This window comes from Massilia cellulosiltytica, from assembly GCF_047325105.1.
GTDB lineage: Bacteria > Pseudomonadota > Gammaproteobacteria > Burkholderiales > Burkholderiaceae_D > Telluria > Telluria orientalis.
This window is the reverse complement of the sequence record NZ_CP168562.1, coordinates 1366737-1482079: the sequence shown is the minus strand read 5'-3', so window position 1 is coordinate 1482079 and position 115343 is coordinate 1366737. Positions and strand designations below refer to the sequence as shown.

Annotated in this window: 99 protein-coding genes and 1 tRNA gene (2 of these 100 cut by a window edge); 49 read left to right on the top strand and 51 right to left on the bottom strand. The window is 67.2% G+C overall.

Annotated features, from left to right (window positions below):
- A protein-coding gene (locus tag ACEN9H_RS06535; protein WP_413674170.1) for an ATP-dependent DNA helicase crosses the window boundary here: on the bottom strand, positions 1 to 1649 show its 5' portion. The gene continues 394 nt to the left of window position 1, outside the view; 1649 of the gene's 2043 nt are visible here — the first part of the coding sequence; its start codon is at positions 1647 to 1649; its stop codon lies off the left edge, out of view.
- A gap of 26 nt (positions 1650 to 1675) precedes the next feature.
- Positions 1676 to 1876: a YdcH family protein gene (locus tag ACEN9H_RS06530; RefSeq protein WP_056132203.1), complete on the bottom strand. Its 201-nt coding sequence runs from the start codon at positions 1874 to 1876 to the stop codon at positions 1676 to 1678.
- 179 nt (positions 1877 to 2055) lie between these two features.
- On the opposite strand from ACEN9H_RS06530, the gene ACEN9H_RS06525 reads away from it, so the two are divergent.
- Positions 2056 to 2823, top strand: a complete 768-nt coding sequence (locus tag ACEN9H_RS06525) for a PP2C family protein-serine/threonine phosphatase (RefSeq protein WP_413674169.1) — start codon at positions 2056 to 2058, stop codon at positions 2821 to 2823.
- 29 nt (positions 2824 to 2852) lie between these two features.
- Here the strand turns inward: ACEN9H_RS06525 and ACEN9H_RS06520 are convergent, their stop codons facing one another.
- The 6 genes from ACEN9H_RS06520 to ACEN9H_RS06495 all read right to left on the bottom strand — a co-directional run bounded on the left by ACEN9H_RS06520 (position 2853) and on the right by ACEN9H_RS06495 (position 10941).
- Positions 2853 to 3524: a hypothetical protein gene (locus ACEN9H_RS06520; RefSeq protein ID WP_413674168.1), complete on the bottom strand. Its 672-nt coding sequence runs from the start codon at positions 3522 to 3524 to the stop codon at positions 2853 to 2855.
- Between the two features lie 30 nt (positions 3525 to 3554).
- Positions 3555 to 4652, bottom strand: coding sequence for a cell division protein ZapE (gene zapE, locus ACEN9H_RS06515; protein ID WP_413674167.1), 1098 nt, complete (start codon positions 4650 to 4652; stop codon positions 3555 to 3557).
- 79 nt (positions 4653 to 4731) lie between these two features.
- On the bottom strand, positions 4732 to 6165 hold the full coding sequence (lpdA, locus tag ACEN9H_RS06510) for a dihydrolipoyl dehydrogenase (RefSeq protein ID WP_413674166.1): 1434 nt from the start codon (positions 6163 to 6165) through the stop codon (positions 4732 to 4734).
- 188 nt (positions 6166 to 6353) lie between these two features.
- Positions 6354 to 6695: a PspC domain-containing protein gene (locus ACEN9H_RS06505; RefSeq protein WP_413675561.1), complete on the bottom strand. Its 342-nt coding sequence runs from the start codon at positions 6693 to 6695 to the stop codon at positions 6354 to 6356.
- Positions 6696 to 6755: 60 nt separating this feature from the next.
- Complete coding sequence (gene odhB / locus ACEN9H_RS06500; RefSeq protein ID WP_413674165.1) at positions 6756 to 8015, bottom strand: 2-oxoglutarate dehydrogenase complex dihydrolipoyllysine-residue succinyltransferase; 1260 nt, start codon at positions 8013 to 8015, stop codon at positions 6756 to 6758.
- A gap of 70 nt (positions 8016 to 8085) precedes the next feature.
- Positions 8086 to 10941 (bottom strand): 2-oxoglutarate dehydrogenase E1 component, encoded by a 2856-nt coding sequence (locus ACEN9H_RS06495; protein ID WP_056132186.1) that lies wholly within the window; start codon positions 10939 to 10941, stop codon positions 8086 to 8088.
- Between the two features lie 299 nt (positions 10942 to 11240).
- On the opposite strand from ACEN9H_RS06495, the gene ACEN9H_RS06490 reads away from it, so the two are divergent.
- Genes ACEN9H_RS06490 through ACEN9H_RS06470 form a run of 5 tightly spaced genes read left to right on the top strand, consistent with a single transcriptional unit; the run spans position 11241 to position 15599 of the window.
- Complete coding sequence (locus ACEN9H_RS06490) at positions 11241 to 11900, top strand: PepSY-associated TM helix domain-containing protein (RefSeq protein WP_413674164.1); 660 nt, start codon at positions 11241 to 11243, stop codon at positions 11898 to 11900.
- A gap of 25 nt (positions 11901 to 11925) precedes the next feature.
- Positions 11926 to 12438, top strand: a complete 513-nt coding sequence (locus ACEN9H_RS06485) for a DUF2271 domain-containing protein (protein WP_056132177.1) — start codon at positions 11926 to 11928, stop codon at positions 12436 to 12438.
- Between the two features lie 10 nt (positions 12439 to 12448).
- Positions 12449 to 13261, top strand: coding sequence for a DUF4198 domain-containing protein (locus ACEN9H_RS06480; protein WP_413674163.1), 813 nt, complete (start codon positions 12449 to 12451; stop codon positions 13259 to 13261).
- A gap of 2 nt (positions 13262 to 13263) precedes the next feature.
- On the top strand, positions 13264 to 14265 hold the full coding sequence (locus ACEN9H_RS06475) for an FAD:protein FMN transferase (protein WP_413674162.1): 1002 nt from the start codon (positions 13264 to 13266) through the stop codon (positions 14263 to 14265).
- Positions 14262 to 15599: a sulfite reductase subunit alpha gene (locus tag ACEN9H_RS06470; protein ID WP_413674161.1), complete on the top strand. Its 1338-nt coding sequence runs from the start codon at positions 14262 to 14264 to the stop codon at positions 15597 to 15599. The genes ACEN9H_RS06475 and ACEN9H_RS06470 overlap by 4 nt, the downstream gene beginning before the upstream one ends.
- Here the strand turns inward: ACEN9H_RS06470 and ACEN9H_RS06465 are convergent.
- Entirely contained in the window at positions 15593 to 17023 is a 1431-nt protein-coding gene (locus ACEN9H_RS06465; protein ID WP_413674160.1) for a carboxylesterase/lipase family protein, read from the bottom strand. The genes ACEN9H_RS06470 and ACEN9H_RS06465 overlap by 7 nt on opposite strands.
- A gap of 214 nt (positions 17024 to 17237) precedes the next feature.
- Here ACEN9H_RS06465 and ACEN9H_RS06460 point away from each other — a divergent pair, with 214 nt between their 5' ends.
- The 4 genes from ACEN9H_RS06460 (at position 17238) to ACEN9H_RS06445 (ending at position 22993) form a co-directional block, all read left to right on the top strand.
- Positions 17238 to 18953 carry a PAS domain S-box protein gene (locus ACEN9H_RS06460; RefSeq protein ID WP_413674159.1) on the top strand — a complete coding sequence of 572 codons (1716 nt, stop codon included), beginning with the start codon at positions 17238 to 17240 and terminating at the stop codon, positions 18951 to 18953.
- Position 18954: 1 nt separating this feature from the next.
- Complete coding sequence (locus tag ACEN9H_RS06455; RefSeq protein WP_413674158.1) at positions 18955 to 20190, top strand: chemotaxis protein CheW; 1236 nt, start codon at positions 18955 to 18957, stop codon at positions 20188 to 20190.
- Positions 20191 to 20260: 70 nt separating this feature from the next.
- Positions 20261 to 21457: an SGNH/GDSL hydrolase family protein gene (locus ACEN9H_RS06450; protein WP_413674157.1), complete on the top strand. Its 1197-nt coding sequence runs from the start codon at positions 20261 to 20263 to the stop codon at positions 21455 to 21457.
- 123 nt (positions 21458 to 21580) lie between these two features.
- Entirely contained in the window at positions 21581 to 22993 is a 1413-nt protein-coding gene (locus ACEN9H_RS06445; protein ID WP_413674156.1) for an OmpP1/FadL family transporter, read from the top strand.
- 963 nt (positions 22994 to 23956) lie between these two features.
- Here the strand turns inward: ACEN9H_RS06445 and ACEN9H_RS06440 are convergent.
- A complete protein-coding gene (locus ACEN9H_RS06440; protein ID WP_156404001.1) occupies positions 23957 to 25396 on the bottom strand; it encodes a methyl-accepting chemotaxis protein in 1440 nt (479 codons plus the stop codon).
- Between the two features lie 228 nt (positions 25397 to 25624).
- Between ACEN9H_RS06440 and ACEN9H_RS06435 the strand changes: the two genes are divergently transcribed.
- The 5 genes from ACEN9H_RS06435 to ACEN9H_RS06415 all read left to right on the top strand — a co-directional run bounded on the left by ACEN9H_RS06435 (position 25625) and on the right by ACEN9H_RS06415 (position 29074).
- Positions 25625 to 27121: an ATP-binding protein gene (locus tag ACEN9H_RS06435; protein WP_413674155.1), complete on the top strand. Its 1497-nt coding sequence runs from the start codon at positions 25625 to 25627 to the stop codon at positions 27119 to 27121.
- Positions 27118 to 27795 carry a response regulator gene (locus ACEN9H_RS06430; protein WP_413674154.1) on the top strand — a complete coding sequence of 226 codons (678 nt, stop codon included), beginning with the start codon at positions 27118 to 27120 and terminating at the stop codon, positions 27793 to 27795. Before ACEN9H_RS06435 ends, ACEN9H_RS06430 begins: the two co-directional genes overlap by 4 nt.
- Before the next feature lie 88 nt (positions 27796 to 27883).
- A complete protein-coding gene (locus ACEN9H_RS06425) occupies positions 27884 to 28327 on the top strand; it encodes a hypothetical protein (RefSeq protein WP_413674153.1) in 444 nt (147 codons plus the stop codon).
- A gap of 43 nt (positions 28328 to 28370) precedes the next feature.
- Positions 28371 to 28562 carry an oxidoreductase-like domain-containing protein gene (locus ACEN9H_RS06420; RefSeq protein ID WP_056132546.1) on the top strand — a complete coding sequence of 64 codons (192 nt, stop codon included), beginning with the start codon at positions 28371 to 28373 and terminating at the stop codon, positions 28560 to 28562.
- A complete protein-coding gene (locus ACEN9H_RS06415) occupies positions 28559 to 29074 on the top strand; it encodes an arsinothricin resistance N-acetyltransferase ArsN1 family B (protein ID WP_413674152.1) in 516 nt (171 codons plus the stop codon). The genes ACEN9H_RS06420 and ACEN9H_RS06415 overlap by 4 nt, the downstream gene beginning before the upstream one ends.
- Here the strand turns inward: ACEN9H_RS06415 and ACEN9H_RS06410 are convergent.
- Genes ACEN9H_RS06410 through ACEN9H_RS06400 form a run of 3 tightly spaced genes read right to left on the bottom strand, consistent with a single transcriptional unit; the run spans position 29071 to position 32029 of the window.
- Positions 29071 to 29388 carry an ArsR/SmtB family transcription factor gene (locus ACEN9H_RS06410; protein WP_371772235.1) on the bottom strand — a complete coding sequence of 106 codons (318 nt, stop codon included), beginning with the start codon at positions 29386 to 29388 and terminating at the stop codon, positions 29071 to 29073. The genes ACEN9H_RS06415 and ACEN9H_RS06410 overlap by 4 nt on opposite strands.
- A gap of 35 nt (positions 29389 to 29423) precedes the next feature.
- On the bottom strand, positions 29424 to 30611 hold the full coding sequence (locus tag ACEN9H_RS06405) for an MFS transporter (protein WP_413674151.1): 1188 nt from the start codon (positions 30609 to 30611) through the stop codon (positions 29424 to 29426).
- An 11-nt stretch (positions 30612 to 30622) separates the two neighbouring features.
- A complete protein-coding gene (locus ACEN9H_RS06400) occupies positions 30623 to 32029 on the bottom strand; it encodes an FAD-dependent oxidoreductase (protein ID WP_413674150.1) in 1407 nt (468 codons plus the stop codon).
- A gap of 112 nt (positions 32030 to 32141) precedes the next feature.
- Here ACEN9H_RS06400 and ACEN9H_RS06395 point away from each other — a divergent pair, with 112 nt between their 5' ends.
- The 5 genes from ACEN9H_RS06395 to ACEN9H_RS06375 all read left to right on the top strand — a co-directional run bounded on the left by ACEN9H_RS06395 (position 32142) and on the right by ACEN9H_RS06375 (position 35521).
- Positions 32142 to 32456: an ArsR/SmtB family transcription factor gene (locus ACEN9H_RS06395; RefSeq protein ID WP_056132125.1), complete on the top strand. Its 315-nt coding sequence runs from the start codon at positions 32142 to 32144 to the stop codon at positions 32454 to 32456.
- Between the two features lie 11 nt (positions 32457 to 32467).
- Positions 32468 to 32956: an arsenate reductase ArsC gene (locus ACEN9H_RS06390; RefSeq protein ID WP_413674149.1), complete on the top strand. Its 489-nt coding sequence runs from the start codon at positions 32468 to 32470 to the stop codon at positions 32954 to 32956.
- Positions 32956 to 34236 carry an arsenic transporter gene (locus ACEN9H_RS06385; RefSeq protein ID WP_413675560.1) on the top strand — a complete coding sequence of 427 codons (1281 nt, stop codon included), beginning with the start codon at positions 32956 to 32958 and terminating at the stop codon, positions 34234 to 34236. The genes ACEN9H_RS06390 and ACEN9H_RS06385 overlap by 1 nt, the downstream gene beginning before the upstream one ends.
- 7 nt (positions 34237 to 34243) lie before the next feature.
- Positions 34244 to 34951, top strand: coding sequence for an arsenical resistance protein ArsH (gene arsH / locus ACEN9H_RS06380; protein WP_056132118.1), 708 nt, complete (start codon positions 34244 to 34246; stop codon positions 34949 to 34951).
- Between the two features lie 84 nt (positions 34952 to 35035).
- Complete coding sequence (locus ACEN9H_RS06375) at positions 35036 to 35521, top strand: DUF421 domain-containing protein (protein ID WP_056132116.1); 486 nt, start codon at positions 35036 to 35038, stop codon at positions 35519 to 35521.
- Between the two features lie 6 nt (positions 35522 to 35527).
- On the opposite strand, the gene ACEN9H_RS06370 is transcribed toward ACEN9H_RS06375, so the two are convergent.
- Entirely contained in the window at positions 35528 to 36490 is a 963-nt protein-coding gene (locus ACEN9H_RS06370) for a hypothetical protein (protein ID WP_413674148.1), read from the bottom strand.
- A 173-nt stretch (positions 36491 to 36663) separates the two neighbouring features.
- Here ACEN9H_RS06370 and ACEN9H_RS06365 point away from each other — a divergent pair, with 173 nt between their 5' ends.
- Positions 36664 to 37260: a CHRD domain-containing protein gene (locus ACEN9H_RS06365; protein WP_413674147.1), complete on the top strand. Its 597-nt coding sequence runs from the start codon at positions 36664 to 36666 to the stop codon at positions 37258 to 37260.
- A 25-nt stretch (positions 37261 to 37285) separates the two neighbouring features.
- Here ACEN9H_RS06365 and gluQRS read toward each other — a convergent pair whose 3' ends face one another.
- Positions 37286 to 38179, bottom strand: coding sequence for a tRNA glutamyl-Q(34) synthetase GluQRS (gene gluQRS, locus ACEN9H_RS06360; protein WP_413674146.1), 894 nt, complete (start codon positions 38177 to 38179; stop codon positions 37286 to 37288).
- A gap of 120 nt (positions 38180 to 38299) precedes the next feature.
- On the opposite strand from gluQRS, the gene ACEN9H_RS06355 reads away from it, so the two are divergent.
- The 4 genes from ACEN9H_RS06355 to ACEN9H_RS06340 are packed head-to-tail and all read left to right on the top strand — an operon-like array spanning position 38300 to position 44168.
- Positions 38300 to 40150: an IucA/IucC family protein gene (locus tag ACEN9H_RS06355; protein ID WP_413674145.1), complete on the top strand. Its 1851-nt coding sequence runs from the start codon at positions 38300 to 38302 to the stop codon at positions 40148 to 40150.
- Positions 40147 to 41343 carry an MFS transporter gene (locus ACEN9H_RS06350; RefSeq protein ID WP_413674144.1) on the top strand — a complete coding sequence of 399 codons (1197 nt, stop codon included), beginning with the start codon at positions 40147 to 40149 and terminating at the stop codon, positions 41341 to 41343. Before ACEN9H_RS06355 ends, ACEN9H_RS06350 begins: the two co-directional genes overlap by 4 nt.
- Positions 41340 to 43448 (top strand): TonB-dependent receptor, encoded by a 2109-nt coding sequence (locus ACEN9H_RS06345; protein WP_413674143.1) that lies wholly within the window; start codon positions 41340 to 41342, stop codon positions 43446 to 43448. Before ACEN9H_RS06350 ends, ACEN9H_RS06345 begins: the two co-directional genes overlap by 4 nt.
- Positions 43449 to 43475: 27 nt before the next feature.
- Positions 43476 to 44168, top strand: a complete 693-nt coding sequence (locus tag ACEN9H_RS06340) for an SOS response-associated peptidase (protein ID WP_413674142.1) — start codon at positions 43476 to 43478, stop codon at positions 44166 to 44168.
- On the opposite strand, the gene ACEN9H_RS06335 is transcribed toward ACEN9H_RS06340, so the two are convergent.
- The 3 genes from ACEN9H_RS06335 to ACEN9H_RS06325 all read right to left on the bottom strand — a co-directional run bounded on the left by ACEN9H_RS06335 (position 44160) and on the right by ACEN9H_RS06325 (position 47343).
- A complete protein-coding gene (locus ACEN9H_RS06335; protein WP_413674141.1) occupies positions 44160 to 46181 on the bottom strand; it encodes a putative bifunctional diguanylate cyclase/phosphodiesterase in 2022 nt (673 codons plus the stop codon). The two genes, ACEN9H_RS06340 and ACEN9H_RS06335, sit on opposite strands and share 9 nt — an antisense overlap.
- Entirely contained in the window at positions 46178 to 46720 is a 543-nt protein-coding gene (locus tag ACEN9H_RS06330) for a heme NO-binding domain-containing protein (protein ID WP_413674140.1), read from the bottom strand. The genes ACEN9H_RS06335 and ACEN9H_RS06330 overlap by 4 nt, the downstream gene beginning before the upstream one ends.
- A 140-nt stretch (positions 46721 to 46860) precedes the next feature.
- The gene (locus ACEN9H_RS06325) at positions 46861 to 47343 is read right to left on the bottom strand and encodes a nuclear transport factor 2 family protein (protein ID WP_413674139.1); all 483 of its coding nucleotides are present in this window, start codon (positions 47341 to 47343) and stop codon (positions 46861 to 46863) included.
- A gap of 130 nt (positions 47344 to 47473) precedes the next feature.
- Here ACEN9H_RS06325 and ACEN9H_RS06320 point away from each other — a divergent pair, with 130 nt between their 5' ends.
- The 4 genes from ACEN9H_RS06320 to ACEN9H_RS06305 all read left to right on the top strand — a co-directional run bounded on the left by ACEN9H_RS06320 (position 47474) and on the right by ACEN9H_RS06305 (position 51525).
- Complete coding sequence (locus tag ACEN9H_RS06320) at positions 47474 to 47725, top strand: DUF3297 family protein (RefSeq protein ID WP_056132087.1); 252 nt, start codon at positions 47474 to 47476, stop codon at positions 47723 to 47725.
- 160 nt (positions 47726 to 47885) lie between these two features.
- Positions 47886 to 48200, top strand: a complete 315-nt coding sequence (locus tag ACEN9H_RS06315; protein ID WP_413674138.1) for a hypothetical protein — start codon at positions 47886 to 47888, stop codon at positions 48198 to 48200.
- Positions 48197 to 50407, top strand: a complete 2211-nt coding sequence (locus ACEN9H_RS06310) for a glycosyltransferase (RefSeq protein ID WP_413674137.1) — start codon at positions 48197 to 48199, stop codon at positions 50405 to 50407. Before ACEN9H_RS06315 ends, ACEN9H_RS06310 begins: the two co-directional genes overlap by 4 nt.
- Positions 50404 to 51525, top strand: coding sequence for a glycosyltransferase family 4 protein (locus ACEN9H_RS06305; RefSeq protein ID WP_413674136.1), 1122 nt, complete (start codon positions 50404 to 50406; stop codon positions 51523 to 51525). The genes ACEN9H_RS06310 and ACEN9H_RS06305 overlap by 4 nt, the downstream gene beginning before the upstream one ends.
- Here the strand turns inward: ACEN9H_RS06305 and ACEN9H_RS06300 are convergent.
- The 9 genes from ACEN9H_RS06300 to ACEN9H_RS06260 form a co-directional block, all read right to left on the bottom strand.
- Positions 51512 to 52072, bottom strand: coding sequence for a TetR/AcrR family transcriptional regulator (locus ACEN9H_RS06300; RefSeq protein WP_413674135.1), 561 nt, complete (start codon positions 52070 to 52072; stop codon positions 51512 to 51514). The two genes, ACEN9H_RS06305 and ACEN9H_RS06300, sit on opposite strands and share 14 nt — an antisense overlap.
- Positions 52069 to 52602: a dihydrofolate reductase family protein gene (locus ACEN9H_RS06295; protein WP_413674134.1), complete on the bottom strand. Its 534-nt coding sequence runs from the start codon at positions 52600 to 52602 to the stop codon at positions 52069 to 52071. The genes ACEN9H_RS06300 and ACEN9H_RS06295 overlap by 4 nt, the downstream gene beginning before the upstream one ends.
- 91 nt (positions 52603 to 52693) lie before the next feature.
- Positions 52694 to 53995: a citrate synthase gene (gene gltA, locus ACEN9H_RS06290; RefSeq protein ID WP_056132071.1), complete on the bottom strand. Its 1302-nt coding sequence runs from the start codon at positions 53993 to 53995 to the stop codon at positions 52694 to 52696.
- A gap of 63 nt (positions 53996 to 54058) precedes the next feature.
- Positions 54059 to 54325, bottom strand: a complete 267-nt coding sequence (locus ACEN9H_RS06285) for a succinate dehydrogenase assembly factor 2 (protein ID WP_036240314.1) — start codon at positions 54323 to 54325, stop codon at positions 54059 to 54061.
- A gap of 90 nt (positions 54326 to 54415) precedes the next feature.
- Positions 54416 to 55126, bottom strand: coding sequence for a succinate dehydrogenase iron-sulfur subunit (locus tag ACEN9H_RS06280; protein ID WP_413342144.1), 711 nt, complete (start codon positions 55124 to 55126; stop codon positions 54416 to 54418).
- Between the two features lie 13 nt (positions 55127 to 55139).
- Positions 55140 to 56918, bottom strand: a complete 1779-nt coding sequence (gene sdhA / locus ACEN9H_RS06275) for a succinate dehydrogenase flavoprotein subunit (RefSeq protein ID WP_413674133.1) — start codon at positions 56916 to 56918, stop codon at positions 55140 to 55142.
- Between the two features lie 2 nt (positions 56919 to 56920).
- A complete protein-coding gene (gene sdhD / locus ACEN9H_RS06270; protein WP_056132064.1) occupies positions 56921 to 57289 on the bottom strand; it encodes a succinate dehydrogenase, hydrophobic membrane anchor protein in 369 nt (122 codons plus the stop codon).
- Positions 57290 to 57291: 2 nt separating this feature from the next.
- A complete protein-coding gene (gene sdhC / locus ACEN9H_RS06265) occupies positions 57292 to 57714 on the bottom strand; it encodes a succinate dehydrogenase, cytochrome b556 subunit (RefSeq protein ID WP_413674132.1) in 423 nt (140 codons plus the stop codon).
- Positions 57715 to 57854: 140 nt separating this feature from the next.
- Positions 57855 to 58652 (bottom strand): GntR family transcriptional regulator, encoded by a 798-nt coding sequence (locus ACEN9H_RS06260; RefSeq protein WP_413675559.1) that lies wholly within the window; start codon positions 58650 to 58652, stop codon positions 57855 to 57857.
- A gap of 263 nt (positions 58653 to 58915) precedes the next feature.
- Here ACEN9H_RS06260 and ACEN9H_RS06255 point away from each other — a divergent pair, with 263 nt between their 5' ends.
- The 4 genes from ACEN9H_RS06255 to acnA all read left to right on the top strand — a co-directional run bounded on the left by ACEN9H_RS06255 (position 58916) and on the right by acnA (position 64213).
- Positions 58916 to 59908, top strand: coding sequence for a malate dehydrogenase (locus ACEN9H_RS06255; RefSeq protein WP_413674131.1), 993 nt, complete (start codon positions 58916 to 58918; stop codon positions 59906 to 59908).
- 52 nt (positions 59909 to 59960) lie between these two features.
- Positions 59961 to 60950 carry an HpcH/HpaI aldolase/citrate lyase family protein gene (locus tag ACEN9H_RS06250; RefSeq protein WP_413674130.1) on the top strand — a complete coding sequence of 330 codons (990 nt, stop codon included), beginning with the start codon at positions 59961 to 59963 and terminating at the stop codon, positions 60948 to 60950.
- A gap of 215 nt (positions 60951 to 61165) precedes the next feature.
- Complete coding sequence (locus tag ACEN9H_RS06245; RefSeq protein WP_307169589.1) at positions 61166 to 61462, top strand: hypothetical protein; 297 nt, start codon at positions 61166 to 61168, stop codon at positions 61460 to 61462.
- Between the two features lie 42 nt (positions 61463 to 61504).
- Positions 61505 to 64213, top strand: a complete 2709-nt coding sequence (gene acnA, locus ACEN9H_RS06240) for an aconitate hydratase AcnA (protein ID WP_413674129.1) — start codon at positions 61505 to 61507, stop codon at positions 64211 to 64213.
- Positions 64214 to 64366: 153 nt separating this feature from the next.
- Here acnA and ACEN9H_RS06235 read toward each other — a convergent pair whose 3' ends face one another.
- Both ACEN9H_RS06235 and ACEN9H_RS06230 read right to left on the bottom strand, forming a co-directional pair.
- Positions 64367 to 65044 (bottom strand): Fe2+-dependent dioxygenase, encoded by a 678-nt coding sequence (locus ACEN9H_RS06235; RefSeq protein ID WP_413674128.1) that lies wholly within the window; start codon positions 65042 to 65044, stop codon positions 64367 to 64369.
- A gap of 2 nt (positions 65045 to 65046) precedes the next feature.
- A complete protein-coding gene (locus ACEN9H_RS06230; RefSeq protein ID WP_413674127.1) occupies positions 65047 to 67347 on the bottom strand; it encodes a TonB-dependent receptor in 2301 nt (766 codons plus the stop codon).
- A 275-nt stretch (positions 67348 to 67622) separates the two neighbouring features.
- On the opposite strand from ACEN9H_RS06230, the gene ACEN9H_RS06225 reads away from it, so the two are divergent.
- Positions 67623 to 68876: a DUF2863 family protein gene (locus ACEN9H_RS06225; RefSeq protein WP_413674126.1), complete on the top strand. Its 1254-nt coding sequence runs from the start codon at positions 67623 to 67625 to the stop codon at positions 68874 to 68876.
- Between the two features lie 330 nt (positions 68877 to 69206).
- Here the strand turns inward: ACEN9H_RS06225 and ACEN9H_RS06220 are convergent, their stop codons facing one another.
- The 8 genes from ACEN9H_RS06220 to ACEN9H_RS06185 form a co-directional block, all read right to left on the bottom strand.
- Positions 69207 to 71264 carry a diguanylate cyclase gene (locus tag ACEN9H_RS06220; RefSeq protein WP_413674125.1) on the bottom strand — a complete coding sequence of 686 codons (2058 nt, stop codon included), beginning with the start codon at positions 71262 to 71264 and terminating at the stop codon, positions 69207 to 69209.
- A 116-nt stretch (positions 71265 to 71380) separates the two neighbouring features.
- Positions 71381 to 73087 carry an FAD-dependent oxidoreductase gene (locus tag ACEN9H_RS06215; protein WP_082577204.1) on the bottom strand — a complete coding sequence of 569 codons (1707 nt, stop codon included), beginning with the start codon at positions 73085 to 73087 and terminating at the stop codon, positions 71381 to 71383.
- A gap of 78 nt (positions 73088 to 73165) precedes the next feature.
- On the bottom strand, positions 73166 to 74323 hold the full coding sequence (locus ACEN9H_RS06210; protein WP_413674124.1) for an acyltransferase family protein: 1158 nt from the start codon (positions 74321 to 74323) through the stop codon (positions 73166 to 73168).
- Positions 74324 to 74431: 108 nt separating this feature from the next.
- Positions 74432 to 75598, bottom strand: coding sequence for a serine hydrolase domain-containing protein (locus ACEN9H_RS06205; protein WP_413674123.1), 1167 nt, complete (start codon positions 75596 to 75598; stop codon positions 74432 to 74434).
- On the bottom strand, positions 75595 to 76071 hold the full coding sequence (locus ACEN9H_RS06200; protein WP_413674122.1) for a CYTH domain-containing protein: 477 nt from the start codon (positions 76069 to 76071) through the stop codon (positions 75595 to 75597). Before ACEN9H_RS06200 ends, ACEN9H_RS06205 begins: the two co-directional genes overlap by 4 nt.
- Position 76072: 1 nt before the next feature.
- Positions 76073 to 77197 carry a M14-type cytosolic carboxypeptidase gene (locus ACEN9H_RS06195; protein ID WP_056136837.1) on the bottom strand — a complete coding sequence of 375 codons (1125 nt, stop codon included), beginning with the start codon at positions 77195 to 77197 and terminating at the stop codon, positions 76073 to 76075.
- 86 nt (positions 77198 to 77283) lie between these two features.
- A complete protein-coding gene (locus ACEN9H_RS06190) occupies positions 77284 to 77685 on the bottom strand; it encodes a hypothetical protein (protein ID WP_229412077.1) in 402 nt (133 codons plus the stop codon).
- A 155-nt stretch (positions 77686 to 77840) separates the two neighbouring features.
- Complete coding sequence (locus ACEN9H_RS06185; protein WP_052170513.1) at positions 77841 to 78083, bottom strand: KGG domain-containing protein; 243 nt, start codon at positions 78081 to 78083, stop codon at positions 77841 to 77843.
- Between the two features lie 293 nt (positions 78084 to 78376).
- On the opposite strand from ACEN9H_RS06185, the gene ACEN9H_RS06180 reads away from it, so the two are divergent.
- From ACEN9H_RS06180 to ACEN9H_RS06155, 6 genes are all read left to right on the top strand, one after another.
- Entirely contained in the window at positions 78377 to 79330 is a 954-nt protein-coding gene (locus ACEN9H_RS06180; RefSeq protein ID WP_413674121.1) for a hypothetical protein, read from the top strand.
- A 182-nt stretch (positions 79331 to 79512) separates the two neighbouring features.
- On the top strand, positions 79513 to 80496 hold the full coding sequence (locus ACEN9H_RS06175) for a glycosyltransferase family 4 protein (protein ID WP_413674120.1): 984 nt from the start codon (positions 79513 to 79515) through the stop codon (positions 80494 to 80496).
- Positions 80497 to 80504: 8 nt separating this feature from the next.
- Entirely contained in the window at positions 80505 to 81833 is a 1329-nt protein-coding gene (locus ACEN9H_RS06170; RefSeq protein WP_413674119.1) for a glycosyltransferase, read from the top strand.
- A 2-nt stretch (positions 81834 to 81835) separates the two neighbouring features.
- Positions 81836 to 82648: an SDR family oxidoreductase gene (locus tag ACEN9H_RS06165; RefSeq protein WP_413674118.1), complete on the top strand. Its 813-nt coding sequence runs from the start codon at positions 81836 to 81838 to the stop codon at positions 82646 to 82648.
- 26 nt (positions 82649 to 82674) lie between these two features.
- Positions 82675 to 83238, top strand: a complete 564-nt coding sequence (locus tag ACEN9H_RS06160; RefSeq protein WP_056136829.1) for a D-glycero-alpha-D-manno-heptose-1,7-bisphosphate 7-phosphatase — start codon at positions 82675 to 82677, stop codon at positions 83236 to 83238.
- Positions 83235 to 84332, top strand: a complete 1098-nt coding sequence (locus ACEN9H_RS06155; protein WP_413674117.1) for a glycosyltransferase family 9 protein — start codon at positions 83235 to 83237, stop codon at positions 84330 to 84332. Before ACEN9H_RS06160 ends, ACEN9H_RS06155 begins: the two co-directional genes overlap by 4 nt.
- A gap of 37 nt (positions 84333 to 84369) precedes the next feature.
- Here the strand turns inward: ACEN9H_RS06155 and ftsH are convergent, their stop codons facing one another.
- Together ftsH and ACEN9H_RS06145 are read right to left on the bottom strand one after the other, a co-directional pair.
- Entirely contained in the window at positions 84370 to 86271 is a 1902-nt protein-coding gene (ftsH, locus tag ACEN9H_RS06150; RefSeq protein WP_413675558.1) for an ATP-dependent zinc metalloprotease FtsH, read from the bottom strand.
- A 219-nt stretch (positions 86272 to 86490) separates the two neighbouring features.
- On the bottom strand, positions 86491 to 86703 hold the full coding sequence (locus ACEN9H_RS06145; RefSeq protein WP_156403740.1) for a holin: 213 nt from the start codon (positions 86701 to 86703) through the stop codon (positions 86491 to 86493).
- Positions 86704 to 86831: 128 nt separating this feature from the next.
- Between ACEN9H_RS06145 and ACEN9H_RS06140 the strand changes: the two genes are divergently transcribed.
- The 4 genes from ACEN9H_RS06140 (at position 86832) to ACEN9H_RS06125 (ending at position 91710) form a co-directional block, all read left to right on the top strand.
- The gene (locus tag ACEN9H_RS06140; protein WP_056136824.1) at positions 86832 to 87542 is read left to right on the top strand and encodes a S24 family peptidase; all 711 of its coding nucleotides are present in this window, start codon (positions 86832 to 86834) and stop codon (positions 87540 to 87542) included.
- Positions 87539 to 87829, top strand: a complete 291-nt coding sequence (locus tag ACEN9H_RS06135) for a hypothetical protein (protein WP_056136822.1) — start codon at positions 87539 to 87541, stop codon at positions 87827 to 87829. Before ACEN9H_RS06140 ends, ACEN9H_RS06135 begins: the two co-directional genes overlap by 4 nt.
- A 155-nt stretch (positions 87830 to 87984) precedes the next feature.
- On the top strand, positions 87985 to 89205 hold the full coding sequence (locus ACEN9H_RS06130) for a glycoside hydrolase family 88 protein (RefSeq protein ID WP_413674116.1): 1221 nt from the start codon (positions 87985 to 87987) through the stop codon (positions 89203 to 89205).
- Positions 89206 to 89223: 18 nt separating this feature from the next.
- Positions 89224 to 91710 (top strand): TonB-dependent receptor, encoded by a 2487-nt coding sequence (locus ACEN9H_RS06125; RefSeq protein WP_413674115.1) that lies wholly within the window; start codon positions 89224 to 89226, stop codon positions 91708 to 91710.
- A 403-nt stretch (positions 91711 to 92113) separates the two neighbouring features.
- Here the strand turns inward: ACEN9H_RS06125 and ACEN9H_RS06120 are convergent, their stop codons facing one another.
- Positions 92114 to 92938 carry an NAD-dependent epimerase/dehydratase family protein gene (locus ACEN9H_RS06120; protein ID WP_371770794.1) on the bottom strand — a complete coding sequence of 275 codons (825 nt, stop codon included), beginning with the start codon at positions 92936 to 92938 and terminating at the stop codon, positions 92114 to 92116.
- A gap of 199 nt (positions 92939 to 93137) precedes the next feature.
- Between ACEN9H_RS06120 and ACEN9H_RS06115 the strand changes: the two genes are divergently transcribed.
- Together ACEN9H_RS06115 and ACEN9H_RS06110 are read left to right on the top strand one after the other, a co-directional pair.
- Positions 93138 to 94133 (top strand): LacI family DNA-binding transcriptional regulator, encoded by a 996-nt coding sequence (locus ACEN9H_RS06115; protein WP_056136814.1) that lies wholly within the window; start codon positions 93138 to 93140, stop codon positions 94131 to 94133.
- Positions 94134 to 94210: 77 nt separating this feature from the next.
- Positions 94211 to 96046 (top strand): hypothetical protein, encoded by a 1836-nt coding sequence (locus tag ACEN9H_RS06110; protein ID WP_413674114.1) that lies wholly within the window; start codon positions 94211 to 94213, stop codon positions 96044 to 96046.
- Here ACEN9H_RS06110 and ACEN9H_RS06105 read toward each other — a convergent pair.
- A complete protein-coding gene (locus ACEN9H_RS06105; protein ID WP_413674113.1) occupies positions 96015 to 96962 on the bottom strand; it encodes an alginate lyase family protein in 948 nt (315 codons plus the stop codon). The genes ACEN9H_RS06110 and ACEN9H_RS06105 overlap by 32 nt on opposite strands.
- Before the next feature lie 109 nt (positions 96963 to 97071).
- On the opposite strand from ACEN9H_RS06105, the gene ACEN9H_RS06100 reads away from it, so the two are divergent.
- Positions 97072 to 99264 (top strand): glycoside hydrolase family 88 protein, encoded by a 2193-nt coding sequence (locus ACEN9H_RS06100; protein WP_413674112.1) that lies wholly within the window; start codon positions 97072 to 97074, stop codon positions 99262 to 99264.
- Here the strand turns inward: ACEN9H_RS06100 and ppc are convergent, their stop codons facing one another.
- From ppc to ACEN9H_RS06050, 10 genes are all read right to left on the bottom strand, one after another.
- On the bottom strand, positions 99265 to 102012 hold the full coding sequence (gene ppc, locus ACEN9H_RS06095; RefSeq protein ID WP_413674111.1) for a phosphoenolpyruvate carboxylase: 2748 nt from the start codon (positions 102010 to 102012) through the stop codon (positions 99265 to 99267).
- A 193-nt stretch (positions 102013 to 102205) separates the two neighbouring features.
- A complete protein-coding gene (locus ACEN9H_RS06090) occupies positions 102206 to 103411 on the bottom strand; it encodes a GGDEF domain-containing protein (protein WP_413674110.1) in 1206 nt (401 codons plus the stop codon).
- Positions 103412 to 103641: 230 nt separating this feature from the next.
- Positions 103642 to 103718, bottom strand: a tRNA-Pro gene (locus ACEN9H_RS06085).
- 71 nt (positions 103719 to 103789) lie between these two features.
- Complete coding sequence (locus ACEN9H_RS06080) at positions 103790 to 105685, bottom strand: MFS transporter (protein WP_413674109.1); 1896 nt, start codon at positions 105683 to 105685, stop codon at positions 103790 to 103792.
- Between the two features lie 152 nt (positions 105686 to 105837).
- Complete coding sequence (locus tag ACEN9H_RS06075) at positions 105838 to 106842, bottom strand: AbrB family transcriptional regulator (RefSeq protein ID WP_413675557.1); 1005 nt, start codon at positions 106840 to 106842, stop codon at positions 105838 to 105840.
- A 26-nt stretch (positions 106843 to 106868) separates the two neighbouring features.
- Positions 106869 to 107942, bottom strand: coding sequence for an ABC transporter ATP-binding protein (locus ACEN9H_RS06070; RefSeq protein WP_056136797.1), 1074 nt, complete (start codon positions 107940 to 107942; stop codon positions 106869 to 106871).
- A 21-nt stretch (positions 107943 to 107963) separates the two neighbouring features.
- Entirely contained in the window at positions 107964 to 109760 is a 1797-nt protein-coding gene (locus tag ACEN9H_RS06065; protein ID WP_371767824.1) for an ABC transporter permease, read from the bottom strand.
- A gap of 139 nt (positions 109761 to 109899) precedes the next feature.
- Positions 109900 to 111000 carry an ABC transporter substrate-binding protein gene (locus ACEN9H_RS06060; protein ID WP_413674108.1) on the bottom strand — a complete coding sequence of 367 codons (1101 nt, stop codon included), beginning with the start codon at positions 110998 to 111000 and terminating at the stop codon, positions 109900 to 109902.
- A gap of 23 nt (positions 111001 to 111023) precedes the next feature.
- On the bottom strand, positions 111024 to 111977 hold the full coding sequence (locus tag ACEN9H_RS06055) for a tripartite tricarboxylate transporter substrate binding protein (protein ID WP_413674107.1): 954 nt from the start codon (positions 111975 to 111977) through the stop codon (positions 111024 to 111026).
- A 21-nt stretch (positions 111978 to 111998) separates the two neighbouring features.
- Entirely contained in the window at positions 111999 to 113054 is a 1056-nt protein-coding gene (locus tag ACEN9H_RS06050) for a porin (protein ID WP_413674106.1), read from the bottom strand.
- A 164-nt stretch (positions 113055 to 113218) separates the two neighbouring features.
- Between ACEN9H_RS06050 and ACEN9H_RS06045 the strand changes: the two genes are divergently transcribed.
- Together ACEN9H_RS06045 and ACEN9H_RS06040 are read left to right on the top strand one after the other, a co-directional pair.
- A complete protein-coding gene (locus ACEN9H_RS06045) occupies positions 113219 to 113917 on the top strand; it encodes a response regulator (RefSeq protein WP_371767537.1) in 699 nt (232 codons plus the stop codon).
- 2 nt (positions 113918 to 113919) lie between these two features.
- On the top strand, positions 113920 to 115343 hold the 5' portion of the coding sequence (locus ACEN9H_RS06040; RefSeq protein WP_413674105.1) for a sensor histidine kinase. The gene runs 7 nt beyond the window's last position; 1424 of the gene's 1431 nt are visible here — the first part of the coding sequence; the start codon lies at positions 113920 to 113922; the stop codon falls past the right edge of the window.

Here is a 115343-nt window from a genome sequence, read left to right as displayed (position 1 = left end):
GAATCCAGCAATTCCGTGCGGCCCCGTTCGCCCTGCACGAACAGTGGGAAGTCGAGGCCGCGCGCGGCGAATTCCTCGCGCAGGCGTTCGGCGACGCGGTTGACGGCGCGGATTGTCGTGCACAGGAAGAAGCAGCGGCCGCCTGCGGCCTCGATCACGGGCAGCGCCATGTCGACGACCGCGTCCGTGTAGCCGAACGTGTTCGGTTCGGGCAGGCCGGTCGGCACGTACAGGATGCCCTGCTCCTGGTAGTTGAACGGGCTCGGCCAGCTCTGGGCCGGCTCGCCCGTCATGCCCAGCTGTGCGCTGAAATGCTTGAAGTCGTTTTTGACCGCCAGGGTCGCGGAAGTAAAAATCCAGCTGCGCGGCGTGCCGGCGCGCTGGCCGGCGAAGATCGGCGCAATCGACAGCGGCGTCTTGTGCAATTGCAGCGACGAGGAAAACGCCTCGACCCACAGCACGGCATCGTCGCCCTCGACTTCCTTGCCCTTCTTCGGCTCGGACTTCCACGCCTTGTACTGCTCCAGCAGCTCGACGGCGCGCACGCGGCACTGCTCGATCGTCTCGGCGCGCTCGGCCTGGGCTTCCAGCACGTCAATCAGGCCTTCCAGTTCTTCCTTCAGCTTGTCCAGCGCCGGGAAGAATTCCGAGCTGGGCGGGATCTGCGGCAGCGACAAGCGCGTGCTGCCTTCCGGGAACGTCAGGCGCAGGTCGCGCGCGGCCTTCTCGACGACGGTCACGACCTTCGCCCAGTCCACGCCGCCGCGCGCATGCGCGAGACCTTCGGCCAGCACGTCACGGCACAGTTCCAGCACCTGGCCCGTCGACACCGTCGTGCCGAAGAACAGCGTGGCCACTTCCGGCAACTGGTGCGCCTCGTCGAAGATGATCGTGTTGGCGGACGGCAGCAGTTCGGCCATGCCGCCTTCCTTCAGCGCCACGTCGGCGAAGAACAGATGGTGGTTGACGACGACGACATCGGCCTGCTGCGCCTCGCGGCGCGCCTTCATCACGAAACAGTCCTGGTAGTACTGGCACTCCTGGCCCACGCAGTTTTCGCGGGTGGACGTCACGAGATTCCACACGGACGCCGTTTCCGGGACCTTCGTCAGCTCGGCCTTGTCGCCCGACTGGCTCATCTTGATGAAACGAGAGATTTCGCGCAGATGGCCCACGTCGTCGCGCGACGTCAGGCGGCCGTTCGACAGCGTGCGTTCCAGGTGGTAGTGGCAGAGGTAGTTCGAACGGCCTTTCAGCAGCGCCACCGAGACCGGGGCGCGCAACGCGGCGCGCACGGTCGGGATGTCGCGCGAAAAAAGCTGGTCCTGCAGGTTCTTGGTGCCGGTCGAGATGATCGTCTTGCCGCCCCACAACAGCGCGGGAACGAGGTAGGCGAAGGTCTTGCCCGTGCCCGTGCCGGCCTCGGCGATCAGCGTGCCCTGCTCGCTGATCGCGTGCGCGATCGCCTTCGCCATCTCGGTCTGCGACTGGCGCGGCTTGAACGTGCCGACGGCGGGCGCGAGCGGGCCGCCGGCGCCGAAGATGCGGTCCACTTCGGCGTCGTACTTGCCGGCAGGTTCGGAAGGCGCGGGCGCGGCGTCGAGGTCGGCGTCGAGGTCGGACTCGGACAAAGGAAGGTGATCGGTCAAAATGAGACTGCTTAAAAAACGTGGGCTTATGCCGGAACGTCCGGCACCAACTGCATTTTCAGCAGTGTGATGTGGTCCTTCAACTGCAGCTTGCGTTTCTTCAGACGTCGCAACTGCAACTGGTCGGCGTGACCGTCGCGGGTCAGCATGTCGATGACAGCGTCGAGGTCGCGATGTTCCACGTCGAGTTCGATAATACGGCGGTGGATCTCCTGGACGTCGATCATGTTAGGCATTTCCGAACAGTTAAGCGTAAAGGGGTGGGAAGACGCATGCCCGCTGGCTCGGGGCGGCGCGCTATTCATTGTTACGGCTTGCAACTCCAGTGCAAACCGGTGCATAGTTTAAACTACACCGTCGTTGCCGCCAACAAAGTCCGGCATGGCGGCATCGGAAAGCCACGTTTATGACCTCATACAAGTTAGAAGCGGGAACCGCCCAGCATATCGGTAACCGCCCCCAGCAGAACGACCGGGTCGCGCTCATGACGGGCGCCCGCGCGCCCGGCTACGTCCTGGCCGTGCTGTCCGACGGCATTGCCGGCGCGGCCGGCGCGGAACAGGTCCTGCACACCGCCAGGCAGGTGTTCGACGAATTCAAGCCGGGCGACCACCCGTCCGTGGAGCGCCTGCAGCAATTGTTGAGTGACATCGTGCAGGAAACCCATCTGGTCATCAACATGAACGCCGTCACGACACAGGCCCATGCGCACGCCAGCTTCGTCGGCCTCGTCCTGACGCCGCATGGCGAGGCCGTCTGGGCCCACGTGGGCGATTCGCGCCTGTATTATTTTCACGACGGCAAGTGCCTGGGGCGCACGAGCGACGCGGCCTATGTCGAGCACCTCGTGTCGAGCGACCGCCTGCCGCCGGACGCCGCGAAGAACCACCGCAAGTCCAAGCTGTTGCTGAATGTGATGGGCAATAGCCGCAAGGAGCCATTCATTACGTTCGGCCAGCGCCTCGATCTCGCGGCGAACGACGTGTTCCTGCTGTGCTCGGACGGCCTGTGGCATTTCTTCACGGATGCCGAGCTGGGCACTGTGACCGCGAAGGCGAGTCCCCGTCAGGCGTCCGAGATGCTGATCAACAAGGCCGGCGAGCGCTCGCAGGGCAAGGGCGGGAACTGCAGCATGGCCATCGTGAAGCTGGTCAAGCCGGCCCAGGTTGCTTAGGGCCGGCGTCCCTCCGCCCTCCCGTAACGCTACTTCTTGGCGTCCTCGGCCTCTTTCGCGGCCTTCGCCGCCTTCTCCGCCTTGCGCTGCGCAACCTTGCGCTGGCGCTCTTCCGACTGGGCCTTGCGTTCCTCGTAGTCGCGCACGTTCTGCGCGCGCTTGCCGGCGTTCGCCGCTTCCTGCTGCTTCTGCGCGCGCAGGCGGGCGTCGCGCTCGGCCATGCGCTCGGGCGCGATCGCCTTGCGCTGCGCCGGTACCGGCGTCGGCTCCGCTGCGGGCTTCGGCGGTTCGGCCGCCATACGCGCCTCCTGTTCCTTGAAGCGGCGCTCCGCCTCGGCCAGGTTGCGGTCGCGCTCCTCGACGACCGCCCGGCGCTTGAAGTGTTCGGCCTGCACCTCGATCGCGCGCTGGGCGGCGAGCGCGCTGCGGCGGCGTTCCTTCGCCTCGTCGAGGCAGTTATTCACGAAAAACTTGTCGTAGCAGACGCGTTCCCGTTCCGCGAAGCGGGCCTCGATCGCGGCGCGCTCGCGCGCGACGGCGGCCAGTTGCTGGTCGGCCTGCGCGACGGACGTCACGGGCGGCGGCGGCACCTCGCGCGGCACCACGTCCTGGCTTGCGCACGCAGCCAGCAGCGCGGCGGACAGCGCCACGGCGAGCGCGCGCAAACGGGTACGGGAGTCTGTGACGAAGTCTGCTTTCATTCGGTTCCTTTGATCGTTCGGGCCAGCGATTCAGGCCAGTGAATCAGCCGCGCCGCGCCGCTCGGCGAGCATGTATTCACGCGACTGCATCTCAATGATACGCGACACCGTGCGATGGAACTCGTTCGACATCGCGCCCTCGGTGTACAGCAGCTCCGGCTCGACCTCGGCCGACATGATCAGCTTGACCTTGTGATCGTAGAACACGTCGATCAGCCACGTGAAGCGGCGCGCCTCCGACGACATCGCGGCCGACATGCGCGGCACGCCCGACAGGATCACGGTGTGGAACTGGCTCGCGAGTTCCAGGTAGTCGTTCTGCGAGCGCGGGCCGCCGCACAAGGTGGCGAAATCGAACCAGATCACGCCGCCCGCACGCCGCAGCGCACGCAGCTCGCGCTGTTCGATGTGCACGCGCGGATCCTCGTCGGCCGTGTCGGCGACTTTCGCATACGCCTCGCGCAAGGCGTGGTCGGAGGCCGCGCCCAGCGGCGTGTAATAGGCCTGCACCTGTTCCAGCGCGCGGTGGCGGTAATCGATGCCGGCGTCGACGTTCATGACGTCCAGCTTGTCCTTGATCAGCGCGATCGTGGGCAGCATGCGGTCGCGGTGCAGGCCGTCCGGGTACAGCTTGTCCGGATCGTAGTTCGACGTCATCACGAACGACACGCCATTGGCGAACAGCGCGGACAGCAGGTTGTACATGATCATCGCGTCGGCCACGTCGCTCACGTGGAATTCGTCGAAGCAGATCAGGCGGTATTTCTTCGAGATGCGCCTCGCGACCTCGATCAGCGGGTCTTCGACACCTTTCAGCTCGTCGAGCTGGCGGTGTACCGCGCGCATGAATTCGTGGAAGTGCAGGCGCGTCTTGCGCACGACCGGCACCACCGAGTAGAAGCTGTCCATGAGGAAGGACTTGCCGCGCCCCACGCCGCCCCACATGTAGACGCCCTGCGGGACGTCGGGACGGTTGATCAGGCGCTTGAACGCGGACGAGCGCTGCGACTTGTACGCGACCCAGTCGTCGTAGGCGGCCTGCAGGCGGTCGACGGCGCGCTGCTGCGCGGGATCGGACTTGAATCCGCGCTCGGTCAGCGCGTGCTGGTAGTACTCTTGGACGTTCATGAAAAGAGCCGCATAAAGATGGGGGTGGACAGCGACGCCATCCACCCCCAGTCGGGCCGAAGCCCGGGTCATACAGGTATTAGAAGTTCAGCGAACGCTTGTCGACGGCGAGCGCGGCTTCCTTGGTCGCTTCGGACAGCGACGGGTGGGCGTGGCAGATGCGGGCGATGTCTTCCGACGACGCGCGGAATTCCATCGCGACGACGGCTTCCGAGATCAGCTCCGACGCGACCGGGCCCACGATGTGGACGCCCAGGATTTCGTCGGTCGTCGCGTCGGCCAGGAATTTCACCATGCCCGACGTGTCGCCCAGCGCGCGCGCACGGCCGTTGGCCATGAACGGGAACGTGCCGGCTTTGTACGCGACGCCTTCCTTCTTGAGCTGCTGCTCGGTCTTGCCGACCCACGCGATTTCCGGCGAGGTGTAGATGACCCACGGGATCGTGTTGAAGTTGACGTGACCGTGCTGGCCGGCGATGCGCTCGGCAACGGCGACACCCTCTTCTTCCGCCTTGTGCGCCAGCATCGGGCCGCGCACGACGTCGCCCACGGCCCAGATGCCCGGGACGTTGGTGCGGCAGTCGTCGTCGACGGCCACGAAGCCGCGCTCGTCCAGCTGCACGCCGACGGTCTCGATGCCGAGGCCGTTGGTGTTCGGCACGCGGCCGATCGAGATGATCAGGCGGTCGAACGTTTCGCTCTTGGCGGCGCCCGCTGCGTCGGCGTAGTCCACGGTGACGTTGTTGTCGCCCTTGGTGACGCTGTTGATCTTCACGCCCAGCTGGATGTCCAGGCCCTGCTTGGTGAACAGCTTGTGCGCTTCCTTGGCGATCTGTTCGTCGACCGCGCCCAGGAACGTCGGCAGGCCTTCCAGCACGGTGACCTTGGCACCCAGGCGGCGCCACACGGAACCCATCTCCAGGCCGATCACGCCGGCGCCGATGACGCCCAGCTTGGCCGGGACGGCGTCGACGGTCAGCGCGCCGGTGTTCGACAGGATGACTTTCTCGTCGAACGCCGCGCCCGGCAGTTCGCGGGCATTCGAACCGGTCGCGATGATCACGTTCTTCGCGCTGATCGAATCGGTGGTCGGGCCCGACACGTTGACGGTGAAGCCGCCTTCGGCCTTGCCGGCGAACGTGCCGCGGCCATGGAAGAAGGTGACCTTGTTCTTCTTGAACAGGTAGACGATGCCGTCGTTGTTGGCCTTGACGACGCCCTCTTTGCGCTTGAGCATCTGGCCCAGGTTCAGCGACAGACCGGCGACGTCGATGCCGTGCTCGGCGAACGCGTGGCCGGCGTGCTCGAAGTGTTCCGACGATTGCAGCAGCGCCTTCGACGGGATGCAGCCGACGTTGGTGCAGGTGCCGCCCAGTGCCGGGCCGCCCTTGGCGTTCTGCCATTCGTCGATGCAGGCGGTCTTGAAGCCCAGCTGCGCTGCGCGGATCGCGGCCACGTAGCCGCCAGGACCGCCGCCGATCACGACGACGTCGAATTGTTTTTCAGTGCTCATCTAACGTTTTCCTTTTTGTTCCCACGGCCGCATGAATACCGTCATTCCCGCGCAAGCGGGAATCCATGCAGGCCATACCGGAGTCGCACACATGGCGACTTCGCTGCACTCAGCATGGGTCCCCGCTTTCGCGGGGACGACGTGCAAAGGTGACGTGGGAGTTTCGTATTCGTTCTTCGCCCGAAGACTCACTCTTCCGGCACGAAAATCCACAACAACAGGTAAATCACGATCCCGAACCCGAACGTGATGGTGAACAGCGCGAACACGAGCCGCCATACCCACGCATCCACGCCCGACACTTTCGCCAGGCCGCCGCAGACACCGCCCAGCCAGCGGTCGGTGCGCGAGCGGCGCAAGGTGTTCAGCTCGGACGCGAACGTACCGTCGGCACCCGCGCTCTTGTTCAGGTTCACGGTCGACGAGGCGCCGGACAATACCTTCGCCTTCGCCTGTTCGAATTCGGCGTCGGTCAAAGCGCCGGCCTGGTGCAGTTCGTGCAAACGCTTGATTTCATCGGAGATCATGATCATTCCCTTCCATCAGACACACGCACGGGCGCACCAGGCGGGCGCGCCCCGGTTCGTGAATTACAGGTCGAGCAGCAGGCGGGCCGGATCTTCCAGCGCGTCCTTCATCGCGACCAGGCCCAGGACGGCTTCGCGGCCGTCGATGATGCGGTGGTCGTACGACATCGCCAGGTAGTTCATCGGGCGGATGACGATCTGGCCGTTCTCGACGACGGCGCGGTCCTTGGTCGCGTGCACGCCCAGGATCGCCGACTGCGGCGGGTTGATGATCGGGGTCGACAGCATCGAACCGAAGGTGCCGCCGTTCGAGATCGAGAACGTACCGCCGGTCAGGTCTTCCAAGGTCAGCTTGCCGTCCTTGGCTTTCTGGCCGAATTCGCCGATCTTCTTCTCGATCTCGGCGATCGACATCTGGTCGGCGTTGCGCAGGATCGGGACGACCAGGCCGCGCGGCGAACCGACGGCGATACCGATGTCGAAGTAGCCGTGGTAGATGATGTCGTTACCGTCGACCGACGCGTTCAGGATCGGGTACTTCTTCAGCGCGGCGACGGCGGCCTTGACGAAGAAGGACATGAAGCCCAGCTTGACGCCGTGCTCTTTCTCGAACTTGTCCTTGTACTTGGCGCGCATTTCCATGACCGGTGCCATGTTGACTTCGTTGAACGTCGTCAGGATGGCGTTGGTCGACTGCGATTGCAGCAGGCGCTCGGCGATACGGGCGCGCAGGCGGCTCATCGGCACGCGCTCTTCCGGACGGTCGCCCAGGTTGACGCTTGGCGCGGCCACTTGCGGCAGGGCTGCCTTCGGTGCGGCTTGCTGCAGCGGAGCAGGTGCGGCGACTGCCGGCTTGTTCGCCACGGCAGCCAAAGCGTCGCCCTTGGTCACGCGGCCGTCACGGCCGGTGCCGGTCGCGTCGGCGGCCGTCATGTTGTTGTCTGCCAGGATCTTGGCGGCGGCCGGCATCGCGACGTCGCCCTTGGCGCCCGTCGATGCGCCTGCAGCCGGGGCGGCAGGAGCGGCTTCGGCGGCGGCGGCCGGGGCGGCGGTCACCTGCAGCGGGCTCACGCCGGCCGAGGCTTCGGTGTCGATGATGGCGATGACTTCACCCGAAACGACGGTACCGCCGTCGTTCTTGATGATTTGCACGATCACGCCGGCAGCCGGTGCCGGCAGTTCCAGGACCACCTTGTCGGTCTCGATGTCGATCAGGTTCTCGTCGCGCGAGACGGCTTCGCCGACTTTCTTGTGCCACGACAGCAGGGTCGCTTCGGCGACCGATTCCGACAATTGGGGGACCTTGACTTCGATTTGTGCCATTTAGAAAACTCCGTTTTTGTATTCTGTGCAAAAAACCCCGCGCCACGGGCGCGGGGTCAATGAGCGCTGCTTATTTGGTCAGGACAAAACCCTTCAGCTTCGAGAACGCGGTGTCCAGCAGTTCCTTCTGCTGCGCCACGTGCTTGTCGGTGTAGCCGACGGCAGGCGACGCGGAAGCCGGACGGCCGGCGTATGCCAGGCGCTGGCCTGCTTCCATGCTTTCGAACACGTTGTGCTGGATCTGGAACCACGGGCCCTGGTTCTGCGGCTCGTCCTGCGTCCACACCACTTCGGTGGCGTTCGGGAACTTCTTCAGTTCGGCCTGGAACGCCTTGTGCGGGAACGGGTACAGCTGCTCGATGCGGAGGATGGCCGTGTCCGTCGTGCCGCGGGTCTTGCGTGCGTTGACCAGGTCGTAGTACACCTTGCCCGAGCAGACGATCACGCGCTTGACCTTGTTGGCGTCGATCTTGTCGTCCAGTTCGCCGATGACGGTCTGGAAGCCGCCCTTGGCCAGGTCGGTCAGCGGCGAGCCGGCGTCCTTGTTACGCAGCAGCGACTTCGGCGTGAAGATGACGAGCGGCTTGCGGAACTGGCGCACCATCTGGCGGCGCAGCAGGTGGAAGATCTGCGCGGCCGTGGTCGGCTGAACGACTTGCATATTGTGGTCGGCGGACAGCTGCAGGAAGCGCTCGATACGGGCCGACGAGTGCTCCGGACCCTGGCCTTCGTAGCCGTGCGGCAGCATCATGACGAGACCCGACGCGCGGCCCCACTTCACTTCGCCCGACGCGATGAACTGGTCGATCACGACCTGCGCACCGTTCACGAAGTCGCCGAACTGGCCTTCCCAGATCGTCAGCGTGTTCGGCTCGGCGGTCGAATAGCCGTATTCGAAGCCCAGCACCGCTTCTTCCGACAGCACGGAGTCGATGACGGTGAAGTTGGCCTGGTTGTCCGACACGTTCGCCAGCGGCAGGTAGATACCCTGGTCCCAGCGCTCGCGGTTCTGGTCGTGCAGCACGGCGTGACGGTGCACGAACGTGCCGCGGCCGGCGTCCTGGCCCGACAGGCGGACGGCGTAGCCCGAGGCCAGCAGCGACGCGTAGGCCAGGTGTTCGCCCATGCCCCAGTCGAGGTTCTGCTCGCCCTGGCCCATCTTGGCGCGGTCGGCCAGCACTTTCTCGACGAGCGAGTGCAGCTTGAAGTTTTCCGGCACGGTCGTGATGCGCTGGGCCAGGCGTTTCAGCTCGGTCAGCGGCACGGCGGTGTCGGCGGCGTCCGTCCACTTCTTGTTCAGGAACGGCGCCCAGTCGACGGCGTACTTGTTCTTGAAGTCGGTCAGGACCGGGTCGACGGTGTGCTTGCCGGCGTCCATCGCGGCGCGGTACGCGGCCACGAGCTGGTCGCCGCCGTCGGCGGCGATGGTGCCCTGCGCGGCCAGCTTGTCCGCGTACAGCTTGCGGGTGCCCGGGTGCTTGGCGATCTTCTTGTACATCAGCGGCTGGGTCAGGGCCGGGGTATCCTGCTCGTTGTGGCCCAGCTTGCGGTAGCAGATCACGTCGACGACGATGTCTTTATGGAACTCGGTGCGGTAGTCCATCGCCAGCTGCGAGGCCAGCACGACGGCTTCCGGATCGTCCGCGTTCACGTGCAGCACCGGCGCCTCGATCATCTTGACGACGTCGGTGCAGTACAGCGTCGAGCGCGCGTCGCGCGGGTCGGACGTGGTGAAGCCGATCTGGTTGTTGATGACGATGTGGACCGTGCCGCCCGTGCCGTAGCCTCGGGTCTGCGCCAGGTTCAGCGTTTCCATCACGACACCCTGGCCTGCGAACGCGGCGTCGCCGTGCACGAGGATCGGCAGGACTTCCTTGCCGAGGCGGTCGCCGCGGCGCTCCATGCGCGCCTTGACGGAACCTTCGACGACCGGGTTGACGATTTCCAGGTGCGACGGGTTGAACGCCAGCGACAGGTGGACCGGGCCGCCCGGGGTCGAGATGTCGCTCGAGAAGCCCTGGTGGTATTTGACGTCGCCGGCCGGCAGGTCGTCGGCGTGCTTGCCTTCGAATTCCTCGAACAGGTCGGACGGGGCCTTGCCCAGCGTGTTGACCAGCACGTTCAGGCGGCCGCGGTGGGCCATGCCGATGACGATTTCCTGCACGCCGTGCTCGCCGGCGCGGCGGATCACTTCGTCCATCGAGGCGATGAACGATTCGCCGCCTTCCAGCGAGAAGCGCTTGGCGCCGACGTACTTGGTGTGGAGGTAGCGCTCCAGGCCTTCGGCCGCGGTCAGGCGCTCGAGGATGTGTTTTTTCTTTTCAGCGGTGAAGGTCGGGGTCGAACGGATCGACTCGAGCTTCTCCTGCAGCCAGCGCTTCTCGGTCGGATCGCTGACGTACATGAATTCTGCGCCGATGGAACGGCAGTAGGTGTCGCGCAACATGTTCAGCAGGTCGCGCAGCGATGCGTCTTCCTGGCCGAAATAGGTGTTGCTGATGTTGAACTTGGTGTCCAGGTCGGCTTCGGTGAAGCCGTAGAAGGCCGGATCCAGTTCCGGGATCGGCGGACGCTCCTGGCGCTGCAGCGGGTCCAGGTTGGCCCAGCGCGAGCCGAGGTAGCGGTAAGCGGCGATCAACTGGGTCACGGCGACGCGCTTGCGGCCGAGTTCAGCGTCCGGCGATGCGGTCACGGTGCGGATCGGGCCCTGCTTGGCGCGTTCGGCGAACGAAGCGATCACGGACGAGTGATCCACGTCCGGCTTGGCGGTACCGTCGACGGCGGGCATATGCTGCATCGCGTCGAAATAGGCGCGCCAGTTGTCGGGGACGGAGCCCGGATTGTTCAGGTACGCTTCGTACAACTCTTCCACGTACGGCGCATTACCGCCGAACAGGTACGAGTTGGCGTTATATTGTTGCATCATTCTTGCTCACCTTTCTTCGCGTTTCGCGATTTTAGGGCGGGTTAATCTAACCTTCCGCGACACGGCCTGACCGGTTAGCGGATCGCACTTACTTCATATCAAGTTGTGGGGGAAGGACTCTAAAGGCAAATCAATGCAGCCGACCTGCCCATTGGCGCACGACATTGTAACGCAAGGATTCGGCCGCCGCTGACCCCGCACCGACATTTTATTCATTCCGATATTACTTTTTTCCACGTTGTCAACTCAATCATGAACCAGCGGTTGACCACCTAAATGATAATCGTTATCATTTGCGTATGCTCCCGACCGGCTCCACATCCCCCACCTCCACCGCGCCGCCCGCCGCGCGCCGTGCCACATTCCTCCGCCAGTTGCATCAATGGCACTGGATCAGTTCCGCCCTGTGCCTGATGGCCATGCTGTTGTTCGCCATCACGGGTTTTACCTTGAACCACGCGTCCCAGATCGAAGCGAAGCCGGCCGTCACGCGCCAGAAGGCCGTCCTGCCCCCGGCGCTGCGCACCCGGATCGAGGAATTCGCCGCCGGCCACGTGGATGCGAATGTCCCGCTGCCGGCCCCGCTGGCCGACTGGGCCGAGCAGACGTTCCCCGTGCAGGTGCGCGGCGTGCGCGCCGAATGGAGCGAGGAAGATGCCTACGTGGCCCTGCCCCGCCCCGGCGGCGACGCCTGGCTGCGCATCGGCGTGGACGGCAATGCCGAATACGAAACGACGGACCGCGGCTGGATCTCGTGGCTGAACGACATGCACAAGGGCCGCAACGCCGGTCCCGTGTGGGGCTGGTTCATCGACATCTTCGCCATCGCCTGCGTCGTTTTCTGCGTCACCGGTTTCCTGATCCTGAAATACCACGCGGCCAACCGGCCGTCGACGTGGCCCGTGATCGGCCTCGGCATCGTGCTGCCGATCGTGCTGGCCCTGCTGTTCGTTCACTGATTTATCTACCGACCCGAAAGCCCACATGAAACTGTCCCACTCGCTCGCCCTGACCCTGCCGCTCGCCTCGAGCTGGGCGATGGCCGCCGACCTCACCGTCAAGTTCGAACTGCCGCAGCTGAACGTGGCGGAGTATCACAAGCCCTACGTCGCGATCTGGATCGAGCGCGCGGACCAGAGCGTCGCCAACACGCTGGCCGTGCTGTACGACGTCAAGAAGCGCGACAACGCGGGCACCAAGTGGGTCAAGGACCTGCGCACGTGGTGGAGAAAAGCGGGCCGCGACGTCACCCTGCCGATGGACGGCGTGAGCGGCGCCACCCGTACGGCCGGCGTGCAGACCTTGACCTTCCCGGCCGCCCGCGCCGGCCTGGACAAGCTGCCGGCGGGCGACTACAAGCTCGTGATCGAAGCCGCGCGCGAAGCGGGCGGCCGCGAACTCGTGCGCGTGCCGTTCCACTGGGAGCCGAAATCGAACGTGGCCGCCGCCTTCGCCGGCAAGGAAGAACTGGGCGCCGTGTCGCTCAGCATCAAGTAAGGAGACCCGCATGCACATCAAGCAGATCGCCATCGCCCTCGCCCTGGCCGGCATCGCCTGCGTCGCGCAGGCGCACCGTCCGTGGATGATCCCGAACACGAGCCTCATCGAATCCGACCGCGGCGAAGCGTGGGCGACCATCGACGCCGCCATCTCGGAAGGCCTGTTCGAGACGGACTTCATGCCGCAGAAGCTGGACGGGCTCACGGTCACCGACCCGGACGGCAACACGGCCCCGGCGCCGGCCGCGACGCTGGGCAAGCACCGCTCCACCGTCGACATCCGCCTGCCGAAGGACGGCACCTACCGCGTCACCCTGGCCGCCGTGAACGTGATGGGCGCCTATAAACTGAACGGCGAGACGAAACGCTTCCGCGCCACCGAGCAGACCGTGAAGGATGAAATCCCGGCCGGCGCCACGGAAGTGCGCAGCATGACGATGGTGCAGCGCCAGGACACGTTCGTCACCCTGAACAAGCCGACGGCGGGCGCGCTGAAGCCCACCGGCTCGGGCCTGGAACTGGTCGCGCTGACGAATCCGACCGAACTGCGCGCCGGCGAGAAAGCGAAGTTCCGCTTCCAGCTGGACGGCAAGCCGCTCGCGAATTTCCCGTTCAGCCTGATCCCGGGCGGCGTGAAATACCGCGGCACGCTGAACGAAGTGCGCCTCACCACGGACGCGAACGGCGACGCCAGCTTCACCCTGCCTGCGCCGAACATGTACTGGCTGAGCGCCGCGTATCCGGCCAACGCGCCGCGCGGCATGGACGGCCCGGCGAAGCGCTACAGCTACTCGGCCACGTTCGAGATCCTGCCGGAGTGACCTTGACCGAACGCGCCGTCCTCATTCCCCTCGACCTCGACCCGGCCGTGCCGCCGCCGGGCAGCCGGATCCACACGTTCGACGGCGCGAGCATGGGGACGACGTGGACGGCCAGCGTCGCCGCCAGCGACGTCGACGATCCGCGCCCGGCGCTGCAGGCCGAACTGGATGCGATCGTCGCCCAGATGAGCCACTGGGAACCCGACTCGCTGCTGTCGCGCTACAACCGCGCGCCGGCCGGCACGTGGGCCGACCTGCCCGCGCAATTCTTCGACGTGATCGACTACGCGCTGTGGGCGCACATGGCCAGCGGCGGCGCGTACGATCCGGCCGCGGGCGCCCTCGTGGACCTGTGGGGCTTCGGCGCCGCGCGGCGCTACGACCACACGGGGTTCTACGCGCCGACCGACGCCGCCATCGAGCGCGTCATGGAGCAACGCGCCGCGGCGCGCCTGTCGTTCGACCGCGACGGGCGCCGGCTGCTGCAGCCGGGCGGCCTGCGGCTCGACCTGTCCTCCATCGCGAAGGGCCATGCCGTCGACCGCCTCGCGCAATGCCTGGAGCGGCGCGGACTCCGCCACTACCTCGTCGAGGTGGGCGGCGAACTGCGCGGCGCGGGCGTCAAGCCGGACGGACATCCGTGGTGGGTGGAGATCGAAGGCGTGCCCGATAGCGCGGCGCCGCAGGCCGTCGTCGCGCTGCACGGCTTGTCCATTGCGACGTCCGGCGACTACCGCCAGTATTTCGAACACGATGCGCGCCGCGTGTCGCACACGCTGGACCCGCGCACGGGCCGGCCCGTCGCCAACGACGTCGCTTCCGTGACCGTGCTGGCGCCCACGTGCATGGAAGCCGACGCGCTGTCGACCGTCCTCGCCGTGCTCGGTCCGGACGACGGCGCCGCGTTCGCGGAGGCGCGCGCGCTGGCCGCACGGGTCCTCGTGCGGCGCGCGGGCACGCTGGACGAGATCGTGACGCCGGCGTGGAAGGCGCTGCTGCAATGACGACGGAACCGCTGCGCCTCGCGGGTGCGCTGGCCCTGTCCCTGGGCTGGCTCGGGCTGGCGTTCACCATGTGGCGCACCCACCGCAACAGTACCGCCCTGGACGTCAAGGGCGCGGACTGGCTCGTCGTCCACGCCAGCCAGACGGGCAGCGCGGAAGGGCTCGCGAAACGCAGCGCGGAGCTGCTGGCGACGGGCGGCCTGGCCGCACGCTCCGTGTGCATCTCCGCGCTCGACCGCGACCGCCTCGCATCCGCCACGCGCGTGCTGTTCATCGCCAGCACGTACGGCGAAGGCGATGCGCCCGACACGGCGGCGCAGTTCGCGGGCCGGTTGATGGCGGCCGGTCTCGACCTGTCCCACCTGCACTACGCCGTGCTCGCGCTGGGCGACCGGAACTACGCGAATTACTGCGGCTTCGGCCGCGCGCTGGACGCCTGGCTCGCGCTGCAGGGCGCGACGCGCCTGTTCGACCGCATCGACGTCGACCGCGGCGATGCCAGGGCGCTGGCGGAATGGCAGCATCACGTGGGCCGCCTGGCGGGCACGGACGACGCACCGGACTGGGACGCGCCGGCGTACGGCAACTGGCGCATCGTCGCGCGCACGCTGGAAAATCCCGGCAGCGCAGGCGCACCGTTGTACCGCGTCGCGCTCGAACCCGTCGGCGGCGCGCTGCCGGAGTGGGAAGCGGGCGACCTCGCCCAAGTCAGCCCGCCGGCGGATCCCGAACACCCGCGCGAATACTCGATCGCCTCGCTGCCGATGGAAGGCCGGCTCGAACTGCTCGTGCGCCTGCAGCGGCGCGAAGATGGAAGTGCCGGCGCGGCGTCCGGGTGGCTGTGCGCTCAAGCCGCCGCGGCCGACCTCGTGCGCCTGCGCCTGCGCGCGCACGAGCGCTTCCGCCTCGGCGCGAATGCGCAGCGGCCCCTGGTCGCCATCGGCAACGGCAGCGGCCTGGCCGGCCTGCGCGGCCTGCTCAAGGCGCGCATCGCCGCGGGCCGGATGGATAACTGGCTGCTGTTCGGCGAGCGCAACCAGATCCACGATTTCCTGCTGCGCGACGAGCTGCAGGCATGGAGAGACGGCGGCCGACTGGCGCACCTCGACCTCGCATTCTCGCGCGACCAGGCCGAGCGCCGCTACGTGCAGGACGTGCTGCGCGACCGGGCCGACCGGCTGCGCGAGTGGGTGGAGCGCGGCTCCGCGATCTATGTCTGCGGCAGCCTGCAGGGCATGGCCGGCGGCGTGCACGAGGCCTTGCAAGCCATCCTCGGCGCGCCGCGATTGGAACAGCTTGCGGCCGACGGCCGCTACCGCAGGGACGTTTATTGACCGCCCGCCGCCACGGTCGTGGCGTCGATCTCCGATCCCCACGGATCGCGCAGCGCGACCGGCTTGCCGTCCGCGGCGAAATCCATGATCACGTCCCTGTCGCCCGCATAGCGCGGCCACGCGGCCAGCTTGCGGCCGTTCGGATCGCCCTTCTTCGCGAAGTTCACGAGGTAGGCGCTCATCGCGCGGCCCATCGCCACGTCCTTCTTCGTGACGGCATCGCCGTACTTGACGTCGACCGTGTCGAAGAAATACGGGATGTCGCTCGCGTGCTGCGCGCCCGTCCTGCCGATGCTGTCGGCCACGTACGAGAAGCGGTATGCGTACACGGGCACGCCCTGGGCGGCGAGGCGGCCGGCGAGGCTGCGCGCGCCCGCGACCATGAAGCCCGTCTTGCCGCCGATGTCGGCACTCGTCGCGCCGATCATCACGGGGACTTTGGCAAAGCGGCCGGACGCGAACGCGGCGCCCGTCTCGACGGCCACCTTGCCGTCCGCGAACGGCCCCGCGTACGTCGCCGGATTCTGCGGCGCGCGGTTGGCCAGGTTCATGCCGTCGACGACCTGCTCGGCCGGCAGCGCGCGCAGTTTATCGAGTGCCTGCGGATCGTCCGCCGCGATGCCCTTGGCCGTCGCGAAATTCACGCCGATCTGCTCCACGCTTGCCAGCCCCGGATCGGCCGACTTGCCGTCGCCGCCGGACAGCACGACCGCCTTCGCGAACAGGCCCTGCGCCTGCGGTGACGTCAGCAACGCGTTGACGGACATGCCGCCGGCCGATTCGCCGATGATCGTCACGTTGGACGCATCGCCGCCGAACGCCGCCACGTTACGCTTGACCCACTGCAGCGCGGCCAGCTGGTCCATGTACCCGTAATTCCCAAGCGGTTCGTCCTTTGCATGCTGCGTCAACTGGGGATGCGCGAAAAAGCCGAAGCGCCCCAGCCGGTAATTGAAACTGACCAGCACGACACCCTGCTTCGCCAGCGCGGCGCCGGAATACGTCGGCGGCGACGACCCGCCGTTGACGAAGCCGCCGCCATAGATCCACACGACCACGGGCAGCTGCGCGGACGCTTTCGCCTTCGCGGGACGCCACACGTTCACGTACAGGCAATCCTCGGCCGGCGGCGTGCCGAGCGGCGCGGCGTCGCTGGGGAAAGGCAGCTGCATGCAGTCATGGCCGTATGCCGTCGCCGCGCGCACGCCGGACCAGGCAGCCGCCGGTTGCGGCGCGCGCCAGCGCAGCTCACCGACCGGCGGCGCGGCAAACGGGACGCCCTTCCAGCTGGCCACGCCCTTGTCGACGGCGCCCTGGACCTTGCCGGTGTCCGTGGTCACGACGGGACCGCTGGCGGCATGCGCGGCGGAGGCGATGGTAGTTAGCGCTAACACTAGCAGGGATGGCAGGGTCGGACGTGGCATGGTGTCTCCTTGTTGTGGGTATGGAATGCATTCCGATGCTAATGACCGTATGGCAACCCGTCAATGGAAACCTCGCCTTGTGCCGTAAGTACTCAGCAACAAATAATCGAAATCATCAAAATTCTCTCGCATTCTCACGAGAAAAATGATTAAATCGCCAAATAGATTTCCACACGGAAATATTATGAACATCATGACGCCACCACGAGAAGCCATGCATATGATCGCCCCTGCCCCGGTCACCTCCCGGGATGACCTTGCCCACGCCGCGCTGGATGCCATCAACCGCGCCCAGGCCGTGATCGAATTCGGTCTCGACGGCCGCATCCTGCACGCCAACCAGAACTTCCTCGACGCGCTCGGCTATGAGCTGCACGAAGTCGTCGGGCAGCCGCATGCGATGTTCTGCGAACCGGAGTACGTGCGTTCGCAGGCGTACCGCGATTTCTGGAAGCACCTGGCCGCGGGCGAATACCACGCGGGCGAGTTCAAACGCGTGGCCCGCGACGGCAGCCCGGTGTGGATCCACGCCACGTACAATCCGATCTTCGATGCGGACGGCAAGCCCGCGAAGGTCGTCAAGTTCGCCACCGACATCACGGCGGCCAAGCTGCGCAACATCGACTTCGAGGGCAAGATGGCCGCGATCGACCGCACCCAGGCCGTCATCGAATTCGATTTGCAGGGCAATGTGCTGCACGCGAACGCCAACTTCCTCGCCGTGACGGGCTATACGCTCGACGAGGTGCGCGGCCGCCACCACCGCATGTTCTGCCTGCCGGAGCACGCGCGCTCGGCCGGGTACCTCGCATTCTGGGAGCGGCTCGGGCGCGGCCAGGCCGACAGCGGCGAGTACCGGCGCGTGACGAAGGACGGCCGCACCGTGTGGATCCTCGCCGCGTACAACCCGATCCTCGACGCGGACGGAAGGCCGGTCAAGATCGTCAAGTTCGCCACCGACATCACGGCGCGCAAGGCGCTCGCCGCCGAGAGCCGCGGCAAGCTGGACGCCATCGGCCGCTCGCAGGCCGTGATCGAGTTCGACCTGCACGGCAACGTGCTGGCCGCGAACGACAACTTCCTGCGCACGATGGGCTATCTCGCGGACGAAGTGGTCGGCCGCCATCACAGCATGTTCTGCGACGAGGCGCTCATCCAGAGCGCCGCGTACCGCAACTTCTGGTCCGACCTGGCGCGCGGGCAGTTCCAGTCCGGCCGCTTCCGCCGCCGCGGCAGGCACGGCGCCGATATCTGGATCCAGGCCACGTACAACCCGATCCTCGACGCCGACGGCAAGCCCTATAAAGTCATCAAGTTCGCGATGGACGTGACGGAGCAGGTGCATCGCGAGGAGCAGCTCGGCGCCAAGATCAAGGCGATGTCCGCCGTGCTGGCCGACCTGTCGCAATCGATCGCCTCCATCGCCCAGGGTTCGCAGCAGTCGGCCGGCCTGGCGGTGCAGACGCGCGACCAGGCGGCCGAAGGCAGCACGCTGCTGGCGCGCTCGAAGGATGCGATTCTCGCGATCCAGAAATCCTCCGACGACGTGCACGAGATCATCGACACGATCAGCGACATCGCCAGCCAGACGCACCTCCTCGCGTTCAACGCGGCGATCGAGGCGGCGCGCGCGGGGGAGCACGGCACCGGCTTTTCCGTCGTCGCCAACGAGGTGCGCAAGCTGGCCGAGAAATCCGCGCTGGCGGCGCGCGAGATCGCGAAGCTGATCAACGAGACGGCCGCCCGCGTGGGCGAAGGCACGCGCCTCGCCGGCGACGTGGAAGACGCATTTGGCCGTATCGTGCGCTCGGTCGCGGCGACGAGCGAATCGATTGCCCGCATCCACGCGTCGACGAGCGCGCAGGCCAACGCGACGCGCGACGCGTCCGCGCTGCTGGCCGAGCTGGAACGCGTGGCCACGGAGCACTGACATGCGCCTGGCAGAAGTGCGCATCGACGCCGTGGACGTGGGCATCGCGGCGGACGCCGTCGTGCAGGCATTGCCGCAGCCGGACGCATTGGCCGCCCCGCCCCGCCGCGCGGGCGCGCTGGCCGGCGTCGTGGAACACGGCGGCGTGCTGGTGCCCGTCGTCGACCTCGCGCGCTGGGTCGAGACGGGCGAACGGCAGGACGGGCGCATCCTGATCCTGCGCGACGGCGGACGCCTGCTGGGGCTGCGCGTGTCGGCCGTCGGCGGGCTGGTCGACGTGGCATCCGATGCGGTGACGCGGCTGCATCACGACGACGATGCGGACGAGGTGTTCCACAGCGTGGCGCGCTCGCCGGAGACGGGACGTGTCCTGAACGTGCTGGACGTCGGCCGGCTCGCCGCGCTGGCCTGCGCGTGGCACGGCGGCGCGGCAATGGCGTCCGGGTCGCCTCCGCCACCGGCTCCGCACGACAGGCGCACGTATGCCGTGCTCGATGCGGGCGCGCTGCGCCTGGGCGTGCCGGCCGGCGCGCTCGCCGAAGTGATCGCGATGCCGTCACGCGCGGCGATCGGCGACGGCGCGTGGTGCACGTGGCGCGGCCGGCACCTGGCCATCGTGCCGCCGGCCGCGGTCGATCCCGCCCTCGGGGACGTCGGCGCGGGCCTGCTCGCCGTGCTGGAACACGACGGCCTCGCCCTCGGCGTGCCCGTGCGCGCGACCCTGCGCCTGGCGGATTTCGTTCCGGCCGCGACGGTCTACGACGACGATGGCGCCGAGGTCCGGCTGGTCGACGTGGCGGCGCTGTTCGCACGCCGTCCCGAGGCGGATCTGTCGCGGTCCGCGCACGCCGCCGCCCCGGCGCAGGCGCGTGCCGGCAAGCCGAACGACGCCGCGTACGTCGTGTTCGACGCGGACGGCCTCGCCGCCACGCCGCTCGGCGCGCTGGAACGCGTGCTGCCGCTGGTCGACACGCCCGGCGCGACAATGCGCTGGGGTGACCAGGCCATTGCCGTCGTCGACCTGCGCCGTCCGAACCACGTGCCGGCCGAGGAAGGCCAGGTGCTGGTCGTGCGCGCGGGCGAGCGCCGCGTGGCGTGCGTGGTCGCGCGCGTGCACGTGATGATCCCGGCCGGCGGCGGGCAGTTGTACCGCCTCGGTGCCGGCGCGTTCATCATGACGGACGATGGCCGCGAACGGGCGAGCTACCGCATCGTCGACCTGACGACGTATTGCTAACACAAGTGTCAGTTGCGCCAGCGGGAGGCCGATGCCAGCATCGCTGTCCCACCCTCTCGCTGGAGTCACCATGACCGGACGCGCGCTCGCCACCCTGCTCTTTTCCGCCCTGCTTGCCACCACCGCCACCGCGGCGGACGAAGGCTGGCGCACCGGCTGGTCGTCCGCGCCCGACTCCGCGGGACCGGCGCTGCCCGCGCAGACCCTGCGCCAGGTCGTGCGCACGACCACGAAAGGCACCCGCATGCGCATCCGCCTGTCGAACCTGTTCGGCACGCAGCCGCTGAACGTGGGCGCGGCGCACGTGGGACTGTCCGCGGGCGGCGCGCGCGTGGCCGTAGGCAGCGATCGCCCGCTGCTGTTCGGCGGCCGGCCGGCGGTCACGATCGCGGCGGGTTCGAGCGCGCTGTCGGATCCCGTCGACCTCGCCGTGGCCGCGCTGCAGCCGCTCGCGGTCAGCCTGTACCTGCCGGCGCCGGTGCCCGTATCGACGGTCCACGGCTTCGTGCTGCGGCCGACGTACCTGAAGGCGGCCGGCGACGTCACCGGTGCCGCCGACTTCCCCTCGGCAGCCACGGACGACAACCTTTATTTGCTCAGCGACGTGGAGGTCCTCGGACCGGACACTGGCCGCACGCTGGCCGTCATCGGCGACTCGATCGCGGACGGCGTCGGCGCCGAGGAGGCGGGCTGGCCGGACGCGCTGGCCGCCCGCCTGCAGGCCGAGCCGGCGCTGGCTACCATCGGCATCGCGAACGAGGGCATCGCCGGCAACCGCATCCTGAACGATGCGTCGACACCGTACGTCGGCCCCAGCGTGCTGGCCCGCTTCGACCGCGACACCCTCGACAAACCCGGCGTGCGTTGGGTGCTGCTGCACGAAGGCGTCAACGACATCACGGCCGCGCGCCTGCTGGCTGCGCCGGCCGACCGGGTCACGGTCGGGCAGATCGAGGCCGGCATGCGCAAGCTGGCCGGGCGGGCCCGCGCGCGCGGCGTGAAAATCTGGGCCGGCACCCTGCTGCCGTTCGCCGGCACGAAGGACTTCTGGTCGGCAGACGCGGAGCGCGACCGCCTGGCGCTGAACGCGTGGATCCGCACGGCCGGCGTATTCGATGCCGTCGTCGATTTCGACGCCGCCCTGCGCGACCCGGAACAACCCTCCCGCCTGAATCCCGCCTACGACAGCGGCGACCACCTGCATCCGAACGACGCCGGCTACCGCGTGATGGCGCAGCAGGTCGACCTGCGCCTGCTCCATCCCTGACCCGTGTTCTCCACACAACGGAAATAGAACGGTCGTACGAAATAGTGTATGCTTCGGCTCCCGCCGCCCCCGGCCCTTCCGGTCCGGGGGGCGGGCTACGAATCGATACTTGGAGTGAGACCGATGAACCAGAAACACCTGACCCTGCTCGTCGCCCTGGCCCTGGGCGCGTCGCTCGACGCGACCGCTTCCGGCTACCGCTTCGGCTCCCAGAGCGTGTCCGCCCAGGGCACGGCGGAAGCCAACGGCGCCGAAGCCGCCGATGCATCCACCATCTTCGCCAACCCGGCCGGCCTGTCGCGCCTGGAAGGCCGCCAGATCGTCGGCGGCGTCACCGCCGTCGTCCCGCATTCGACGTTCCAGGATGCCGGCTCGACCCGCTTCACGAAGACCTCGACCGGCGGCGTGAAATCGCAGGACGACTACGCGCCGAGCGTCGTGGCCGCGCCGACGCTGTACTACAGCCAGAAAATTGACAGCCAGTGGACCGCCGGCGTCGGCGTGTTCGTCCCGTACGGCACCAAGCTGGATTACGACGACAACTGGTCGGGCCGCTACTCGCTCACCAACATCAAGCTGGAGTCCATCAACATCAACCCGTCGGTGGCCTTCAGGCTCTCCGAGCAGCACAGCTTCGGCTTCGGCATCTCCGTCGAACACATGAAGGCGAGCCTGCGCCAGGGCGTGGACGTGCCGGGCTCGATCGCCGCCGCGCAGGCCGCCGGCAGCGGCGCCGCGCTGGTGCGCCAGATCGCTTCCCTGGGCGGCAACCCGGCCGCACTCGCGACCGCGGGCGACGCGCACGCGGGCGTGGACGGCAAGGACTGGGGCTATGGCTTCAACGTGGGCTATCTGTACTCGCCGACGCCGGATACCCGTTTCGGCATCGCCTACCGCTCGTCGATCAAGCATGAACTGAAAGGCGGCGCGGTGTGGGACTTCTCGACGGTGACGAGCGACACCGTGGTCAACAAGGTGCTGCAGGGCGCCTCGCACCACGTGAATTCCGCCGCGCGCGTGGACGTCAGCACGCCGGAGACGCTGTCGCTGAACGCCTTCCACCAGTTCGATGCGAAATGGGCCGGCATGGCCGACGTGACGTGGACGCGCAACTCGCGCATGCAGGACATCAACATCCAGTTCGTCGGCACCAACGAAGGCGACCTCGTGATCCGCCAGCAATGGAAGAACACCGTGCGCGTGGCGCTGGGCGCGAACTATGCGCTGAACGACGCCGTGACCCTGCGCGGCGGCATCGCCCACGACGACGCCCCGGTCCGCGGCGACACGCTGCGCCACGCGGCCCTGCCGGACGCCGACCGCCTGCAACTGTCGTTCGGCGCGAACTGGAAGCTGACTCCGGCCTCGTCGCTGGACCTGGCCTACAGCTGGCTGCACTTCAACGACGCGAGCGGCAACTACACGAACAATTGCAATCCCGTGATGACGGGCTGCACCGGCAACGGCGAGACGACGCGCGGCACGTGGAAGACCCGCATGCAGTTGCTTGGCCTGGCGTACAACTACAAGTTCTGACCACCCGTCATTCCCGCGCACGCGGGAATCCATGCTGAGTGACTTCGGTGCTTTATTATGGGTTCCCGCCTGCGCGGGAACGACGTGTTTAGAGTGTCGACGAATCGAACCCGACCCGCACCGCACCCCACACCCCACACCCCACACCCCGAACGTCATCCCCGCGCAGGCGGGGATCCAGGTTCTGCGTGCGCAGCGATGGCGCGTGCAAATTGGGTTCCCGCCTGCGCGGGAATGACGGGATTCCAGAGTGTCGACGAATCGAACCCGACCCGCACCGCACCCCACACCCCACACCCCGAACGTCATCCCCGCGCAGGCGGGGATCCAGGTTCTGCATGCGCAGCGATAGCGCCTGCAAATTGGGTTCCCGCCTGCGCGGGAACGACGGGATTCCAGAGTGTCGACGAATCGAACCCGACCCGCACCGCACCCCACACCCCGAACGTCATCCCCGCGCAGGCGGGGATCCGGGTTCTGCGTGCGCAGCGATAGCGCGTACAAATTGGGTTCCCGCCTGCGCGGGAACGACGGGATTCCAGAGTTCGACGAATCGAACGCGACCCGCACCGCACCCCACACCCCAAACGTCATCCCCGCGCAGGCGGGGATCCAGGTTCTGCATGTGCAGCGATAGCGCGTGCAAATTGGGTTCCCGCCTGCGCGGGAACGACGGGATTCCAGAGTGTCGACGAATCGAACCCGACCCGCACCGCACCCCACACCCAAACGTCATCCCCGCGCAGGCGGGGATCCAGGTTCTGCATGTGCAGCGATAGCGCGTGCAAATTGGGTTCCCGCCTGCGCGGGAACGACGGGATTCCAGAGTTTCGACGAATCGAACCCGACCCGCACCGCACCCACACCCCAAACGTCATCCCCGCGCAGGCGGGGATCCAGGTTCTGCATGTGCAGCGATAGCGCGTGCAAATTGGGTTCCGCCTGCGCGGGAACGACGGGATTCTAGAGTTTCGACGAATCGAACCCGACCCGCACCGCCCCCCAATGCCGGCCGCCGATCTCGAGCGGCATCGACAGGTCGTTGATCACCTCCCCCGTATCGCGCAGATAGGTCTGGAACAGGAACGGCTTGCGGTTGGCGGCCAGCTTCGCGCCCACCGGGTCGTCGAAGATGCGTTTATTGCGGCAGTAGACGAGATCGTGCTCGCGCTGGCCCGTCGGCGTCTGCGAGAACTTGCTGTTGTGCGTGGGCGCGTAGCCGCGCGTGTCCACGGACAGCGCGTAAGTGCACCCGGGCAGGTCGGACAGGACGCGGTCGTACAGCGCCTGCAGGTCGCGCTCGACGGCGCGGTCGTAGCCCGTCGTGAAGCGCGGCGGATCCGAACCTTCGATCGGGCGGTAGTCCTGGTCGAAGATGTCCGCGCCGCGCGCCAGGTGGCCGGCGAGGCAGCGGCCGACGGCGTCGCGCAGCTGGGTCGTTGCTTCCACCAGGCCATCGAACGTCGTGCCGCCCGTGCGGAACTCGGCCAGCACGCCCTGCATTTCCTCGGTGGTCGCGCGCACTTCGTCGACGCGGCGCGACGCGTCGGCCATCGATTTACCCGTCTCCGACGCATTCGTCGCCATGTCCGTGACCTGGCGGCCGATCGACTGGCTGATGCTGTCCAGCGACTGCATCGCCACGGCCATCTCGTTGACGGTGCCCGTCATGCGCTCGAAATCGGCGACGAAGGTCTTGAAGTGGCCGGCGGCGAGGCCGACCTCGCGGGCCGACACGTTCACGCCTTCCAGGATCTCCTGGGTGGCGCCGGTGGTCGACTCGACGAGCGTGCGCATCTCGCTGTTGACGCCCGCGATCTTGGTCGTCTCTTCGTTGACCAGCTGCGACAGGCGCCGCACCTCGGCCGCGACGACGGCGAAACCGCGGCCGGCTTCGCCCGCGCGCGCCGCTTCGATCGCGGCGTTGATGGCCAGGAGGTTGGTCTGGTTGGCGATGCGCTGGATGATGCCGCCGAACTCGCTGATCGAGCGGGCATGGTGGTCCAGCTGCCCGACGGTGCGCGCGAAGCCATCCACCTTTTCCTCGATCGCGCGCATGCGCGCTTCCAGGTGCGACAACTCGTCCATCGACGCGCGCGCCACGGCCAGGTTACGGCCCGCTGTCCCCGCGATGTCGTCCGTGCCGGCCTTCACGCTGGCCGACAGCGCCGTCACCTCGCGCGCCGACGCCGCCAGTTCGCGCGACGCCGTGTACTGCTGGCGCGCCTTGTCGAGCGACTGGTCGACTTCCTTGCGCAGGCGCGCCGCGTTGATCGCCGTGCGGATGCTGCCGTCGCGCGCATTCAGCACCAGGCTGCGGACGCGGGCCGTCATGCCGGACCGTCCGGTCGGCGCGAACGCCGACGCGGACGGTATGAGCGTCGTTTTCAACCAATTCAACATAACTTGTCTCCCGGGTGGTCGGCTCTATTGACTCGCTGGCCGATTTTATTTGAGGAAAATATAGCTGCATTCTGGACACATGTCATCATTCGCGCAAAATCAACATACTGTCCAGCCTAATCGGGTAGACGCGCGCTATCACGTCGTATTTACCACACTAATTTGCCCTAAAATGCCTCTTCGTCAATTCCTGCACATTCCGCCTTGAAGTTCTCGATCGGTCATCGCTTGTTTGCCTCGGTCCTGCTGGCGATCCTCGCCGTGGCCGCCTGTGCCGTATTCCTGCTGCGCCAGAACGTGGTGGCCAGCTTCGGCGCCTACGCCGCCGGCATCGAACTGGACCGCCTGGACGAGCTGTCGACCACGCTCGCGCGCCGTTACCGCACCGGCAACGGCTGGGGTTTCATTCCCGCCACCGACCGCCAGGACTGGATCGCGACGGAGCTCGCGCGCCTGCAACGGCTGCGCGACGATGGGGTGCCTTCCGTCGCGCCGGTCATGCCGGTTGCACCGGCCGCGCCCGTCCCGCCTGCGCCACCCGCGCCGCCGGCCCCGCCGCTGCCGCCGCTGCCCGGTCCCCGCGTGGCGCACGTTCCCATCGTGCCCGACCTGCCCGACCCCGGCCCATTACCGCTGGCGCGCCGCGTCACGCTGCTCGATGCGAACGGGGCCTGGCTCGCCGGCCGCCGCCCGGGCCCCGACGCCGCCACAGTCCGGCGCGCGCTGGAGGTGAACGGCCGCACGGTCGGCTACCTGGCCGTCGTCCGCGACGCCCGTCCCGGCGACGCGCTGGCTTATGCGTTCCTGCAGCAGCTCACCGACAGCCTGTGGCAGATCGTCGCGCTCGCGGTGGGCCTCAGCGCCCTCGCCGCCGTGCTGCTGGCGCGCCACTTCCGCAGCCCGATCCGGCAACTGGCGGCGGGCAGCCGGGCACTGTCCGAGGGCCACTTCGACCTGCGCCTCCCCGCACAGCGCAGCGACGAACTGGGCGACCTCGCGCGCCACTTCAACGCCCTCGCGGCCCGGCTGGCCGGCGCGGAGCAGGCGCGCCGCCAATGGGTCGCGGACACGTCGCACGAATTGCGCACGCCGCTGGCCGTGCTGCGCGCCCAGCTGGAAGCGCTGCAGGACGGCGTGCGCAGCGCCACGCCGGACACCCTCGATGCCATGCTGCGCCAGGTGCTCGCGCTGAATAAACTGATCGACGAGCTGTACGCGCTGGCGCGCGCCGACGGCGGCGCGCTCGAGTGCAAACCGGTCGCGCTCGACCTGTGGACGCTCGCGTGCGCCGAGGCGCGCGGCTTCGAAGAACGTTTCAAACAGGCCGGCCTCGCGCTCGATCTCGGCCCCGGCCCGGTAGCGGCACAAGTCATGGCGGACCCCGACCGCATGCGCCAGGTGCTCGCCAACCTGTTCGAGAACAGCCTGCGCTACACGGCTGCCGGCGGCCGCATCCACCTGCATGCGCATGCGGACGGCCGCGGCATCCGGCTGCACCTGGACGACAGCGCGCCCGGCGTCCCGGACGGCGCGCTGGCGCACCTCGGCGACCGTTTCTATCGCGTGGACGCGTCGCGCAGCCGCGCCCACGGCGGCGCCGGCCTCGGGCTCGCGCTGTGCCGGCGCCTCGTGGAAGCCCAGGGCGGCACGCTCGCCTTCGCGCACGCGCCGACCGGCGGCCTGCGCGCGACCATCACGCTGGCGCGCGCGGGAGACCCGACATGAGCGACCGCATCGTCATCGTCGAGGACGAGCCGGAACTGGCCGCGCTGGTGGCCGACTACGCGCGCGCGGCCGGCTACACGGCCGACGTGTGCGGCGACGGCGCCGCCGCGCTGGAGGCGCTGCGGCGCGATCCGCCCGCGCTGGTCGTGCTGGACCTGATGCTGCCGGGGCTCGACGGGCTGTCCTTGTGCCGCGCGCTGCGGGCCGATGCGAACCCGCTGCTGGCCGGCCTGCCCGTCGTGATGGTGACGGCGCGCGTGGAAGAAATCGACCGCCTGCTGGGCCTCGAGGCAGGCGCCGACGATTACCTGTGCAAGCCGTTCAGCCCGCGCGAACTCGTCGCCCGCATCAAGGCGATCCTGCGCCGCGCGGGGCGTCCCGCGCCCGTCGTCGCCGTCGATACGCTGGCCCGCCGCATCGCCGTCCACGGCAAGCCGCTCGACCTGACGCCGACCGAATACGGCATCCTGGCCGCGCTGGCGCGCCGCCCCGGCCAAGTCTTTTCGCGCGCCCAGCTACTCGACCTCGCGCGCGAAGGCAACGCGAGCCTCGACGTGACGGACCGCGCCATCGACACCCACGTCAAGAACCTCAGGCGCAAGCTCGACGCCGCGCTGCCGGGCGTGGACTCCATCCGTTCGATCTACGGGCTCGGCTACCGCTTCGATCTTTGACAGGCGGTCTTCATTTTTTCTCCACAATCGGCATGCACGATACCGACATGGCCCGCCGCGTCGTGCGGGCCTCGACAAGGAGAAGACCATGAAACCCACCATCCTCGGCATCCTGCTGGGCGCCGTCATGCTGCCCGCGCTGGCGCAGACGACGGACGAGCACGTCCACGTGAGCATCCACTGCAAGACCGCCACCGGCAAGTGCAAGGCCCCGCCCGCGCCCCCTGTCCCGCCAACGCCGCCCGCACCACCGGCCCCGCCCGCACCGCCCGTCCCGGACGTGGGCGAAGCCGGCGTGCCGCCCGCGCTGCCGCCCATCCCGGCCGTGCCCGGCGTCCCGGCCGTCCCCGCACCGCCGCCGCCACCGAAGCTGCCGCCGGTCCCGGCCGAGGCGCACGCGGCCTGCGCCGGCAAACCGGCCGGCAGCGCGCTCACGTGGGACCTGGGCGGGGGCGAAGTCATGAAAGGCGTCTGCGCGCAACGGAACGGCAAGACGGTATTCGTGCTGCGCAGCTATGAGCTGAACGGGTAGGCCTACTCGACGCACGGGGCGCGTTTGCGGTATGCTGGCCTGCATGTCCGATCCCGTCACACCCCTGCCCGACCCGCGGCCGCTGCCGCCCATCGAACCCGCGCTGGAAGATTGCTGCGGCTCCGGCTGCCCGAACTGCATCTTCGACGTCTACCAGATGCTGCTTGCCAATTACAAGGAAGCGCTGGCGGCGTGGGAGGCGCGGCATCCGGAAGCCGCCGGAGAGCAACCATGACCGCCACCCGCATCCGCCCCGCCACACCGCTTGATGCCGCCCGCATCTGCGCCATCTACAACCACTACGTCACGACCACGACGGTCAGTTTCGAGGAAGACGCGGTCGGCGAAGCCGAGATGGCCCAGCGCATCGCCGACGTCGGTGCCGCCGGCCTGCCGTGGCTCGTGCTGGAGGTCGACGGCACGCTCGCCGGCTATGCGTATGCGACGAAGTGGCGCGTGCGGCCGGCCTATCGCCATTCCGTCGAGAGCACCGTCTACCTGGACAAGGATTGCACCGGCCGGGGGCTGGGGCGGGTCCTGTACGGCGCGCTGCTGGACGAGTTGCGCAAGCGCGAACTGCGCCTGGTGATCGGCGGCATCGCCCAGCCGAACGCCGGCAGCGTCGGCCTGCACGAAGCGCTGGGCTTTCGCAAGGTGGCCCACTTCTCGGAAGTCGGCATGAAATTCGGCCGCTGGGTCGACGTGGGCTATTGGGAACTGAACCTGGCCAGGGACGGGCAGGGTTAAAGCGCCCCGATCGCCTGCTTGAGCTGCTCCAGCCGGTCCCGGTTGGCGCAATAGCAGACCCGTTGCACGTCCGCCGAACCTTCGATCAGGCCGGCCTCCTTCAGGATCGTGACGTGCTGCGAGATCGTCGACGGCGCCAGCGGCAACACGTCGGCCAGGTTCCCGAAATAGCACTCGCCGTGATCGATCAGGTGACGCAGCAGCTGGACGCGCGCGGGGTGCGACAGCGCCTTGCACATGCGCGCGAGGTCGTCGGCATCGAATTCCGTCGTACGGGCGCGCTCGGTCGCCGGGGGGCAGCAGGACTTGGACATGGTGCGTTCGTGGTTGGGCGAACGCAGGATAGACGTCAGGCGGGACGCTTGTCAAAAGTTTTGTCCGGTGCGACTGCGCGCAGGTAGAACGCGAGGGACGCGAGCGACATGGCCAGCAGCGCGGCCAGCAGCAATGCAGGACCGTCGGCGCGGCCCAGCAGCGCGGCCGCGATCAACGGTCCCGCCGCCTTCGACAACAATGCCGGCCCGGCCATGGCCCCCGCGATGGCGCCGTAGTGGTCGCGGCCAAACAGCGCCTGCGGCAACGATCCGCGCAGGATCGTGAGGATGCCGTTGCTCAAGCCATACAGCACGCAGAACGCGGCCACCGCCCAGGCCTGCGCACCGCCCAGCGCGATGACGGCCAGGGCCGCCGGCAGCAGCGCGAACGTCACCTTGCCGACCGTTTGCGGTGCCGTGTGCCGCGCGAACGCCATCTCGCCCACGCGTCCCGCCACCTGCATCGGACCGATCAGCGTGGCCAGCAGCACCGCAGTCCCCCTCGCCTGGCCAAGACGTTCGAACAGCGGAATCAGGTGGACCGCCAGCGCCGAGAAGACACAGGTATTCGCCGCGAATGCCAGCGCCAGCGTCCAGAACGCGGGATGCCGCACGGCTTCCGCCAGCGTGTGTCCGCGCGCCGGACCGACGCGTGCCACCGCGGGCGCGCCGGCGCCAAGGCCCAGGTGCAGCGGCATGCACACGGCGAGTTGCACGATCCCGTACAACAGGTACGTGTCGCGCCATCCATGAGCCGCCTGCAGCCACGCCGTCAACGGCCAGAACAGCGTGCTGGCGAAGCCGCCGAACAGCGTCAGCGTCGACATGGCCTGCCTTGCCCCGCTATCGAGTTGCCGCTGGATCGTCGCGAACGCGGCTTCGTACAGCGTCAACGCCATCGCCAGGCCGACCAGCGTCCAGGCGGCGTAGTACGACACCGCGCCCGTGCAGCGGCCGAGCCAGGCCAGCCCCACGAAACACAGGAACGAGCCGCCGGCCATGATGGCGCGGCCGCCGTGACGGTCCAGCAGGATGCCGACCGGCGCGGCGGCCAGCCCGGCGACGAGCAGCGCCCACGAGAACGCGCCGAACACCACCTCCGGCGCGAGGCCGAGGTCGCGCCGGATGCCGGGCGCCAGGATGGTGAAGGCGTAGTACAGCGAACCCCAGGACACGATCTGGGTCACGGCGAGGATGCCGACGGTCGTCGATGGGCGGCGCATGCGGACTCCGCTCAGGCGCAGCAGCCCGTCGGGGCGGGATGACGGCAACCGCACGCACCGCCCGCGGCCGCTGCCGGCACGCAGCAGGCCGCCGCCGCCGCCGGGGCCACGCCGCAGCACCCGTCCGCCGGCCCTGGCGCGGCGTCGTCGAAGGCCAGCCGCGTGTTGCAGACGCCCGTTTCCGGCAGGTCGAGCTGGACGTCGTCGGCGGCCGCCAGGTCGCCCGCCAGCGCGGCGACGACGGAACGCACCTGCTCGTACCCGGTCGCCAGCAGGAAGTTCGGCGCGCGGCCGTAACTCTTGGCGCCGACGACGTAATAGCCGGGCTCCGGGTGCGCCAGCTCGCGGTGTCCGTGCGGCCGGACGGTGCCGCAACTGTGTTCGTTGGGGTCGATCAGCGGCGCCAGCGCATCCGTGCTCTCGAGCCACGGATCGTGGCGTACGCGCAGTTCCCGGCCCAGGCCCAGGTCGGGCCGGGCGCCCGCCGCGCAGACGATCCGGTCGATGCCGTCGATCACCGGCACCGTACCCTCCACCGGCGCACCCGTCACCCGCAGCCGCCCATCGATCTCGTCCAGGGCCTGGATGCGGAAGTCCTGGCGCAATACCAGGCCGCCCGCGTCGCGCAGGGCCTTGAGGCGCAGCCCCAGCTCGCCGCGCGCCGCCAAACCATCCGCGGCCCCGCCGCCGAACACCCGGTCGAGGCGGCGGCCGCGCGTCGCCCACACGATGCGCGTCGCCGGGTCGTCCTGCGCCAGCCGGGCCAGCGCGAGCAGCGTGCCGGCCGCGGAATGCCCGGCGCCCACGACGAGGATCCTCTTCCCCGCGAACCGCGCGCGGGCGGCCCCCAGCACGTCGGGCATGCCGTAATCGATGCGTGCGGCCAGCGCCGCTTCGCCGAGCGCGGGAATGCCGTCCGCCCCCAACGGGTTCGGGTGCGACCACGTGCCGGTCGCATCGATCACCGCATCGGCCAGGTACGCGCGCGGCCCGGCGGCCGTGTCGGCGCGGATGACGAACGGCGCACGCTCGCGGCCCTGCGTTTTCACCTTGTCGAAGCCGGCGCGCGTGAGCGCGCTGACGCGGTGGCCGAACAACAGGTGCGGCGCGATCTCGGGCGTGGCGGCCAGCGGCGCCAGATAGTCGTCGAGCAGTTCGCCGGCGGTCGGCAGGGCGTCGGGCGCCGGCGCCGTCCACCCATGGCGCGCCAGCTGCTGGCGCGCGGCCTTGTCCACGTCGTACTGCCATGGCGAGAACAGGCGCACGTGCCTATAGGTCGCGAGGTGCGCGCCCGGCGCCGCGCCCGCCTCGAACACCAGGGGCGCCAGGCCGCGCGCGACCAGGTGCGCCGCGGCCGCGAGGCCCACCGGACCGGCGCCCAGCACCGCGACCGTAAATTGTCGTTCGTTCGTATCCATCGTCGTTCTCTCCTTTATTCGTTATTCGACGAATAAAGAATAGATTCCCGCACTCGACTATGTCAAGTCATTTCGACTATAATCGAATTATCGAATTGAAAGCGGAGCGACCATGGACAACAAGGAAGCGGTGGCGGCCCTCGCCGCCCTCGCGCAGGAATCGCGGCTGGCGACCTTCCGGCTCCTCGTGCAGGCCGGGCCGGACGGACTTGCCGCCAGCAGGATCGCGGAAGCGCTGGGCGTCCCGCCCTCGTCGCTGTCGTTCCACCTGAAGGAGCTGACCCACGCCGGCCTCGTTGTCCCGCGCCAGGAGGGCCGCTTCGTCATCTATGCCGCCCGCTTCGACGCGATGAACGCCCTTGTCGGCTTCCTCACCGAAAACTGCTGCGGCGGCACGCCCTGCTCGCGCGACACCTCCTGCTGCTGACTCTTATCACCATGAACATACTCTTCCTCTGCACCGGCAACTCCTGCCGCTCCCTGATCAGCGAAGCCGTCTTCAACCACCTGGCCCCCGCCGGCTGGCGCGCCCTCAGCGCCGGCAGCCACCCGACCGGCCGGCTGAACGCCCGCGCGCTCGCCCTGCTGGCCGCCAAGGGCATCCCGACCGACGGCTACTACAGCAAATCGTGGGACGGCTTGCCCGTCACGCCGGACATCGTCGTCACCGTGTGCGACAGCGCCGCCGGCGAAACCTGCCCGGCCTACCTCGGCCCGGTACTGCGCACGCACTGGGGCGTGGAGGATCCGAGCCACGTGACCGGCACGGAGGCCGAGATCGATGCCGCGTTCGAGCGGGCGTACGCGATCCTGCGCGCCCGCATCGAGGCATTCCTGGCGCTGCCGCCCGAGCGCCTGGCCGGCGACCGCGCGGCCTTCAAGGCTGCGCTCGACCCTATCGGCAAGCTGGGCGGATCGACGCCGTGATGCTGCCGGCGCTGCTCATCTTCCTCGCCACGCTGGCCCTCGTCATCTGGCAGCCGCGCGGACTCGGCATCGGCTGGAGCGCCGCCGGCGGCGCCGCCGTCGCCCTGCTCGCGGGCGTGATCCGCGTGGACGACATCCCGGTCGTCTGGCACATCGTCTGGAACGCCACCGGCGCCTTCGTGGCCATCATCGTCATCAGCCTGCTGCTCGACCGCGCCGGGTTCTTCGAATGGGCCGCGCTGCACGTGGCGCGCTGGGGCGGGGGCCACGGCCGGCGCCTGTTCGTGCTGCTGGTGCTGCTCGGCGCGGCCGTCGCGGCGCTGTTCGCGAACGATGGCGCGGCGCTGATCCTCACGCCGATCGTGATCGCGATGCTGGCCGCGCTGCGCTTTCCGCCGCGCGCCACGCTCGCGTGCGTGATGGCGGCCGGCTTCATCGCCGACACGTCCAGCCTGCCGCTGGTCGTGTCGAACCTCGTCAACATCGTGTCGGCGGATTATTTCGGCATCGGCTTCGCGCGCTACGCGGCCGTCATGGTGCCGGTCGATATCGTCGCGGTGCTGGCGACGCTCGCCGCGCTCGTCGCGTACTTCGGCCGCGACCTGCCCGCCCGCTACGACCTCGCCCAGCTCAAGCGCCCGACGGATGCCATCCGCGACCGCGCGACCTTCATCGCCGGCTGGTACGTGCTGGCGCTGCTGCTGGCCGGTTTCTTCTGGCTGGAACGCGCGGGCGTGCCGATCAGCGCCGTGGCCGCGACGGGTGCGCTCGTGCTGCTGGCCGTCGCCGCGCGCGGCCACGTCATTTCCGTGCGCGCCGTGCTGCGCGGCGCCCCATGGCAGGTCGTCGTGTTCTCGCTCGGGATGTACCTGGTGGTCTACGGCTTGCGCAACGCCGGCCTCACGGACGGCCTGACGGCGCTGCTGGCGCGCAGCGCCGCGCACGGCACCTGGGGCGCCGCGCTCGGCACCGGCTTCGCGACCGCCGTGCTGTCGTCGGTGATGAACAACATGCCCACCGTGCTGGTCGGCGCGCTGGCGATCGACGCCGTTCCCGCCACCGGCGCCGTGCGCGAGGCGATGATCTATGCCAACGTGATCGGCTGCGACCTCGGTCCGAAGATCACGCCCATCGGCAGCCTCGCCACGCTGTTGTGGCTGCACGTGCTGGCGGACAAGGGCATCCGTATTTCCTGGGGCCAGTACTTCCGCACCGGCGTCGTGCTGACCCTGCCGATCCTGCTCGTGACGCTGGCCGCGCTGGCGCTGCGGCTTTCCTGACACCACCATGGACAAACTCCCCAACATCGACTTCGAACGCCTCGACCTGCCGACGCCCGCCAAGCTGGAACCCGTCGGGGACCTCGATCATCCGCCCCGCATCCTGATGCTGTACGGCTCGCTGCGCGAGCGCTCGTTCAGCCGCTTCCTCACGTACGAGGCGGCGCGCATCCTCGAACACTTCGGCGCGGAGGTGAAAATCTTCGACCCGATGGAATTGCCGATGGTCGGCAGCGTGCCGGAGACGCATCCGAAGGTCGTGGAACTGCGCGAACTGTGCCTGTGGTCCGAGGGCCAGGTGTGGTGCAGTCCCGAACGCCACGGCGCCGTCACGGCCGTCATGAAGAACCAGATCGACTGGATTCCGCTCGAACAGGGCGCGGTACGACCCAGCCAGGGACGCACGCTCGCCGTGATGCAGGTCTGCGGCGGTTCGCAATCGTTCAACGTGGTCAACACGCTGCGCCTGCTGGGACGCTGGATGCGCATGTTCACGATCCCGAACCAGTCGTCGGTGCCGATGGCGTACAAGGAATTCGACGACGCCGGCCGCATGCGCCCGTCCGCGTACTACGACCGCGTCGTCGACGTGATGGAAGAACTCGTCAAATTCACGCTACTGCTGCGCGGCCGCACGGACTACCTGACCGACCGCTACAGCGAACGCAGCGAACGGGCGCGCAAGGCCATCGACCGGCAGATCGGCAAGCTGTAGAGTTCGCAGCGTTCCCCAGCGAACAGTCAACCGCCGGCCCCGTCATTACGATGGATGCATCCGCCGCATTCCAGCGAGGCCGCTATGTTCGATATGGATCTTCCCTGGTGGGAATTTGTTGCGCGGGGCGCGCTGGTCTACGTCGCCCTGCTCGCCATGGTGCGATTGTCCGGACGGCGCACGATCAGCCAGCTGACGCCGTTCGACCTGCTCGTCGTGATGCTGTTGTCGGAAGCCGTGTCGAACGGCTTGTCGGGCGGCGACGATTCCGTCAGCGGCGGCCTGATCATCGCGGCCACGCTGATCGTGCTGAACGCGGGCTTCGGGATGCTCGCGGCCAACAGCCACCGCATGGAATCCCTGCTGGACGGCGACTCGCTGCTCATCGGCCGCGACGGCGTGTTCTTCGACAAGGTCTTGCGCCGCAACCGCGTGGGCGAGTCGGACGTCCGGCAGGCCCTGCGCCAGGCCGATTGCGCGCAGCACGAGATGCAGTGCGCCTTCCTCGAGGCCGACGGCAGCATCACGATCATGAAGCGGCCGTTGGCGACGGATCCGGTGCGCACCTGAAGGCGCTCAGAACGCGTAGCCGGCGCCGAGCAGGAACACGTCGGAATCGCGCGCGTAATTCGTGATGACGCGGCTCCAGGTGAGCTGGCCGCGCCAGTGGTCGTCGATGCGGTAGCGCATGCCGATCGATGCGAGCGGCGCCACGTGGTTCTCGCGCGCCGCGTGGGGATCGGTGCGGTCGAGCTGGTCGCGCATGGCGTAGGCGCCGAAACCCATCTCCAGCACGGTGCGCTCGGTGAACGGGCGCAGCAGCCACACCTGGGCCGAGACGCCCTTGCGCTCGGCCGCGTCCACCTTCCCTTCATTCATCAGGATGACGCTGCCCTCGACATTCGGCGTGAACGTGCGCCGATACTCCAGGCCCGTCGACGTCGACGTCTCCGACTTGAAACTGTTCACGATCGAGCGCCCCGCGAGCAGCATGACGAGGTTGTCGCCGCGGTCGGCATTTTCCAGCCGGATCGAGCGCGGCACGCTGCCCAGTTCGTAGCCCATGCCGACCATCAGCATCGAGCTGTCGTGCGACGTGATGCCGTGCGTGTGCGACAGGCGCGCCTCGACGTAGGCGCGCGAATGCAGGTGGTAGATCGCGTTCACGCTCATCAGCTGGCCCCAGCCGTGTTCGTTCCGGTAATCGCCCAGGGAGCCATTGCCCGTCGTCGTGTCGAAGTAATAGTAGGGACCGAAGCCGGCGCCGAACGACCAGCCCCGTTGCGGGACCGCCGTATGCGCCCACAGCTGGGCGCCGAGCCCGTCGCGGTGGTGGAGCTTCGGATGGCCCTCGTTCAGGTAATCGGCGCTTACGGAGAAGTATTTGTGGAGGTGCTGCGTATAGCCGACGTTGACTGCGAACGACGTATTGCCGGCATCCGTGTCGGCGCGCATCGCACCGGCCAGCAGGGACGCATCCTGCGCCTGGACGACGGAAGATATAGTGAGAAGCGTAAAGATACTGTAAAGATGGCGCATGAATGGAATCAATTAGGATCAGTTGTCGATTATGCCAAGCTTTCCAAATCTCAGTCGCCTACGGGCACTATCTCAGCCGTATGGTGTGAGACCGCCCATGTCTTCGGTGCTAAGTTTTTAGTCAGCACCCCAGGACGGGGTGCGCGCAGGACTTTTGTTCAAAGGAGGTACTCATGAAACGTGTTCTGTCAGTCCTTGCACTGGCGGCGGCGTCGACCGCCATCGCCGTGCCCGCCGCTGCCGCGCCGGCCGACCCGAGCTACCGGGCCGTCGCCAGCGGGGCGCTGGAAAGCCCGCCCAACCCCTCGCCCGGCACCAGCCTCGTGACGATCGACCTGGGCGGGAAGGAAATGTTCGTCGACATGCCGTTCCGCGACCTGGACGGCACCACCACCGATGCCCACATCCATTGCTGCACGAGCTCGGCCTTCACGGGCGTGGCGCCGGTGGCGATACCGTTCCAAGACTTCCCGCCAGGCGTCCGCGCGGGCACCTACACCAACGCCGTCGCGCTGGATGACGCGATGTCCTACGATCCCGCCTTCGTGAGCACGCACGGCGGCACGGCGTCGAGTGCCGAAACGGCCCTCATCGACGCCATCAATGCCAACGAGGCCTACGTCAACATCCACACGAGTCTCTATCCGAACGGGGAAATCCGCGGCTGGCTGGTGGCCGCACCACCCGTGCCGGAGACGGCCGAGTGGTCGATGCTGGCCGTGGGTCTCGCCGGGTTGATGTGGATGAGCCGGAGGCGGCCGATGGTGTGAGATCGATGGTTGATGCGGGGAGGCATCAACTTACATGCAACGCAGCCCACGCGGGCACCGCGACCCGCCAGAATGCTTCCAGCGACCCTGGCTCGCCCACTTCCAGCCCGAGAAACCCCGCCGATTGCCGCAATGCGGCCACTGCAGCTTCCTCGTCCCCGGGCCGCACGGCCAGCGCCCCCGTCTGCTTCGACAGTTTTTCGCCATTCGCATTGCGCACCACCGGCACGTGCAGGTAGCGCGGCGTCGGCACGTTCAACAGCCGCTGCAGGAAGATCTGGCGCGGCGTGGAATCGAGCAGGTCGGCGCCGCGCACGACGTCCGTCACGCCCTGCTCCGCATCGTCCACGACGACGGCCAGCTGGTACGCCCAGTAGCCATCCGCGCGTTTCAATACGAAGTCGCCCGACTCGCTGGCCAGCTGCTGCGTGACGACGCCGGCCACGCGGTCCTGGAATGTGATGACGTCCTCGCCCGCCTCCGGCACGCGCAGGCGCAGGCTGCGCGGGCTGCGGCCCGGCGCGAGGCCATGGCGGCATGTGCCCGGGTAGATGGCGGCGCCGTCGGGCGCGAAGCCCAGGCGCGAATCGGCGATCTCGCGGCGGTTGCAGCCGCACGGGTAGACGTGGCCGGCGAGGCGGTCGTACGCCGCCTCGTACAAGTGCTTGCGGCGGCTCTGCCACACGACCTCGCAGTCGGACTCCATGCCCAGCCGGTGCAGCAGGTCGAGGATCTCGCCGGCGGCGCCAGGCACGCTGCGGCCCTCGTCGATGTCTTCGATGCGGACCAGCCAGGTACCGTGGTGGGCGCGCGCATCCAGGTAACTGGCCAGCGCGGCGACCAGCGACCCCGCGTGCAGCGGGCCCGTGGGCGATGGAGCGAAGCGGCCGACGTAGCCGCCGTTGGATCGGGAGTTCATCGGCGCAACCTTAACATACGCCCCTGCCTTGATCCATATCGGGCAATATTGAGAATCGTATTGAGAATGATTCGCGTTTACGTTATGCTGCGTTCCCGTCGTTATTGAGAAGGCAAGCCGATGAACGCGATACCGAAACTGCTCGACCCCGTCGATCACTCCCTGGACGCCGTTGCCGCCGAGCTGGCATCGTCCGACGCCCGCCGGCGCAGCCTGCAGCGCACATTGCAGGCCCTGTTCCGCGAACGCCTCCTGAACGGGGATCAGTTGATCACGGAGGGCGCGGTATCGTGGCTGCCGCTGTGGGCGCAACAAGGCATGCTGCGCTTCGAAGGCCTGAGCCTCGGCCGCATCGGCGATTGCCGGCTGGCCGGCGGCGTGTCGTACTACGCGACCGGGGAACGGCCGCAGCCGGTCGCGCACGCAGCGGCGCTGCTGGCCTGCGTGGCGCCCTCCCTGCCGGGCGACGGCGCGGACCTGCAAAGGCTCATCCACGAACTCGACAACAGCCTCGCCAACGACGTGCTGTGCCTCGGCTACCGGCGCGGCTGGGCGCGGGCGCTGCGCGCCGGACTGGGCGCGGCCGACATCCATTTCATCGCCGCACTGCGCAAGTCGAACCACGCGAATCCCGCCCTGCTGCTGGAGCAATGGGGCACGCTGGGCCACCCGTGGCATCCCACGTTCAAGACGAAGCTGGGATTGTCCGCGGACGAGGTCACGGCCCTGTCGCCGGAATTCCAGCCGACGCTGGCCGTGCCGCTGGCCGCGATCCGCGCGGACAAGGCGCACGTGACCTTCTCCACCGGCGACGGCGATTACCTCGCGTGGTTCGGCCGGCACTTCCCGCAGCCGCTGCTGCGCTGGAAGGTCGCCCTGGCGGCGCTGGGCAGGTCGCCGTCCGACTGGCTCCCGCTGCCCCTGCATCCCTTCCAGGCCAGCCGGGTGATCCCGGAAAAATTCGCGGCCGAGATCGCGCGCGGCGACCTGCTGCTGCCGGACGACGTGGCGCTCGACGCGACCCCGACCATGTCGTTCCGCACCGTCGTCCCGGCCGGCTCGCCGACCCTGCCACACCTGAAGCTGCCGGTGTCGCTGCGCCTGACCAGCGTGCAGCGGACCGTGTCGCCGAAGTCCGCCGTGATGGGACCGCGCATCACGCGCCTGCTCGCGACGATCCTCGACGCCGAAGCGGGTTTCGGCGGCACGCTCGACATCGTGCGCGAGGACGTGGGCCTCCACTACCTCGACCCGGACGGTAACGACGATCGCGCGCGCCACCTGGCGATCCTGTACCGCGCCAATCCGATGGCGAAGGCGGACGGCGCGCGCTTTCCGGTCCCCGTCGGCGCGCTGTTCGCGGAATCGCCGTTCAGCGGCCGGCCGCTCGTCACGGAGGCCGTCGCGCTCGCGTACGGCGACCACGCCGCGGGCGCCGTCGCGTACTTCGAGCGCCACGCGCGGACCGTGCTGACGGCGCTGCTGTCCGCCTACCTCGTGTACGGCATCGCGTTCGAGGCGCACCAGCAGAACAGCTTCATCATGCTCGACGCGGACCACGCGCCCGTGCAGCTGCTCGCGCGCGACTTCGGCGACCTGCGCATCCACGGTCCCACCCTGCGCGGCGCGGGCCGCGCGATCGACGCCTACCGCGCCGGCGCCACCGTGTACGAAGATGACGAGCCCGTGCGCGACAAGCTGCTGCACGCCGTGCTGCTATGCCACCTGTCCGAACTGGCGCTACTGCTGGCGCGCGCGTACGGCCATCCCGAGCAGCCGTTCTGGGACGTCCTGCGGCGCGAGATCGACGCCGTCTTCACGGCCTTGCGCGGCCGCGTCGACGCGGCCCGCTGGCACGCCGAACGCGCGGCGCTGCTGGAGCACGACTGGCCGGCGAAAGCGTTCCTGCGCATGCGCCTGTCCGACACGCAGGACGACGTGCACGGCACCATGCCCAATCCGCTCGCATGACCACCACGCGCTGGCTGTTCGCGCTGCAGCTCGTGGCGATGGGCGCCATGGAGATGAGCGGCCCGTTCTGGCCCCTGCACCTGCGCCGCGTGGGCGACCTGACGCCGCATGCGCTGGCGTGGGTCAGCGCCATCGCCTATGCGGGCCCGCTGGCCATGGCGATGTGCACGACACCGTGGTGGGGGCGCCTCGGCGACAAGGTCGGCCACAAGCCGATGCTGCTGCGCGCGCTGCTCGCGCTGGCGGCCACGCAATGGTGGATCGCGGCGACGGACAACGTCGCCGTCATCCTGTCCGTGCGCCTGCTGCAGGGCGCCCTGGCCGGCTACATCGCGGCGGCGCAGGCCTACGGCGCGCGGCTCGTGACGCGCGCGGCTCGCGGCGCGTTGATGGCGCAGCTGCAGGCCGCGACGGCCATCGGCTCCGTGACAGGTCCGGTGATTGGCGGCTGGCTGTTCGATGCCCAGGGTTTCGCCAGCGTGAACATGTGGGCGGGCGCCGCGTGCCTGCTGTGCGCGGCGCTGGCCTTCTTCGTCCTGCCGGCCGTCGCGCCGCCGGCCACGCGCTCCCCCGGCGTGCGTGAGCGGAAGGCGGCGCTGCCGGACGGGCTGTATGGTCTGCTGCTCGGCATCGTGCTGGTGCAAGCCGGGAAGATGATGCCGCAGACGTTCTTCGGCCTGTATGCCGACGAAGTCCTGCACGTATCGAACCGCGTGACGGGCCTGTGCTATGCGGGCACTGCCCTGGGCCTGTGCGTGGCCGCGCCGTACTGGGCCCGGCGCTTCGCGCACCTGGCGCATGCACGCGTGCTCGCGCAGGTCGAATGGATTCTCTGGGCGTGCGCCGCCATCGTCGCGGTGCAGGCCCTGGTCACGAACACCGCCCTGTTCGTGCTGGCGCGCGTGCTGTGGGGCGTGTGCCTCGCGGCGCTGCTGCCCGTCTTTTATGGCCTGCTCTCGCGCGCAGCGGCGGACGACGAACAGGGCCGCGTGCTCGGCGCCGGCAACGGCGCCGCCAAGGCCGGCGCGCTCGTCGGCGCCGGCGCGGGCGGCCTCGCGCTCGCGTGGGTGCCGCTGGCCGCCATGTTCTGGACCGTCGCGCTGCTGTACGCCGTCGCCGCCGTCGGCATGCGCGCGATCCGGACTCGCTCGTCCGATTTCCAACACCTTCAAACAACAACAGGAACATCATGAAACAAGTACTGCGCCCCCTCCCCTGCCTCGTCGCCCTTGCCTGCAGCGTGTGGACACCGGTCCGTGCCGAAGAACCCGCGATGCCGGAAGTCGTCATCCGCGACCGGAAGATCGACGCCGGCTCGTACGAAGTCACCGAGACCAACACGGCCACCAAGATCAACGTGCCGCTGCGCGACATTCCGCAGACCGTCAACGTGGTGCCGGCCGTCGTGCTGCACGACCAGAACGCGCTGTCGCTGCAGGACGCGCTGCAGAACGTGCCGGGCCTGTCGTTCTCCGTCGGCGACGGCCAGCGCGACCAGGTGACGATCCGCGGCTTCTCCGCCATCAGCGACCAGTTCGTGGACGGCGTGCGCGACGACGCGCTGTACTTCCGCGACCTCTCCAACATCGAGCGCGTCGAAGTGCTCAAGGGACCGGCGTCGGTGCTGTACGGCCGCGGCTCGGCCGGTGGTCTCGTCAACCGCGTGACGAAGAAGCCGCTCGCGGATCCGCTGCTGGAGGCGGGCGTCACGCTCGGCTCGCACGGCCAGCGCCGCGGCGAGTTCGACGTCGGCGCGGCCAACGACGACAAGGACGCGCTGTTCCGCCTGACGGGCGCCGTCGAGGACTCGACCGGCTTCCGCGACCGCTACTTCCTGCGCCGCCAGGCGCTCGCGCCGTCGGCCACGTTCAAGCTGTCGCCCGCCACGACGCTGACCCTGCAAGCGGACTACCTGCACGACAAGCGCCTGGCCGACCAGGGCGTGCCCAGCTACCACGGCCGGCCCGTCGACGTGCCGGTCGAGACCTATTTCGGCGCCGCCAACGCCACCGCGCGCGCATTCGTGCAGAGCGACGTGAAAAGCGCCACCGCGACGCTCGACCACGCGTTCACGCCGGACCTGAAACTGCACACCGTGCTGCGCGCGTACGACTACGCACTCGACCGCAACTACACGTCGATCGGCACCATCAAGGATGGCGCCGCCCCGACCGTCGCCATCGGCCAGAGCCACCGTCTGCGCGACGAGGACGGCCGCTACCTGCAGAACGAGCTGTCCCAGACCGTCGACTGGGGCACGACGAACCACAAGCTGCTGTACGGCGTGGAACTCGGCCGACAGAACAAGAGCGAGGTGCTCCGCTCGCGCAACAACGTGGCGACGTACAACCTGTTCCATCCGGTCCTCGTCGACCTGCCAGTGCTGCCGGACAGCGTCGCGGCCAGCGCGGACAACCGGAACCGCGTCGACATCGCGGGCCTGTACCTGCAAGACCTCGTGGCGCTGACGCCGGAATGGAAAGTCCTGGCCGGCGTGCGCTACGACCACCTGAAGCAGGACCGCGACGACCGCACGGCGAAGAACATCGACCTGCAGCGCACGGACGACACGTGGTCGCCGCGGCTGGGCGCCGTGTACCAGCCCACGAGCCGTGTGGCCGTCTACGCATCGTGGAACCGCTCCTTCCAGCCCATCGCGGATTCGTTCACGTTCCGCGCCAACAGCGACACGCTGAAGCCCACGCAGACGGTCAACAAGGAAGTGGGCGTGAAGCTCGACCTGACGGCCCGTTCGAGCCTGACGGCCGCGCTGTTCGACATGACCCAATCGAACATCCAGGTCGCCGATCCGGCCAACACGAACTTCTCGCTGCCCATCGGCCGCCAGCGCACGCGCGGCCTGGAACTGAGCTTCATGGGCGAGATCGCGCCGGGCTGGGATGCGATCGCCGGCTATGCGAACATGCGCGGCACCATCGAGGACTCGACGGAATTGACGTCCGCCGGCAAGCCGTTCGAGGGCAACACGGCCGCGCTCACGCCGCGCCACACGTTCAACGCATGGATCAAGCACCGCCTCGACGGCCACTTCTGGGTCGCCGCCGGCGGCCGCGCGGAATCGGGCCGCTATGCGTCGCCGGACGACCTGACGACCTTGCCGGGCTACGGCGTGCTGCAGCTCGGCGCGGGCTACGACAGCGGCAAGGTCGACGTCACGGTCACGGTGCGGAACCTGCTCAACCGCACGTACTTCGTGTCCGCGCACAGCGGCGCCAACGACTACAACCTGCCGGGCGAGCCGCGCACGGTGCTGGTCAGCGCGCGTTACCGCTTTTAAGAGGCGTTTTTATGTCAAACTAGCGCCATGTGCGTCAACTACCGCCCCCCGCTGCCCGAACAACTCGACATGGTGCTCGGCACCCTCGTCGACCTGTACCGAGACTGGGACTGGCCCAGCGAAACGTGGAAGGATTACACGGCCCCGATCGTGCGCGCGGGGCCGGACGGCGAACGCGTGCTGCAGCTCGCGAGCTACGGCATGGTCCCGCGCCGCCACATCCCGGCCGGTGTCAAACCGTTCGACACGATGAACGCGCGCGCCGAATCGCTGGGCGAAAAGCGCTCGTTCGCCCCGGCCTGGCGCCGCACCCAGTTGTGCGCCGTGCCGATGACCTGTTTTTATGAGCCCAACTACGAAAGCGGCCGCGCCGAACGCTTCGGCATCGGCATGCGGGACGACGGCATGTTCTTCGTGGCGGGCCTGTGGCGCGAATGGTCCGAGGCCGACGGGACGATCGCGGCATCGTTCACGCAGATCACGATCAACGCGGACGACCACCCGCTGATGCGGCGCTTCCACAAGCCCGACGACGAAAAACGCGCGCTCGTCGTGCTGCCGCCGGACGACGTCGACGCGTGGCTGCACTGCCGCGATCCGGAGCTGGCGCGCAGCTTCCTGCGCCCCTATCCGGCCGAAGAAATGAAGGCCTGGGCTGCCCCGAAGACGCCCGTGAAAAAGACGCCGCCGCCGGGACCGCAGAACCTGGAATTATTCTGATCGGACCGATCCGAACTGCCCGGCCAGTACGCGCGTGGCGGACGCCGTTGCAAGAGGGCGGTAGTAATAATAGCCCTGCACGAGGTCACTGCCCATCTCGCGCAACAGCGCCAGCTCGGCTTCGGTCTCCACGCCTTCCGCCACCACATCCATGCCGAGCGCGCGGGCCAGCGTCAGGACCACTTCGACGATCTGGCGCTTGTCGTCGTGGCGATCGAGCTTGCTGACGAACGAGCGGTCGATCTTCAGCGTGTCGATTGGCAGGCGGCGCAGGTAGCTGAGCGACGAGTAACCGGTGCCGAAATCGTCCAGGCTGACCCGCACGCCGAGCGCCTTCAATTGCGCGAACGCGGCCAGTGCGCCTTCGGCGTCCGCCATCACGGCGGTTTCGGTCAGCTCGAGCTTGAGCGTGGCGGGCGCGATGCCCGTCGCGGCCAGCACATCCGTCACCACGCCGACGAGGCCCTCGTCCGTGAACTGGACCGCCGACACGTTCACGCTCATCGTCAGGTGCAGGTCGAAGGCCTGCTGCCAGTCGCGCAGCTGGCGGCACGCCTCGCCCAGCACCCATGCGCCGATCGGCTCGATCAGGCCGGTTTCTTCGACGATCGGGATGAACCGGGCCGGCGGCACGAGGCCATGTACCGGATGGCGCCACCGCAGCAGGGCTTCGAAACCGCGCACCCGGCCGTCGCGCGGCGCGACGATCGGCTGGTACTCGAGGAAGAACTCGCGGCGGTCCATCGCGTAGCGCAGATCGGCTTCCATCTGCAGGCGGCTCACGGCAGCCCGCTGCATGGCCTGGTCGAACATCATCCAGCGCGCGCGCCCGGTGCGTTTGGCGTGGTACATCGCGATGTCGGCATCGCGCACGATGTCCTCGACGTTGGCGTAGCCGGTCGCGCTCAGGGTGATGCCCACGCTGGCGGTCACGAACACGCGCTGATCGGCCACGTCGAAGGGTTCGGCCAGCACGCCCATGATGCGCTCGGCGACCAGGATCGCATGTTCGGCGCTGCCGACCTGGTCGAGCAGGATCACGAATTCATCGCCGCCGAGACGCGCGACCAGGTGCTCGTGCGCGAACGCGGGATCGCGCGCCACCAGGTCGCTCTGGCGCAGGCAGGCCGACAGCCGCCGCGCCGCTGCGATGATCAACTGGTCGCCCGACTGGTGTCCCAGCCCGTCGTTGATCGACTTGAAACGGTCCAGGTCCACGAACAGCACGGCGAAATGGCCGCCCGGCTTGCGCCGCGTGCGCTGCAGCAGGTGTTCGAGACGTTCCAGGAACAGCCTGCGGTTGCCCAGCTGGGTCAGGGGATCGTGCAGCGCATTGTGCATCAGCTTGTCCCGCGCGCGGCAACGCTCGAACACGCGGCCGAGCTGCGTGCCGACCTGGGCCATCAGGCGCAGCAGCGATTCGTCCGGCGCCTCGCGCTTGCGGCTGAAAAACTTGACGACCGCAACCACTTCGCTGGCGATCATCACCGGAAAGGCGACGAGCGAAGCAAACCCCGCGCCGACGATCAGTGGCAGGCGCGGCAGCTCGACCGTGCCCGTGCCATCGGTGGCCACCCATTCCGGCCTGCCGCTCAGCGCAACCCGCCCTGGCAGCCCGACGCCAGGCGCGAACATGCCGGCCTCGGTGCGCGTACGCAATTCCTGGACCGGACTGTCCCCGTTGCGCGCAGCCTCGTCATACCAGATGCCGGTGGCGCTGAGCCGCTCCTGCCCTCGCGGGCCCGACACCAGCCACAGGTTGCCGAGGGGCGAACTCGCATAACGGCACATTGCCTCGAGCGCGCGCCCCATCGCGGCATGGACGTCGTCCGCCTCGTTGGCGGCCACCGCAATACTCTCCAGCAAGGCAATTTCTTGCTGACGCTGGTACAGATCACGCAGGCCCCGCTCGGCGATCGCCTCGGCTTCATGGCGCGCGGCCGCTTCGCGTCGCACGCGCCGCTGGAGGCGGGCGACCTCCGCTGCGGCGTCCGTCTTGTCGAGCCCGATCATGCCGGCTCGACACGTACGTGGAACACACAGCGGCGATCGCCGCGGTGCATGCATTCGTGCTGTTCGAGCTCGATCCGCTCGCCGAAATGCGTGGCGGCGCCGTGCATGAACCCATCGGCAAGCGCACACAAGCGGCGAGGCGAGTCGTAGCCGATCTTCAGCACGCCGGCGACGCTCGTATCGAAATCGAAGACAGGCGTCCGTGCGCCGGGATAGAGCTTGCAGACCTCGGGATGAATGATGCTGTTCAGGCTCAGCAGGAAGCTGCGCACGTTCGCATGGCTGTCGAAGATCACCGGGTAACGCCGCGCCAGCAGCGGCATCGCCCTGCGGCCAAACCAGCGCAACACGGTGTCTTCCGGTATGTCCAGGGCGTCCGCTGCCGCACGCACCAGGGCCGCAATCTCGGCATCGTCATAACTGCCGAGCGATGTATAGGCGCCTTCCAGTCCTGCCGCATCGAGCAGCCGATCCCATGCGGCGTCGCCGTATGTACTGCTGACGGCCTCTTCCAACAAATTAAAGACAATGCCTTTCACTACACTCCCGACTACTTGCTCCACGCTACGACGTATTGCAAAAATGTTTAGTTGTATTGAATGATAATAGTAATCTCATCGAACTAAATCAATGCCGGAAGCGCCTCTCTACGGGTTATCCACAATAAGCAGAGGTCGAATTACCTGGATTCGGCCGCCTTGACGACCTCGATCACCTTCTTCGCCGCCTCGTTCGGCACCGCGAGCGACAGCTGGTAATGCACGATCTCGAATCCGGCCGGCGTCCTGCGGATGACGCCACTGGCCATGCAATGGCCCATGTTTTCCGTGTCGAGCAATTCGTCGAACCAGATCATCGATCCATCTGCCGTCGCGTAGACATTGCGCCGCGTGGGATGAAAGACCCACGCGGCCTGCTTGCCCTCGAAGTATTTGCGGCCCCACTCGCGGAAAGCGTCGCGCTGCCATAGTTCGGTGCGGTCCGTGCCGATGTAGACGCCGTCCGGCGCCATCTTGTCGAAGTAGCGCATGCGCGCGTGCGCGGCATCGTCGTGCCAGCCGTCGACGAACGCATCGACCTGCTGCGCGAGGGCCGGGTCGACGCCGGCGGCGTGGGCGAGGCCGGCCACGAACAGGCAGCAGGCGAGGATGAGCGATTTCATGGTCTTGATGTCCTCATGTGGCCAGATCGAACGAACTTCGGCCGAGCATAGCGAAATGTTGCAACTGCGTCCACCGGGACGGATCACGCGGCGCTCGCGCATGCGCACGGAATCGTGGATAATTCCCGCCATGAACGATACTACCCAACTCCCACCCCTGCCCGACCGCCTGTCCATCGACCCGAAGAGCCCGCACCACAACGCGGAAGTCTTCAAGCACCCGGTCGGCATCCGTTTCAACGGCAAGGAACGCACGGACGTCGAGGAATACTGCCTGAGCGAAGGCTGGATCAGGGTCGCCGCCGGCAAGACCCTGGACCGCAAGGGCCGTCCGATGCTGATCAAGCTGAAAGGTACGGTCGAGGCGTATTACGCCGTCTGATCATTCATCGATAACGTGGACATGCGAAGGCCGCCGGAGCGATCCGGCGGCCTTTTTCATGGCTGTGTTCGCGCAGTCAGGAACCGTGATCCAGCGCTGCATGATGGACGATTGATTACGTTAATATTGCGCAGTTAACAATTTCCTATGACGTCACTTCATGGAAGCATTACTGCGACGCATCGTACGCACCCTGGCGGGCTGGCCCGTCGTGGGCCGCCTCGTCCGCATACTGGTGGCGTTGATCCGCCTGCCGGAACACAATGATCGGCAGCATCGTTTCGCGACCGAACAGCTGCCGGCACTGCTGCACACGATGTCCGACCTGAACGCCCGCACGCTGGCCGTCCTGCAGGATCCCGAGAACCTCGCCCAGTCGCTTCCGGTGACGCTGCGCGGGCTGACGCGGGAACTGGCCGAGTTGCGGACGCGGCTGGAACGGCTGGAACGGCTGGAGCGGCAGCTCGGGCAATGACGTCCTTTTCCATCGTCATCAATACGCTGAACCGCGCGTCCCTGCTGAGGCGCGTGCTGACGAGCCTGGCGCACCTTCGTTACGCGGGACAGTTCGAAGTCATCGTCGTCCAGGGGCCATGCACCGACGACACCGCGCAAGTGCTTGCTGAGTGGGGATCGCGGATCCGCACGGGAACCTGCCCGGTCGCCAACCTGTCGATGTCGCGCAACATCGGTATCTGCATGGCGCGCGGCGACGTGGTGGCGTTCATCGACGATGACGCGATTCCCGAGCCGGAATGGCTGACCCACCTGGCGGCGGCCTATGCCGATCCGCAGGTCGGCGGCGCCGGCGGCATCGTATGCGACCGCAGCGGCTACACGTTCCAGTACCGGTATGCGACTGCGACAAGGCTCGCCGAGACCGACTGGCGCGCACCTGGCGCAAGCCCGTCGCTGTGCTTCCCGGGTTCGTTCCGCTTTCCCTATCTGCAGGGCACCAACGCATCGTTCCGGCGCACCGCGCTGCTCGAGGTGGGCGGGTTCGACGAGGAGATCGAATACTACCTGGACGAGACCGACCTCTGCTGCCGCCTGATCGATGCGGGCTTCCTGATCAGGCAGCTGCCGGATGCGTATGTGCACCACGAGGCCGCGCCGAACGCGGTACGCGACGCTGCGCAGCTCACCGTGGCGTCGTATCCGATCCTGAAGAATTCGCTGTATTTTTCAATCAAGCACGGCCTGCCGTATGTCCCGCTCGCGCACATCGAGCGCCTGCATGCGGAGCGGGTCGCCGCCCGGCGCGCCGACGTCGTCCACCTGGTCGCCGCCGGCCGCCTGCCGCCGGCGGCGCTCGACGACTTCGATGCCGCGGCGGTCCGCGCCGGCGAAACGGGCCTGCGCCGCGGCCTGGAAAGCCCCCGCCCGGGCATCGCGCCGACGACATGGTCGCCACTGCCGGGCGACTTCCTGCCGTTCGCGGCGCGCGCGCATCGGGACACGCGCACGGTGGTGCTGGTGTCGCGGGACTATCCGCCCGGGCATCGCGGCGGCATCGCCGTCTTCTACCGCGACCTGGCCGAAGCGCTGGCGCAGGCGGGGCACCAGGTGCACGTCATCACGGAAGGCACCAACGAGGTGAGCCTGGAGAACGGGGTCTGGATGCATCGCATGGCCGTGCAGCGCCGCACGCGCACGCCGGGCGCGGTCGCGCGCGCGATTCCGCAACCCGTCTGGGACTGGTGCGCGACGGCGCTGGCGGAGACGCGCCGCATCGCCGGCCTGCGTCCCGTCGACGTGGTCGAAGCGCCCATCTGGGACACGGAGGGTGCCGCGCTGTTGCTCGATGGCGGCTGGCCACTGGTCACGAGCCTGCAGACCACCCTGTATTTCTGGCTGCAGGAACATCCCGACCTGCGTAATGACGCGCGCTGGATGGCGGATTTCGGCACGCCGATGCTGGCGCTGGAACAAGAGCTGATGCGCGGCTCGCATGCGGTGCGTGCGATCAGTGAGGCCATCCGCCGCGACATCGAACAGGCGTACGGATTCCGCTTCGATCCCGCCGCCGTGATGACGGTCCCGCTCGGGATGCCGGATGCGGCCGCCGCGCCGCCCGCACCCCGCGGCGGACGGATCGACGTGCTGTTCGTCGGCAGGCTCGAAGCGCGCAAGGGCATCGACGTGCTGCTCGCCGCGATGCCGCGGGTGCTGGCCGCGCATCCGTCCATCCGCTTCCGCATCCTGGGCGACAACACGATTCCCCGGCCCGGAGAGCGCACCAGCTACCTGGACGCCTGGCGCGCGGAGGGCCATCCGCGGCGCTGGGGGGACCGGGTCGTGTTCGAAGGCCGCGTCGACGACGCGACGCTGCGGGCCGCCTACCGCGATTGCGACGTGTTCGTGGCGCCGAGCCGCTTCGAGTCGTTCGGCCTGGTATTCCTCGAAGCCATGCGGGAAGGCAAACCGGTGATCGGCTGCCGCGCCGGCGGCATGCCGGAAGTCGTCGCCGACGGCCTCAACGGCATCCTCGTGCCGCCCGGCGACAGCGCGGCGCTGGCCGATGCGATCCTGGATCTCGCGGCTTCCGCGCCGCGGCGCGCGGCGCTGGGCGCGGCCGGCCGCGCGCGGTTCGTCCAGCATTTCACCGCGGCGCGCATGGCGCAGTCCAGCATGCCGTTGTACGACCTGGCCCGCGGACGCTTCGCGCCGCAAGCGGCATGAAGGTGTCATTGATCCACGGCGTCTGCGTCCGCCACGACGCGATCTCGAACGCCATCGCCGACCAGTACCACTGGCTGCGCGCCGCGGGGCACGACGTGCGCCTGTATGCCCACGTCTGCGACCAGCCCGGGGTGGCGTGTCATGCGGTGGGCGCGTTGTCGGACGTGGCGTTCGACGCGCATTTCCAGCAAAGCGACCTGGTCCTTTTCCATTTCGGCATCTACTACGCGCTGTTCGACCTGCTGCCCGTCGTGCCACGCGGCGCGCGGCGCGTGGTCGCCTTTCACAACATCACGCCGAAACACCTGGTGGCGCCGGCGCAGCACGAGACGATCGACCGCTCGTTCCGGCAGATGGCCAACATCGCGTTCGCCGACCACGTGTTGTGCGACAGCGCGATCAACCTCGGCGTGCTGCGCGCCGCGCGCATCGGGACAGCCGCCACCGTGCTGCCGCTCGCCGTCGCCAGTCCGCCGGCGCCGGTGCCGGACAAGCCCAGCGCGCGCGACGGCATCGTCCGTCTCGCCTTCGTCGGACGACTGGTCGGGTCGAAAGGCCCGCAGGACCTGCTGGCGGCGCTCCGCCAGGTACTCGCGCAAACGGGATCCGACGTCCGCCTGGCGCTGGACGTCGTCGCCAACATCGCGTTTTCGGACCCTGCACTGCTCGACATGATGCGCGCGGCCGCCGCCGACCTGCCCCGCGATGCCGGCGGCCGCATCGTCGTGCGTCTGCACGGCGACGCACCGGAAGACGCCAAGGAGCGGATCCTGCGCGATGCCGACGTGTTCGTCCTGCCGACCCGTCACGAAGGCTTTTGCGTCCCGATCGTGGAAGCGCTGGCCGCCGGCTGCAAGGTCATCGCCTGCGACAATTCGAACACGCCGGCCGTGACCGGCGGCCATGCCAGCCTGGTGCCGACCGGCGATGTCGATGCCCTTGCCCGTGCACTTGCCGCGGATATCGCGCACGTCCGCGCCCCCGGATGGCGGTCGGCGGGCGCAGGGGGCTATGGCGAGTATGCCCTGGACGCGTGGCGCTTCGTCCAGCAGTTCAGCCCCGTGCTGATCCGGCAGCGCTTCATCGATGCGGTCGGGTCCCTGGTCAACCTCGACTGAATGGCGCCAGCAGGCAGTCCAGCGCCTGCCGGTACGCCTCCCGCAACGCGTCCACGCGCGCCGCGTCGGCGCGGGCGGCGATGAGCGCAAGCCCGCTGCCATGCGCGTGGTCGACGAGGATGTCGCGCCACAGCAGGTGCGCCGGCGTGACGGCCGCGAGCAGCGCGGTCAGGCGGTCCGTGATCTCGCGGCTCGCCCCCGCGAAGGCCGCCGGCTCGGCAAAGATCGCGAGCGTCAGCTGCGGGTGCGCGACGACGGCGTCGTGATAGCGCGTCAGCAGCACTCTCACCCCATCGACGGGGCCGGCGGCCGCGTCGGCATCCTGCAGCACATCGCCGTACAACCGGTCCGACAATGCCCGCAGCAGGCCGGCGCGGTCGGTCACGTGGTGGTACAGGCTCATCGGCGTCACGCCCAGCCGGGCCGCCAGCGCGCGCATCGTCAGGCCGGCGTCGCCATCCTCGTCGAGCAGGGCCAGCGCGGCGTCCAGGATGGCGTCGCGCGTGACGCCCTGCCCGCGCGCGGGCCGGCCGCGCGGGCGCGTCATGGCAGCACGCGGTACGTGGATTGCACGAGGCCCGACGGGAAGCTGCGGCTGGCGACGAGGGACAGGTCGCGGTCGGCCGGCAATTCCCCGAAAAGCTTGCGGCCCGCGCCGATCAGCACCGGCACCGTCGTGATGACCATGTCCTCGACCAGCCCCGCGCGCAGGAAGGCCTGCACGACCTGGCCGCCATCCACGTAGACTCGGCGTGCGCCCTCCTGCGCCAGGACGCGCATGGCCTCGGGCGGTGCCAGGTCCGCGAAACGCACCTTGCCGCGCAGCCGGTCGGGCACCGGCGTGCCGGCCAGTCGGCGCGACAGCACGAGCACCGGCCGGTCGTACGGCCAGGGGTCGAACGTCGCTACCTTCTCGTAGCTGCCGCGGCCCATCACGATCGCATCCTTGTCGGCGATGAAGGCGTCGTAGCCGTGGTCTTCGTTCGGGTCGTCGCGGGCGAGCAGCCAGCCGATGTCGCCGTCGGGGCGCGCGATGTAGCCGTCCAGGCTGGTGGCGATGAATACGTGTCCGCTCATGGCGTCTCCTTATTTATACACCGTATATTTTATACGAAGACGCAAAAAAAGCGAGCCCGCAGGCTCGCTTTCTTGACGACGACGAAGCGGATCAGCGCTTATCGATGGTCGGCACGTCGCGAACGGTCGAACCGACGAACAGCTGGCGCGGACGGCCGATCTTCTGTTCCGGGTCGGCGATCATTTCGTTCCACTGGGCGATCCAGCCGATGGTACGGGCCATCGCGAAGATACCGGTGAACAGCGAAACCGGAATGCCCAGGGCCGACTGCACGATGCCCGAGTAGAAGTCGACGTTCGGGTATAGCTTGCGCGACACGAAGTAGTCGTCGTTCAGGGCGATCTTTTCCAGTTCCATCGCCAGCTTGAACAGCGGGTCGTCCTGCAGGCCCAGTTCGTTCAGCACTTCGTGGCAGGTTTCGCGCATCAGCTTGGCGCGCGGGTCGAAGTTCTTGTACACGCGGTGACCGAAGCCCATCAGCTTCACGCCCGAGTTCTTGTCCTTGACCTTCTCGATGAAGGCCGGGATGTTCTCGACCGAGCCGATTTCCTTCAGCATGTTCAGTGCGGCTTCGTTCGCGCCGCCGTGTGCCGGGCCCCACAGGCAGGCGATACCGGCTGCGATACACGCGAACGGGTTGGCGCCCGACGAACCGGCCAGACGGACGGTCGAGGTCGATGCGTTCTGCTCGTGGTCGGCGTGCAGGATCAGGATGCGGTCCAGGGCGCGGACGAGGACGTCGTTGACCTTGTACTCTTCGCACGGGTTACCGAACATCATGCGCATGAAGTTCGCGCTGTACGACAGGTCGTTGCGCGGGTACACGAACGGCTGGCCGATCGAGTATTTGTAGGCCATGGCGACCAGGGTCGGCAGCTTGGCGATCAGGCGGATGGCCGAGATCTCGCGCTGCTTGGCATCGTTGATGTCCAGCGAGTCGTGGTAGAACGACGCCAGGGCGCCGACGGTACCCACCAGCACCGACATCGGGTGCGCGTCGCGGCGGAAGCCGCGGAAGAAGAATTGCATCTGCTCGTGGACCATCGTGTGCTTGGTCACGGTGGCGACGAATTTTTCCTTTTCTGCGGCGTTCGGCAGTTCGCCGTTCAGCAGCAGGTAGCAGGTCTCCAGGAAGTCGCAGTTGACGGCCAGCTGCTCGATCGGGTAGCCGCGGTACAGCAGCTCGCCCTTGTCGCCATCGATGTACGTGATGGCCGACTGGCAGGCGGCGGTCGACATGAAGCCAGGGTCATAGGTGAACTTGCCGGTCTGGCCGTACAGCTTGCGGATGTCGATGACGTCCGGGCCGATCGTGCCTTTGTAGATCGGCATGTCTACCGATGGGCTGCCGTCCGAAAACGACAGGGTGGCTTTGGTATCAGAGATGTTCATGGCACTTCCTTCTTTGGGAGGTGAGTCTACAAGACAAAATAAAACGAAATCTTCCGGTTTCGCTCAGGCTTGCCGCAGCCGCGCCACCAGGGCGCGGACGTGCGGGAGGTCGACCTCGCCTTCGGGCTCGGCGCGCCCCAGCAGCAGGTCCATCAGCGGGTTATCCGCCAGGTCCAGCAGACGGGTCAGCGCATCGACTTCCTCGTCCGTCATGGTTTCTTCATGCGCATCCAGGAAGCGCGTGAGGATCAGGTCGTTCTCGAGCAGGCCGCGGCGGGCGCGCCAGCGCAGGCGGGCACGGTTGGCGGGGTCGGATTGATGCGTATTCACACTAGAGTCCGTTGTTGGGTCAACACTATACTCCGGCTGCCGGAGGCCGGCAGTACGGTAGTTTTACTGTTTCGGTTCGATGAGCCGGGTTTAGATCGCGCGGCGTACCAGCAATTCCTTGATCTTGCCGATGGCCTTGTTCGGGTTCAAACCCTTCGGGCACACGTCCGTGCAATTCATGATCGAGTGGCAGCGGAACAGGCGGTACGGGTCTTCCAGGTTGTCCAGGCGCTCGTTGGTCGCTTCGTCGCGCGAGTCGGCGATGAAGCGGTACGCCTGCAGCAGACCGGCCGGACCGACGAACTTGTCGGGATTCCACCAGAACGACGGGCACGACGTCGAGCAGCACGCGCACAGGATGCACTCGTACACGCCGTCGAGTTCTTCGCGCTCTTCCGGCGACTGCAGACGCTCTTTCTCCGGCGGGATCGAGTCGTTGATCAGGTACGGCTTGATCGAGTGGTACTGCTTGAAGAAGTTGGTCATGTCCACGATCAGGTCGCGGATGACCGGCAGGCCCGGCAGCGGACGCAGCACGATCGGCTGCGTCAACTCGTTCAGGTTCGTCGTGCAGGCCAGGCCGTTCTTGCCGTTGATGTTCATCGCGTCCGAACCGCACACGCCTTCGCGGCACGAGCGGCGCAGGGCGAGCGAGTCGTCGACGTCGGCCTTGATGCGCTGCAGCGCATCCAGCAGCATCTTGTCGGTGTCTTTCAGCTCGACGGTGACGTCTTGCATATAGGGCTTAGAATCCTTGTCCGGATCGTAGCGGTAAATCTTCAGGTGGACTGTGCGTGCCATTATCGGTACCTAATTAGAACGTGCGGGGCTTCGGTTTGAACGTGTCGACGGTGAGCGGCTTGGTCACGACCGGTTTGTAGTCGAGGCGGTTGCCTTCCGAGTAGAACAGGGTGTGCTTCATCCAGTTCACGTCGTCGCGCTGCTCGTAGTCGCTGTGGGCGTGGGCGCCGCGCGATTCCTTGCGCGCCGCGGCCGACACGACGGTCGCCTTGGCCACTTCGATCAGGTTGTCCAGCTCGATCGCTTCGATGCGCGCCGTGTTGAACACCTTCGACTTGTCCTTGAACGAGACGTGCTTGCGGCGCTCGTCCAGGGCCATGATTTCCTTGACGCCTTCGTCCATCAGCGCCTGCGTGCGGAACACGCCGCAGTGCTTCTGCATCGTCGCGCGGATCGCATTGGCCACGTCCTGCACCTTCTCGCCGCCGGTGGAGTTTTCCAGGCGGTTCAAACGGCCCAGCGCGTAGTCGGCGAAATCCTTCGGCAGCGCGCGATTGCGCTGCTCCTTCAGGTTCTGCGCGACGATGTGGTTGCCGGCCGCGCGGCCGAACACCACCAGGTCCAGCAGCGAGTTCGTGCCCAGGCGGTTCGCGCCGTGCACCGACACGCACGAGCATTCGCCGATCGCGTACAGGCCATTGACGACCTTCTGCGCACCGGTGCCGTCGGGCGTGACGACCTGGCCGTGGATGTTGGTCGGGATGCCGCCCATCTGGTAGTGGATGGTCGGGACGACGGGGATCGGCTCCTTCGTCGCGTCGACGTTGGCGAACTTGTGGCCGATTTCCAGGATCGACGGCAGGCGCTTGCGGATCGTGTCCGCGCCGATGTGGCGCAGGTCCAGCAGCACGTGGTCCTTGTTCGGGCCCACGCCGCGGCCTTCCTTGATTTCCTGGTCCATCGAGCGCGACACGAAGTCGCGCGGCGCCAGGTCTTTCAGCGTCGGCGCGTAGCGCTCCATGAAGCGTTCGCCGTTGCTGTTGATGAGGATACCGCCCTCGCCGCGCACGCCTTCCGTGATCAGCACGCCCGCGCCGGCCACGCCGGTCGGGTGGAACTGCCAGAACTCCATGTCCTGCAGCGGGATGCCGGCACGTGCCGCCATGCCCAGGCCGTCGCCGGTGTTGATGAAGGCGTTGGTCGACGCGGCGAAGATACGGCCCGCGCCGCCCGTGGCGAACACGGTCGTTTTCGCCTGCAGCATCATGACGTCGCCCGTTTCCATTTCCAGCGCGACGACGCCGAGGACGTCGCCGTCGGCATTACGGACCAGGTCAAGCGCCTGCCATTCGACGAAGAAGTGCGTGCGCGAGCGGACGTTACGTTGATACAGCGTGTGCAGGAGCGCGTGGCCGGTACGGTCGGCGGCGGCGCAGGCGCGCTGCACCGGCTTCTCGCCGAAGTTCGCGGTGTGGCCGCCGAACGGACGTTGATAGATCGTGCCGTCCGGGTTGCGGTCGAACGGCATGCCGAAGTGTTCGAGCTCGTACACGACCTTCGGGGCTTCGCGGCACATGAATTCGATGGCGTCCTGGTCGCCCAGGTAGTCCGAACCCTTGACGGTGTCGAACATGTGCCAGTACCAGTCGTCTTCGCTCATGTTGCCGAGGGATGCGCCGATGCCGCCCTGGGCTGCGACCGTGTGCGAACGGGTCGGGAACACTTTCGACAGCACGGCCACGTTCAGGCCCGCTTCGGACAGTTGCAGCGCCGCGCGCAGGCCGGAACCGCCGGCGCCGACGATGACGACGTCGAAATGGCGGACGGGGATGTTGGTGTTGATTGCTGCCACGATTACACGCTCCAGAGAATTTGCACAGTCCAGGCGGCGCAGGCGAGCAGCCAGAGCACCGTGGCGATCTGCAGGGTCAGGCGGATGCCGACCGGTTTGACGTAGTCCATCCAGATGTCACGGATGCCCACCCACACGTGGTAGAACAGGCCGAAGAACGTGACCATCGTGAAGAGCTTGAACCACTGGCGGGCGAACAGGCCGGCCCAGCCTTCGTAGGTGAAGTTTTGCCCGGTCAGGAACGAGACCAGCAGGATGACGGTGAAGACGACCATCACGATGGCGGTCACGCGCTGGGCGAGCCAGTCGCGCATGCCGTAGTGCGCGCCGACGACGAGGCGGCGCTGTCCGATATTCTTGGGGGTAGCCATGATTAAATCACTCCGTACAGTTTGAGGGCGACCAGCAGGGTCAGGACCAGGCTGACGACCAGCACGTAGCGCGCGGTGCGCTGCGCCGCGTCCTTGTCCAGGGCCATGTGGTTGTCCATGAACAGGTGGCGGATACCGGCGCAGAAGTGGTGCAGGTAGCCCCAGGACAGGCCCAGGATGACGATCTTGGTGAACGGATGGCTGACGATCCCGGCGAAGTGCGCGAACGAGATCTCGGAACGGATGCTCTGCTCGAACAGGTAGAGCAGGAACGGCAGGAAGAGGAACAGCACGAAGCCGCTGATACGGTGCAGGATCGACACGATGGCCGACGGCGGCTGCTTGTAGTTCATCGTGATGTCCGTAATGCTCACATTACGGATCGGCTGCCCTCTTTTTTGCGCGTTCTTCACGGCTTCGGACATTGGAACACCTCCCTTAAAGCGTTTATTTATATTGACACCCGGACTACGCCGATTTTGGTCTTCGACGCTTGCCCAAAATCAAGGCATTGTAATCGCTGCAAGCGATTCATGCAGCAGCATAGAGCCGCCGCAAAAACAATTCACGACAATTCGTTTTGGTAATGATGCTTCGTGGTCAGATACAGCCCGCGCCGCAACTCCACCGCCTTGTCTCCATAGGTGAACGACACCCGGTCCGCGCACAGCAGCGGCGTTCCTTCCGGCACTTTCAACGCCTGCGCCGTCGGTCCGTCGGCCGCCACGGCCCGGATCTTTTCGGACGCGCGGATCATGCGCGTGCCGAATTCCGATTCGAACAGTCCATACATCGGTCCCTTGTATTCCGCCAGGCGCTCCGCCGTCAGTCCTTTGAACAATTGCCCCGGCAGCCAGAGCTCTTCCAGGATAGTCGGCGCGCCGCCGTCGCTCATCAGCCGTTTGATATAGACGACCGCGTCGCCCGATTTCAGCTCGAGCAGGCGCGCCACCTCGGCCGGCGCACGGATGCGCTTGACCTCGAGGTAGTCGTGATCGAGATGCTGGGGGACGCCCTCGTCGGGCATCAGCTTGAGGAAACGGAAGTGGGCGCGCGCCTCGTTGTGGGTGGCGACGAACGTCCCTTTACCCTGGCGGCGCACGACGAGGTGCTCGGCGGCGAGCTCGTCGATGGCCTTGCGCACGGTGCCCTGGCTGACCTTGTAGCGGCCGGCCAGCTCGACTTCGCTGGGGATCAGCTCGCCCGGTTTCCATTCGCCGGACTGCAGGCTCTGCGTGATCAGCGCCTTGATCTGCTGGTAAAGTGGAGAGAATGTGGGGGAAGGCGCCACGCCGCCGACAGCGCTGCCGGCGCTCGTAGTCGTGGCGCCATTGCTGTTCGGATTGGACGGGGCTGGGTTCATAGACATCGATTTTTTCATAAATCCCATTGTCCGTCCAGTGGAGAAACCCTCGGATTATGTGTCTTATATAAGACATATGATATGAATTGACAGATGGAATCGTGCGGGCATACACTCGCGGTCGATCGAGCGTGGGCGCCCGCCTGTCGGCAATCGTCGCACGCCCGGCTTGCGGGTAGGCCTTTTGGTATGATTGCAGTTTTCCCAAACTGGCGTATCCTTCTGCGTCGCCCCGTTTTTCTTTCCCACTTTGGAGATTCATCATGGCTAAAACCCCTAAGCGCGTTGCCGTTACCGGCGCGGCCGGCCAGATCGGCTATTCCCTGCTGTTCCGCATCGCCAACGGCGACATGCTGGGCAAGGACCAGCCGGTCATTCTGCAGCTGCTCGAGATCGACAACGAAAAAGCACAGAAGGCGCTGAAAGGCGTCATGATGGAACTGGAAGACTGCGCATTCCCGCTGCTGGCCGGCATGACCGCCCACAGCGACCCGATGACCGCATTCAAGGATGCGGACGTCGCCCTGCTGGTCGGCGCCCGTCCGCGCGGCCCGGGCATGGAGCGTAAAGACCTGCTGGAAGCCAACGCCCAGATCTTCACGGTGCAGGGCAAGGCGCTGGACGCCGTCGCCTCGCGCGACGTGAAAGTCCTGGTGGTCGGCAACCCGGCCAACACCAACGCCCACATCGCGATGAAATCGGCCCCGAACCTGCCGGCCAAGAACTTCACCGCGATGCTGCGCCTGGACCACAACCGCGCCCTGTCGCAAGTCGCCGCCAAGACCGGCACGGCCGTCGGCGACATCGAGAAGATGATCGTCTGGGGCAACCACTCGCCGACCATGTACGCCGACTACCGTTTCGCGACGGTCAACGGCAAGTCGGTCAAGGACCTGATCAACGACCAGGAATGGAACGCCAACACGTTCCTGCCGACCGTCGGCAAGCGCGGCGCCGCCATCATCGACGCGCGCGGCGCATCGTCGGCTGCTTCGGCCGCCAACGCCGCCATCGACCACGTGCGTGACTGGGTGCTGGGCACCAACGGCAAGTGGACCACGATGGGCGTGCCGTCGGACGGTTCGTACGGCATTCCGGAAGGCATCGTCTTCGGCTTCCCGGTGACCACCGAAAACGGCGAGTACAAGATCGTGCAAGGCCTGGAAATCGACGCGTTCTCGCAAGAGCGCATCAACCTGACGCTGAACGAACTGAACGAAGAGCGCGCAGGCGTCGCTCACCTGCTGGGCCAGTAATTCCACAACGGCGGCGCGCATCGACGCGCCGCCGTTTTTTTTCGGAACCACCATGCATCCTTCCGAGGTTTTATTCCAGGGCCAACGCCAGCCGCTGCTGCTCCCTGCCTGCGACCACTATGCCGGCAGCGAGAAGCTGATGCGCAAATCGATGGCCTTGCAACAAGAGCTTGGTCCCATTTTCGACATCACCTTCGACTGCGAGGACGGCGCCAGCGCCGGTAGCGAGCGCGCCCACGCCGAGCTCGTCGCAGCGCTCATCAACAGCGACGACAACCGCTACAACCGCATCGGCGCCCGCCTGCACGACGTCGGGAGTCCGCACTTCGCGCAGGACGTCGAGATCATCGTCGGCGCCGCCGGCAAGCGCCTCGCCTACGTCATGCTGCCCAAGCCGAACAGCCTGGAAGACGTGGTGCGCGCGCAAGATCTCGTCAACCAGGCCGCTGCACGCGCCGGCCGCGACTTCCTGCCGCTGCACGTCCTGATCGAAACGCACGGCGCCCTGCACGACGTGTATGCGATCGCCGCCCTGCCCCAGGTCGAAAGCCTGTCGTTCGGCATCATGGACTTCGTCTCGGCCCACTACGGCGCGGTACCGGCCGCCGCGATGCGTACGCCGGGTCAATTTACCCATCCCCTCGTCGTCCGGGCGAAGCTGGAGATGGTTGCGGCATGTCATGCGCATGACAAAGTCCCTTCGCATAATGTGACGACCGAGATCAAGGACAGCGCCGTCGTCGCCAACGACGCCCAGCGCGCCGCCGCCGAATTCGGCTTTACGCGCATGTGGAGCATCCACCCCGACCAGATCAAGCCGATCGTCAAGGCATTCACGCCGCGCCTCGCGGAGGTGAACGACGCGACGAGCATCCTGACGGCGGCCATGGCGAAGGACTGGGGTCCGATTGCCCACGGTGGCCGCTTGCACGACCGCGCCAGCTACCGATATTATTGGACGGTGTTGCAGCGCGCGAAGCTGGCCGGCCTTGCGCTGCCGGATGCCGCGGCGGCACTCGTCAATCAACCGGAATCCATCTGATGGCCATCACTCTGAATCAAATCGCAGCCGCCTGTGCCTTCGCGCTCGCGACCGCCGGTCTTTGCGCAACGGCGACTGCCGCCGAAACCCATCCCAAAGCGACCAAAGTCCTGAAACAAAAGGCAAAATCCTCCAAGCATAAAAAGGCGAAAAAAGAGGACACTAAGCAAGAAGTCGTCGACAACGAGCCCGAACCGGACGTCACCGACACGACGATGGCCGAATACTCTTGCGAGTTGAACAACAAGGTCACCATCTACCGCAACCTGATGGACGACAGCCACATCGCGCTGCGCTGGAAGAACCACCTGCGCCGCATGGACAAGGTGGGCACGACCACGGGCGCGCAGCGCTACGAGAACGCGAAACTGGGCCTGGTCTGGATCGGCATCCCGTCGAAGGGCATCCTGCTCGATTCGAAGCAGAGCCGCCAGCTGGCCAACGAATGCAAGGACGCGGAGCAGGCCAAGCCGCCGGTCGTGGCCTCGGCGCCGGCCGAACCGAAAAGCTGATTGATTGCAGGTAACAACAACATCCCCACAAAGGAGAAGTTAATGTCTCAGAACACGTTGAATACGCTGAAGGAATTCCCGCTCGCGGGCGGACAGACCGGCCAGTTCCACTCGCTGCCGGCCCTGGCCGAATCGCTGGGCGTGAACCTGTCGCGCCTGCCGGTGTCGATCCGTATCGTCCTTGAATCCGTGCTGCGCAACTGCGACGGCAAGAAGGTGACCGAAGAGCACGTCCGCCAGCTGGCGAACTGGAGCCCGACCGCCGCCCGCACCGAAGAGATCCCGTTCGTCGTCGCCCGCGTCGTCCTGCAGGACTTCACCGGCGTGCCGCTGCTGGCCGACCTGGCCGCGATGCGCAACGTGGCCGCCAAGACCGGCGCCGATCCGAAGAAGATCGAGCCGCTCGTCCCGGTCGACCTGGTCGTCGACCACTCGGTCACGATCGACCACTTCCGCACCCCGGACGCGCTCGACCTGAACATGAAGATCGAGTTCCAGCGCAATAACGAGCGCTACCAGTTCATGAAGTGGGGCATGCAGGCGTTCGACACGTTCGGCGTCGTGCCGCCGGGCTTCGGCATCGTCCACCAGGTCAACCTGGAATACCTCGCCCGCGGCGTGATGAAGAACGGTTCCATGTACTACCCGGACACCTTGGTCGGCACGGACTCGCACACCACCATGATCAACGGCGTCGGCGTCGTGGGCTGGGGCGTGGGCGGCATCGAGGCGGAAGCCGGCATGCTGGGCCAGCCGGTCTACTTCCTGACCCCGGACGTCATCGGCGTCAACCTGACGGGCACGCTGCGCGAAGGCTGCACCGCGACCGACCTGGTGCTGACCATCACCGAGATGCTGCGCAAGGAAAAAGTCGTCGGCAAGTTCGTGGAATTCTTCGGCGAAGGCACCGCCTCGCTGTCGACCACCGACCGCGCCACCATCGGCAACATGGCACCGGAATACGGCGCGACGATGGGCTTCTTCCCGGTCGACGACAAGACCGTCGACTACTTCCGCGGCACCGGCCGCACGGAAGAAGAACTGGCCGCCTTCGAAAACTACTTCAAGGCCCAGCAACTGTTCGGCATCCCGAAGGACGGCGAGATCGACTACACCCGCGTGCTGCACCTGGACCTGTCGACCGTCACCCCGTCGCTGGCCGGTCCGAAGCGTCCGCAGGACCGCATCGAACTGGGCAACGTGAAGCACAACTTCACCGAGCTGTTCTCCAAGCCGACGAGCGAAAACGGCTTCAACAAGTCGCCGGACGACCTGTCGAAGGTCTACGAGACGACCAACGGCGTGCGCGTGAAGAACGGCGACGTGCTGATCGCCGCGATCACGTCGTGCACCAACACGTCGAACCCGAGCGTGATGCTGGCCGCGGGCCTGCTGGCCAAGAAGGCCGTCGAGAAGGGCCTGACCGTCGCGCCGCACATCAAGTCGTCGCTGGCCCCGGGCTCGCGCGTCGTCACCAACTACCTGGAAGCGGCCGGCCTGCTGCCGTACCTGACGCAACTGGGCTTCGGCCTGACCGCCTACGGCTGCACCACCTGCATCGGCAACGCCGGCGACCTGACCCCGGAACTGAACGCCGCGATCACGTCGAACGACATCATCGCCGCCGCCGTCCTGTCGGGCAACCGCAACTTCGAAGCGCGCATCCACCCGAACATCCGTTCCAACTTCCTGGCCTCGCCGCCGCTGGTCGTCGCCTATGCGATCGCCGGCAACGTCATGCGCGACCTGATGACGGAACCGGTCGGCAAGGGTGCGGACGGCGTCGACGTCTACCTGGGCGACATCTGGCCGACCTCGCAAGAGATCCACGACCTGATGAAGCTCGCGATGAACTCGGACGTCTTCAAGGCCAACTACGCGGACGTCAAGGGCAACCCGGGCGCGCTGTGGGAAGCCGTGTCGTCGGTGTCGGGCCAGGTCTACGACTGGCCGGAGTCGACCTACATCGCCGAGCCGCCGTTCTTCGGCGACTTCGAGATGACCCCGAAAGCGGCCGCCGCCGGCATCGCCAATGCGCGCGCGCTGGGCGTGTTCGGCGACTCGATCACCACCGACCACATCTCCCCGGCCGGTTCGATCAAGGAAGACGGTCCGGCCGGTAAATGGCTGAAGGACCACGGCGTCATCAAGGCCGACTTCAACTCGTACGGCTCGCGCCGCGGCAACCACGAGATCATGATGCGCGGTACGTTCGCGAACGTGCGCATCAAGAACAGGATGATCCCGCCGAAGGCCGACGGGTCCGCGGTCGAGGGCGGCATCACGATCCACCAGCCGAGCGGCGAACAGCTGTCGATCTACGACGCGGCCATGAAGTACATCGCGGAAGGCACGCCGACGATGATCTTCGCGGGCGAAGAGTACGGCACCGGCTCCTCGCGCGACTGGGCGGCGAAAGGCACCCAGCTGCTGGGCGTGAAGGCCGTGATCGCCCGTTCGTTCGAGCGCATCCACCGTTCGAACCTGGTCGGCATGGGCGTGCTGCCGCTGCAATTCCTGGGCGACGACAGCGTCGACACCCTGGGCATCACCGGCAACGAGACCTATGACCTGAAGGGCCTGGAAGGCGAGATCCGCCCGCAGATGCAGGCGACCCTCGTGATCCACCGCGCCGACGGCTCGACGAAAGAGACCTCGGTCCTGCTGCGCATCGATACGCCGATCGAAGTGGATTACTACAAGCATGGCGGCATTCTGCCGTTCGTGCTGCGTCAGCTGCTGGCGGCTTAAACCGCTGTAGACAAAGGGCCGGAACCTGCGAGGGTTCCGGCCCTTTTTCATTGTTAGCCTAAAAACGTCATTCCCGCGGAAGCGGGAATCCATACGGAGCGTGCCAGGCCAATTCAGCATGGGTTCCCGCTTTCGCGGGAACGACGGCGTAGGTCAGGTCTCCGCCCACATCCTCAACAGGTTGTGATAATGCCCCGTCAGCGCCACCATCTCCGCCCCATCCCCATGCTTCGCGCGCAAGGCCTGGATATTGGTGTCCAGCTCCAGCAGCATCGCCCGTTTCCAGTCGTCGCGCACCATGCTCTGCACCCACAGGAACGACGCCACGCGCTCGCCGCGCGTCACCGGCTTCACTTCGTGCACGCTGGACGACGGATAGACGATCGCATCGCCCGCCGGCAGTTTCACCTCGTGCGTGCCGTACGTGTCGACGACCGTCAGCTCGCCGCCCTCGTAGTCGTCCGGATCGCTCAAGAACACGGTGCACGACACGTCCGAGCGCACGGGCGCCCCGCCCCGCTGCGCGCGGATGGCGCCGTCGATGTGCAGGCCGTAGTGCTCGCCGCCCGCATAGCTGTTGAAGAACGGCGGCAGGATGCGCAACGGCAGCACCGCCGAGAAAAACAGCGGGTTCGCCATCAGTGCGGCGCTCACGATCTGGCCCAGTTCCAGCGCGAGCGGCGAGCCTTCCGCCAGCTGGCGGTTGCGCTTGACCTGCGCGCCCTGGCTCCCGACGCTCGCGCGGCCGTCGATCCAGTCCGTCGCCTCCAGGCGCGCGCGCATGGACTTCACCTGGTCCGCGGCCAGCACGCCTGGGATATGCAGCATCATGACTAGAACTTGACGTTGGCCGACAGGGTGGCCGAGCGGCCCGGACCCACGCCCGCATAGTGCGGCGACGAGACCTTGTCGAAGTACAGCTTGTCGGTCAGGTTCTGCACGTTCAGCTGCAGACTGACGTCCTTGTTCAGCGCATAGCTGGCCATCGCGTCGAAGCGGGTATAGCCCGGTACCCACTTGTTGTTGTTGACGTTCGCGTAGACCATAGCCATCGAGTTCAGGCCCATGCCGAACGTCAGCTCCTTCGTGACGGCATACGTCGTCCACAGCGAGGCCGAGTGCTTCGGCGTCGTCGGGAAGCGGTTGCCGCTGTACGGCGAGGCCACGTATACGGGTTGCGCGGTCGTGCCGACGTTCAGGTAGCCGTTGTCCGCGATTTCCGCGTCCAGGTACGTGTAGCCGCCGAACACACTCCACTGCGACGACAGCTTGCCCGAGAAGCCCAGCTCGACGCCCCTGATCTCCTTGCGGCCGACGTTCTGCGTCGTGCCGTCCGGCGCCGTCACGCGGGCATTGTTCATCGTGCTCTTGAAGACGGCCGCCGTCAGCGACAGGCGCCCGCCCGGCATCACGTCCCACTTGGTGCCCAGCTCGACGTTCTTGCTGCGCTGGGGCTGCAGGTTCTGCACGGCCACCGTCAGCGCGTCCAGGCCGTCGCCGCCGTCATTGCCCGGCGGGGTCGCCGACGTCGCGTACGCCAGGTAGATGCTGCCGTTCGACGCCGGCTTGTAGACGAGGCCCGTCTGCCAGCTCCAGAAGGTGCTGTCGACGTGCGCCGCCACGGCCGCCGTCGACGACGTCGCCAGCGTGTTCAGCGTGGTCTGGAAGTCGTCGTAGCGCGCGCCCAGGTTCACTTGCCATTGCGGGTTGAATTCGATGGTGTCGAACGCGTAGGCCGCCTTCGTCTTCGTGTTCACGTGCGTCAGCGCGCCCGACACGGCGCGGGTATAGACCCATGGATCGTATGGATTCGGGTCGACGAGCGTCGTGCAGTTGTACAGCGTCGTGCTGCCTGCCGTCGGGCAGGTGAACGTGCCCGTCAGCGGGTTGTTCGTGCCCGGCGTGAAGACGTAGGCGGCGCGGTCGGTCGTCTCGCGGTCGAACTCGATGCCCGCGTTGTACGCATGCTTGATGGCGGCCGTGTCGAACTTGCCCGAGATGCTCGACACGTTCGACGCCGTGCGGGTCTCGGTCGCGCGGGTGTTGGCGCGGCGCCAGACGGTGCCGTACAGGACCGTGTTGCCCTTCGAATCGTCCGGCTGGGTCCATACGTAGTCGTTGTTCGACTTGCCGTAGCGCGTGACGTTGCGCAGCGTGATGCCGTTGGCCAGTTCGTGGCGCAGGTCGATCGTCGCGATGTCGCTCTTCGTGTCGCGGAAGTCGCGGTTGGCGAGGCCGTAGAACGTCGAGCGGTCGACGTTGAACGGGGTGCCGTTGCCGTTCTTCGACACGTTGGCGCCGGTCGTGACCGGGTTGTTGAACGGGATGCCCGTGTCCGGGATCTCGTGCGAAGTCAGGTGGTAGACGCTGACGATGGCGCGCGTGGGACCGGTCAGGCCGAACGTCACGGTCGGCGCCACGCCGTAGCGGTTGCCGCCGACGACGTCGCGGCCGGGCACGTCGTTCTCGTGCGCCATCACGTTCAGGCGGAACGCGCTGTTGCTGCCGATGTTGCGGTTGAAGTCGCCCGTGACGCGGCGGTATTTGTCCGTGCCGAGGCCGATGCTGGCATGGTTGAAGTCATACGACTGCGCCGTCTTCGTGATCAGGTTGACGCCGCCGCCGGCCGACGAACGGCCGCCCAGCGCCGAGTTCGGGCCCTTCACGACTTCGACCTGGTCCACGGCGAAGATCTCGCGCGACTGCGAACCGGCGTCGCGGATGCCGTCGATGTACGTGTCCGTCTGGGCGTTGTAGCCACGGATGAACATGTTGTCGCCAACCGGGTTGCCGCCTTCGGCCGCGCCGATGGTGATGCCGGGCACGGTGCGCAGCGCATCCGTCAGCGACGTGGCCCCCGTCTGCGCGATGACCTCGGCCGGCACGATCGTGACGGATTTCGGCGTGTCGAGCAGCGGTGCGGTGAATTTGGTGTTGGCCGACGTGGGCTGCTGGTTGGCGCCCGTCACCTGGACGCTCGGGATCGTCGGATCCGGGGTGACGTCCGGACCGGCATGGGCAACGGCGGGCAGCGCCAGCGACGCGAGCATGGCCAGTGCCGGGGTCGGCAACGTGCGGGCATGCTTGCGGCTGGTGATGAAGGAATTCCGGGTGTTGTTTTTGTTGGTGGTCATGGTGTGGGGGATTGCGCCCTGCCGGACGTCTCGCTGCGCCGTCGTTAGCAGGAACATGAATGAGAACGATTCGCATTATGATTCTGATTAGTACTTTTAGCAAGCGCGAAGGCCAATAAATACGGGGGTGAGGCAGGAATGCGACGCCGGCAATCTTGCCGTCGTGTTACTGGGGTGTGGGCGAATCAACTACAATGTCGGGGATAAGGGTTTATCATGACCCGAGATGTCAACCAAGAATACGAATCACCTTACTGAAGAGACTCCTCAAGCGTATGCGTCGCCCTTCCAAAGACTCACCCAAACTTTCGGCAGAAAGCCAGCGTCTCATCAGCATCAGCAACGCCATCGTGCAGGCCGCCAGCCGCGTTGAAGAACGGACCTGGGAACGCAACCTCGACACGCAGCTGCAGAAGCTGCTCAAGACGAACCACCAGGACAGCATCGACGCCGCCCTCAACGTCCTGTTCAAGGGCGACCTCGCGGTCTACGACGTGCTGATGGACGGCGTCGAGGCGGTCAGCGAGTCCTCGACGATGACCGAGCAGGCCAAGGACGGTACCGAGACCACGTGGCAGGTGCTGCTCGTGGCTGCGCCGATCCTGGCCTGGACCCGTTTCTCGATCGCGTCCGGCACGATCCCCGGCGACATCCTGAACACGCTGACGGCGCACTTCTCCGCGCACCTGCTGGCCGACAACACGAAGCTGGCCATCGCGCCGACCTTGTACTCGATCGACCAGTTGCCGCGCACCCATGCCGAGACCTATTCCCTGACGCACAAGCTCGCCGCCGCCGCCCACAAGGGCTCGACGGTGAAGCCGGCCGCGCCCGGCCCGGACACGTCGCAATTCCTGGCCGACACGCGCTACCTGCTCGCGGCCGTCGTGGCCCCGGTGGGCGCCCCGCTGTTCCGCTGGCAGGAACCGCAGCACCACATCAACTTCGAAGCCGAGCGCGAGAACTGCCTCGAGCAATGGCGCGCCCAGGCCGGTCCGAACATCGCGCGCCTGCTGCCGGGCTGCGGCGTCGAGCTGCTGCTGCCGGAAGCGTATTACGTCGCGTGCCGCGAGGCCGATAAACTGATCCGGCCGGTATCGATCCGCGCCGCCGTCCACTACCTGACCAACACGCTGGGAGTCGAACCGAACGACCTGCGCGCGGTCGTGGCCGGCTTCGGCGACGAAGTCAACGACAGCCAGGTCGACGAATACCGCGTCGGCTTCACCTTGCGCCAGTCGCCGGACGTCGTCTACGGCATCGTCTGGCCCCTGTACGGCCAGGAAGACGAGGAAGGCACGCCGATGGAAGGCCCGGCCGGCGGCGGCGACCGCCCGCTCGCGCCGCTGGACGAGATCGTCAAGCACCTGAACGAGGTCGGCATCACCCACGTCAAGCGCATCGGCGAACGCTATGTCGCGGAGTATTGCGACGACTGCGGCGCACCGCTGTTCGCCGACCCGAGCGGCGAACTCGTCCATGCCGAAATGCCGGAAGACACGCCGGCGGGGAACGAGCACTTCCACTAACGCGCGGCATCACCTCAACCACAAGACCCGGCCACGTGCCGGGTTTTGTTTTTGTTTCCAAACTTCGGGGTCAGACCCCATTCTCGAGAAAATTCGGGGTCAGAGCACTTTTCCAGGCATGATCCACGATGCAAGTCCACCACGTCGCCAACACAGAACCATGAACTCGCGCGGTGAGTCATCTACATAACGCGCGTTGCCTGATGAATTGCTGAGCCTCCGGAACATTGATCTGAAATGTGCTCTGACCCCGAATTGCGCCCGAAATGTGCTCTGACCCCGAATTTTCAGGTCGCCGAACTGGAGCGCGACCTGCCGGGCGGCTGAAGGTCACGCGCGCGACCGCACCGGCATCGTGTACTCGACGTCGCCCGGCACCACCGACAAGTCGACCCATCCTTGGCGCCAGGCCTCTTCCAGGTCGCGCTCGATCGGCTCCAGCGTCGCCGGGGCGCCGTCGGGAAAGCCGAGCACGCCGCACGCGCAGTTGCGGCCGCGCGCCTTGGCCTGGTACAAGGCCATGTCCGCGAGGTTGACGACCTGTTCCCAGGTCAGCGCCGTACCGCCGAGCGCCACTGGAAACGGCGCGAACCCGACGGATACGCTGACCGGAACGCGCGTCCCCCGGTGCTCGGCGGCATGCGACGAGATGCCGTGCAGGATGCGCAGCGCCACCTCGTCCAGGCCGTCGCGCGCGACCGACGGCACGAACACGAGAAATTCCTCGCCGCCCCAGCGCACGATCATGTCGGTCTCGCGGAGTGCCAGGCGCAGGTTGTGCGCAACGGTCTTCAGGACGGCGTCGCCGGCCGCATGACCCAGCGTGTCGTTGATGTCCTTGAACCGGTCGACGTCCAGCAGGAACAGGGCACCCACGGTCCCGTCGCCGCCCGCGCGCCGCTCGGTGCCGGTCCGGCCCATGAATTCCTGGAAGTGGCCGCGGTTGTACAGCAGCGTGAGCGGATCGAGCGCGCCCTGCCGCTTCAATTGCTGGTTCTTCTCTTCCAGCTCGGCGTTGGCGCGACGCACTTTCCGATACAGGAGGCCGACGACCACCGACGCCAGCCCGAAGACGATGGCGAGCATCCACCAGATGCGTTGATGCAGGCGGCGGTTGTCCAGCTCCGCCTTCGTGGCCCGGTTCTCCTGGCGCAGGGCGTCGATCCGGCGCTGCTTGTTCTCGGCCTCGTACTTCTGCTGCAGCTCCATCAACGCCTTCTGGCGCTGCTCGTCGAAGATCTCGCTCGACAGCTTGCGTTCGCGGTTGTACGCGTCGACGGCGCCCTTGTAGTCGCCGGCATGCTCCAGCGCGTAGCCATACTCGCGCAGCACCGCCAGCAGTTCGGGCTTGTCGCCCTGTTTTTCATAGGTCGCGAGGCCGGCTTCGACCTGACGCTTGCCCTCGGCCAAGTGGCCTTGCCCGAGCAGCGCCTGGCCCAGGTTGACGCGGGACGTGGCGACGTCGTTGTTGCTCCTGGCGTCGAGGGCGGCCTCCAGCGCCTGCGCGGCATAGGTCTGGGCCTCGCGGAACCGGCCCTCCTTCAGGTAGCAATCCGACAGGTTGACGAGCGTGGTCGCCACCATCTGGCGGGCGCCGATGCTGCGTTCGAGGGCGAGTTCCTCGAACAGGGCACGCCGGGCCCGCGCGAACGCTTTCTGCTCGACGGCCAGCGCGAACTCGTCGCCCAGCGCCGTCGCGACATAGCCCGGGGAGGCCATCTGCCTGGCCACGGCCAGCGCTTCCCGCTGCGCCTCCCATCCCTTGTCGAAATCGCCCGTGTTCAAATACAGCTGCACCAGCGTGTGCAGCGCACTGGCCAGCAGAGCGGCGTCGTCCTTGACGTGGCGTGCCATGTCGATGGCGGCATGCAGTTTCGCCAGCGCCTCCGGATAATTGCCCTCCTCCTGGAACGATTGCCCGGCGGCGATCGTCGCCAGCACCTTGGTCGGGACGTCGTCCGTCGCCAGGGCGACCCGTTCCGCCTCGAACGCCGTGGCATGCGACGCGGCCAGTTCTTCCCGCAGATAGAGCGTATTGGCGCGCCCGATCAGGCCTTTCGCCAGGGCGACGTTGTCATGGTTGCGCCGGCCATACGTGACGAGCTGGTCGGCCAGGGTCAGCGCATGCGTCAGGTCGCCGATGCCGCGCTCGGCGGTGCTGTAGTGGTACAGGAAGTCCGTCCGCAGCGCCGCGGGGGCGGTGGCCATTTCCCATTCCATCGCGCGCAGCCGGCGCGACGCTTCGTCCGGCACGAAGCGGGCCATGGCGCCGATGTCGCGCAGGCGGCGTGCCTGTGCCTCGTCGCCATGGGCCACGAGAGGGCACAGCAAGACCGCGGCGACGCACAGTGCGCGCATGCTGGATGATGACAGTACGGAAAAGGCCATTGCACTCCTCGGGCTGGGCCGAAGGACGGTCGGCCGCTTGCCGGCGCATTATGCCTGCTGTCATCTAGAAGGTTCAACTCAACCTTGTCCTCGCCATGCGCCGCGGGTTGCAACCGTCAGCGCTCGGCCAATGTCGCCAGATAACCGTGGATCTGCGACACGGCCGCCGCCCCCTCGCCCGCCGCCGCGGCCACGCGCTTGGTCGAGCCGGCCCGCAGGTCGCCCACGGCAAACACGCCGTCGACGCTCGTCTCCAGCGAGCGGGCGCCGTGTTCCGGGCGCGTGTCGGCGCCCGTCAGCACGAAGCCCTTGTCGTCCAGTTCGACGCCGCATTCGTGCAGCCAGTCGCTGTTCGGATCGGCGCCGATGAACAGGAACAGCCGGCGCACGGCGAACGACCGCTCGTCGTCGCCGTCGATGCTGCGGCAGCGCACGCCCGTCAGACCGTTGTCGTCGCCTTCCAGCGCGGCGATCTCGCGCCGCGTGTGCACATGGATGTTGGGCGTGGCCGCGATGCGTTCGATCAGGTAGCTCGACATCGTCGCTTCCAGCCCCCGGCGTACCAGCATGTGCACCTCGGATGCATGCGCCGCGAGGAAGACCGCGGCCTGCCCGGCCGAATTGCCGCCGCCCACGAGCATGACGGCTTCGTTGCGGCACAGCCGCGCTTCCACGGGCGACGCCCAGTAGTACACGCCGCGGCCTTCGAACTGCGCCAGGTTGGGCAGGTCCGGCTTGCGGTAGCGCGCGCCCGACGCCAGCACGACGGCCTTGGCCTGCAGACAGGTGCCGTCATCCATTTCCACCTTCAGCGGCCGCTCGTGGCACAGCAGGCGCGTGGCCGGCGCGGGGATCGCGACCTCGGCGCCGAATTTCACGGCCTGCACGTACGAGCGGCCCGCGAGCGCGCGGCCGGAGATCCCGGTCGGGAAGCCGAGGAAGTTTTCGATGCGGGCGCTGGCGCCGGCCTGGCCGCCATAGGAACGCTGGTCCAGCACCATCACGCGCAGGCCCTCGGAAGCCGCGTACACGGCCGTCGCGAGGCCGGACGGACCGGCGCCCACGACCAGCACGTCAAACACCGTCCCGCGCTCGATGCGGGGCAAGGTGCCGAGACAGCGGCCGACCTCGGCCAGGGTCGGGTTCTTCAGCACGAAGCCGTCCGGCAGCGCGACGAGCGGCCAGTCGGACTCGTTGCGCCAGTGCTCGCGGACGAGCTGGGCCGCTTCCGGGTCCGTGGCCGGGTCGCGCCGCGTGTACGGGTAGGCATTGCGCGACAGGAAATTCTCGAGCTCGAACAGCCCCGCGTGCGCGTTCGGCCCGATCAGGATGGGGCCGCCCGGCTTGTTGTTGATGAGCTGCACGCGGCGCAGGATGAACGCGCGCATCAGGCGCTCGCCCAGTTCGGCCTCGGCGACGATCACGGCGCGCAGGCATTCCGCGTCGAGCACGAGGGCTTCCAACTGGCCCACCGCGAAGCCGTCCGCGAGCGGTGGCCGGCCCGAGAGCTGGGCCACTTCGCCGCTGAACTGGCCGGGTCCGTATTCGACGACCTCGACCCGGTTGCCGAGCGCGTCCGTCCGGCTGCACGACAACCGCCCCGCCAGCACGACGACCATGCCCGGCGAATCCACGCAGGCACGGAACACGGTGGCCCCGTCCGGCCACGTGCGGCACGTGCCGAAGCGGCGCAGGCGCTGGATGTCGTCCGCGCCCAGGACGGGATAGATCTGGTGGCCGCGCGTGGCCAGGTCGATGGCGGCGCGCGCCTCGGAATCGGGCGCGAGGCTGGCGGAGATGAGTTCGGGATCGTGTTCGGACATGGTCGGCGCCTTGTGGTGGGGTACGCCGGCATGCTAGCGCACTTCGGGCGCGATGTGGACTGGATAAATGTAGGGGTATCAGTCGCGCGAAGGCACCCGCGTGAAACGCCGTTTCAGCCGCAGGAACGGCGTTTCGAACGTCCGGTACAGCACGGAGGCCACGGCCACCGTCGCGGCAAAGGCGAGCAGCATGCCGCCGTCTTCGCCGAGGCCGGCCAGCCACGGTTTGCATTTGTCATAGACGAGCCAGAAGAAAAAGATGTGGGTGAGGTAGAGACCGTACGAAATGCGTCCGAGGTAGACCAGGGGCGCGGGCAGGAACCGCTGCGGCGTGCCGAGCGTCGCGACCAGCATGAGCGCGGCGCCGGCCAGCACGAGGCCCCAGCCCGCCAGGCTTTCCGTCACGGTCGAGTGGGGATAATCGGCCTTGATCCCGCACACGGCCGACGCGACCAGCCAGGCGGCGATGGCGGCGATCCACAGGCCGGCCCGCGCGGCGATATGCCAGTCGGGCCGGCGGCCGCGCAAGGCCAGCGCCAGCAACATGCCGCCCGCGAAGAACTGGAAGTGCACGAAGCTGTTGGTCCATTGGCCGCTGAAGCCGGGCGGCGTGGTGAATCCGCGCGCATACCAGACGATCACGCCGTACGACACGGCGAGCATGGCGACATTGACCGCCACGAGCGCGCGCCGTCCGAGCGAGGCGAGGAACGGGATGACGATGTAGAACTGCTCCTCGACCGACAGGCTCCACATCGGATTGACGGGATACTCGATCCAGCCGTTGAACGTGATGTACCAGTTCCCGGCAAACAGCGTGAAGAACAGCCATTTGGCGGGCGAGTCCGCGCCGGCGCCGGGCAAGACCTGGTTGAGCAGGACGAGCCCGAAAAAGACCAGGAAATACAGGGGCCAGATCCGCAATATGCGCCTGACATAAAAGGCGCGCACGTCGATGGTGCCGGTCGCGCTCCGTTCCCGCTCCAGCAATTCGGTGATCAGGAAAGCGCTCAGGAAAAAGAACACCGGCACGCCATACACGCCGATCTGCGCGAACGCATGGAACCACGGATGCCGCGCCTGGTCGATGGGCGCCAGGTCGGTGCGGTGCGTCATGAAGACGAACAGGAACGCGATGAAGCGCAGCACGTCCAGTTCGGGGCGGTAATACCGGGCCGCTGCCTGCCGCGCGTCCGGCGCCACCGGCAAGTCCATCGTCGTACGGGCGTCCCGCATCGTGTCCCCATCGCAAAGTGATCGATGCGGCCGATTCTCGCCGGGTCCGGCCTGTAGTCGCTAAAAAAAACGTCTCAAAAACTACAAAAAACGGCAGTATCGGGCGGATTAACGGAGCGGCAGCGCCGCGATCACGCGTTTGGCGAACTCGGCCGGATTGCCCGCATGCCAGCGCCACACGATCACGAGATCATGCTCGGGCGACACCACGATGTCGTTGCTGCCGGCGCCCAGCGCCGCGAACGCCGTCGGCGGCAGCCCAGGCAGGTTCTTGCCCGTCGTGTTCAGCCACCACAGATAGCCGTAGTCGGGCCCGTGCGCGCTGGGCGTCAGTGCCGCCTTCACATAGTCCATGGGCACGATCTGGCGGCCGTTCCAATTGCCTTGGCGCAGCCACAAATAGCCGAAGCGCGCCATGTCCCAGGAATCGATCCACATGCCGCCGCCCCAGCGCGTGCCGCCGCTGACGGAGGCCACGAGCTTGCCGTTCATGTCAACGTAGCTATTGGTGTACGGCACCCACTTCCATTGGTGCGACGCGCCGATGGGGTCCATGACCTCGTCCTGGAACACGTCCGGGACGGGCCTGCCGAACACGCGCAGCAGCGACAGCGCGAAGCGGTTGATGCGCACGTCGTTGTATTCGTAGAACGTGCCCGGATCCTGGAATGTGCGCGGCTTGCGCTCGCCCGCACCGAACGCGTCGTGGCCGACAAAGTCCGCGTTCTTGCCCCACATGCTGCCTTCCCACTCGGATTCCTGCTGCAGGTGGTGCTTCCATGTGACGCGGGCATTGTGCGGCGAGTCGTAGCCGCCATCCTTCACGGTCGCGGCGACGGGCTGGTCGAGGTCCGCGATCCGGCCGTCGCGCAGGGCGACGCCGGCGACCGTCGACAGCATGCTCTTCGCGACGGAATACGTCGGGTCGACGAAGTGCGTGTCGCCGAATTCCGCCACGACATAGCCCTTGTAGATGACGACGCCGTTCGTCGGCGCGCGTTTCGACGGCAGCGAACCGAGCGGCTCGCCGAATGTCTGTCGCTGGTCGGAAAAGTCGCGGGCCCGCTCGGTCTCGTGCGCCTGCGCGTACGCGACGGCGTCGCGCAGCCTGGCGGCGTCGATGCCCAGCTGGCCCGGCGTCTTGTGGGCCCACTCGCCGGCCGGCGGAAAGTACGACGGCTCCGCTTTGGGCTTCGGCAGCGTGGCGGCCGCCGTGGAAGCACCGGCCAGCGCTGTCGCGGACAAGGCCAGCGCGAGGAGCGCGCGCCGCCTCACGGCTTGGCCTGCCACTGCGCGTACGGCATCCGGATCAGGCTGGAGTTGTAATAGCGCTTCTCGCCCGTGACTTCCCGGCCGATCCAGTCCGGCTTCTCGAACGCTTCGTCCTCGGCATCGAGCTCGATCTCCGCAACGACGAGCCCGGCATTCAGGCCGAGGAATTCGTCGACTTCCCACGTGTGGCCCGCATGCTCGATGCGGTGGCGGATCTTTTCCACCTGCGGCTGCTCGCACAGGCCGTCGAGCAGCTCCGTCGCGTCCGCCACGGGGATCTCGTATTCCCACTCGCCGCGCGAGGCGCCCGTGCTTTGTCCCTTGATGGTGATGACCGCCCGCTCGCCCTCGATGCGCACGCGCACGGTCCGGACGGCATCGGCCACGAGGTAGCCCTGGCGCATGCGCGTCGGGATGCCCTGCCCGCGCCAGCCCTCACTGGCCAGCAGGAACTTGCGTTCGATCTCGACACCCATGTCAGTCGTCCAGCGATTGCAGGATCGGCTGCAGCATCGCGGCACCCAGCGCGGCGCTGCGCGCGCCGTTCCAGCCGACGTACGGGTCCGGCAGGTTGGCGTTGTCCTTGAACGGCATCTCCAGGGTCAGCGACAGGCATTTGAACGTGTGGCCGATGTACTTCGAGGCCAGGGTCAGCAGTTCTTCGTTGTACTTGCTCGCGGCATAGCCGTAGACATTCTGGAAGTCGGGGCTGGCGGCCATGTAGCGCTCGATGAACGCGTTCTGGGCGGCCAGGCGCTCCGGCGTGAAATCTTCCAGCATCTCGCTGCCGGCCACGAAGTTGTACGGCAGCGCCTCGTCGCCGTGGATGTCGAAGAACATGTCGACGCCCGTCTCGTGGATCTTGTTCTTCACGCACAGCACTTCCGGGCTGCGCTCGGGCGACGGCGTCATCCACTCGCGGTTCAGGTTGGCGCCGGCCGCATTCGTGCGCAGGTTACCGCGGACGGAACCGTCCGGATTCATGTTCGGCACGATGTAGAACACGGCGCGCTGCAGCAGCTTGCGCGAGATCGGGTTCGAATTGTCGAGCAGCGCATCCATCATGCCCTCGACGAACCACTCGGCCATCGTCTCGCCCGGATGCTGGCGCGCGATCACCCAGATCTTCTTCTCGGCCTGCGGATTGCCGACCACGACGAGGTTCATGTCGCGGCCGTCGACGGTCGTGCCGATGTCGTGCACGCGCGCGATCGGGTTTTCCGCCACTTCACCGAGCAGGCGCAGGTGGCGCTCCCAGGTGTAGGGCTCGAAATAGGCGTAATAAATGCTGTCCAGCTCGGGGGTGTGGTTGACGGTCATGACCTGGCCGTCGAAGGACGTCGGCACCCGGAACCAGTTCTCGGTGTCGTAGCTGGCCGCCACCTGGTAGCCCTCGAAGCCCTTCGGATACGTCGCCTGGCCCGCGTTCAGGAAGCGGATCGTGCAGGCCTGGCCGCGCGCGCCCTGCAGGCGGAAGTGGAACCACTGGTGGATGTCGGCTGAAGAATCCTTGCGCAGCTTGAGGTCGATCTGGCGCGGGTCGGTGGCCTGGACGACATCGATCGCACCGGAATCGAACAGCTGGCTGATCTTGATGGGCATGGGCGGGGTCCTCGAATAACGGTCAAAGACCGCATGATAGCCGAGCCCACGCCCGCCGGCCATCACTGACGGCCGGGCGCTTCGACTTACGCGTCGAGGTCGATCAGGTCCTTGCTGTAGGCCAGCATGATCTGGCGCATCAGCTCGACGTTGCTGCGGTCGAGGACGACGGTGAGGTCCGGTTTGCGGTCGAGGTTGTACGTCATGCTGATCTTGCCCGGCAAGACCTTGCACTGGACGGTGAACGCACGCGGAATGTTCGGATGATCCCAGTCCCACTGGGTGATCTGCGGGCCGGCCGGCGGCGGCTGCAGGTTCGGGTCCTGGTTCACCGGCAGGTGCTTGAGGAGCCAGAACACGACCGATGCCGGCACGAAGACGGCGACGTCGCTCGCGCCGTGTGCGGAAAACTTGGTCAACAACAGGTTGCCGACCCGGTCGCACGACATGGACATGCTCTTGACTTGACGGATGACCGCTGATTTCACGACGAATTCCTATGGGCTAAGTGGTTGAAAGCCCGAGGATTCTACCGCATCCCATTTGAGAATTGTGTTAAAGAAATGCAAAACGGGGAGCCTGCGCTCCCCGTGTGGAATCCGTGGCAACGGGACGGCGCCGCCACCGTCCCGCCTGCGCAACACTACTGCTTGTTGCCCTTGGACGAGCTGCGCGACGACGAGCCCGAAGCCGACTGGCGGTTGCCATGGCTCATGCTGCCTGCGCGACGTGCCTCTTCCGAGGTGAACTCGTGGGCGGTGCCCTTCTGGTGGGCAGCCTTGCCACCCTCGCTGGCGATCTGGCGCTGACGCTCCGGATCCATCGATGCGAAACCGCGGTTCTTGGTGCCGCCGCTTTGTTTGTTGCCTTGATTGCTGGATGCCATGATGTTCTCTCCTCGTTGCAGTTGAAACCGCCGCGTCCCGCGGCAGGCCTGCCGATGCCATCGGATGAGCGCTCGGTCGGAAAACATCTTAGGCATGCCGTCCAGATGAGACTATAGGAGCATTTCAGATGACTTTGTAGGACAATGTGACACAGAAAATTCACTCTCGAAACACTACTTCCAGTCGTAAATAACTCGTCGGTAATCGTCCTACATATAACCGCAACGTCTTCCTATACTGAAGTCGCTCCGGGACGCGCATCATCTCAATTCCAGATCGAAAGGAGACGACCATGGACGCGAACCAACGCAGCGAAGCGAACAACCAGACGAACAACGGCGCCAACGAAAAATGGACGCCCGGGTCCGAGGGCGCCAGCGCCGACCGCGGCCAGCCGCTCGACCACACTTATCCGCAAGGCACCGGCGTACAGCAGCAGGGCAACCAGCAGCGCGACATCATGGGCGGCCAGGGTGGCGTGGGCGGCCGCGAGTACGGCGAGGATGCCGGCATTCCCGGCGGCTCGATGGACAACCAGATCAACGGCGGCTCCGGTGCCGTGCAGGGCATCACGGACAGCCACCAGCGCCAGATGGAACAGAAGTCCGGTGCCTACGGTTTATTGGAGCAGGCTGTCGGACACCGCCCGAAAGACTCGGGGGTCGATCTGAACCAGCAGCGCGACATGCACCGCGACGTCGTGCGGGGCAACCTGCCCTCCCAGAGTGCGGCCCAGCCCGATCTGCAAGGCGGCTCACTGTCCGACTCGCGCGGCAACCTGCAGGCCTCCACGCACACGCAGGGCGGCGGCATGCACGGCCCGCGCAGCGAACTGCCGTCGCAGCCGCCGCGCGGCTCGATGGGCAACCGCCAGTCGGCATCGGGCGCCACGCAGGGCGGCGGCATGCCGGGACCGGGCGCGGCCGGCGGCCATGAAGCCCAGCGCGGCAACACGCAGCTGGACGTGGCCGGCTCGCGCTCGATGTCGAACCAGAACTCGGACGTGGGCGGCGTGCACCAGTCGAACGACGTGGCCGGCGGCCTGCCGCGCTCGCCCGGCAATACGGGCGCGGACAGCACGGACCGCCAGGGCTCGCAGACCGGTTCCACCGCCTCGGCAGGCGGGCCGGCGGTGCACAAGTCGAACGATGCCGCCGGCGGCTACCCGCGCAGCCCCGGCTTCGCGAACAAGCTGCACGGCGACGACAACATGGACGACGATACCGGCTTCAAGCGTAAGCCCTGAAGCGTCCTCCCCTGTTCTTGATCCAGATTCAAGCGCCGGGCTAGTCCCGGAACCCAGCCATTTCGCTCGCGGTCGAACCTGTCACATTCAGACCGCGAGCGAAGCATGCCAAACCAGAACGGGATTGCACACGAGCTTAGTGCCGCAGCCAGTGCCGCCGCCATTCGGGCCATGGAGGCGTCATGCGCCGCCTGAACGTCCTGACGTGGCACACGCATGGCAGCTACCTGTACTACCTGTCCCATGCGCCGCACGACTTCCACGTGCTGGTGAAACCGGGCCGTCCGCCCGGCTACGGCGGCCGCTGCGGCCCCTTCCCGTTCGGCCCGAACGTCCGCGACCTGCCCGCCGACCAGGCGCGCACGCAGGCCTTCGACTGCATCCTGTTCCAGGAAGACCATCACTGGGAACGCAACCAGTACGAACTCCTCACGCCGGCCCAGCGCGCGCTGCCCCGCATCTACCTGGAGCACGATCCGCCCTCGCTGCCCCCGGACGACATCGCCGCTGACGCCCGCCGGGCGCAATGGCCGACCGACGTGCGCCACCCGGTCGACGATCCCGCCGTGCTGCTCGTGCACGTCACGCCGTTCAACGACCTGATGTGGGACAGCGGCCGCACGCCGACGCGCGTCATCGAGCATGGCGTCGCCGTGCCCGACGGCGTGCGCTGGCGCGGCGACGTCGAACGGGGCCTCGTGATCACGAACCACCTGGCGCGGCGCGGCCGGCGCATGGGCGCGGACCTGTTCGCCCGCCTGCGCACGACCCTGCCCCTCGACCTCGTCGGCATGGGCGCGACGGACCTGGGCGGCCTGGGCGAGGTCGACCATCCGCAACTGCCCGCCTTCGCTGCCGCGTACCGGTTCCTGTTCTCGCCCGTCCGCTATTCCAGCCTCAGCCTGTCCGTGATCGAAGCCATGATGATCGGCATGCCCGTCGTCGCGCTGGCGACGGCCGAAATGGCGACCGTGATCGAGCACGGCGTCTCCGGCTTCGCCGTGACCGACACACGCCAGCTCGCCATCGCCATGCGCGCACTGCTCGGCGACGCCGGCCTGGCCCGCAGCCTCGGCGAGGCGGCGCAGGTGCGGGCGCGCGAACGCTTCGCCATCGCCCGCTTCAGCGCCGACTGGGATGCCGCGCTGCGCGCCGTGACCAGCTGACCGCCGCCATGAAACTCGACGACCGGCCGCGCGCCGCAGCCGCCACGCCCCGTCCGGCCCACCCTGCCGGCCGGCGCCGCATCGCTCTCATCAGCGACCACGCATCGCCGCTCGCGGCACCGGGCAGTATCGATTGCGGCGGCCAGAACGTCTACGTCGCGCACCTCGCGCGCGAGCTGGCGCTGGCCGGCCACCTCGTCGACGTCTTCACCCGCCGCGACGACGCGAAACAGAAGCAGCTCGTGCGCTGGCGCGAGAACCTGCGCGTCGTCAACGTGCCGGCGGGACCGCCCCATTACGTCCCCAAGGAGCAGATGCTGCCGCACATCCCGTCGTTTTCCCGCTTCACCGCCCGCTTCGTCCGCCACCAGCCGGTCCCGTACGACATCGTGCACGCGAACTTCTTCATGTCCGGCATGGTCGCGCGCCACCTCAAGCAGGCGCTGGGCCTGCCGTTCGTGATCACCTTCCACGCGCTCGGCCGCGTACGCCGCCTCGCGCAGGGCACGGCGGACGCGTTTCCGGCGGCGCGCACCCGTATCGAAAGCGGCCTGATGCGGCACGCCGACCGCATCATCGCGGAATGCCAGCAGGACCGGCAGGACATGGAGCGCCTGTACGGCGCCAGCGGCGAACGCATCGCGATCGCGCCGTGCGGCTTCGATCCCGCCGAGCTGTGGCCCATGCCGCGCGACGAGGCCCGTGCCGCGCTGGCGCTGGCCCCCGACCGCTTCACCGTGCTCCAGCTGGGCCGCATGGTGCCGCGCAAGGGCGTGGACACGGTGATCGAAGCCGTCGCGCTGCTGCGCGCGGCGTACGGCATCGACGCCGGACTGCTCGTGGTCGGCGGCGACGCGCAGCCGGGCGGGCGCGACGGCGCGGAACTGGCCCGGCTGCGCGCCCTCGCCGGCACACTGGGCATCGCCGGCCACGTAAGGTTCGCGGGCCAGCAGCCGCGCGCGGCGCTGCGGGTCTGGTACGGCGCGGCGGACGTGTTCGCCACGACGCCGTGGTACGAACCGTTCGGCATCACGCCCGTCGAGGCGATGGCCTGTGCCCGTCCCGTCGTCGGCGCCGACGTGGGCGGCATCAAGAGCACCGTCGTCGACGGCATCACCGGCTTCCTCGTGCCGGCGCGCGACCCGCAGGCGCTGGCCGCGCACCTCGCCCGCCTGCAGCGCGATCCCGTGCTGACGCGCGCGATGGGCGAAGCCGGACTGCGCCGCGCCTACCGCCATTACACGTGGCGCACCGTCGCCGGGCAGGTCGCGGCCATCTATGCCGCCGTTCTCGCCGAAGCGCGCGCCCCCATCGCCGTGACCCAACCCCAGGAGTAAGCATGGCCGACCTCAACGCCTCCCCGTCCACCACGGCGCAACCGTCCGTGGATGCACTGCCCGACCCGGCCCCGGATCCAGTCCGCTGGCAACGTCCCCTGCACGGCAGGGTCGCACTCGTCACGGGCGCCGCCAGCGGGCTCGGCGCCGCGCTGGCTGCCGTGCTGGCGGCGGAAGGATGCGACCTCGTGGCCGCCGACATCCGCGCCGACGCGCTGCAGATGGCCATGCCGGCCCTGCTCGGCCACGGCGTACGCGCCAGCGCGCTGCCCCTCGACGTCGGCGACCCGGGCGCCGCGCGCGCCGCCATCGAACGCTGCGTCGCGACGATGGGCCGCATCGACATCCTCGTCAACAATGCCGGCACGGACGTGACCTTGCCCCTGTCCGACCTGTCCGAGCAGGACTGGCTGCGCGTCATCAACACGAATCTGAACGGGCCGTTCCTGCTGGCCAAGCACGCGGCCGCGCACATGCGCAGCCAGGGCAGCGGCGACATCGTCAACGTGGCCTCCACGGCGGCCAAGCGGGCCTGGCCGAACGCGAGCGCCTACCACGCCAGCAAATGGGGACTGCTCGGGCTGTCGCATGCGCTGCATGCCGAACTGCGGCCGCACGGCATCCGCGTCACGGCCGTCGTCGCGGGCGGCATGCGCACGCCGTTCCTGCTCGACCGCTTTCCCGACCTCGATCCGACCCGCCTGCAGGATCCCGCCAGCGTGGCCCAGGCGATCCGTCACGCGCTGCTGCTGCCGCGCGAAAGCGTGATCGCGGAAATGACCGTTCTGCCCATGCAGGAAACCTCCTGGCCCTGACCTCGTGTCCTTATGAAAGCCGCGCTTTGAAAGCCATATTCCTCGACAAGGACGGGACGCTCATACCCGACCTGCCCCACAACGTGGAGCCCGCGTGCATCACGCTGTGCCGCGGCGCCGGCCCGGCGCTGCGCCTGCTGGTGCGCCTCGGCTACCGGCTGTTCGTCGTCACCAACCAGCCGGGCATCGCCTTCGGGCGCTTCGCCGCGGCCGCGATGGACACCGTCAGCGCCCGCATACGCGACCTGCTGCTGCGCGAACACCTGGCGCTCGACGGCTTTTATGTCTGCCCGCACCATCCGGAAGGCACGGTCGCGCCCTGGTCGGTCGAATGCCATTGCCGCAAACCGCTGCCGGGCCTGCTGCTCAAGGCGGCGCACGAGCACGGCATCGACCTGCGGTCGTCGTGGATGGTGGGCGACATCCTGCACGACGTCGAGGCCGGCAACCGGGCCGGCTGCCGCACCATCCTCATCGACAACGGCAACGAGACGGAATGGCGGCTCGGCCCCCGCCGCGTGCCGACGCGCATGGCCCCGGACCTGTACACGGCCGCCGTGCTGATCGCCAGCCATGGAGACGCGCCATGACGGCCCCGTGGCATCGCGCCCGGCGCATCCTGTGCGTGCGCCTTGATTCGCTCGGAGACGTGCTGATGTGCACCCCGGCCATGCGTGCGCTGCGCCAGGCCGTGCCGGGCCGCACGCTGACCCTGCTGGGCTCCCCGTCCGGCGCCGCCGCCCTGCCCTACGTTCCCGAACTGGACGACGCCATCGCCTGGTCGGCGCCGTGGACGAAGTCCGCCAAACCTGCCGCCACTGGGGCCGCCGCGCCGGCGCCGATCGCCACGCTCGCCGCGCGCGCCTTCGACGCGGCCGTGATCTTCACGACCTACACGCAGAGCGCGCTGCCGGCAGCCCTGCTGTGCCAGCTGGCGGGCATCCCGCTGCGGCTGGCCCACTGCCGCGAAAACCCGTACGACCTGCTGAGCGACTGGGTGCCCGACCCCGAGCCGGCCACGCTCGTGCGGCATGAAGTCCAGCGCCAGCTGGCCCTCGTGCAGCGGGTCGGCTGCCGAAGCGCCGGCCTTGGCCTGTCGTTCGTTCCCCGTCCGGCGGACGTTACGGCGGCACGGGCACGCCTGGCCGCCGCCGGCGTCGACCCGGACCGGCCGTGGATCCTGCTGCATCCGGGCGCCAGCGCGGCCTCGCGCCGCTATCCCGCCGCGCACTGGGCCCACGTGCTGCGCCTGCTCGCGCAGGAACTGCACCTGCCCCTCGTGCTCACGGGCAGCGCGGAGGAAAGCGAGCTCGTCGACGGCATCCAGTTCGCCAGCGCCGTGCCGGCCATCTCGCTCGCGGGCCGGCTGGCGCTGGGCGAGCTGGGCGCGGCGCTGCGCCTGGCCGCCGTCGCCGTGACCAACAACACGGGGCCGGCGCACATGGCCGCCGCCGTGGGCACGCCCGTCGTGGACTTGTACGCCCTGACCAACCCGCAGCACACGCCGTGGAATGTGCGCAGCCGCGTCCTGTTCCACGATGTGCCGTGCCGCTTCTGCTACAAGAGCACGTGTCCGGAAGGCCACCAGGCCTGCCTGGCCGGCATCGAGCCGCGGCGCGTCGTCGATGCCGTGCGCGCGCTGCTGGATGCGGCGCGCGCAACGCCGGCGGCGGTGGCGACCTGACGGAAGCGGAACCATGTTGCTCATGACGTCGTGCCAATCACCGTCCGGACTGCCTGTCCCCCACCTGCGCCACCTGCTCCACCGCGGGCGCCGCGGATGGTACCGCGACAGGCCGCGCCGCATGCTCGCGCACGAGCGCCTGCAGCGCGTCGCGCTCGACGGTCTCGTGGTCGAGCAGCTGGCGGGCCAGCGCATCCAGCAGTGCCCGCTGCTCGCGCAGCGTGACGCGCACGCGCGCATGCGCTTCGTCGAGCAGCCGGGCGATCTCCCCATCGATCAGGCGCGCCGTACGTTCGCTGTATGCCGTATTCGACGGCTGGGCCGGCGCATACGGGGCGGCGGCAGGCTGCTCGAACGTCGCGAGGCCGACACGTTCGCTCATGCCGTATTGCGCGACCATGTGGCGCGCGAGATCGGTCGCCATCTGCAGGTCGTTCTGCGCCCCCGTCGAGAGGTCGCCGAACACGAGCTCCTCCGCCACGCGTCCGCCGAGCAGCACGTCCATCCGGTCCAGCAGCTCGCTCTTCTTCAGCAGGTAGCGGTCCTCGGTCGGCAGCTGCTGTGTATAGCCGAGCGCGGCGATGCCGCGGGGGATGATCGACACCTTCGCCACACGGTCGGCATGCGCGCGGAATTCCGCCGTCAGCGCGTGCCCCGCCTCGTGGAAGGCCACCGTTTCCTTTTCCATCGGGTTGATCAGGCGCGAGCGCTTTTCCATGCCCGCGATGACGCGGTCGACGGCTTCCTCCAGGTCGCCGCGCTCGACCCGCTCCTTGCCGCGCCGCGCGGCCAGCAGCGCCGCCTCGTTGACCAGGTTGGCAAGGTCGGCACCGGCCAGGCCGGGCGTCTTCGCGGCCACGGCGGCCAGGTCCACGTCCGGCGCCAGCCTGACGTCGCGGGCATGCACCTGCAGGATTGTCTGGCGGCCCTTCAGGTCCGGGCGGTCGAGCGCGACGTGGCGGTCGAAACGGCCGGGGCGCAGCAGGGCCGGATCGAGGATCTCGGGACGGTTCGTGGCGCCGAGGATGATCACGCCCTTGTTGGTGTCGAAACCGTCCATCTCGACGAGCAACTGGTTGAGCGTCTGTTCCTGCTCGTTGTAGCCGCCGACGACGCCCGCCACGCCCCGCGCGCGGCCCAGTGCATCGAGCTCGTCGATGAAGATGATGCAGGGCGCCACCTTCTGCGCCTGCACGAACATGTCGCGCACGCGGGCCGCGCCGACGCCGACGAACATCTCGACGAATTCCGAGCCGCTGATCGAAAAGAACGGCACCCCGGCCTCCCCGGCCACGGCCCGGGCCAGCAGGGTCTTGCCGGTGCCGGGCGGCCCGACGATCAGCACGCCTTTCGGAATGCGCCCGCCGAGCCGCCGATAACGCTGCGGGCTCTTGAGGAAGTCGACGATCTCCATCAACTCGTCGCGCGCTTCGTCGATGCCGGCCACGTCGTTGAAACTCACGCCGGTCTTGCTCTGCATGTAGACACGGGCCCGGCTCTTGCCCACATCAAACAATCCGGCCGCAACGCCACCCCGCTTCGCCATGGCGCCCCACATCCAGAACAGCAGGAGCAGCGGCAGCGCCCACGACAACAACGTACTCAGCCATTCACTGTGCTGCTGGCCGAAGTAGCGCACGTGCGCCGCGTCGAGGTCCTTGACGAGATCCGGATCGGCCACGCGGACGGCGTTGAATGGACACAGCCCGTCCGCATTGCACTTGACGGACTCGGCGCGGTTCTTCGGCAGGATGGCGTCGAGGCCGCCGGACTTGAGCGTGCCGGACACGGTCGTCTCCGCCAGCGTGACCTCGTTGACCTTGCCGCCATGCAAAAGCTCCTTGAACTCGCTGTACGCCAGCGGCGACGACGTGATCACGTCCGTCACCGACTGGAACAGCATGAACAGGACGATGGCGAACAGCCAGTACCACAGCATGGGACGCAGCGTCGGGCCGCCGCCGTCCGCGCCCGGCCCGGTTGCCGTCCCCTTCGTATCGGACATATCGTTCACGCCGCCTCCCTGCGCCTGAGCTCTGTCAGCCTGAGCTCTGTCAGCCTGAGCTCTGTCAGCCTGAGCTCTTTCAGCGCCTAAGCCTCTCGCCCCACTGTCTGACAGATCACGCCGAAGTCGCTTTGATCTAAATCAAAGTGACTCTCACGTCTGCCGCTCCAGCTGCGCGAGCCGCGCCTCGCACTCCCGTTGCTCGCGCCGATCGCGGCGGTACGTGTACACGGTATTGGTCAGACAGGTCAGGACGGCGGTCGCGATACCGACCGCCGCCCCGACGTCCGCCATCGTCAACGACGCGCCGATCGACGCCACGCCCGCGACATAGCTGGCCACGCCGAAGATACTTGGTCTGTTCATAGCTGTTCTCCCCCATCGAAAGCTCGCCTCCCCTTCACAAAACCCGGCGAGTCGAGTAGAGTCCAGTATAGAACTCTAAACTGATCAACGTCAAGAACACTAAACCCAAACGAGTGCAGGGCCTGAACATGAACCTCTTATCCGACCGCCTCGACCACATCTACCGCACCACACCGCAGCTCGAAGGCGAGCGTGGCCAGACCGGCCTCGTCAAAGCCTCGGGCGCCTCGAAGAGCGTGGTGAACCAGTGGCTGACCGGGAAAATCAAGTCGATGGACATCCGCTACGCGCTGAACATCGAGCGCGAACTCGGGTTCTCGCACATCTGGCTGATGACCGGCGAAGGCGACCCGCGCCAGGCGCCCTTCCACGGCCTGAAGGACGGCATGCCGGTGCGCCCGGCCGACAACGACGATGCGGAATTCGTCCAGATCCGCATGGTCAAGCTGCGGCTGTCGGCCGGGATCACGGGCTTCCAGACGGAACCCGAACGCCGCGACGGCGGCACGCTCGGCATGCGCCGCACGTGGATCGAACGGCACAACTACCATCCCGACCACCTGATGGCCATCCTCGTCAAGGGCGAGAGCATGGAACCGTCGCTGTATGCGGGGGACATCGTCATCATCAACACGCTCGACACGAAGCTCATGGACGGTGCCGTGTATGCCTTTAACTACGAAGGCGAGGCCGTCGTGAAGCGGCTGACGCGCGACGCCGGCAAATGGTGGCTGACGTCGGACAACCCGGACCAGCGCAAATACCACCGCAAACTCTGCCAGGGCAACGCCTGCCTCATCATCGGCCGCGTCGTGCGCAAGGAAAGCGACCGGATATGAAACTCGAGGTCGCCCTCGCCGAACTGAAAGGCGTGCGCGTGGCGCTGGCCTTCCCGCCGCCCGCGTGGGTCGCGCCCGGCGTCGGCGACGTGCTGCTGGAACGCCTGCGTCCATACTTCCCCACCCTGCCCGTGATGCTCGTGGCCGTGCAAAAGCATGGCGTGCGTGCGCATGCCGCGTTCCAGGCGCAGGCGCTCGTCGACGGCGCGGATCTCGCACACCTGCCGCGTACGACGATCGACCTCGACGTGCCACCGCTCCCGCCGGACGCGCCGCCGCCGTTCTAGTCGCCCGTCCGGCAAAACGTTTTCGCTCTTGGCACCACCAGCACGTCGTCATGCCCTGAAAACGTCAAGTTAAGCGTTTACCTATTTTTGTTGACACCGCTTCCCGTTCTGATTACGATTTGCTCAATAATCAGACCAACAAGGAGACGGGGCCCATGACGGCGAAAACGATTATCTGCGGGATCCTGCTGGCGGCCTGCGGCGCGGCGGCCGCAGCCCCCGCGGAACCGATCGGCGCCGTCATCGACAAGGACTTCAAGGTCGCCGCCGCGCAGTACCGCATCCTGCTGGACAAGGCCGCGGGCAAGCCGGGCTTCCCCCGCACCGTGGAGCGCGGCGACGTAAAAATGGTCGGGCCGGGCGACTGGACGGCCGGCTTCTTTCCCGGCTCGCTGTGGTACCTGTTCGAGGCCACCGGCGACGCGACATGGAAAACGGCCGCGATGCGCTACACGGCGCTGACGGCGCCCGCGAAGTTCGACAAGTCCCAGCACGATCTCGGCTTCATGCTGGGCGCCGGCTACGGCAACGGCCTGCGCCTCGTGGACGACGCGGCCACGCGCATCGCCTACCGCGACGCCCTCCTGGCCGGCGCGACGACGCTCATCACGCGCTTCAACCCGAAAGTCGGCAGCATCCAGTCGTGGGACCTGTGGCCCAATACGACGTGGGCCTTCCCCGTCATCATCGACAACATGATGAACCTGGAGCTGCTGATGTGGGCCGCGAAGGCCGCGAACGAACCGCTCTACCGCGAGATCGCCATCGCCCATGCCGACACCGCACTGAAGAACCACTTCCGCCCCGACGGCTCCAGCTTCCATCTCGTCGACTACGACCCGAAGACGGGCGCCGTGCGTGCGCGCGTGACCGTGCAAGGTTACGCGGACGGCTCCGCATGGGCGCGCGGGCAGGCGTGGGGCCTGTACGGCTACACGATGATGTACCGCGAAACGCATCGCGACGAATACCTCCGGCAGGCGCACAAGATCGCCCGCTTCTACACGACCCATCCACGCCTGCCGGCCGACAAGGTGCCCTTCTGGGACTTCGACGACCCGGCCATTCCCGACACCCCACGCGACGCGTCCGCCGCCGCCATCGCCGCTTCCGCCCTGCTGGAACTGGCGACGTTCTCCGACCGCGAGACGGCCGCGCGCTACCGCGACTTCGCCGAACAGACGCTGCGCAGCCTGTCGTCCGATGCGTACCTCGCAAAACCCGGCGACAACGGCGGCTTCCTCCTCAAGCATGCGACCGGCCACAAGCCGGCGAAATCGGAAATCGACGTGCCGCTGAACTACGCGGACTACTACTTTCTGGAGGCGCTGCTGCGCCTGAAGGCGGCGCGCAGCGGGACTGGCAGTTTTCATTAGAAAAACCAAGGAGACGTTGTGAGCAAGCAGAGAACACCGGGCGCGCGGATCGCGGTCAAACCCCTGGCGGCCGTCGTCGCGATGGCCGTCGCCCACTGGACCGTGCCCGCGCAGGCGCAAGAAGCACCGGCGAACCCCAACCAGCTGCAGACCGTCCTGGTCACGGCGAACAAGCGCGTGGAGCGGCTGGAAAACGTGCCGGAGTCGATCTCCGTGCTGTCCGAGGCGGAGATCCAGCGCAACAACGTGCGCGAGATCGAGGATGTCATCAACCTGACGCCGTCGCTGACGCTGTCGTCGGGCACGACGGCCGCCAACAACGCCATCTTCATGCGTGGTATCGGTACCGTGTCCGTCGGCATCGGCGTGGAATCCGACGTCTCCGTCATCATCGACGACATCCCGATCGCGAGCCAGTTCCAGGCCTTCCGCGACCTGGCCGACGTGGCCCGCGTGGAGGTGCTGAAAGGACCGCAGTCCACGCTGTTCGGCAAGTCCGCCGTGGCCGGCGCCATCAACATCGTGACGAAGCCGATCAGCGGGCCGATCGTCTACCGCGCCAACGCGTACTACACGAACGACCACGAGTGGCGCGCGGGCGCGTCGGTGGGCGGCAAGCTGCGCGACGACTTCGGCATGCGCATCGCCGTCAACAAGAGCGACATGCCGGGTAACTTCACGAACCTGACGAACGGCCAGAAGGTCAACGGCTCAGGCGGCAGGACGATCATGACGAAGTTTCAGTGGAGCCCGATCAAGGACCTGGAGATCGACTTCACGCCGCACTACAACGCGCAGGAAAACAGCCGCGGCGTGACGGCCGTGAACGGCTTTTATCGCGCGGGCAGCCCGGCCGACCTCGCGACCGCGTACATGAACGGTAACCCGCAATTGCCCGCGTCGCTCACGCTGGCCGGCATCAACCCGTACGATCCGAACAACCGCAACGTGCGGCGCGACTTCCCGACCGGGATCAACTCGTCCACGTTCGGCACGGGCCTGAAGTTCTCGTACAACCTGCCGAACGACGGCACGCTGATGTCGATCTCGTCGTACGAGCATTACAAGGCAAACGATTACCGCGACCAGGACTTCGTCGACGTGCCGACCATCGCGCGACCGGGCGAGACGAAGTTCAGCGTCGGCAACGCGCAGTTCGGCACCTACGACATCCGCTCGAAAACGCAGGAATTCCGCTACGTGTCGCCGGACGTGGGCAAGCTGCGCTACGTGGCCGGCCTGTGGTGGGCGCAGAACGAAATCGACCGCCACTTCATCCGCGGCTTCTGCGTGCGGCCGAGCGTCTGCACGGCCAGCTCGCCGTCGAGCCCCACGAACTACTACACCGACATCTACAACGTGAACCGCGCCGTGTTCGGCCAGGCCACGTGGGACTTCTATCCGACGTACACGCTGGTCGCGGGCATCCGCCGCAACGTGGAAACGTCGGGCTTCAACTACATCCGCAACTTCTACACGGACCAGCTGGACCGCTCGACGTTCGTGCCGGGCCCCGTCGGCCAGGACCAGTTCTCCAGCAGCGGCAACCGCGACTGGGCGACGACGGGCAAGCTGTCGATCCAGAAGCAGATCAACAGCGACTGGATGGTCTATGCGATGACGGCGACGGGCTACAAGGGCCTCGCGTACGACGTGACGAGCGGCCTGAAGGCGGCGGCCGCGTTCCCGGTGGCGCCGGAGACGAGCCGCAGCTACGAGCTCGGGACCAAGGCGAACCTGTTCCACAACCGCATGTCGCTCGCGGCCACGATCTACAAGACGGACTTCAAGAACTACCAGCAGAACACCTCGTTCGTGCTGCCGAACGACCCGACGATCTATACGCAGCTGAACTCGATCCCGAAGATCCGCACGCGCGGCTTCGAAATCGATTCGCACTTCCTGCTGACGTCGAACTGGTCGATGAACCTGTCGTACGCGTACACCCGGCCGGAGATCGTCGACTGGAAGAACGGCCCCTGCTACCAGGACAACACGAACCCCGCCATCGGCACGACGGGCCTGGGCGAAGGCGGTTCGCTGGGCGGCTGGAACCGCGCCTGTTTCCCGATCCGCGCCGGTTCGACGACGGGCGTGCAAAACCTGACTGGCGGGATCTTCCCGGGCACGCCGAAGAACAAGGTCAACATCGGCACGAACTACGACTACCACTTCGCGGACCGTCCGTACTGGGCGTTCGTGAACGCGAACGTGCGTTACCAGAGCGAGTACCAGACCAACATCAACAACGACCCGCGCTCGGTGAACAACGCGTACTCGATCTCGGACCTCGGATTCGGCCTGCGTCAGAACAACGACATGTGGCGCCTGTCCTTCCGCATCAACAACCTGTTCGACCGCTTCTACATCGGCAACGCCAACGCGAGCGGCCCGTCGTACCGCACGGGCCCGACGTCGACCTCGCCGGCCATCACGGTCAACAGCTGGGTGCCGCCGCGCGACGTGTTCCGCTTCTACAGCGTGCGCCTCGACCTGAAGTTCTGATACCGGGTTTCCTCCGCGGGCCCCAGCCCGCGTTTCCCTCGATGCCGCCGGGGCAACCTGGCGGCATTTTTTTATCCGAGACCACTTCCCAAAATCGGGGTCAGAGCACATTTTTTCCTAAATTCGGGGTCAGAGCACATTTCGGATCAATGTCCACTGCGCTACCAAACACTGGCTTGCGCCCGCCGCATCACGATGTGGCGGGCGGCCCTTCCTCTACCACCCGTTCGTACTCGCTTGAAAGAACTTGCACCGAAAAGGGCTCTGACCCCGAATTTTGCTGAAAACGTGCTCTGACCCCGAATTGAAGCTATTTCCAATAATCGCGGTTTGATCCGGTTGCTGGAAACAAAAAGGGCCGGGCATCGCTGCACCGGCCCGGCATGCCGCGTTCGCGCGCGCTTCAGTCTTCGTAGATCGGCCCCGCCGTGAGGAACGGCCCGCCCTGGTACACGGCCGTGATGTCGCCGGCATCCGACCACGCGCCGCCGGCCGGGAAGCGGTCGGCGAACGCGCGCGCGCTGTGGCGCGGCTCGAAGCCCAGGTGGGCGGCCGCGCGGTTGTCCCACCAGCGCACCGGGTTGTCCGACACGCCGTACGTGATCGTGTGGCCCACGCGCGGCGTGAACAGGGCGCAGCGCACCAGTTCCACGAGGTCGTCGTACGCGAGGAACGTGACCAGCATGCGCGCGTTGCGCGGCTCGCCGAACGACGAGCCGATGCGCAGGCACACGGTCTCGATGCCGAAGCGGTCGAAGTAGTAGCGCGACAAGGCCTCGCCGAAGCACTTCGACACGCCGTAGATGCCGTCCGGCCGCAGCGGCACGTTGGCGTCGACGACTTGCGTGGTCGGGTAGTAGCCGACCACGTGGCTGGAGCTCGCGTAGATCACGCGCTTGATGCCGCGCTTGTGCACGGCCTCGTACAGGTGGTGCAGGCCGAGGATGTTGGCATGCATGATCGTCTCGAACGTGTCCTCGACGGAGACGCCGCCGAAGTGCAGCACGGCGTCCACGCCTTCCGTCAGCGCCATCACGGCGGCGCGGTCGCCCAGGTCGCAGCGCACGACTTCCTCGCCCGGCCCCGCGGGCGCGATGTCCTTGATGTCGCTGAGGCGGACCACGTCGGCCCACGGCTTGATCCGCTCGCGCAGCATGGTGCCCAGGCCGCCACCGGCGCCGGTCAGGAGAAGACGGTGGAAAGGCTTGGACTCGGTCGCTTGGGTCATGGACAGGCTCGCATTCTGTTAAACGTTTAACCGAGTATATCCAAAACGCTTTCAATGTCAATTTTTTGGACTGCTTTTTCGCCCGGAGACCTTGCCAGTACAGGTGGCAACGATTCCACACGCCGATTTCTTGCCCAAGCTCGGCTCCGCCCGTAAGGACGCATGCTAAGATGTGCCGCTGAGTAACGATTAACCTCCCATGAAAAAGACCGCCCCGACCATCCGCGACGTCGCCGCAGCCGCCCACGTGTCCACTGCCACGGTGTCGAAATTCATCAACGGCGCACAGCGCTTTTCGCCCAAGGTCGAGGCGGCGATCGAGTCCGCGATCGCGGGCCTGGGCTATAAATCGAACCCGCTGGCCAAGTCGATGATCACGGGGCGCACGAACACCATCGGCCTCTCCGTGCTGGACATCACCAACCCGCACTTCTCCAGCATCCTGAAGGGCGCGAACCGCGTGGCGCACGACCAGGGCTTTTCCGTCCTGCTCGTCGACACCGAGGAAACGCCCAGCCGCGAACGGCGCACCCTGGAAGAACTGAGCCGGCGCGTGGACGGCATGATCGTGTTCTCGCGCATGCGCGAGCACGAGATGACGTGGATGACCGAAATCGACAAGCCGCTGGTCTTCTTCGGCAGCCTGGCGCAACTGCCGCTGCCGACGGTGGCCAGCGACGACCACGGCGGGGCCTACATGCTCGCGCAGCACCTGCGCATGCTGGGCCACCGCCGCATCGCCTACCTGGGCTTTTCCAAGTCGCGGCGCGACGAGGAACGCCTGGGCGGCATCCGCGAATCGCTGAACGCGGCCGGCCTCGAACTCGCGATCTTCGACGCCGAGGCGCCGTCGCTGGCCGAGGGCGAACGCCTGTGCTCCGCCATCGTGCTGGGCAGCCAGCGCCCCGATGCGCTGATCTGCTACAACGACCTGATGGCGCTCGGCTTCATGAAGGAAGCGTCTAACCTCGGCATCTCGATCCCGCAGGACATCTCCGTCGTCGGTTTCGACAATATCCCCTACGGCAAATACACGACGCCGGCCCTCACCACCGTCGACCTGCAGAGCGAGCGCATGGGCGCGACCGCGATGGAAAAGCTGCTGGCCGTGATCCGCGGCCAGCACGTCGAGAAGCTCACCAAGGTGGCGCCGCAACTGATCCTGCGCGCGTCGACCGTCGCCCGCCGGCCCTGATCCCCGCGTCGCCGTTTACTTTCCGGAAGAGTTGACCTATCCTTTTAGGAAAACGTTTAACAACACCGGAGACACGCATGCGCCCTGTCCTGCCCGTCATTACGATGGCGGTTCTCGCCCTGTCACACGCCGCGCCCGCACTCGCGACCCAGCCCCTGCACCAGACGGTCGAACAGGCCTACCCGCAGCTGGACTATTTTTTCCAGAAGCTCGTGAAGGAGCGGGACGGCATCACGATCGACGGCCGCGCGCCGTTCCAGAGCCACGACAAATTCCTGCCCGGGAAAATCGCGACGGGCCTGGCGGACGTGCTGCTGCACACGCCCGCCGATGACCCGCGCCTGCCCGGCATGCTGCGCGACTATGCGTCCATCGCCGACCTCACCGTCGGCATGGAAAACGATACCTGGGGCATCTATTACTACATCGGCGCGCTGGTCAAGTTGAAGCAGGCTGGCCTGCTGGAGCGCGCCGTGCGCCCTGCCACGCTCGATCAGTTGCGCAAGAAGCTCGACTGGCGGACGTTCGTGCGCGTGCCGACCTACGAGCTGATCGACCTGCCGACCAATTACTACGGCGTCGCCTTCAGCATCGCGCGCCTGCGCCTGTTGATGGGCTGGGAAGACGCGCAGGCGAGCGACGTCCTGCTCGACCGGATGCTGAAGCATTACGCCGATTACTCCGGCACCTACGGCTTTTCCGACGAGACGGATGGCCAGGGCCGCTTCGACCGCTACAGCATCCTGCTGGCGGCCGAGATCTGCGAGCGTTTCATCGAGACCGGCTTGACCGTGACGCCCGAACTGAAAGCCCTGCTTCGCAAATCGGCCGACGTCGCGCTGAACGCGGCCAATGCGGACGGCAGCGGCTTCACGATGGGCCGCAGCCTCGGGCCGTACGGCGAGACGGCGATGCTGGAGATCCTGTCGACGGCCGCCTACCTCGGCGTCCTCACGCCGGAAGAAAAGGAGTACGCATACGCCTACTCGGCGCGCATCGGCGAGCGCTATATGACGTTCTGGTACGACCCCGCGCTGCATTCCGTCGACATGTGGGGCAAGGGCCGCCGCACCGACACATACCGCGGCAAGCACCGCATCCTCGGCGAGAACTTCTCGCTGCTGCACCAGTTGATCAGCACGGACGAGATGTGGAACGGCGCCGGCATGAAGAACGCCGTGCCGCGCGCGGACCTTGCGGCGTGGCTGGAACGCGCGCGTCCGGCCTTCAGCCTCACGCGCTTCGCGGGCGGCGAATACGACCGCGCCCTCGCCATCTGGCGCGACGGACCGCACGTATTCAGCCTGTCGATGATCAACGGCGGGCCGAGCCAGCACGCGAACAGCCCGTACTATCCGCTGCCGTTCTCGTACGGGATCGTCTCCGGCATCGCCGACAGCGGCGCCGCGCATCCGCAATTGCTGCCGAAATTCCGTCTCGCCGACGGCAGCGAATTGATCGCGACCGCGTTCCTGAAAAACATCCAAACGAGCGACATCGACGGCGGCCACCGCGTCACGTACCGCCAGGATGCGCTCACGAAGCTGGGCAAGAACGTGCCCGTGAAGGACACGCGCATCGCGGTCGAGACGGAATACACCTTGCGCCACGGCGTCATCACGCGCACCGACACCTATACGCCGGCGGCACCGCTGGACGTGGCCGGCGTGAGCCTCGACTTCGCGTCGTTTTCAAGCGGCGCCACGGTGGACGGCAACACGATCGCCTTCCGCGACGGCGCCGTGCGCACGTTCGCCGTCGACGGCCTCGCAAGCTGCAGCGCCGACGACGTGACCGGCAGCGAAGCGTACCGCGCGCCGTACGGACCGATGGCCACGCTGACCACCTGCCGCACGGGCGCGTTCACGTTCGACAAGCCGCTCAGGATCCGCTGGACGATCCGCTACCAGTGACGACATGTTCGAGCGGATTGGCCAGGCTGCGGTCGCCGCCCATCCTGGCATCCCAGTTCACGGCCGGCAGCTTGACGGGCACGGCGACCTTGCCGCCGTGGCGCAGGTAGATGGCGATCCATCCCGGCACGCCGCCCGACCACTCCTGCTCGACGCCCGTCATCGTCGCGATGGCCGACGGATCCGCGACGCCGCCGACGGAGAACGCAATGAGCTTGTCCAGCTGCGGCGACTGCACATCGAAAATCGACGCCATCAGCACGAGCGGCGCGGCCGCGTACAGGTGGTAGTGCAGCGCCCTGCCGGCCCGTTCGAGTTCATACGGCAGCACGCCGTCCGGCCGGATCTGCGCCATCGCATCGTCGAATACCTTGCGGCCCCAGGCCAGGCAGCGCGCGTCGCCCGTCACGGCGCCCGTCGCCGTTACCGCGAGGCCTTCCCAGTAATAGTGATTGTTGCGCACGCCCTTGTGCGCGTCCGAGTGGCGCATCGTCGCATCGGCCAGCGCCAGCAGCCACGCCTCGATGCGGCGGCGCTCGTCCGGCGTCGCCGCGGGCTTCACGCGCGCGTAGCCGAGCGCGAGGCCGCCCAGCGTCCACTTGCGCGTGTAGTACGACTGCTCCGTCGTCATCGTGCCCAGCATCGCCTTGCGGTCGGCCCAGCTGGCGAGCCAGGCCAGCGCGCAGCGGGCATCCGCGTCGCGGTGCGTCCGCTGCCAGGCGACGGCGGCATGGGCCACCGCATCGAGGTAGTCGTTGACGGGTTTGACGGCCGCCTCGTTGCGCGCCTTGCGCACCGGGTCGACGATCGAGTGGTGGCTGTCGCTGTAATAACTGTTCGCGTCGATGTCGACGACGGCCGGCGGCGGCGCCTCGCACGCGCCGGCCGGACGCGCGGCCAGCACCGCGATGCACATGGCTGCTCCAAGTCCTCGTATCCGCATGGTCTCCTCCTTTTTATGAAAGCGTTTACCTTATCTCAGCTTTAAGCCAGAATCCACACATCTAGTTAAACGTTAACCTTCCATGATCCCGACTATCCCCTTCAAGCACGCCACGCTCGCCCTGCTGTTGCTCGGCCCCCTCCTCCCCGGATGCGCGACACATGCGCCTCCCGCCGCCCAGGTCGGCGCGCAGGCACTGACGCCGGCCGCCGTGCTGGCGACGATGGAACGCGTCGCCGACTGGCAGCTCGCGCACCCGAGCGCGCACGCGACGACGCACTGGACGCAGGGCGTCGGCGACGCCGGGTTCATGGCGCTGGCCAACCTGTCCGGCACGCACGCCTACCGCGACGCGATGGTCGCGATGGGCGAACGCAATGGCTGGCAGCTCGGTCCGCGCGCGTATCACGCGGACGACCACGTGGTCGGGCAGACATATGCGGAGCTGTACCTGCAGCTGCGCGACCCGGCCATGCTGGCGCCGCTGCGCGCGCGCTTCGACGCCATCCTCGCCGAGCCGCACGACGGCACGCTGGAATTCACGGCGCCCGGCAACCAGGACCGCTGGTCGTGGTGCGACGCACTGTTCATGGGACCGCCCGCCTGGGCGCGCCTGGCGGCCGCCACCGGCGACGCGCGCTATCTCGACCACGCCGTCGCCGCGTGGTGGCGCACGTCGGACTACCTGTACGACAAGGACGAACACCTGTACTACCGCGACAGCAATTATTTTGCGCGGCGCGAAGCCAATGGCCGCAAGGTGTTCTGGGCACGCGGCAACGGCTGGGTGATGGCCGGCCTGGCGCGCACGCTCCAATACATCCCGGCGGACCACCCGGCGCGCGCCCGCTTCGAACAGCAGTTCCGCGCGATGGCCGCGAAGGTGCTCGCGCTGCAGCAGGCCGACGGCCTGTGGCGCGCGAGCCTGCTCGACCCGGGCAGTTATCCGGCGCGCGAGACGAGCGGCACCGCGCTGTTCGCGTATGCGCTCGCGTGGGGCATCAACCAGGGCTTGCTGGACCGCGCCGCGTTCGAGCCGGGCGTACGGCGCGCATGGTCGGCGCTCGTCGCCAGCGTCCAGCCGGACGGCAAGCTCACGCACGTACAGCCGATCGGCCAGGCGCCCACGGGCTTCGCGGACGATGCGACGGAAGTCTATGGCGTCGGCGCCTTCCTGCTCGCGGGGAGCGAAGCGTTTCGCATGGCGGTGCTCGAACGCGCGGCGCCGCGCACGGTGCACGTGACGAATCCGGGCGACTTTTACCGTGCCGACGAGACGGTCGAACTCGCGCTCGGCCCGGATGCCTCGCAAGCACCGCTGGCCGTGATGGAAGCCGACACGTCGCGCCTGCTGCCCACGCAGCGCATCGGCGACACGCTGCTGTTCCAGGCGAACTTCGCGCCCCGTGAACAACGCCGCTTCCTGCTGCTGCCGGCAAACGCCCTGCCCGCGCTGGCGCCGCCCGACGTCAAGGTGCATGCGCGCTACGTGCCCGAGCGCTACGACGACTTCGCGTGGGAGAGCGACCGCATCGCGCACCGCACCTACGGCCCCGCGATCCTGCACGTGCCGAACGAACACGTGGGCAGCGGCGTGGACGTGTGGCTCAAGCGCGTGCGCCATCCGGTCGTGGACACGTGGTACAAGCGCGGCGAATACCACAGCGACCATGGCGAAGGCCTCGACAACTACAGCGTCGGCACGGGCCGCGGCTGCGGCGGCACGGAAGTCTATCGCGACGGCAAGGCGTATCCGTCATCCGTCTACGCGGGCTGGAAAGTGATCTCGGACGGGCCGCTGCGCGCCGTGTTCGAGCTGCGCTACGACGCGTGGAGCGCGGGCGGACGCCGGGTCGCGGAGACGAAGCGCATCTCGATCGACGCCGGCGCCAACTTCAGCCGCGTCGAAAGCCGCTACACGAGCGACCAGGCGGGCGCGCTGCCCGTCGCCGTCGGCATCGCCCAGCGCAAGGGCGACGGCCGGCTCGTGCGCGACACGAGCGCAAGCTGGATGAGTTACTGGGAACCGGAGAGCGCGCCGAACGGGCACACGGCGTGCGCGGTCATCGTCCCCGGCCAGGCGACGCGCGCCGCGGTGGATGGCGGCGACGCCCTGCTGGTCGGGACCGCGCAGCCCGGGCAGCCGTTCGTGCACTACCTGGGCGCGGGATGGAGCAAGAGCGGCGATTTTCCCGATGCGCAGGCGTGGGAAGCCCACGTGCGCAACGTGGCGCAGCGGCTGGCAGTGCCGCTGCGGGTGACGGATCACGAGTGATCAGCCGCTGTTGCGCAGCCCTGCCGAGATGCCGTTGATCGACATGTGCAGCCCATTGCGGGTCGCATCGTCGTCGACGCCGGCGCGGTAGCGGCGCAGCAGCTCGACCTGCAGGTGGTTCAGCGGATCGATGTACGGCAGGCGGTTGCGCAACGAACGCTGCATCTGCGGGTTCCCGTCCAGCAGCTCGTCCTGCTCCATGATCTGCCGGAGGATCTCCACCGTGCGCGCATGCTCGGCGCTGATGGCGCCGAAGATGCGCTCGCGCAGCGCCGCGTCGGCCACGAGGCCGGCGTAGCGGCTCGCGATCGCGATGTCGCTCTTCGCCAGCACCATGTCCATGTTCGACAGCAGCGTCGTGAAGAACGGCCACGTCTTGTACATCGTGCGCAGCAGCGCGAGGCGCTCGGCCGGCGCGTCCGCGATGAAGCGTTCCACCGCCGTGCCGAAACCGTACCAGCCCGGCAGCATCAGGCGGCACTGGGCCCAGCTGAACACCCACGGGATCGCGCGCAGGTCCTCGATCGAGCGCGACTTCTTGCGCGACGCCGGACGGCTGCCGATGTTCAGCGCGGCGATTTCCGTGATCACCGTCGACTCCCAGAAATACGTCTCGAAGCCTTCCGTTTCGTACACGAGCGAACGGTAGGCGCGCAGCGCTTCCGTCGACAGGCGGTCCATCGCGGCCACCTGCGCCGCGTCCGGCTGCGGCTGATCATGCGACAGCAGGGTCGCTTCCATCGTCGCGGCGACGAGCACCTCGAGATTGCGGCGGCCCACGTCGGCGTTGGCGTACTTCGCGGTGATGACCTCGCCCTGCTCCGTCAGGCGGATGCGTCCCTGCACGGCGCCCGGCGGCTGCGCGAGGATCGCTTCGTAGCTCGGTCCGCCGCCGCGGCCCACCGAACCGCCGCGGCCGTGGAACAGCTGCAGCTTGATGCCGTGGGCGCGGAAGACGGCGATGAGTTCCAGCTCCGCCTTGTGCAGCTCCCAGCCGGACGTGACGTAGCCGCCGTCCTTGTTGCTGTCCGAGTAGCCCAGCATGACTTCCTGCAGGCGGTCGCGCGACTGCAGCAGGCGCATGTAGAACGGCAGGCCGAACGCCGCGGCCATGATCGCGGGACCGGCGCGCAGGTCGTCGATGGTTTCGAACAGCGGGATGATGTTGACGTCGAGCGTGCCGAGCGTCGGATGCAGCAGGCCCGCCTCCTTCAGCAGCACCGCCACTTCCAGCAGGTCGGAGACGGAAGCCGCCTTCGAGATGATGTAGTTCGTGACGGCGGCGCGGCCGTACGTCAGGTGCGCGCGTTTCGTCTCGCGCAGGATCGCCAGCTCGGACGCCGTCTCTTCGGAATACGCCTCGAACGGCGACACGAGCAGGCGCGGCGACTGCAGTTCTTCCAGCAGCAGCGTGCAGCGCGCGGCTTCGTCCAGCGCCAGGTAATCGACGCCGGGGCGCGCCTGCGTCAGCAGTTCCGCGAGTACGCGTTCGTGGACGTCGGAGTTCTGGCGCAGGTCGACGGGCGCGAGATGGAAACCGAACACCTTCACGGCGCGGCGCAGCAGGCGCAGGCGGCCGCGCGCCAGCTGGCGGGCGCCGTTGGCCACGAGCGACTCGTGGATGACGTCCAGGTCGGCCAGCAGTTCGGCCGCGCTGGCGTAGGCCATCGCATTCGGTTCACTGGCGCCGGCGACGAGCCAGTCGCGCGTCGCCACGAGGCGCGCATGCATGCCGTGCAGCGCCTGGCGGTACGGCTCGTCCTGGTGGTGCGGCGACTGGTCGGGCGTGCGCTCGGCGATGCGGTGCAAGGCTTCCGTGCTGCCGCACAGGGACTGCGCCTGCGACAGTTGCGATGCCAGCGTGTGCACTTCCGGCAGGTAGAAATCGAGCGCGCGGGTCGCTTGTGCCCGGAGTGTCGCGTGCAGGATGTCGGCCGTGACGAACGGGTTGCCGTCGCGGTCGCCGCCGATCCAGCTGCCCACTTTCATGAACGACGGCAGCTCCGTGTCGGCCCAGCCGGCATCCTTCTGCGCCAGCGTGTCCTCGAGGGCGCAGTACAGGCGCGGCACGCTCCTGAACATCGTGTAGTCGAAGAAGGACAGGCCGTTCTCCACTTCGTCCAGCACCGACAGCTTGGTGGGACGCAGCAGGCGCGTCTGCCACAACGTCAGGATCGCGCGCGCGAGCGCTTCATCGTTGTCCTGCTCCTCGTCGGGCGTCAGCTGCGTGCGGTCACGTTCGCCGATCAGGCGCGCGATCGCCATCTGGCAGTTGAGGACACTCTTGCGCTGCACCTCGGTCGGGTGCGCGGTGAAGACGGGGCTCACGTGCGCGTCGTCGAAGAAGGCGCGCAGGTCGTCCATGCGGCCGGCGGCGAACACGCCGTCGACGGCGTGCGCGATGCTGCCCTTCTTCGGCGCCGAGCCGGCGGACAGGTGCGCGCGGCTGCGGCGGATGTGGTGCTGGTCTTCGGCGATGTTGGCCAGCAGCGAGAAATACGTGAAGGCGCGGATCAGCTGGGTCTTCTCGTCGGCCGAGATGTCTGCGAGGATCGCCGCCAGTTCCTCGTGCGCGCTGCCGTCCTCGTCGCGCCGGAAACCGATGCAGCTCTTGCGGACCGACTCGATGCGGTCGAACACCCCGTTACCCTCCTGGGCCCGGATCGTTTCCCCCAGCATGCGGCCGAGCTGGCGGATATCCCGCCCCAGCAACTCTTCCTTGAAGTTCCGTGCCTCTTCAACGCTCATTCAGCTCTCCAAAATGTAAATAATTTACAGAACACGCACCAGATAACCAGCGTTGGCGGGCAGATACCTTGTATATACCAGCCTTTATACACAGCGTGGCACGGCAAAAAATGCAATGTTATGAAATTTTACTACGAACATTGATCAGTTCGGTGGGTGAGGTTGAAAAAATGCTACAGATGGGAAAACAAAGTCAGGCGATTTCCACCCGGTTGCGGCCGTTCGCTTTCGCGCGATACAACGCCCCGTCCGCCCGTTTGATCGCCGCCCCGATGTCTTCTTCCGGCTTCAGCGACGTCAGGCCGAAGGATGACGTGATGCGCAACCCGTGCGGCCAGTCCTGCGTCGCGAACGCCGCACGCAGCTTGTCCAGCATCGTCATGGCATGCGCCACGTCGGTTTCCGGGCACAGGAGCAGGAATTCCTCTCCGCCCCAGCGCACCAGCTTGTCGCTAGCCCGGACTTCGGCCCGGATGACCGCGGCGAAGCGCCGCAACACCTCGTCACCGGCGTCGTGGCCATGTTGATCGTTGATCCGCTTGAAATGGTCGAGATCCATGAAGACGATCGCCATTTCTTCGTCGACGTGGCCGGCGACGTGCAAGCGTCTCATCAGCACCTCCCTGAGGCCCTGGCGGTTCAATGCGCCGGTCAGCGGGTCGGTGTGGGCCTGGCTGGCCAGGTCGCGTGCTTCCAGTTGCAGCGCCTTGTTGATCGCATCCAGCATCTCCACGCGCGCATTGCTGGCGGACAGGCTGGAGCGGACGTGCAAGAGGCTCAGCGATAGCCCGAGCAGGCCGCACCCGATCCACGCGCCCACCAGCCAGGTCAGCAGCGTGGTGTCCGATATCCATTTGCCGCGAAACTGGATGGACCGCACTTCGATCGTGATCGACTGGCCGGACGGCACCGATCCCGTCGAGATTTCCACCGCCGTGACGTTATCGAGCCGGGTATACGTTTTCTCAAGCGGGACGTTGTGCGCCGTGACCCACCAGTCGGCAGTGCGCACGACGTTGACGGGAATCGTGAACGTGGCCTGCGCCGGCGCGTCGAATTCGACCGAGTTGTACCGCTGCGAATTCCAGTCGCCGACGGTGGAAAATTCCGGCTCGAAGTTCGTCAGGTGCAGCCTGATTTTCCTGCCCGACTCTCCCGAATAACGCATGTCGAACGTGACCGAATCGAACCGGCTGAAGTCCACGCCTTTTCCGTCCTGCCCCAGGTGGAACTGCAGCTTGCAGAACGGCCAGGCATAGCCGGCGCGCAGGTCGCAGCGCATGACGAGGGCATCGTTCGCACGCACCAGCGACGCGACGGAATTGCCGTTCTCGTGACGGTCGTCGGTAACGGTCGCGCCGTAGGGCTGCCGGGGCGAGAGCTCGAAGACCCGGGTCATCCCGAAGTGCTGCCAGATCAGTAATGCGGGGGTCAGAACCAGCAATAATCCAACCAGGGACTGGACTATCGTCATTGCGCGCGCGGGTCGGGGGATCATGGCGGCTCGCTGATGTACATATTCGGCGATCAATATACTGAAATCATCAATCGGCTGCGATCATTCCCGTGCGGCAACCTCTAGAAGCGAAAAAGGCCAGCTCGAAAGCTGGCCTGATTCTTTGAATTCATTGGTCGGGGCGAGAGGATTCGAACCTCCGACCACGTGCACCCCATGCACGTACGCTACCAGGCTGCGCTACGCCCCGACTTGGTCCAGAATTATAACAGAGGCACGCGGGATGACTAGTCTTTTTGTCACCGGGCATCATGGCGAAACTTACTTCCAATCCCCCCGTAACGCCAGCACTTCCTCGTACAACCCCTCCGGCGTCACCTGCTGCGGCGGTACCGGCCGCCCGACGGCCAGCGACAGCTTCGAGCGCAGCCCGCGCGCGAAAGAGCGCTCGAACACGTTGGACGGATCGCGCGAAAACACGCTGCCCCACAGCCCGCGCAGCGCCATCGGGATCACGGGCACCTGGCTGCGCGCGACGATCTTGGCGATGCCGCCGCGGAATGCGTTCATCTCGCCCGTGCGCGTCAGTTTCCCCTCCGGGAAGATGCACACGAGTTCCCCTTCGTGCAGCGCCTGGGCGACGTCGACGAAGGCCTTTTCCATCAGCCACGGGTTCTCGTGCGCCGGCGCGATCGGGATCGCCTTGCCGGTGCGGAAAATGAAGCCCAGCAGCGGCATTTTAAAAATGCGGTGGTCCATCACGAAGCGGATCGGGCGCGGGCTCGCGGCCAGGATGACGATGGCGTCGACGTAGCTGACGTGGTTGCAGACGAGGACCGCGGCGCCCTGTTCCGGGATGCGCTCGACGTCCACCGTCGACACGCGGTGGATCGTGTGGATCAGCAGCCAGGCCAGGAAGCGCATTAGGAATTCCGGCACGAGCGAGAAGATATAGATGGCGACGACGGCATTCAGCAGCGCGGTCGTCAGGAACATCTCGGGGATGCTGAAGCCGCGGCCGATCAGGAACACCGCGACGCCGGCCGACGCCACCATGAACAGCGCATTCAGGATGTTCATGCCGGCGATGGTGCGCGAGACGTGCGCCGGGTCGCAGCGCGTCTGGATCAGCGCGAACAGCGGCACGATGAAGAAGCCGCCGAACACGCCCAGCAGCAGGATGTCGGCCAGGATGCGCAGCGTGCCGTGCTGCGCCAGCACGCCGACGAAATCGACGGGAGCCGTGTTGGTGTAGCCGAGGCTCGCGAAATACAGGTCGATGCCGAACAGCGACAGGCCGATGGCGCCGAACGGCACGAGGCCGATCTCGACCTTGCGGCCGGAGAGTTTTTCGCACAGCAGCGAGCCGGCGCCGATCCCCAGCGAGAAGATGGTCAGCAGCAGCACGAACACGCTGTGGTCGCCGTGCAGGTACTCCTTCGCGTACAGTGGGAATTGCGACAGCACGAGCGCGCCGTAGAACCAGAACCACGAGTTCCCCAGCATCGACAGGAACACGGTGCGGTTCCGTTTCGAGAACGCCAGGTTGCGCACGGATTCGGCGACGAAGTTCGCGCTGATCTTGAGGCCCGGCGCGGGCGCCGGCGACGCCGGGATGCGCCAGCTCGTGGCGAGACCCAGCACGGCGACGGCCAGCGTCCCGAACGCGACGAAGTGCACCCCGGCGGCGCCGTGGCCGGCCAGGATCGCGCCCATCACTTCGCCCAGCAGGATGCCGACGAACGTGCCCATTTCGATGACGCCGTTGCCGCCCACGAGTTCTTCCGGCTTCAGGTGCTGCGGCAGGTAGGCGTATTTCACGGGGCCGAACAGCGTCGAATGGACGCCCATGCCGACGACCGCGGCGACGAGCAGCCACAGGTTGTGCGTGAGCCAGCCGATGGCGGCAATGGCCATGATGCCGATTTCGAGCAGCTTGACGAAGCGCGCCAGCCGGCCCTTCTCGACCTTGTCCGCGATCTGGCCGGCGGTGGCGGAGAACACGACGTACGGGAGGATGAACAGGCCCGGGATCAGGTTGTTCAGCAGCGCGGCGGGCAGCGTCGTCCACGCCAGCGCGTCATAGGTCAGCACGACGAGCAGCGCCGTCTTGAACAGGTTGTCGTTGAAGGCGCCCAGGAACTGGGTCCAGAAAAACGGACCGAAGCGGCGCTGGGTCAGCAGGGCAAACTGGCTGGTGTGGTTCGGGTGGCTCATGTTCAACGATGCGGATGTCGGGGATGCGACAATCTACAACACAACCGGCACGTTGAACACACAATGTTGCTGGGCGTGAATCAATGGTCGCGCAATCCGCTACCCGAAGCGACTGGATATGCAACCAGGCCAGCGCCAAGGCGCGTTCGGCGTCACCCGACCCGCATCCACACCCGGTACAGCGGCGCTATCCCCAGCACGACGACCACCATGCGCGCGACGTGGAATGCCGTCACGACGGGCACGCCCAGGTGCAGCACGCGCGCCGTCAGCGCCATCTCGGCGATGCCGCCGGGCGACGTGGCCAGCACCATCGTCCCCGGATGCAGGCCCGTCACGGCCGCCACGCAGAACGCGAACAGGCCCGCCAGCAGCAACGTGACCGCCGTGCACGCCGCCACGCTGGCGAGGAAGCGCGGCGCCGTGTGCACGAACGCGGGCGTGAACCGCGTGCCGAGCGAGACGCCGATGAACAGCTGGCCCGTGCGGATCATCCACTCGGGTAGACGCGACAGCTGCACGCCCGCCGCCGTCAGCATCAGCGCCACGACCAGCGGGCCGATCACCCAGGCGTTCGGCACGCGCAGGCGTTTCAGCGCCAGCGCGGCGCAGCTGGTGACGGCGATGAGCACGCACAGGCCGGCCGCATCGACCCGGCCGGCGAGCGGCACGAACGCATCGAGGCCGTTGCCCCAGCCGTGGGCCGCGAACCAGCGCACGGCGAATGGAATGGTGCCGACGACCATCATGATGCGCAGGCTGTGCGCGGCCGCCACACGTTCGACGACGGCGCCGTGGCGCTCCGCCTGCACGGCCATCTCGGAGGCGCCGCCGACGGCCATCGCGAAGAAGGCCGTCGCGTCGTCGGTGCCGGACAGCCGGCGCAGCAGCGCGCCGCCGGCCATGCCGAGACAGATCGCGAAGGAGACGGCCAGCAGGATCCAGCCGAGGTGCCGCGCCAGCACCGCCAGCACGGGCGCGCTGAAGTACAGGCCCAGCGCGCTACCGATGGCCCACTGCCCCGCCTCGCGCGCCTGCACGGGGGCCGAGAGGCGCGCGCCCAGCATGCACGCGATCGCCGTCGAGAACAGCGGGCCGATCATCCACGGCAGCGGCGTATCGAGCAAGATGCACAGCTGTGCCGCCGTGAAGGCCAGCGCCAGCGCGGGGAGGAACGTCCTGATCAGAACACCCAGAGCTTCTCGGCCGGCATTTCGAGCCAGTACTGGCCCGGATCGACGCGGTGCTTGGAGTACGCGCGCACGCTCGAATTACCGTGCTTGAACAGGCATTCCCACCGGTCGCCCAGGTACATGCAGGTGGACAGCGGCAGCTGAATGCCGTTGTCGACGGGCGTGCGGCCGATGCGCACTTCTTCCACGCGGATCAGCGCCGACGCTTCCACGTCCGGATCCGAGGCGCCGCTGCCGCGCGCCGTCGCGTTCAGCGCCATGCCTTCCACCTGCAGGCGGGCCGCGCCGCCGCTGCGCGCCACGACGCGCGCCGGCAGGCGGTTGTTACTGCCCATGAACTCCGCGGTGAACAGCGTGTCCGGCGCTTCGTACATCGATTGCGGCGTACCCTGCTGCTCGATCTTGCCGTTGTTGAGCAGGAGGATGCGGTCCGAGATCGCCATTGCCTCGGCCTGGTCGTGCGTGACCATCAGTGCCGACAGGCCCAGGCGCACGATCAGCTCGCGCAGGAACGCACGGGCTTCCTCGCGCAGCTTGGCGTCCAGGTTCGACAGCGGTTCGTCGAGCAGGATCACCGGCGGGTTGTAGACGAGCGCGCGGGCGATCGCCACGCGCTGCTGCTGGCCGCCGGAGAGCTGGTGCGGGAAGCGTTCGCCCAGGTGGCCGAGGCCCAGTTGCGCGAGCACTTCGCGCACCTTCGGTTCGATGTCGCGCGCGGCGAGCTTGCGCAGCTTGAGGCCGTAGGCGACGTTGTCGAACACGGTCTTGTGCGGCCACAGCGCATACGACTGGAACACGAGGCCCAGGTTGCGCGCTTCCGCCGGCAGTTCGAGCTTTTTACTGCCGTCGTACACGCGGCGCTCGCCGATGTCGATCGTACCCGCTTTCGGGCTTTCCAGGCCGGCCACGGCGCGCAGCAGCGTGGTCTTGCCGCTGCCCGAGGGGCCCAGCAGCGCCACCACTTCGCCGCGCTGCAGATGCATCGACACGCCCTTCAGGATCGGGTTGGCGGTGGCGCCATGGCCGTAGTCGAGGTGCAGGTCGTTGACGGTCAAAACGTTCATGATGTTTGTCTCGCGATTCTATTAGTTATGAAGCTTCACGCCGAAACGCAGCGCGATACCGAGGCCGATGGCCACGAGCGTGATGTTGATGAACGAGAGCGCGGCCACAAGGTCCGTCGAGCCGCCGGCCCACAGCGACACGAGCATCGCGCCGATCACCTCGGTGCCGGGCGACAGCAGGTACACGCCCGTCGAGTATTCGCGTTCGAAGATCAGGAACACCATCAGCCAGGCGCCCAGCATGCCGAACTTGATCAGCGGGAGCGTCACGTCGCGAGTCACGCGGCCGCGGCTGGCGCCCACGGCGCGTGCCGCCTCTTCCAGTTCCGGGCCCACCTGCAGCAGCGACGTCGACACGAGGCGCATGCCATAGGCGAGCCACACGACGGAGTACGCGAGCCACAGCGCGAAGATCGTCGAGCGCAGCTGGCGCAGTGCCGGGATGACGTGCTCCGACAGCCAGGCGGCCACGCCGTTGTCCATGCCGTGCAGGATGCCGTCCAGCCAGCTCGGCACGAACAGGAACACCCACAGGAACGACAGGCCGGCCAGCAGGCCCGGCACCGCGCGCGGCACGAGGACGCTGTAGTCCAGCAGGCGCGTGACGCCGTCGTTCTTGCGGTGCATGGCAAGCGCGATCGCGGTGTAGCAGGCCACGGCCAGCGCGCCGCCGATCACGCCGATCAGGATCGTGTTGACGATGCCGCGCACGAGCGACGGCTGCTCGAAGATGTCGCGGAAGTGCTGCAGGGTGAGCACGTCGGCCAGTTTCACGCCCTCGCCCCAGTACTGGACGAACGAGCGCAGCACGATGCCGGTCAGCGGCAGCACGATGGTGACGGCGATCCACGTGCCCAGTACGGCGAAGGCGACCCACTTCCACTTGCCCAGCGCGAGCGGTTTCTGGCGCGCGCCCTTGCCCTTGATGGACACGTATTTGTTGGCCGACTTCAGGAGCCAGCGTTGCAGCATCACGAGCGGCATCGTCACGGCGACGAGGCAGACGGCGACGGCGGCCATCAGGTGGTACGACGGCGTGCCCAGTTTGTTCGTCAGCTTGTACAGGTAAGTCGCCAGCACGAGGTGGCCTTCCGGGTCGCCCAGCACGAGCACGAGGCCGAACACTTCGAAGCCGAGGAAGAACACGAGCACGCCCGCATACGCGAGGGCCGGCATGATCATCGGCAGCGACACGTTGAACATCACCTGCCACGGCGACGCGCCCGAGACGCGCGCCGCTTCCTCCACGTCGGAGCCGAGGCTCTTCAGCGCGGACGAGGCGTACAGGTACACGTGCGGCACGTGCGTGAGGCCGGCGATGACGACGATGCTCGTGAACGAGTACACGTTCCACGGCACAAAGCCCAGCAGGTCGTGCGCCCACGTCGAATAGAAGCCGACGGGGCCCATGGCGACGACGTAGCCGAAGCCCATCACCATCGGCGACACGAAGATCGGCACGAGCAGCAGCGGCGCGACGATGCCGCGGCCCGGCAGGTCGGTGCGGACCATCAGGAAGGCGAGCATGCCGCCCAGCGGCACGGCGATGGCGGCAAGGCCGCCGGCCAGAATGAGGCCGTTCTTGAAGGCGAGCCAGAAGTCGGGGTCATCGAAGATGAAGCGGTACGCGTCCAGGCCGAGCATCTTGTCGGGCATGAAGAACGGCGCCGTCAGGAAGCTCTGGTAGAAGATGAGGTACAGCGGCAGGAAGATGGCCACGCAGGTGAGCAGCACGACGATGCCGCGCGTCCAGTTGAAGCGCGGCGCGCGCACGGCCGGCAGACTGCCGGCGTCGGCGCCCTTGGATTCCAGTGGCATGGTTGAAGTAGGCATGGGAGTGTCCGATCGATATGGAACCAGTCAACTCCGTCGTTCCCGCGCACGCGGGAACCCATGCTGAGCATCCTGGTCGGCTCAGTATGGATCCCCGCTTTCGCGGGGATGACGGCTTGAAGGCTTACTTCTTGCCGGCAGTGGCTTTCCACTCTTTCAGGAACGCCAGGCGCAGCGCCGGATCCAGGTATTCCCCGACGGCCGGGCTGACCGGCAGCGGCCTGATGTTCTTCTCGCCGACCATCTTGATCAGGTCAGTGGACGTCGTTTCGCCGGTGACGTCGGCGCGGATCGCGTACAGCTTGGAGGCATTGGCGATGACGGTCTGGCCGCGGTGCGACAGCATGTAGTCGATCCACAGCTTCGACGCGTTCGGGTGCTTGGACATCTTGTTGATGAACTGGACGCGCGAGATGATCAGGGTGTAGTCCTTCGGCAGCACGACGCCCAGCGACGGATCGTTCTTGGCGCGCACGAGCGCGTAGGAACCCATCACGTTGTAGCCGATCAGGTTTTCGCCCGACGAGATCCGCTCCAGCATGGTGCCGGTCGACGACTGCACGCGCACCCTGGCCGCGCCGAACGCCTGTTCCAGCTGCTTGTATTGCGGGTAGGCGCGCGCGTCCTGCGTCATGAACATGAAGCCGACGCCGGATTTCTCGATGTCGTAGGTGGTGACCTTGTCCTCGAATTTCGGCTGCTGGATGATGCGCACGAAATCGGCGTGCGTCTGCGGGACTTCCTCGGGCTTCAGCAGGCGCTTGTTGTAGACGAAGGCGGCCGGCTCGAACGTGGTGCCGTAGGCCATGTCCTTCCAGACGGCCCAGCCGGGGATCTTCGCGGCTTCGACCGATTTATAGGGCAGCGCATAGCCGCCCGCGGCCAGCTTCATCTGCAGGTCCATCGCCGAGGACCACAGCACGTCGGCCGTGTCGCCGCCGGCCGCGTTCTCGGAGAAGAAGCGGTTGTAGACTTCGGTCGAGTTCATGTCGTTGTACTCGACCGTGATGCCCGGGTACATCGTCTTGAAATCGGAGATCAGCGGTTCGGCGGCCTTGCTGTCGGTGGCGCCGTAGATCACCAGCTTGCCTTCCTTCTTCGCGGCGTCGATCAGTTGCTGGTAGCCGGCCGGGTAGCCTGCCGGGGCCTGGGCCTGCACCGGTGCGGCGAAGGCGAAAACGGCAGCTGCAAAGGAAGTGGCAAATGCGGTCTTCTTGAAATTCATGGTTGTCTCCTGGGGTGTTGTTGTCAGTGCTCGCGGACCAGGTTGAATTCCCTGGCCTGTCGGTTGTAATCGTTGATGGCCTGCTTGACCCAGCGCGTGAGCGCGTCGCCCGTGAGCGAGAACGGGTACAGGCCGGCCTGGCTGCGCAAAGCCGCGAAATCGGGAGTGGCCTGCACGCGGGCGAAGGCGTCGACCCAGCGGCGGTAGTCGGCATCCGGCACGCCGGGGCCCATCCACACGCCGCGGATCACGGGCCACACGATGTCGTAGCCCTGCTCGCGCGCCGTCGGCACGGACGCCAGCACGCCGGCCAGGCGCTTCTCGGCCAGCACGGCCAGCACGCGCACCTTGCCCGGGCCGGCATACAGCACCGCTTCCGATGCGTCGCCCGAAATCACCTGCACATAGTTCGCGCTCATCGCCGTGAACGTCTCGCCGCCGCCTTCCAGCGCGACGAAGCGCAGGCGCCGCGGTTCGATGCCGGCGCGGCGCGCCAGCAGCGCGACCTTCATCCAGTCCTGGCTGCCGATGGTGCCGGACACGCCGATCAGGACCTGCTGCGGATTCTTGCGGATCGCGTCCATCAGCTCGTCCAGGCTGTGCCACGGCGCGTCGGAACGCACCGCGATCATGCCGTAGTCGACGCCCAGCGCCGCGACCCAGCGCACGTCGGCGGCAAGCGCCTTGCCGAATTTTCCTTCGGCGAGATTCAGCAGCGAACCGCCCGAGAACGCGACGAGCGTGTCAGGCTCGGCGCGCCGCTGCGACACGAGGGTGTGCCACGCGACGGCGCCGATCCCGCCGGGCAGGTAGGCCAGTTTCAGCTTCGCGTCCGGCAAGGCCTTCTGGGCCAGCTTGCAGGTCAGGTCCATGGCGCCGCCCGGTTTGGACGGCACCACGCATTCGGCGTTGGCGCTGGCCGCCGCCGCTGCCGCGGACAGTGCCGCGGCGGCAAGGATCGAGATGGCGCGCTTCATGATGTTGCGGCCAGGGGTCGGTCAGAACCGGTACTGGATGCCGGTGGTGACGCCGGTCTGCGTCGATCCGAAGCCCGGATCGTCGCGCGACAGGCCCACGAGCTGGCCGTGGTCGGCCTTGGCATGCGCCACCGATGCGTACAGCCAGACGCGCTTGGACAGCGAGTACATGGCACGCCCCACGAGCATCGTCGGATCCGCGTCCTTCGCGGACGGCAGATTCTTCGTGTTGACGTGGTAGACGGCGCCCGTCAGGGTCCACGGGTAGGCCGCCCAGGTGGCGCCGGCCCAGTAGGTGTCGCCGCGCACGTCCGGCGTGGCGGCCTTGCCCGACTGGAGCTTGTAGCCGCGCATGCCGGCCTGGTAGGTCATCGGACCCGCCTTGTACAGGGCGCCCAGATGGAAGGCCGTCGTCTTGTCGCGGTCGCCGGTGGCGGCGAGCGTGTTGCCGTTGATTTGTTCGTACGACGCCATCAGGCCGACGGGGCCGCCGAACCAGGAACCGCCGACGGCGTACTTGCGGCCATCGGCCGCGCTGCCGGCCTGCTCGCCCATGCCGACGGTGGCGCCGTAGGTGAAGCCGCCCGTGGTGCCGGTGTACTTGATCAGGTTGTCAAACGCCGTCGTCATGCCGTACTTCGACGGGCCGGTGGCGTTGCTCGACGTCGCCCACGAATAGTTGGGCGCGAAGCCCATCGGGTCGAACTTGATGACCAGGTCGTAGGTCGTCGTGAACGAGCGACCGATGATCACGCGGCCGAAGCCGCCTTCGAGGCCGACGTTGGCCTGGCGCTTGAACAGGTTGCCGTCCTGGGCGCCGGTGTCGAGCATGACGCCGCCTTCCAGGTTGAAGACGGCTTTCAGGCCGCCGCCCAGGTCTTCGCTGCCGCGGAAGCCCCAGCGCGACGTGTTCTTGCCGCCCGAGACGACGCGCACCTGGCTGCCGTCGTTGGCGGTTGCGTGGTTCACGTATTCGACGCCGGCATCCATGATGCCGTAGACCTGGACATTGGTCTGGGCGGATGCGTTCAGGGAAAGCGCTGCCAGGACGGCGAGCGCGAGGGCCGATTTCTTCATATTGTCTCCGTTGTTGTCATCAAGGCGGTCGTGTGCCGCTTCGTGAGACCAAGGATAGGTCCGCCAACCTTTCAATCAGCTTTCACTGAACCTTTCAATGTCGGGTGTTGTGGAAATCACTTAGGGATGGAGACACGAAGCTGATCGTCGCTTACACTGGCGCGATGCGAATCCTGTTAGTCGAAGACCACGTCGAGCTGTCGCACTGGGTATCCAAAGCCCTGCGCGACGCCAATCTCACCGTCGAATGCGCGGCCACCGGCGCCGACGCCGACGCGCTGCTGCACACCCAGGACTACGCGCTCGTGATCCTGGACCTGACCCTGCCCCGCATGGACGGCCTGGAAGTGCTGCGCCGCCTGCGGGCGCGCGGCGGCACGCGCGGGCGCACGCCCGTGATGATCCTGACGGCGCGCGGCGGCCTGGAAGAACGGGTGCAGGGCCTGAACCTGGGCGCGGACGATTACCTCGCCAAGCCGTTCGAACTCGCCGAACTGGAAGCGCGCGTGAAGGCGCTGCTGCGCCGGAGCGTCGGCAACGAGGCGCTGGTGCACACGTGCGGGCAGCTCAGCTTCGACACGGTATCGCGCATGTTCGCCTACTGCGGCGAGCCGCTGGCGCTGACGCCGCGCGAGCACGCCGTGCTGGAAGCGCTGATCTCGCGCCCCGGCCGCGCCGTCTCGAAGGAAAAGCTGTTCGACGAAGTGTTCGCGCTGGACGACGACGCCAACCTCGACGCCATCGAACTGTACATCCACCGCGTACGCAAGAAACTGGACAAGCGGCCGGACGGCGGCGCCGCCATCGCCACCCTGCGCGGCATCGGCTACCTGCTGCAGGAACGGCCGCCGGCCGCGTCCTGAGCATGCGGTTCCTGCCGGCGGCGACGACGAAGCTGGGCAGCCTGCGCGGCCAGCTGCTGCGCTGGCTGATCGTGCCGCTCGTGATCCTCGTGGCGGCCAACGCCGTCTCGCTGTACCGCGACGCGCTCGACGCCGCCGACATCGCCTACGACCGTTCCCTGCTCGCATCCACGCGCGCGCTCGCGGAGCGCGTGTCCGTCCGCGACGGCAAGGTCGTGGCGGACGTGCCCTACGTGGCGCTGGACAGCTTCGAGACCGATACCCTCGGCCGCATCTACTACCGCGTGGGCGGGCTGCACGGCGAGACGGTGTCCGGCTACGACGACCTGCCGCCCGTCCCGAAGGACACGCCCCGCTCGGAACTGTATCCGGCCCTCGTGCGTTTCTACCACGCCGACTACAACGGCGAGCCGGTGCGCATCGCCGCCCTGCTGCAGCCCGTGTACGACGATTCCATGCGCGGCATCGCGCTGATCCAGGTCGGCGAGACGCTGGACGCACGGCGCGCGCTGTCGCGGCGCATCCTGCTCAACACCCTGCTGCGCCAGGCGCTGCTCGTGCTGGCCGTGGCGACGCTCGTGTGGTTCGCCGTGCGCCTCGTGCTGCAGCCGCTGATGCAGCTGAAGCAGGTCGTGGAGACGCGCGCGATCTCCGACCTGTCCGACGTCGACGAAGCCCTCGTGCACCGCGAAGTGCGGCCGCTGGTCGCCGCGATGAACGGGACGATGGCGCGCATGCAGAACCTGATCGCGAGCCAGCGCCGCTTCATCGCCGACGCTTCGCACCAGTTGCGCACGCCGCTGACGGTGCTCAAGACACAGGCCGAGCTGGCGCTGCGCGAAAACGACCCGGCCGCGATGCAGGCCATCGTGCGCTCGATCGCGGCGACGACCGATTCGACCGTTCACCTCGCGAACCGCCTGTTGACGCTCGCGCGCATCGAGCACGGCGGCGCGAACGCGGCACTGGCGCCGGTGGCGTTGTCCGAGGTGGCGCGCCAGGTCGGACTGGAACTGGCGCTGCCGGCCGTCCAGAAAGGCATCGACCTGGCGCTGGAGGCGGAAGACGACGGCGCCACGACCATCGACGGCCAGGCGCTGCTGCTGCACGAACTGGCGAGCAACCTGGTCGACAACGCGATCCGCTACACGCCGCCGGGCGGCACCGTGCTGCTGCGCGTGCGGCGGCTGATCGGCGTCGTCGTGCTCGACGTGCAGGACAGCGGGCCGGGACTCGATCCGGCCGAATACGACAAGGTGTTCATGCCCTTCTACCGGGCGCAGGCGACGCTGGAGAGCAATCCGGGCGGCACGGGGCTGGGGCTCGCCATCGTGCGCGACATCGCCACGGTGCATGGGGCGACGCTGGCGCTGGACCGAGCGGAAAGCGGACGCGGATTGAAGGTCAGCGTGACGTTTCCGTTAGG

Coding starts and splice junctions, on each gene's coding strand:
- ACEN9H_RS06050 (WP_413674106.1), bottom strand. CDS start 113,054: ATGAAGAAATCGGCCCTCGCGCTCGCCGTCCTGGCAGCGCTTTCCCTG.
- ACEN9H_RS06100 (WP_413674112.1), top strand. CDS start 97,072: ATGATCCCGACTATCCCCTTCAAGCACGCCACGCTCGCCCTGCTGTTG.
- ACEN9H_RS06130 (WP_413674116.1), top strand. CDS start 87,985: ATGACGGCGAAAACGATTATCTGCGGGATCCTGCTGGCGGCCTGCGGC.
- ACEN9H_RS06480 (WP_413674163.1), top strand. CDS start 12,449: ATGCACATCAAGCAGATCGCCATCGCCCTCGCCCTGGCCGGCATCGCC.
- ACEN9H_RS06090 (WP_413674110.1), bottom strand. CDS start 103,411: ATGACCCGGGTCTTCGAGCTCTCGCCCCGGCAGCCCTACGGCGCGACC.
- ftsH (WP_413675558.1), bottom strand. CDS start 86,271: ATGCTGTGGTACTGGCTGTTCGCCATCGTCCTGTTCATGCTGTTCCAG.
- ACEN9H_RS06245 (WP_307169589.1), top strand. CDS start 61,166: ATGGCCGAATACTCTTGCGAGTTGAACAACAAGGTCACCATCTACCGC.
- ACEN9H_RS06300 (WP_413674135.1), bottom strand. CDS start 52,072: ATGACGCGCCCGCGCGGCCGGCCCGCGCGCGGGCAGGGCGTCACGCGC.
- ACEN9H_RS06350 (WP_413674144.1), top strand. CDS start 40,147: ATGACCACCACGCGCTGGCTGTTCGCGCTGCAGCTCGTGGCGATGGGC.
- sdhD (WP_056132064.1), bottom strand. CDS start 57,289: ATGGCTACCCCCAAGAATATCGGACAGCGCCGCCTCGTCGTCGGCGCG.
- ACEN9H_RS06450 (WP_413674157.1), top strand. CDS start 20,261: ATGACCGGACGCGCGCTCGCCACCCTGCTCTTTTCCGCCCTGCTTGCC.
- ACEN9H_RS06175 (WP_413674120.1), top strand. CDS start 79,513: ATGCGCCGCCTGAACGTCCTGACGTGGCACACGCATGGCAGCTACCTG.
- ACEN9H_RS06305 (WP_413674136.1), top strand. CDS start 50,404: ATGAAGGTGTCATTGATCCACGGCGTCTGCGTCCGCCACGACGCGATC.
- gluQRS (WP_413674146.1), bottom strand. CDS start 38,179: ATGAACTCCCGATCCAACGGCGGCTACGTCGGCCGCTTCGCTCCATCG.
- lpdA (WP_413674166.1), bottom strand. CDS start 6,165: ATGAGCACTGAAAAACAATTCGACGTCGTCGTGATCGGCGGCGGTCCT.
- ACEN9H_RS06110 (WP_413674114.1), top strand. CDS start 94,211: ATGCGCCCTGTCCTGCCCGTCATTACGATGGCGGTTCTCGCCCTGTCA.
- ACEN9H_RS06400 (WP_413674150.1), bottom strand. CDS start 32,029: ATGGATACGAACGAACGACAATTTACGGTCGCGGTGCTGGGCGCCGGT.
- ACEN9H_RS06520 (WP_413674168.1), bottom strand. CDS start 3,524: ATGAAAGCAGACTTCGTCACAGACTCCCGTACCCGTTTGCGCGCGCTC.
- ACEN9H_RS06375 (WP_056132116.1), top strand. CDS start 35,036: ATGTTCGATATGGATCTTCCCTGGTGGGAATTTGTTGCGCGGGGCGCG.
- ACEN9H_RS06525 (WP_413674169.1), top strand. CDS start 2,056: ATGACCTCATACAAGTTAGAAGCGGGAACCGCCCAGCATATCGGTAAC.
- ACEN9H_RS06495 (WP_056132186.1), bottom strand. CDS start 10,941: ATGATGCAACAATATAACGCCAACTCGTACCTGTTCGGCGGTAATGCG.
- ACEN9H_RS06345 (WP_413674143.1), top strand. CDS start 41,340: ATGAAACAAGTACTGCGCCCCCTCCCCTGCCTCGTCGCCCTTGCCTGC.
- ACEN9H_RS06395 (WP_056132125.1), top strand. CDS start 32,142: ATGGACAACAAGGAAGCGGTGGCGGCCCTCGCCGCCCTCGCGCAGGAA.
- ACEN9H_RS06185 (WP_052170513.1), bottom strand. CDS start 78,083: ATGGCATCCAGCAATCAAGGCAACAAACAAAGCGGCGGCACCAAGAAC.
- odhB (WP_413674165.1), bottom strand. CDS start 8,015: ATGGCACAAATCGAAGTCAAGGTCCCCCAATTGTCGGAATCGGTCGCC.
- ACEN9H_RS06225 (WP_413674126.1), top strand. CDS start 67,623: ATGCGTCGCCCTTCCAAAGACTCACCCAAACTTTCGGCAGAAAGCCAG.
- ACEN9H_RS06210 (WP_413674124.1), bottom strand. CDS start 74,323: ATGCGGGACGCCCGTACGACGATGGACTTGCCGGTGGCGCCGGACGCG.
- ACEN9H_RS06415 (WP_413674152.1), top strand. CDS start 28,559: ATGACCGCCACCCGCATCCGCCCCGCCACACCGCTTGATGCCGCCCGC.
- ACEN9H_RS06455 (WP_413674158.1), top strand. CDS start 18,955: ATGCGCCTGGCAGAAGTGCGCATCGACGCCGTGGACGTGGGCATCGCG.
- ACEN9H_RS06365 (WP_413674147.1), top strand. CDS start 36,664: ATGAAACGTGTTCTGTCAGTCCTTGCACTGGCGGCGGCGTCGACCGCC.
- ACEN9H_RS06410 (WP_371772235.1), bottom strand. CDS start 29,388: ATGTCCAAGTCCTGCTGCCCCCCGGCGACCGAGCGCGCCCGTACGACG.
- ACEN9H_RS06310 (WP_413674137.1), top strand. CDS start 48,197: ATGACGTCCTTTTCCATCGTCATCAATACGCTGAACCGCGCGTCCCTG.
- ACEN9H_RS06370 (WP_413674148.1), bottom strand. CDS start 36,490: ATGCGCCATCTTTACAGTATCTTTACGCTTCTCACTATATCTTCCGTC.
- ACEN9H_RS06460 (WP_413674159.1), top strand. CDS start 17,238: ATGCATATGATCGCCCCTGCCCCGGTCACCTCCCGGGATGACCTTGCC.
- ACEN9H_RS06200 (WP_413674122.1), bottom strand. CDS start 76,071: ATGGGTGTCGAGATCGAACGCAAGTTCCTGCTGGCCAGTGAGGGCTGG.
- ACEN9H_RS06230 (WP_413674127.1), bottom strand. CDS start 67,347: ATGACCACCAACAAAAACAACACCCGGAATTCCTTCATCACCAGCCGC.
- zapE (WP_413674167.1), bottom strand. CDS start 4,652: ATGAACGTCCAAGAGTACTACCAGCACGCGCTGACCGAGCGCGGATTC.
- ACEN9H_RS06295 (WP_413674134.1), bottom strand. CDS start 52,602: ATGAGCGGACACGTATTCATCGCCACCAGCCTGGACGGCTACATCGCG.
- ACEN9H_RS06060 (WP_413674108.1), bottom strand. CDS start 111,000: ATGAATTTCAAGAAGACCGCATTTGCCACTTCCTTTGCAGCTGCCGTT.
- ACEN9H_RS06325 (WP_413674139.1), bottom strand. CDS start 47,343: ATGAAATCGCTCATCCTCGCCTGCTGCCTGTTCGTGGCCGGCCTCGCC.
- ppc (WP_413674111.1), bottom strand. CDS start 102,012: ATGAGCGTTGAAGAGGCACGGAACTTCAAGGAAGAGTTGCTGGGGCGG.
- ACEN9H_RS06145 (WP_156403740.1), bottom strand. CDS start 86,703: ATGAACAGACCAAGTATCTTCGGCGTGGCCAGCTATGTCGCGGGCGTG.
- ACEN9H_RS06440 (WP_156404001.1), bottom strand. CDS start 25,396: ATGTTGAATTGGTTGAAAACGACGCTCATACCGTCCGCGTCGGCGTTC.
- ACEN9H_RS06260 (WP_413675559.1), bottom strand. CDS start 58,652: ATGAACCCAGCCCCGTCCAATCCGAACAGCAATGGCGCCACGACTACG.
- ACEN9H_RS06105 (WP_413674113.1), bottom strand. CDS start 96,962: ATGTGCATCGCGGTGCTGGCCGCGCGTCCGGCCGGCGCGTGCGAGGCG.
- ACEN9H_RS06255 (WP_413674131.1), top strand. CDS start 58,916: ATGGCTAAAACCCCTAAGCGCGTTGCCGTTACCGGCGCGGCCGGCCAG.
- ACEN9H_RS06135 (WP_056136822.1), top strand. CDS start 87,539: ATGAAACTCGAGGTCGCCCTCGCCGAACTGAAAGGCGTGCGCGTGGCG.
- sdhC (WP_413674132.1), bottom strand. CDS start 57,714: ATGTCCGAAGCCGTGAAGAACGCGCAAAAAAGAGGGCAGCCGATCCGT.
- ACEN9H_RS06065 (WP_371767824.1), bottom strand. CDS start 109,760: ATGCCACTGGAATCCAAGGGCGCCGACGCCGGCAGTCTGCCGGCCGTG.
- ACEN9H_RS06315 (WP_413674138.1), top strand. CDS start 47,886: ATGGAAGCATTACTGCGACGCATCGTACGCACCCTGGCGGGCTGGCCC.
- ACEN9H_RS06490 (WP_413674164.1), top strand. CDS start 11,241: ATGCTCCCGACCGGCTCCACATCCCCCACCTCCACCGCGCCGCCCGCC.
- ACEN9H_RS06355 (WP_413674145.1), top strand. CDS start 38,300: ATGAACGCGATACCGAAACTGCTCGACCCCGTCGATCACTCCCTGGAC.
- ACEN9H_RS06385 (WP_413675560.1), top strand. CDS start 32,956: ATGCTGCCGGCGCTGCTCATCTTCCTCGCCACGCTGGCCCTCGTCATC.
- ACEN9H_RS06250 (WP_413674130.1), top strand. CDS start 59,961: ATGCATCCTTCCGAGGTTTTATTCCAGGGCCAACGCCAGCCGCTGCTG.
- gltA (WP_056132071.1), bottom strand. CDS start 53,995: ATGAACATCTCTGATACCAAAGCCACCCTGTCGTTTTCGGACGGCAGC.
- ACEN9H_RS06405 (WP_413674151.1), bottom strand. CDS start 30,611: ATGCGCCGCCCATCGACGACCGTCGGCATCCTCGCCGTGACCCAGATC.
- ACEN9H_RS06120 (WP_371770794.1), bottom strand. CDS start 92,938: ATGACCCAAGCGACCGAGTCCAAGCCTTTCCACCGTCTTCTCCTGACC.
- ACEN9H_RS06430 (WP_413674154.1), top strand. CDS start 27,118: ATGAGCGACCGCATCGTCATCGTCGAGGACGAGCCGGAACTGGCCGCG.
- ACEN9H_RS06080 (WP_413674109.1), bottom strand. CDS start 105,685: ATGAGCCACCCGAACCACACCAGCCAGTTTGCCCTGCTGACCCAGCGC.
- ACEN9H_RS06420 (WP_056132546.1), top strand. CDS start 28,371: ATGTCCGATCCCGTCACACCCCTGCCCGACCCGCGGCCGCTGCCGCCC.
- ACEN9H_RS06180 (WP_413674121.1), top strand. CDS start 78,377: ATGGACGCGAACCAACGCAGCGAAGCGAACAACCAGACGAACAACGGC.
- ACEN9H_RS06155 (WP_413674117.1), top strand. CDS start 83,235: ATGACGGCCCCGTGGCATCGCGCCCGGCGCATCCTGTGCGTGCGCCTT.
- ACEN9H_RS06215 (WP_082577204.1), bottom strand. CDS start 73,087: ATGTCCGAACACGATCCCGAACTCATCTCCGCCAGCCTCGCGCCCGAT.
- ACEN9H_RS06195 (WP_056136837.1), bottom strand. CDS start 77,197: ATGCCCATCAAGATCAGCCAGCTGTTCGATTCCGGTGCGATCGATGTC.
- ACEN9H_RS06320 (WP_056132087.1), top strand. CDS start 47,474: ATGAACGATACTACCCAACTCCCACCCCTGCCCGACCGCCTGTCCATC.
- ACEN9H_RS06280 (WP_413342144.1), bottom strand. CDS start 55,126: ATGGCACGCACAGTCCACCTGAAGATTTACCGCTACGATCCGGACAAG.
- ACEN9H_RS06140 (WP_056136824.1), top strand. CDS start 86,832: ATGAACCTCTTATCCGACCGCCTCGACCACATCTACCGCACCACACCG.
- ACEN9H_RS06530 (WP_056132203.1), bottom strand. CDS start 1,876: ATGATCGACGTCCAGGAGATCCACCGCCGTATTATCGAACTCGACGTG.
- ACEN9H_RS06425 (WP_413674153.1), top strand. CDS start 27,884: ATGAAACCCACCATCCTCGGCATCCTGCTGGGCGCCGTCATGCTGCCC.
- ACEN9H_RS06445 (WP_413674156.1), top strand. CDS start 21,581: ATGAACCAGAAACACCTGACCCTGCTCGTCGCCCTGGCCCTGGGCGCG.
- ACEN9H_RS06070 (WP_056136797.1), bottom strand. CDS start 107,942: ATGAACGTTTTGACCGTCAACGACCTGCACCTCGACTACGGCCATGGC.
- ACEN9H_RS06115 (WP_056136814.1), top strand. CDS start 93,138: ATGAAAAAGACCGCCCCGACCATCCGCGACGTCGCCGCAGCCGCCCAC.
- ACEN9H_RS06390 (WP_413674149.1), top strand. CDS start 32,468: ATGAACATACTCTTCCTCTGCACCGGCAACTCCTGCCGCTCCCTGATC.
- ACEN9H_RS06165 (WP_413674118.1), top strand. CDS start 81,836: ATGGCCGACCTCAACGCCTCCCCGTCCACCACGGCGCAACCGTCCGTG.
- ACEN9H_RS06465 (WP_413674160.1), bottom strand. CDS start 17,023: ATGCCACGTCCGACCCTGCCATCCCTGCTAGTGTTAGCGCTAACTACC.
- ACEN9H_RS06470 (WP_413674161.1), top strand. CDS start 14,262: ATGACGACGGAACCGCTGCGCCTCGCGGGTGCGCTGGCCCTGTCCCTG.
- ACEN9H_RS06335 (WP_413674141.1), bottom strand. CDS start 46,181: ATGATCGGGCTCGACAAGACGGACGCCGCAGCGGAGGTCGCCCGCCTC.
- ACEN9H_RS06220 (WP_413674125.1), bottom strand. CDS start 71,264: ATGGCCTTTTCCGTACTGTCATCATCCAGCATGCGCGCACTGTGCGTC.
- ACEN9H_RS06055 (WP_413674107.1), bottom strand. CDS start 111,977: ATGAAGCGCGCCATCTCGATCCTTGCCGCCGCGGCACTGTCCGCGGCA.
- ACEN9H_RS06485 (WP_056132177.1), top strand. CDS start 11,926: ATGAAACTGTCCCACTCGCTCGCCCTGACCCTGCCGCTCGCCTCGAGC.
- ACEN9H_RS06235 (WP_413674128.1), bottom strand. CDS start 65,044: ATGATGCTGCATATCCCAGGCGTGCTGGCCGCGGACCAGGTGAAGTCC.
- arsH (WP_056132118.1), top strand. CDS start 34,244: ATGGACAAACTCCCCAACATCGACTTCGAACGCCTCGACCTGCCGACG.
- acnA (WP_413674129.1), top strand. CDS start 61,505: ATGTCTCAGAACACGTTGAATACGCTGAAGGAATTCCCGCTCGCGGGC.
- ACEN9H_RS06170 (WP_413674119.1), top strand. CDS start 80,505: ATGAAACTCGACGACCGGCCGCGCGCCGCAGCCGCCACGCCCCGTCCG.
- ACEN9H_RS06340 (WP_413674142.1), top strand. CDS start 43,476: ATGTGCGTCAACTACCGCCCCCCGCTGCCCGAACAACTCGACATGGTG.
- ACEN9H_RS06045 (WP_371767537.1), top strand. CDS start 113,219: ATGCGAATCCTGTTAGTCGAAGACCACGTCGAGCTGTCGCACTGGGTA.